This window comes from Pseudomonas sp. 203-8 (assembly GCF_020708595.1).
In the GTDB taxonomy this organism is placed as follows: domain Bacteria; phylum Pseudomonadota; class Gammaproteobacteria; order Pseudomonadales; family Pseudomonadaceae; genus Pseudomonas; species Pseudomonas aeruginosa.
The window spans coordinates 1-111064 of sequence record NZ_JAJFDF010000003.1 but is presented as its reverse complement, the minus strand read 5'-3'; the positions used below and the strand labels follow the sequence as shown (position 1 = coordinate 111064).

The following is a 111064-nucleotide window of genomic DNA, read 5'->3' as shown; positions in this document are numbered from 1 at the left end:
GGCGCAGAAGGTCGCCAGGCTCACCAGTTGATCGGTCAGGCTGGCCATGTCGGGGCTCAGGCTGGCGTTGCTTTCCAGGCCCCAGCGCATCAGCGACACCGCGCCGACGATGGTCAGGATGGTCGCCAGCCCGACCGCCAGGGCCAGGGCGCTGCGCCGCAGGCGGCCTTCCGGCAGCCAGCGGATCATCGCCCAGGTAAGCATGCGCTCCAGCAGGCGGCGGCCGAAGCTCCAGACCAGCACGGTGGCCAGCAGGGTTCCGGCGAAGGCCCAGCGGTGTCCGGGCGCGATGGCGCTGTCGAAGGCGACCAGGGCCTCCGCCTTCAGCTTGTCCAGCCGGCGCAGGTCGTCGTCGGTGGGACGGATCAGGGTCGACCAGAAGCTCGGGCTGAACGGTGTCGCCGCGCGGCTGCTGATCTGCGAGTTGAACAGGCTGCGGCGCAGGTTGACGATCTGTGCCGCCAGGTCGCGGGACGACTGGCCGAGCTGGGTGGCCTGGCGTTCGTCATCGAGCAGGGCGTTCTTCTGCCGGGTCAGGGCCTGGCGCTGGGCGGCGAGGCTTTCCGCCTCGTCGGGCTGCGGCGGGCCGATCACTTTCAACTGATCGTCGAGCCGCTCGATGTCGGCCACCCGTAGCGCGAGCAGGGCGTCGGCCTGACGCTGGACTTGCAGCGCGCTCTGGCGCAACTCGGCGAGGAGGTCGTCGCTGGCGTCGGCGGTGACGCGCTGGCGGATCAGGTCGAGTTGCGCGTTGAGCTGGTCGAGGCTGGCGTCCTCGGCCAGGGCGGGCGGCGCTTCCAGGTCGACGGCCGCCTGCGGAGCCGGCCTGGCGGCCCAGGCCTCGCTGCCCAGGCTCAGGAGCAGGCCCAGGGCCATGGCGAACTGGCAGAGCAACATATGCAGGCTGGCGCGCCTCATCGAATCCCCCTTTCGATCCTGACTGGCTCAAGCAGTATGGACCGGCGCGGGTGCCGAGTAATTCCCCGCGTCGATAATCGCCAGGCGGCGCTAAAGGGACATAGATTCTGGCCATATCGATCCCTTTTTGGCCGCCGCCGCCGTTTTGCCGCGACCGCGCGCTGGGCAGAATCCCTCCACCAAGAACAAGAAACCTGCGAGGTCTCTCCATGCTGAGCGTCTACAGCGACGATCATCGTCTGCACTTCGGCCAGTCGGAACTGGTCGACGGCAAGCTGCAACCCTGTTTCGAAATGCCCAGCCGGGCCGACACCGTGCTGGCCCGGGTGAAGTCGCAGAACCTTGGCGAGGTGATCACGCCGAAGGATTTCGGCCGCGAGCCGCTGCTGCGCATCCACGACGCCGCCTACCTGGACTTCCTCCAGGGCGCCTGGGCCCGCTGGACCGCCGAAGGCCACAGCGGCGACCTGGTGTCCACCACCTTCCCCGGCCGCCGCCTGCGCCGCGACGGGCCGATCCCCACGGCGCTGATGGGCGAGCTGGGCTACTACAGCTTCGACACCGAGGCGCCGATCACCGCCGGCACCTGGCAGGCCATCTACAGCTCCGCCCAGGTCGCGCTGACCGCCCAGGAGCATATGCGCCAGGGCGCCCGCAGCGCCTTCGCCCTCTGCCGTCCGCCGGGCCATCACGCCGGTGGCGACTTCATGGGCGGCTACTGCTTCCTCAACAATGCCGCCATCGCCACCCAGGCGTTCCTCGACCAGGATGCCCGGCGCGTGGCGATCCTCGATGTCGACTATCACCATGGCAACGGCACCCAGGACATTTTCTACCGCCGCGACGATGTGCTGTTCGCCTCGATCCATGGCGATCCGCGGGTCGAATACCCGTACTTCCTCGGCTACGCAGACGAGCGCGGCGAAGGCGCCGGCGAGGGCTGCAACCACAACTATCCGCTGGCCCATGGCAGCGGCTGGGACCTCTGGTCGGCGGCGCTCGACGACGCCTGCGTGCGGATCGCCGGCTACGCCCCGGATGCCCTGGTGATTTCCCTTGGCGTGGACACCTACAAGGAAGACCCGATCTCCCAGTTCAAGCTGGATTCGCCGGACTACCTGCGGATGGGCGAGCGCATCGCCCGGCTGGGCCTGCCGACCCTGTTCATCATGGAAGGCGGCTATGCGGTGGAAGCCATCGGCATCAACGCGGTCAACGTGCTGCAGGGCTACGAAGGCGCGGCCCGCTGAGGAGCGAAGCATGCAATCGACTCGCAAGCTGCTGGCCGGCCTCGCGCTGGCCGTTTCCGCCGGGCTGGTCCAGGCCGCGCCGGAAGTACGGATCTACAACTGGTTCGACTACATCGCCCCGGACACCCTGAAGAACTTCCAGGCGCAGACCGGCATCGCGCCGAAGTACGACGTCTACGACAGCAACGAGGTGCTCGAGGCCAAGCTGCTGTCCGGGCATTCCGGCTACGACCTGGTGGTGCCCAGCGACAGCTTCCTGCCCAACTACCTGAAGGCCGAGGTGTTCCAGCCGCTGGACAAGAGCAAGCTGCCGAACTGGAAGAACCTCAACCCGGCCCTGCTCAAGGTGCTCGCCGGCAAGGACCCCGGCAACCGCTACGTGATGCCCTACATGTGGGGCACCAACGGCATCGCCTACAACCTCGACAAGGTCCGCGCGGTGCTCGGCGACGATGCGCCGCTGGACTCCTGGGACCTGGTGTTCAAGCCGGAGAACCTGGCGAAGCTGCAACAGTGCGGCGTGGCCTTCCTCGACTCGCCCACCGAGGTGATCCCCGAGGTGCTGCACTATCTCGGCCTGTCGCCCAACAGCCACCAGCCGGAAGACTACCGCCGAGCCGAGGAGCACCTGGCGAAGCTGCGCCCGTACATCACCTACTTCAGTTCCTCGAAGTTCGTCAGCGACCTGGCCAACGGCAACGTCTGCGTGGCCATCGCCTGGTCCGGCGGAGCGATGCAGGCGGCCAACCGGGCCAGGGAAGCGAAGAACGGCATACGCATCGAGTACCGCATCCCGAAGGAGGGCGCCGCGGCCTGGTTCGACGTGCTGGCGATTCCGCGCGACGCGAAGAACGTCGAGCAGGCGCACGCCTTCCTCGACTACCTGCTGCGCCCGGAGGTAGTGGCGCCGATCTCCGACTACGTGGCCTACGCCAACCCGAACAAGGCGGCGGACGGCCTGATCTCGGCGGAGTTGCGCGACAACCCGAACGTCTACCCGCCGGAAGAAGTGCAGGCCAGGCTGTATTCGGTGGAAATGCTGCCGCCGAAGCTGGAGCGGCTGCGCACGCGGACCTGGAGCAGGATCAAGACCGGCAAGTGAGCGGCCGCGGCCAGATGGCGGGTTCGCAGGACGGATAGCGTCCCCCAGGCCAGGCCAGGCAAGCAGGCCGGAACCGCCGCCCACGGCCCGCTGGAGGTCGCTTCCAGGCTTCGACCGGGCGCGCCGGCTTGTCCATAATGGCGCTGCCCGACGGTCGCCGCTGGCGGCCGCTTCCTTCCATGCCTGCCTGTGAGTCCGCCATGCGTAAGTCCGCCGATGCCTTCGCCTTCCAGACCATGCTGTTGCTCTGCGTGATCTGGGGCATCCAGCAGGTGACCATCAAGTGGGCGGCGACGGACATCGCGCCGGTGATGCAGGCGGCCATCCGTTCCGGCATCGCCGCCGCCCTGGTCGGCCTGCTGATGTGCTGGCGCGGCGGCTGGGAGGGCTTGCGCCAGGGCACCCTGGGCGCCGGTCTGCTGACCGGCACGCTGTTCGCCCTGGAGTTCCTGTTCATCGCCCTCGGCCTGCAATACACCACGGCTTCGCACATGTCGGTGTTCCTCTATACCGCGCCGATCTTCTCTGCCCTCGGGCTGCACTTCCTGCTTCCCAGCGAACGCCTGCGGCCCTTGCAGTGGCTGGGTGTGGCGGTGTGCTTCGGCGGCATCGCGGTGGCCTTCGGCGGAGGCCTGTCGTGGGCGGAAATGGATGGGCGGATGCTGCTCGGCGACGCTTTCGGCCTGCTCGCCGGGATGTCCTGGGGCGCGACCACGGTGGCAGTGCGCGGCACCCGGCTGTCCGAGGCACCGCCAAGCCTGACGCTGTTCTACCAATTGTTCGTGGCATGCGCCGGGTTATTGCTGATCGCTCTTTTCAGCGGCCAGTTCGGCGAGGTCCGCTGGACCCCGGTGAGCACCGCCAGCGTGCTGTTCCAGGGCGTGGTGGTGTCGTTCGCCAGCTACTTCTGCTGGTTCTGGCTGCTGCGTCGCTACCTGGCGAACAACCTGGCGATCTTCTCCTTCATGACCCCCCTGTTCGGCGTCACCTTCGGCGTATTGCTGCTGGGCGAGCCGCTCAGCCTGAACTTCGTCGCCGGCGCGGCGCTGGTCCTCGCCGGCATCACCCTGGTCAGCGGCGAGCAGTGGCTGCGACGCCTGCTGCGACGCTGAGCGAGTGCGGCCGGCGCAACAGCAGGCCGGCGAAGACCAGGCCGAGCCCGGCGAGCGCCAGCGCCGGTTGCAGGCCGCCGGCGAAATGCGTGCTGAGCGCCGCCAGCAGCGGGCCGAGCAACTGGCCGAGGGCGAAACCGGTGGTCAGTTGGCCGGCGTTGCGCTGCGGCGTATGCGGCGCCAGTTCGCGGGCGTATTGCATCACCAGTTGCATGCCGGCGAGGAACGGCAGGCCGGTCAGCACTACCCCCAGGGCCAGTCCGCCGATCCCCGGCAGCAGGCAGGCGAGCACGCCGAGGGCCTGTAGCCAGAGCGCGCCGACCAGCCAGCGGCGGGTGCCGTCCGGGCGCTGCCGGCGCAGGCTGATCAGCACTACCCCGGTGGCCGAGGCCAGGCCGAAGCAGGGCCAGAACAGGTCGGCCTGCCATTGCCCGCGGAAACGCGCCGCGGCCATCTGCGAGAGAAAGGTGGCCGGGATGATGTAGCCGAGGCCGACCAGTCCGTAGGCCCAGGTCAGGCGGCCGAGGCCGGCGTTCTCGCTTGCCGTGGCAGGCGCGTCGTGGCCGGCGCTGCGTGCGGCCGGGCGCGGCAGCAGCGGCAGGAGCATGAGGATCAGGACCAGCGCGAGGTCGGCGAAGAGCTTCCAGATGAACACCGAGTCCTGGCCCAGGGCGTTGCCCAATGCCGCCAGCAGGCCGGTGACCATCACCCCGATGCCGGGGCCGGCGAACACCAGCGCGCCCAGCCGGGCCCGACCGCTTTCCGCGGCGAGGCGCTGGCTGAGGGCGGTGACCATGATCAGTACCCAGGCGCTGGCCACGCCAAGACCGAAGCGCAGCAGCGCGTGCGGCCAGAAGCCCTCGGCCCAGACCGAGGCCAGGGTCAGGCCGAAGCAGGCCCATAGCCCGACCAGCAGGCGTAAGCGCGCCTGCCGCGCTTCGCGGGCGAACAGCGCGTCCAGCGCGCCGACCAGGTAGCCGAGGTAGTTGGCGGCGGCCAGCAGGCCGGCGCCGGTCAGGTCGAGCTGGCCTTCGCGGATCAGGTGCGGCAGTTGCGGGGTCAGGGAGAAGCGCCCGACCCCCATGGCGACCACCAGTGCCAGCAGGCAGGCGAGCAGGCCGACCAGCGGCGAACGAAGAAAATCACGGGACATGTGCGGATTCCTGCCGGGGGATGAATGGCAGCAGGTTAGGTCTTGCGGCAATTCTGTAAAAATGAATAATCGTGAATTACTTGTTCTGTTTTGGAGAATTAATCGTGGAGTTCGGCCAGTTGAGGATTTTCCAGGCGGTCGCCGAGGAAGGCTCCATCGCCCGCGCCGCCGAACGCCTGCACCGGGTGCCGTCGAACCTGTCGACGCGCCTGCGGCAACTGGAGGAACAGCTTGGCGTCGACCTGTTCCTCCGCGAACGCCAGCGCCTGCAACTGTCGCCGGCCGGCAAGGTCCTGCTGGACTACGCCGCGCGGCTGTTCGCCCTGCAGGAGGAGGCGCGCGCGGCGGTGCAGGGGGGCGAACCGGTGGGCGACTTCGCCCTCGGCTCGATGTACAGCACCGCGGCGATCCACCTGCCGCCGCGCCTGGCGGAATACCACCGGCGCTATCCGGCGGTGAACCTGCAATTGCAGACCGCGCCCAGCGGCGAGCTGGTCGAGTCGCTGCTGGGCGGGCGCCTGGATGCCGTGCTGGTGGACGGCCCGCTGGACTTCGACGGTCTGGAGGGCCTGCCGATGTTCGAGGAGCGCATGGTGCTGGTCACCGAGAATGGCCACCCGCCGGTGCGCGGTCCCGAGGACGTGGCCGGCAGCGCGGTGATCGCCTTCCGCCCGCGCTGCTCCTATCGCCTGCTGCTGGAGTCCTGGTTCGCCAGCGCGCGAGTGAGCATGGGCCGGGTGATGGAGATCGAGTCCTACCACAGCATGCTGGCCTGCGTGGTGGCCGGCGGCGGGGTGGCGCTGATGCCGGTGTCGATGCTGCAAAGCCTGCCGGGGCGGGAGTCGGTGGCGGTGCATGCGCTGGCCGAACCGTTCGCCCGGGCGAATACCTGGCTGGTCTGGCGCAAGGGCATGGTCGGCGCCAACCTGAAGGCCTGGATCGGTCTCCTGCAAGGGCGGGAATCGGCGTTGGCTTGATTCAGGTCAGGGTCCGGGGCCGGTTTCCCGCAGTAAAGTTGTTTCCAAGGACGGAGTGGAACGTGCGGAGAGTGGGACGCCGGTCTACTCTTTCCTAGGGCGACCTGACTTGTCAGGTCGCCCGATTCTCCTTCCCTTGGACAAGGGGCCTGTCATGAAACTCTGGCTGCAAAACCTGGCGTGGCAACTCGGTGTCGCCCTTGGCCTGATCGAGCCCCCGCGCATGCAACCCATCCCGGTGGAAAACGACGAGCAACGCCGGCGCCTCGCCGCGCGGCAACGTCGCTGAGCCGGTTCCCCGACGCTCTGGCCTCCGCCTGCGGCGCTGGCCAGAGTCCCGGTTTTGGTCTATCGATCGTGGTTCCTGAACCAGGCGACGATCATTTCCCTCAAACGCTCCCCGGAAAAGCTCGCGAAATGCCCGCCATGCACGGTGCGCACCGGTAGCTCGCGCAGGCGCGCGAGGCTGGAGGCATAGTCGTCGAGGTTGGAATGATAGGCGTCCTCGACCAGCGGACCGTCGTAGACGATGTCGCCGGAAAACAGCGTCTGTGTTGCCGCTTCCCACAGGCTGATGCCGCCCGGCGAGTGCCCGGGCGTGTGCAGCACCTGCAGCACGCGGTCGCCGAGATCGAGCACGTCGCCTTCGTCGATCAGTCGGGTCGCCGGCGCTGCTCGCACCCGGTATTCGGCGTAGCACAGCGGGCACTCCGGATGCGCCTCGAACATCTCGTCGCCGACATAGGCGCGCGCCAGGGTGTTGTCGCCGTCCGGCGCGGCGAGGATCTCCGCCTCGGCCGGATGCGCCAGGCGCTCGGCGAATTCGTGGTGGCCGGCGATATGGTCGAAGTGGGTGTGGCTGGCCACCGCCAGCAGCGGTCGTTCGGTGAGCCAGGGCAGTTGCTCGCGCAGGCTGACCAGACCGGAGCCGCTGTCCACCAGCACGTCGCGCTCGCGGCCCTGGACATGCCACATGTTGCAGCGATAGAAGGGGCGCACGTAGGGCTCGTGGATCAGGCTGATACCGTTGTAGAAGTGCCGGGTTTCGAACCAGCGGTCGCGGCTGACGATTCTCATCGCGGTCTCTGTCGGTGGAAAGGCTATCCCAGAAGGATAGGCGTTCAGGGTATGACCTTGCCCGGGTTGAACAGTCCGTTGGGGTCGAGCAGTTCCTTGATCTGCGCCATCAGCGCGAGCTTCAGCGGATCGGCGTAGCGTCCCAGGGCTTCCTTCTTCTCCAGGCCGATGCCGTGCTCGGCGGAGATCACGCCAGCGCATTCGCCCAACTCGCCGTAGAGGATTTCCTCCACTGCCTGGTGCAGCGGCAGCAGCGGGACGTCGGCGGCGAGCATGACGTGCAGGTTGCCGTCGAGGAAATGGCCGAAGAGGAAGACCTGCATGCCCTTCACCAGGTCGTCCAGGCGCCGCCGGATGCGCTCGACGTAGCCGGCCAGGGCCGGCACCGGCAGCGATACGTCGAAGGACAGGCTGTCGACGCCGGCGTGGATGGCCGCGTCGGAGTCTTCGCGCAGGCGCCAGATGGCCAGGCGCTGGGTTTCGTTGGCGGCGAGCAGGGCGTCTTCCACCAGCCCGTCCTCGAAGCAGTCTTCCAGCAGGGCGGTGAGCGCCTCGCCGGCATCCAGGTGGCGGTCCTCGGCCAGTTCCACCAGCAGGTAGAGAGGGCAGGGCGCCAGGCTCGGCGCGCTGTCGCCCATGGGTGCGGCGGTGCATTGCAGGTAGTCGTGCCAGAGGATCTCGCAGGCGAACAGGCGTTCGGCGTGCTCGCGGCGCAGGCGCGCGGCGATGGTGATCGCCGCGTCGACGTCGGGCAGGCCTAGCAGGGCGGTGGCGCCGGGACGCTGCAACGGCTCCAGGCGCAGTACCGCACGGGTGACGATGCCGAGGGTGCCTTCGGCGCCGATGAACAACTGCTTGAGGTCGTAGCCGGTGGTGTTCTTCAGCAGCCCGCGCAGGTCGCTGTAGACGCTGCCGTCGGCGAGTACCGCTTCCAGGCCGAGCACGCGCTGGCGCATGGTGCCGAAGCGGAAGGCGCGGATGCCGCCGGCGTTGGTCGCGACCAGCCCGCCGACGCTGGCGCTGCCGCGCGCGGCGAGATCGATGCCGGGGTCGAGTCCGGCCTCGGCGGCCAGCGCCTGGGCCTGTTCGAGGGTGACGCCGGCGTCGAGGTCGAGGGTCTGGCTGGCCGCATCCAGCCGGTGTATGCGGTTCAGCCTGCGCAGCGAGAGCAGCACGTCGCCGGCTTGTGCGGCGCCGCCGCCGACCAGGCCGGTGAGTCCGCCCTGGGGTACCAGGGCGCGTCCCGCCTGGCGGCACAGACGCACCACGGCGGCGACCTGGTCGGTGCTTTCCGGCAGGACCAGGAAGCTTCCGGCGAGGTTCTGCGGATGGTAGCCGGGGTCCTGCCCGGCGAGCGCGGCACTGTCGCGCACGCCACGGGCGCCGAGGATCTCGCAGAGGGAGCGGTAGAGTTCGGAATCGTCCATGGCGGGCTCCGGGTCAGGGATGGAAGGGCGCGGCTTGCAGCACCTCGACGATCAGCGGACGGTCCGCCGGGGCGCCGCGCAGCAGTTCGCGCAGGTGCTCGAGATCGCGCGCGCGTTCGGCGGCGCAGCCGAAGCCGCGGGCGATGGCGAGGAAGTCCGGGGTGTAGATATCGACCCCGAGCGGAGTGATCTCGCGCCGCTCCATGTAGCGCTTGATCTCGCCATAGCCGTGGTTGTTCCACAGCAGCACGACGATGCCGACCTTGGCTTCCACCGCGCTGGCCAGTTCCGGCAGGGTGAACTGCAGGCCGCCATCGCCCATCAGGCTGACCACCGGGCGTCCCGGCTCACCGAGCTTGGCGCCGATGGCGGCGGGCAGGCCATAGCCGAGGGTGCCGTAGCCGGTGGAGGCGTTGAACCAGCGGCGCGGCTCGTCGAGATCGACCAGGTGGTTGCCGCTGTAGACGGTCTGGGTCGAATCGCCGACGAAGCGGGCGTCCGGCCACTCGGCCAGGATCGCGGCGAACAGCTGGCGATAGTGCGACCAGCCGGCGAAGTCTTCGGCCAGGCGCTGGCGCACGGCGGCGGCGCGCCGGGCCCCGGGGCTGTCCGGCGAGGCCTCGCCGCCCGGCAGTTCGGCCAGCAGCACGCGCATGGCCAGCCGGGCGTCGCTGTGGATGGCCAGGCTCGGCGTGTAGTTGCGCATCAGTTGCTGCGGGTCGATGTCGATGCGGATCAACTCGCCATCGAGGGCGAAGCCGCCGTCGAACACCACGTCGTAGTCGGTTTCGCCCAGCTCGGTGCCGATGGCCAGCACCACGTCGGCCTCGGTGGCCAGCTCGCGTACCGGCACGCAGGACTGGTTGCTGCCCAGCAGCAGCGGGTGGTCGGCCGGTAGCAGGCCCTTGGCGTTGATCGTCAGGGCGGTCGGCGCGTCCAGCGCGGCGGCCAGGGCACGCGCTTCGGCGGCGGCCTCGACGCAGCCGCCGCCGAGCAGCAGCAGTGGCTTCTTCGCGTTGCGCAGGCGCGCCGCGGCCTCGCGCAAGGGCGCGAGGGCCGGCGCCGGGCGGCTGGTGACGGTGCGTGGGCGCAGGGCCAGGTGTTCGGCGGGCGCGGTGATGACGTCGAGCGGCAGCTCGATGTGCACCGGCCGCGGCCGCTCGCTGTCGAACACGGCGAAGGCGCGGGCGAGCACCGCCGGCAGCTCCTCGGCGCTCATCAGGGTATGGCTGAAGGCGCAGACGTTGCCTACCAGGTTGCACTGGTTCGGCAGCTCGTGCAGGTAGCCGTTGCCGTGGGCCAGGCGCGCGCGTTCGTTGACGCTGGAGATCACTAGCATCGGAATCGAGTCGGCGTAGGCCTGGGCCATGGCGGTGAGGATGTTGGTCATCCCCGGGCCGGTGATGATGAAGCACACGCCGGGCTTGCCGGTGACCCGTGCGTAGCCGTCCGCCATGAAGCCGGCGCCCTGCTCGTGGCGCGGGGTGACATGGCGGATACGGCTGCCGGGCAGGCCGCGATAGAGCTCTACGGTATGCACGCCGGGGATGCCGAAGACGGTCTCGACGCCCCAGGCTTCGAGTTGCTTGACGAGGAATTCGCCGCAGGTGGTCATGGCCGTTCCTTTTTCATGTTCTCGGGAATGGAAAAGGCGAGGGAAAGTCCCTCGCCTGTCGGGGTTGTGCCTGGTTCAGGCGGCGCTGGCGACACCCGTCGGGCGCCGCGAGAACAGGCTGACCAGGACGAAGCTGAGCAGGCCGACCGCCAGGCTGTAGTAGATCGGCGTATTGGCGTCGAGGCCGTCCTTGATCATGAACACCAGCACGGTAAGGAAGCCCAGGGTCATGCTGGTGATGGCGCCGGCGGTGGTGGCGCGCTTCCAGTAGATCGCGCCGATCAGCGGGATCAGCATGCCGCCTACCAGCAGGTTGTAGGCCACGGTCAGGGCGCTGATCACGTCGCTGACCACCAGGGCGATGCCGAGCACTACCAGGCCCAGCAGCAGGGTCGCGATGCGGTTCTCGTGCACGTCGCCGTTGTCGGACTGGCCGCGGCCGCGGCGCAGGCGCGGCAGCAGGTCCTGGGTGACGGTGGTGGACGCCGCCAGCAGGCCGGCGCTGGCGGTGGACATCAGCGCCGCCAGGGCGGCGGCGATGACCAGGCCGCGGATGCCGTTCGGCAGGCTGTGCTCGACCACACTGGCGAAGGCGTTGTTGACGTTCTCCAGGTCCGGCAGCAGGACCTTGGCGGCCATCCCGATCAGCGCCCCGGCCATGCCGTAGAGCACGCAGTAGATACCGGCGGCGGAGCCGGCGACCTTGGCCACGGTCTCGCTGCGGGCGGTGAACACCCGCTGCCAGATGTCCTGGCCGATGAAGATGCCGAAGAAGTAGATCAGGAAGTAGGTGACGATGGTGTCCCAGCCGATCGCGGTGAAGTCGAAGTAGCTGGCCGGCAGCTTGGCTACCAGGGCGTCCCAGCCGCCGGCGTCGTTGATCGACAGCGGCATCAGCAGGAACACCAGGCCGACGGTCATGATCAGGAACTGCACGATGTCGGTCAGGGTCAGCGACCACATGCCGCCGATGGTGGAGTAGAGCACCACGACGCCGCCGCCGATCAGGATCGAGACCCAGAACGGCAGGCCGAACAGGACCTGCATGACGGTGCCGATGGCGATGGTCGAGGTGGCGCCGATCATCAGTGCGTAGACCAGCATGATCAGGGCGCTGGCGTGGCGCGCGGCGGGGTTGTAGCGACGCTCCAGGACCTGGGTGACGGTGTAGATCTTCAGCTTCAGCAGCGGCTTGGCCAGGAACAGGCTGAGGCCGACGATGCCGAGGCCGATCGCGCCGCACAGCCAGAAGCCGGAGATGCCATGGACGTAGCCCAGGCGCACGGTGCCGATGGTGGAGGCGCCGCCGAGGACGGTGGCGGCCATGGTTCCCAGGTAGAAGCCGGGGCCGAGGTTGCGGCCGGCCACCAGGTAGTCGTCGCGGGTCTTGGCGCGGCGCATGCCGTACCAGCCCAGCGCGATCATGCCCGCGGCGTAGATCAGAACGACGAATATGTCGAGGGCCATATCAGGTCTCCCAAGTTTCTCATTGTCATTGTTGTATCCGGCGAGGCGCCGGAAGCGCGGGACGCTGGCGTCCCGCCGTGTGTGTCCCCCACCTCAGGCGGTGGCTATCGCCGGTGCCCTCCGCGTGCCGTGCGCGCGCACCCAGCGCGGTCCTCGCGGGCCATAGACGCAAGGCGGTTCCGGGAACAGGCGCAGCAGTGCCAGGTAGAGCAGGGAGGCCAGGCCGAGGGCGACCGGCAGGCTGAGGTCGATGCCGCCGGCCAGTTCGCCGAGCGGACCGACGAATTGCCCCGGCAGGTTGACGAAGGCCAGGCCGGCTGCCGCGCTGGGAATCCAGGCACCCATTCCGCGCCAGTTCCAGCCGTGCTCGAACCAGTAGGCGCCGCCGCGCTGGCCGCGGGTGAACACCTGCAGGTCGTCCGGGCGGTAGAAGCCGCGACGGGTCAGCAGGCCGATCAGCATGATCACCATCCACGGGGTGGTGCAGGTGACGATCAGCACGGCGAAGGTAGAGACGCTCTGCACCAGGTTGAAGGCGAAGCGGCCGACGAAGATGAAGCCGATCGAGGCGACCCCGATCAGCACCGTGGCCTGCACCCGCGAGAGCAGGCGCGGGAACACGCTGGACATGTCCAGCCCGGTGCCGTACAGCGAAGTGGTGCCGGTGGACATGCCGCCGATCACCGCGATCAGGCATACCGGCAGGAAGAACCAGCCGGGAGCGATGGCCAGCAGGCCGCCGACGTAGTTGTTGGCAGCGATGTAGTCCGGCGCGCGGACGGCGACGATGGTCGCGGTGGCGAGGCCGAACAGGAAGGGAACCAGGGTCGCCAGCTGCGCGCCGATCACCGCCAGCATGATCCGTGCCTGCGAGGTCTGGCGCGGGATGTAGCGGGCCCAGTCGCCCAGGAAGGCGCCGAAGGAGATCGGGTTACTCATGGCCAGCAGGGTGGCGCCGATGAAGGCGGCCCAGAAGCCCGGCTGGCCGAGTTGCACGCTGCCGGCGTAGGCGGCGTCGAAGGGGCCGGCGAAGGCGAACAGGCCGAGCAGGAACAGCAGGCTGGCGGCCCACACGGCGATCCTGTTGACCAGCAGCATGAAGCGGAAGCCGTAGATGCATACGGTCAGCACCAGCACGGCGAACAGGCCGTAGGCCAGGCCCAGGTTCAGTTCGCTCTCTTCCAGGCCGACCAGGCGCCGGGCGCCGCCGACCAGGGCATCGCCGGAACTCCACACCGAGAGCGAGAAGAAGGCGATGGCGGTCAGCAGCGAGAGGAAGGAGCCGACGATGCGCCCGTGCACGCCGAAGTGCGCGCCGGAGGAGACCGCGTTGTTGGTGCCGTTGAGCGGGCCGAACAGGCCCATCGGGGCGAGGATCAGCGCGCCCAGCGTGACGCCCAGCAGGATCGCCCACAGCCCGGCCTGGAAGGACAGCCCGAAGAGCACCGGAAAGCTGCCGAGCACGGCGGTGGCGAAGGTATTGGCGCCGCCGAAGATCATGCGGAACAGATCGACCGGCGTGGCGTTGCGTTCGTGGTCGGGAATCTGTTCGACCCCGAAGGTTTCGATGCGTGTGATTGCGTGTTGGTTATTGTTGTTATCCATGACGTTCTCCCGGGAGAGCTAGCTAGTCGATGGCAGGTACTCCGGCATCGCCGACAAGTGCTCATGGCAGGCCAGCCAACGGCCTTCTTGTTGTTCTAGGCGGAACAGGATGGTTTCCCGTTCCCGGTTCAGGCTTTCCGTTCCCTGGAGGCGCAGCCGGGTGGCGACATCGTGGCTGAAGATCGCCAGGTCGCCTTGCAGGCTGACGCAGGTATTGCTGGATTCGCACGCCAGCACTTCGAAGCCGTCCTCGCGTCGCCAGCGCTCCCACAACTTGCGGTAGGCCGCGCGCGAGCGCAGCGGCTGAGGCCAGTTGTGGAAGATGAAGCTGGCGTCCTCGCTGAAGGCGGCGAAATAGGCCTCGGCATCGTTGCGGGCGAAGGCCGCCACCAGTCGGCGGGCGGCCTCCAGCACCTGTTCGACGCGGTTGTCGGTCATGGTCGCGCTACGGCTCAGCGACGCACCACGCCCGGGAGGACGCAGAGCATTTCATAGAGCAGGTTGGCGCCCAGCAACGAAGTGTTGCCGGTGGTGTCGTAGGGCGGCGAGACTTCGACCAGGTCGCAGCCGATCAGGTCCAGGCCCTGGCAGCCGCGGATGATTTCCATCGCCTGGATGGTGGTCAGGCCGCCGATTTCCGGGGTGCCGGTGCCGGGCGCCCAGGCCGGGTCGATGCCGTCGATGTCGAAGCTCAGGTAGACGGGGCCGCCGCCGACCTTCTCGCGGACCTCGGCCATCAGCGGCTCCAGCGACTTGTGCCAGCACTCCTCGGCCTGCACCACGCGGAAGCCCTGCTTGCGGCTCCAGTTGAAGTCCTCGGCGGTGTAGCCCTGGGCGCGCAGGCCGATCTGCACAACACGGTCGCAATCCAGCAGGTCTTCTTCCACCGCGCGGCGGAAGGTGGTGCCGTGGGCGATCTTCTCGCCGAACATGTGGTCGTTGACGTCGGCGTGGGCGTCGACGTGGACCAGGCCGACCTTGCCGTGCTTCTTCTTGATCGCGCGGAGGATCGGCAGGGTGATGGTGTGGTCGCCGCCGAGGGTCAGCGGGAGGATGCCGTGACCGAGGATGCGGTCGTATTCCTGCTCGATGATGCGCACGGCTTCCAGCAGGTTGAAGGTGTTGATCGCGACGTCGCCGATGTCCGCCACGTTCAGCGAGTCGAAGGGGGCGGCGCCGGTGGCCATGTTGTAGGGACGGATCATCACCGATTCGGCGCGGATCTCGCGGGGGCCGAAGCGGGTACCGGAGCGCAGGGAGGTGCCGATGTCGAGGGGCACGCCGACGAAGGCGGCATCGAGGGCGTCGAGTTCGGCGGGGGACTGGACATGGGGCAGGCGCATCATGGTGGCGATGCCGCCGAAGCGGGGCATTTCATTGCCGCCCAGGGGCTGGTGGAGATTCTTGTCCACGGGGTGGCCTCACGGTCGTTGTGGTTGTTTTAGGGGTCGGACGGATTCTCTTCACAGCCGGTAGCGAGTCAAATCGCTGGCTACAAATAATCAGTTCAGAGATTTCTAAACTAACGGCGAAGCGGCTAGACTTCGCCGCCGAGCCCGGACGGCGGCCTTTGCCTCGGCCTGCTGTCCGAAATCCTCGCCCGCAAACCGGAGTCGCCGTGTCCAACGCCTTGCCCGACCTGCGCCTGTTGCGCATCTTCGCCGCGGTGGTGCGCCACCAGGGCTTCGCCGCCGCCCAGCAGGAGTTGAACCTGTCGACCTCGGCGATCAGCACCTACATGAGCCAACTGGAGAACCAGCTCGGCATCGTGCTCTGCCACCGTGGCCGCGGTGGCTTCAGCCTGACCAGCAAGGGCGAGCTGTTCCACCAGGAAACCTTGCGCATCCTCGGCGAACTGGAAGGCTTCGAACGCTACGCTCTGGCGTTGAAAGGCGAGCTGCGCGGCACCCTGAACCTCGGCGTGCTCGATTCCACGGTGAGCGACCCGGCGCTGCCGCTGGCCGAGGTGATCGGCGCCTTCAGCCGCGAACACCCGGCGGTTCACCTGCACCTGCTGGTGCAGAGCCCCTACGAACTGCAACTGAGCGTGCTGGAGAACCGCCAGGACCTGGCTATCGGCGCCTTTTCCAGTCGCATGAACGGACTGGTCTACCAGCCGCTGTACCGCGAACAGCACTGGCTGTACTGCAGCGACCGGCATCCGCTGTTCGACGGGCGGAGAATTCCCGCCGATCTGATCACCCAGCAACGCATGGTCGGCCGCGGCTACTGGAGCCAGGCCGAGCTGGCCCGGCACGGATTCAAGCACAGCGCGGGAACGGTGGAGAGCATGGAGGCGCAACTGATCCTGATCCTTTCCGGCGGCTACATCGGTTACCTGCCGGAGCACTACGCCCACCCGTGGGTCGAGCAGGGGCGCCTGCGCGCCCTGCTGCCGGCGACCTTCGGCTACCAGGCGCCATTCTCCCTGATCCTCCGTCGCGGCCGCTCGCGCGAGCCGCTGATCCAGGCCTTCCGCGACCAGTTGCGGACGCAGATGAGCCTGGCCTGAGCCCTAGAGATCGGCGTTGAGGGTGCGCGAGAATTGCTGCACCGCTTCTACCACCTTGTGCGTGCTCTCGCGGATGCCGAGGATCGCCGCGCCGGCCTCGTTGGCCAGCTCCACGCCGCGCCGCGCCTGTTCCTGGCTGTGCTGCATGTCGTCGATGACGCTGCGGGTGCCGGTCTGGATGCGACCGATCATGTCGGCGATCTCCTTGGTCGACTTGCTGGTGCGTTCCGCCAGTTGCCGCACCTCGTCGGCCACCACGGCGAAGCCGCGACCCTGGTCGCCGGCGCGGGCGGCCTCGATGGCGGCATTGAGGGCGAGCAGGTTGGTCTGCTCGGCGATCTCGCGGATGGTGTTGACGATCGAGGTGATCTGTTGCGAGTGCTGTGACAGTTCGCCGATGTTCAGCGAGGAAGCATCCAGGGTATTCGCGATCTTGAGCATTTCCTCCACCGCGCTCTGGATGATCAGCGCGCCGTGTTCGGCGACCGTGCGGGTCTCGGTGGACAGGGTATGGGCCTGGTGGGCGTTGTCCGCCTCGGCCTGGTAGCGGCGCATGCGGTCGCTGACATCGCTGGCGAACTTGACCACCTTGTAGAGCTTGCCGTCGGCGTCGTAGACCGGGTTGTAGCTGGCTTCCAGCCAGACCGGCTGGCCGTTGCGGTGGACCCGGCGGAACTGCCCGGTGACGTACTCGCCGCGGTTCAGGCGGCGCCAGAGGTCGGCGTACTGCGGGCCGTCGCGGTAGCCCGGTTCGCAGAACTGACGGTGGTTGGCGCTGGCCAGCTCGGCTCGGCCATAGCCCATGGTGGCGAGGAAGTTGTCGTTGGCCGCGAGGACATTGCCGTCGAGGTCGAACTCGATCATCGCCATCGAGCGGGACAGGGCATCCAGCTTGCTCTGCATCTCGTGTTCCTGGTGGACGATGGCATCGATGTCGCTGGCGTACTTGACCACCTTGAGCAGTCGACCCTGCCCGTCGCGTACGGGATTGTAGGTGGCTTCCAGCCAGAGTGGCCGGCCCTCGCGGGTAATGCGCTTGCAGCGGCCGGAAAAGTGTTCGCCGCGCCGCAGGCGTTCCCAGAAGCGCCGGTAGTCTTCCGATTGCGCGTAGGCGCCGTCGCAAAGCTGGCGATGCGGTTTGCCGAGGATCTCGTCGCGGCGGTAGCCCAGCAGGGTCAGGAAATTCTCATTGGCATCGGTGATATTGCCGTCCGGATCGAACTCCACGCGCGCCATGGAGCGGTCCAGGGCCGCCATGTGCAGGCGCTCGGCGGCGAGTTGCTGTTGCAAGTCGGCGTTCATCTGTCGGTACTTGCGAGTGAACATGAGAAAAATCCTTGGATTGAGAGAGGGGCTCATCCCTGTCTTCGGCGCCGATGGGCGGGAGTTGAGAGGGTGGGACGATTGTATTTTTTCATCGAACGACAAAAATTCGTCGTTATTCTTAATGGGTGAAACAAATTACCGCCATTCGTCGGAAATATGACGTTTTTGCGAGTGAGAGGAAGCCCCTCCGCCTGTGGCACACTGGGCCCCTTCCAGGAGTCGTCCCATGCCACGTATCCGCTGCGAGCGTTGCGCTCGCCCCGCCAGCCATTGCCTCTGCGCGCTGATTCCCTCCTTGCCGTCGCGTACGCGGGTGCTGGTCCTGCAGCACCCCAGCGAGGTCGGGCACGCGTTGAATACCGCAGGATTGGCCGTCCTCGGCTTGTGCAATGCGGAGCTGCGGGTTGGCGAGCGTTTCGCCGAGGAGACCTGGCGGGTACCGGGCTACCGGGCCTGCCTGCTGTTTCCCGGCGAGCAGGCGCGTGCGCTGGCAGAGATGGCCGCCGAGGCCGCCGGCGAGCCCCTCCTGCTGGTGGTGCCGGACGGCACCTGGCGCAAGGCGCGCAAGCTGCTGCACCTGAACCCGGCCCTGGCGGCCCTGCCGCGGGTGAGCCTGGCCGAAGGCATGGCGTCGCGTTATCGCCTGCGCAAGGCGCCGGGAGAGGGCGCGCTGTCGACCATCGAAGCAATCGCTGCGGCGCTCGATGAACTGGAGGCGCCGCGTACCCACGAAGCCTTGCTGAAACCCTTCGATGCCCTGATCGAGGGGCAGATCGCGGCGATGGGCGAGGACACCTATCGGCGCAACCATCTCAGCCAGGAGCGCCGCCGCCGATAGCGGTCGAGCAGTTCCGGGATTGCCGTTTCGCGCCAGAACTCCGGGCTGACCATGCCGCTGGACATGCCGCCGTGGGCGTGGCGCGCGAGGTAGATCAAGGCATCGTATTCCAGCGGATGGCCGCTGAGGCGCTCGAAGGTCTCGCCGAGCAGGTGTTCCAGGGCCGCTGCGGAAGCCGGCCAGGACGCGTCCGCCAGTTGCCCGGCCATTTCCTGCCAGAGGTAGGGGTCGCCACGGCCGCCCCAGCGCGAGGGTTCCTGTTCGAAGAGTTCGGAGATGCGCGGTCTGGCCATGTCGGTCGGTCGTGTCTGTCGGAAATGAAAAGTATGCCCGATTGGCAGGGCCGCATGGGCGGAGTAGACTGCCGCGGTCTTTCCTTCCGTACGAGGTGTTCGTCCGATGCGCAATTGATGCTGCCGTGTCTGCACGGCCGGTTTTCCGTCCCTGGCCCGAGGGCCCGGGGGAATGCATGGCATCAAGGGGGTATCCATGACGAATACGTCGACCCTGACGCTCGATGGCGTCTCTTTCCAGCTGCCGGACGGCAGCCTTCTGTTTTCCGATCTCGACGAAACCTTCGACACCCGGCACACCGGGCTGGTGGGACGCAACGGCGTCGGCAAGTCGCTGCTCGCGCGCCTGCTCGCCGGACACTTGCAGCCGTCCAGCGGCAGCGTCCGGCGCCAGGGGCGCGTGCGCTACCTGGCGCAGCAGCTCGAACCGGCCGACTACCCGACCGTCGCCGATCTGGCCGGCGTCCGCCCATGGCTGGAGGCGCTGGCGCGGATCGAGGCGGGTAGCCTCGACACCGCCGACTACGAATGCCTGGGCGAGCGCTGGGACATCCGCCAACGCCTGGCCGACGCCCTGGCCGCCGAGGGGCTCGGCCATCTCCGCGCGGACACCCCGAGCGAACGCCTGAGCGGCGGCGAATGCATGCGCGTGGCGCTGCTCGGCGCATTCCTCGACGACGCCGACTTTCTCATCCTCGACGAACCGAGCAACCCTCTCGACGGGCCGGCACGCGCTTTGCTGCGGGCGCGCCTGGCGGCATGGGACGGCGGCCTGCTGCTGGTCAGCCATGACCGCGAACTGCTGGAGGGTATGCAGCGGATCGTCGAGCTGTCGACCCTCGGCCTGCGCAGCTATGGCGGCGGCTATTCCTTCTACGCGCAGAGCCGGGAGGAGGCGCGCGAGGCCGCCGAACGTCGCCTGGACCAGCGTCGTCTGGAGCGCAAGCGGCAGACCCTGGCCATGCGCGAACAGCAGCAGCGCCAGGAGCGGCGCCAGGCCAGCGGCCGGCGCGAAGGCAAGACGGCGAACCAGGCGAAGATCCTGCTCGGTGGGTTCAGGGAACGTAGCGAGGTCAGCGCCGGCAAGCTGCGCAACGCCCACCAGGCGGAGCGCGAGCGTCTCGACCGCGAGGTGCGCGAGGCTGCCCGGGAGGTCGAGGAGGCGTCGCCGCTGCTGCTCGATTCGCCCGATGCCGAACTGGCGGCACAGCGCCGGATCGTCGAGTTGAAGGGCGCGGTCCTGCCGCATCTGCGCGGGCCGTTGCGCGAAATCGACCTGCTCCTGAGCGGTCCGCGACGGCTGGCGCTGGTCGGCCCGAACGGCAGCGGCAAGTCGACCCTGCTGCGGCTTCTGGCCGGGCAACGGGCGCCGCTGGCGGGAACCTGCGCGGTGACGGTGGGCGCCGCCTATCTCGACCAGCGGCTGAGCGTGCTGGACCACGGGCGAGGCGTGCTGGAGCAGTTGCTGGAGGTCAATCGCAGTCGCGGCGAAAGCTGGCTGCGCACGCGCCTGGCGCAACTCGGCTTGCCGGCTGAACGGCTCGCCCAGCCGTGCGCGACGCTGAGCGGCGGCGAACGCCTGAAGGCGGCCCTGGCCCTGGTGCTCTACGCCGACCGGCCGGCGCAGCTGCTACTGCTCGACGAACCGGACAACCACCTCGACCTGGCTGCGCGGCAGGCCCTGGAAAGCATGCTCGGGCAGTACCGTGGGGCCTTGCTGGTGGTGTCCCACGACCCGGTGTTTCTCCGCCACCTGGCGCTGGACGGCGAACTGCGGGCTACTGCCGCGGGTTGGCGCCTGGAGGACCGATGAGCTGGCCATCCGCCGCGACCTGCAGGAGGCTGACTCCGCCGTGGCTGAAACCGATGGCGAGGAGTTTGTCGCTGACTGCCAGGCACAGCGGTATGGCGTCTGCCGTGCGGTAGCGCCAGCGACATTCGCCGCTGGCGAGGTCGCGTACCTCGACCTGACCATCGACCAGCGCCAGTGCGATCCATTGTCCGCCGGGCAACGGCGCGAAGGCGCTGACCTGGGCGGACAGGGTCGCGCCCCAGAGCGTGCCGCGGCTCTCCAGGTCGTAGCAGGTCAGGCGCTGGGTACCGTAGGCGTGATGCGGCGAGTTGTAGACCTTGGCGTTGAGCAGCAGGCGATTGCCCAGCAGGCAGCCGTGCAGGTTGTTGAAGTGCTCCGGGTGGCGCTCCAGGCGTAGCACTTCGCAGGTCTTGAAGGTCTGCGGGTCGAGGCGGAACAGGCCCTTGTCCTGGTGCTGCTCCGGCGGATTGCCGGCCAGGTAGAAGAAGGCTTCGCCACGGTCGATGCGCAGATGATGGTTGAACAGGTCGTAGTGTCCGAGACGGCGCCTGTGGATGATCCGGCCGGCCGGGTCGAGCACGAGGTCTTCCAGGTCTTTGCCCTCGAGGGCGATCTGGCGGGCGAGAAAACCGCCTTGGGCGGATTGCGCCAGCAGATGGCGGCAGTCGCTCAGGAGCAGCGGTTGTCCCGGTGTCAGCGGCACCTTGAACAGTCGCTGGGTGGCATACCCGAGTTGCAGATTGACCAGCAGGCTGTCGTCCGTGGCGTTATGGAAGACCTGCAGGCACTGGCCCCGTTCGGCCAGTTCGAAGCTGCGCAAGCTGTCGTCGGCCAGATTCCAGAGCTCGAGCCGGGGGCTGGCGCGGGCGATGGCCAGGCGTTGTCCGTCGAGAAAGCACAGGTCCCACACCGGTGGACGATGCAGGAACCGCCGATCTTTGCCCAGGGCGAGGTTTTCCAGGATCGGCAGCGCTGCTTCGCGTTGTGTCGAGGCAGGGTAGAGGGCCCAGTCGAAGGGCAGGCGGGTGCCGGGCAGGTCGTCCAGCACCAGTGGGGCGTCGACCGGAAAGGCTAGCGAATGGCGCTGGCGGAACAACGGTCGGTCCTCCAGGTCGTCGCTGGGGGCGACGGTGAAGGCCAGGCGCCGGCCGTCGTCCTCGAAGTCGCAGGCGAGCACTTCGCGGTTGTCGGCGAGCAGCGATTGGATCTTGCCGCTCGCGTAGTCCCAGGCCAGCAGACCGCCTTCGAAGAAGGCGCCGCCGTCGTAGCGTCCGCCGCCGATCACCAGTACGGGCCGGCTCGGGTGCCAGGCGATGGCGTTGAGCGGAAAGCCCAGGTCCGGCAGGACGGCGATGCATTCGAGGTCGCCGCCGCGGTACAGGCGCAGGCTCTGTTCGTAGACGTCGAGCTGTCGGCCCGGGTGTTGCCCATGAAAGGCGCTGGCCACCGCAAGGAGCGCGCCGCCGGGAGCCTGGAACACGGCGTAGGGCTCGCCGATGTCGGCGAAGGCGCAAGCGGGCAGCCTGCGGCCGGAAGGAAGCGGGGAGTTGGGCATGGGCGATACCGGGAAAAAGAGTCGGGCGCAGTGTCGTTCATTCGTCGTTTCGGGAAAAGCATGGGAAGAGCGGCTGTTCCGACCGGTCGTTTTCTTCTAGGATGGCGCTCCCTTCCTCCCTCGTCGCCGCCGCTGTGCACCGTCCATGCGTTGATTCGCGCCACGGGCATCCAGGCGACGAACCTCAGCGTGGCGCCCGGCCTGGCGGTCGCGGCTGCCTTTCGTTCTACCTGGAATCTTTCGGATAAAGGAATCCAGCATGCACATTCGCAAGCGCGTCGACGCCGACAACACGGCATTGGTCGACCTGTGGGAACGTTCCGTCCGCGCGACCCACGACTTTCTCAGTGAAGCGGACATCGTCGAGCTTTACCCACAGGTCCGCGACCTGTACCTGCCGGCCGTCGAGGTCTGGGTGCTGGTCGACGACGACGGCGTGGCCCAGGGCTTCATCGGCCTGAACCAGGCGCATGTCGAGATGCTCTTCGTCGAACCCGGGCTGCGCGGCCGGGGTATCGGCCGACGCCTGCTCGATCATGCGCGGGCGACCTGGCCGCGCCTGAGCGTCGATGTCAACGAGCAGAACCCGCAGGCCTGCGGCTTCTATCGACACTATGGGTTCCGCCAGACCGGCCGCTCCGCGACCGACTCGGCGGGGCGGCCGTTCCCGCTGCTGCACATGAGCCTGTAGGAGGACGCGGCACCTCGCCCTGTGGAGCGAGGTGCCGCGCAACATCCGGAAAAGTTTTCCCCGGCCAGATGCTTTCAACTGCAAGCATCCGTTTGAGACAGGTCAAACGTTGCGGCGCAGGCCTGCCCGATAGTTCTGTTCATCAGAACGAGGCGCAGGAATCCCATGAACGGCATCCCACCCCTGTCTTCCCGCGACGCCCATGCCAGCCCGCCGCAACGGGTGCTGGAACGATTGCACAGCTCCGCCGCCGGCCTGGACGCGGACGAAGCCGCCCGCCGCCTGGCGGCGCACGGCTACAACCGATTGCCCGCGCCGAAACGCCAGGGGCCGCTGCTGCGCTTGCTGCGGCAGTTCCACAACGTCCTGCTGTACATGATGCTGTTCGCCTCGCTGGTCACCGCGCTGCTCGGCTTCTGGGTGGACAGTGCGGTAATCCTCCTGGCGGTGGTGGTCAACGCGCTGATCGGTTTCGTCCAGGAGGGCAAGGCGGCCAACGCGCTGGACGCCATCCGCGACATGCTTTCGCTGCATGCCCTGGTCCTGCGCGACGGCCAGCGCCAGGCGCTGGACGCCGAACGCCTGGTACCGGGCGACGTGGTGCTGCTGGCCTCCGGCGACCGGGTGCCGGCCGACCTGCGGCTGTTCGAAACGAAGAACTTCCATGTCGACGAGTCGGCCCTGACCGGCGAGTCGGTGCCGGTGGAGAAGGGCTGCGTCGCGGTGGCCATCGACGCGCTGCTCGGCGACCGCCGTTGCATGGCCTATTCCGGCACCCTGGTGACCAGCGGCCAGGCGCGCGGAGTGGTGGTCGCCACCGCCGGGGATACCGAACTGGGCCGGATCGGTACGCTGTTGCGCGAAGTCCGCACCTTGGCCACTCCGCTGCTGCGACAGATCGCCAGCTTCAGTCGCTGGCTGGCCCTGGCGATCCTGCTGCTGGCCGGCGCCACTTTCGTCCTCGGCACCCTCTGGCAGGGCCAGCCGATGGTGGACATGTTCATGCTGGTGGTGGCGCTGACCGCCTCGGCGATTCCCGAGGGACTGCCGGCGATCATGACGGTGATCCTCGCCCTCGGCGTACAGCGCATGGCCCGGCGCAACGCCATCGTCAGCCGCCTGCCGGCGGTGGAGACGCTGGGTTCGGTGACGGTGATCTGCTCGGACAAGACCGGCACCCTGACCCGCAACGAGATGACCGTGCAGCGTATCGTCACCGCCGACCAGGTAATCGAGGTCAGCGGCGCCGGTTACGCCCCCCTGGGTGGTTTCAGCCACAACGGCGAAGGCCTCGATCCCGCCGGACGCGACGATCTGCAGGAGATCGGTCGCGCGGCGCTGTTGTGCAACGAGGCGCGCCTGCACCAGGAGGGCGAGGCATGGCAACTGGAGGGCGACCCCACCGAAGGCGCGCTGCTCAGCCTCGGCCTCAAGCTGGGCCTCGATCCGCAGGCGCTGGCGGCGGAACGGCCACGCAGCGATGCGATTCCGTTCGAGTCCGAGCATCGCTTCATGGCCACCCTGCACCACGACCACGCAGGCCAGGCGATGGTCTACCTGAAGGGCGCGCCGGAGCGCATCCTCGACATGTGCGAGGCTGAACGGGTGGGCGACTCGGTGCGGCCGCTGGACCCGGACTACTGGCGGCGCCTGGCCACCGACACCGCCGCTCGCGGCCTGCGCCTGCTGGCCATCGCCCGACGGGCGATGCCGGCGGAGCAGCGCACGCTGGATTTCGCCGACGTGGAACATGGCTTCACCCTGCTGGCCCTGGTGGGCATCATCGACCCTCCGCGCGAGGAAGCCGTGGCCGCGGTCGCCGAATGCCAGGCGGCGGGTATCGCGGTGAAGATGATCACCGGCGACCACGTCGACACCGCACGGGCGATCGGCGCCATGCTCGGGATCGGCATCGACCGGCCGGCGCTGACCGGCGCGGAGATCGAGTTGCTCGACGACCAGCGCCTGCGCGAAGTGCTGCCGGGCGTCGATGTGTTCGCCCGCGCCAGCCCTGAGCACAAGCTGCGCCTGGTGCAGGCCCTGCAGGCCAGCGGCGAGGTGGTGGCGATGACCGGCGACGGGGTCAACGATGCGCCGGCGCTGAAGCGCGCCGACGTCGGCGTAGCGATGGGCAACAAGGGCACCGAGGCGGCCAAGGAGGCGGCCGAGGTGGTCCTCGCCGACGACAATTTCGCCACCATCGCCAATGCCGTGCGCGAGGGAAGGGCGGTCTACGACAACCTGAAGAAATTCATCCTCTTCATGCTGCCGACCAACGGTGGCGAGGCGCTGATCGTGATCGCCGCGATCCTGTTCCAGTTGACCCTGCCGATGACGCCGGCGCAGATCCTCTGGATCAACATGGTCACCTCCAGCACCCTGGGCCTGGCGCTGGCCTTCGATCCGGCCGAGCGCGGCCTGATGCAGCGTCCGCCGCGTCCGCCGGCGGAGCCCCTGTTGTCGCTGTTCTTCGTCTGGCGGGTGCTGCTGGTCTCGCTGCTGATGATGGCGGGCGCCCTGGGCCTGTTCCTCTGGGAGCTGGAGCATGGCACCGGGCTGGAGAGCGCGCGGACCATGGCGGTGAACAGCGTGGTGGTGTGCGAGATGTTCTACCTGCTCAACAGCCGGCATATCTACGATTCGGTGCTCAGCCGCGAGGGCCTGTTCGGCAACCGCCAGGTCTTGCTGGCGATCGCCGCCTGCGTGGTGCTGCAACTGCTCTATACCTACGCGCCGCCGTTGCAGGCGCTGTTCGGCTCGGTCGGCCTGGCCCCGGGCGAGTGGGCGCGGGTGCTGCTGGCCGGGCTCGGCCTGTTCTGCGTCGCCGAACTGGAAAAGTGGCTATGTCGCCGGGTCCGTGCCCGGCAGGCCTGACGCCGAGAGGTCGCCCCCTTGGCCGTGGCGCTGTGCCTTTGCGCGTGCGCCGCGCACAGACGTCTGCGCCTCGGATCGCCCGGCCGAGAGCGGTCGCACGCGTGGCGATGGGCCGACAGTGAACCCGGGGACCAGGTGTGACTGGGTATTCAGTTCGCATAAAATGTGATCTAGATCACATTTAAACGTTTGCTTACCCTCTAGGACGGGTATCGTACTAGGTGCATCAAACGCTGCGGTCTATTGTTAAGTGGGACTGAAATGTGCCTTTCCGGCACAACGCCAACTCTATAGAGTGGGCTGACTGGACATCTTCAGGGGTCGTCGGGCACGGGCGCATGCGCCTCGGCAGGAAGCCGGGATTCTCGGACTGCCGTACAACGTGCCGGATATCGGGTGCCGAATCCATATTTGGCTGATTGGTTAATAGTTTAAGAAGAACGTAGCGCTATGGCCTTGGTTGACGGTTTTCTTGAGCTGGAACGCTCAAGTGGAAAATTGGAGTGGAGCGCCATCCTGCAGAAGATGGCGAGCGACCTTGGATTCTCGAAGATCCTGTTCGGCCTGTTGCCTAAGGACAGCCAGGACTACGAGAACGCCTTCATCGTCGGCAACTACCCGGCCGCCTGGCGCGAGCATTACGACCGGGCTGGCTACGCGCGGGTCGACCCGACGGTCAGTCACTGTACCCAGAGCGTACTGCCGATTTTCTGGGAACCGTCCATCTACCAGACGCGAAAGCAGCACGAGTTCTTCGAGGAAGCCTCGGCCGCCGGCCTGGTGTATGGGCTGACCATGCCGCTGCATGGTGCTCGCGGCGAACTCGGCGCGCTGAGCCTCAGCGTGGAAGCGGAAAACCGGGCCGAGGCCAACCGTTTCATGGAGTCGGTCCTGCCGACCCTGTGGATGCTCAAGGACTACGCACTGCAGAGCGGTGCCGGACTGGCCTTCGAACATCCGGTCAGCAAACCGGTGGTTCTGACCAGCCGGGAGAAGGAAGTGTTGCAGTGGTGCGCCATCGGCAAGACCAGTTGGGAGATATCGGTTATCTGCAACTGCTCGGAAGCCAATGTGAACTTCCATATGGGAAATATTCGGCGGAAGTTCGGTGTGACCTCCCGCCGCGTAGCGGCCATTATGGCCGTTAATTTGGGTCTTATTACTCTCTGATCTTGCCTCTCAGGTCGGCGAGCTGGCGATCGGTAATTTGCCCTTCTATATAGAAATGCAAAAGCAGATATATAGGGAAGGGCAGGTTCTCGCCATTCTCGAAACGACTGCCGCAGGATTGGCTTATCCCGAAGCGACTCCAGAAAGTTTCCTGGCTTTCCCGTCGGGCGGTGCGGGTGGCCTTTGCCCGGAAGGCCATGTTTTGGGGCTGTGTTCTCTCGTGTGAAGCCATTGCTCTGATCTTTTCGGACGTTTCTTCGAGCCTAGCAAGGGTCCGGGTTCACCGAAATCTATCTCATTTGCTAGTTATAAAATTATGAAATTTGCATAAATTCTTCAGCTTCCTATTTGGAGGAAGTGAAGATGATCGTACAAATTGGTCGGCGCGAAGAGTTCGATAAAAAACTGCTGGGCGAGATGCACAAGTTGCGTGCTCAAGTGTTCAAGGAGCGCAAAGGCTGGGACGTTAGTGTCATCGACGAGATGGAAATCGATGGTTATGACGCACTCAGTCCTTATTACATGTTGATCCAGGAAGATACTCCTGAAGCCCAGGTTTTCGGTTGCTGGCGAATTCTCGATACCACTGGCCCCTACATGCTGAAGAACACCTTCCCGGAGCTTCTGCACGGCAAGGAAGCGCCTTGCTCGCCGCACATCTGGGAACTCAGCCGTTTCGCCATCAACTCTGGACAGAAAGGCTCGCTGGGCTTTTCCGACTGTACGCTGGAGGCGATGCGCGCGCTGGCCCGCTACAGCCTGCAGAACGACATCCAGACGCTGGTGACGGTAACCACCGTAGGCGTGGAGAAGATGATGATCCGTGCCGGCCTGGACGTATCGCGCTTCGGTCCGCACCTGAAGATCGGCATCGAGCGCGCGGTGGCCTTGCGCATCGAACTCAATGCCAAGACCCAGATCGCGCTTTACGGGGGAGTGCTGGTGGAACAGCGACTGGCGGTTTCATGACGGGGACCTGTCGGCTCGCGCCGGCGCGTTCTCTGTCGGAGAGGGAGCGCCTGGCGTCGATGCCGAATCCGCTGTAAAGCGAGTCCGACCCGCTCCGGACTCGCTATCAGGCATCCCCGGACCAGGGCGCCGGGCTGCCGAACAGGCGTCCCATGGCGCCACGCAAACCCATTTCCCGCAGTACTTCGAGTTCACCGAGGGTTTCCACCTGTTCCGCGATCAACGGTAGATCGATGCTGTGGGTGGTGCGATAGACCGCTTCGATGAACAACCGCTTGTCGCCTTCCCGGTCGACGGCGTGCAGGTAGCAGCCGTCCAGCTTGAGGTAGGCCAACCCCAGATGGGTAAGGTTGCCGATCAGGCTGAAGCGGCCGCCGAAATGCTGCAGGCCGAGACCGCAGCCCAGTTCGCGCAGGACCTGGCTGAGGCGTTCCAGTTCGGCCGCGGCTGGCAGGTGCCGCTCGTCCAGTTCCAGGGTCAGCTGGCGCGCCTCCTGCGGATGCGCCTTGAGCAGGGCCAGTAGCGGGGCAAACGTCTGCGCATTGCGGACACTGGCGGCCGACAGGCTCAGCGCCAGCGGCCGTGGATGGCGCCGCAGGTGCTCCAGGCTCTGTTCGAGCATCGCCAGGTCCAGGCGCGCGGCCCAGCCGAAACGTTCTATCCAGGGCAGGAAGCGCCCGGCGGCGATGGCCGTGGCCTGCGGGTCGAGCAGACGCGCGAGGACCTTGTGGTGGAGGACGCGCTGGGTGTCCAGGCAGTCCACCACCGGCTGGAAATAGAGCAGCAGGCGGCGCTCCGTCAGGGCCTGGTCGATCCAGTCGTGCCAGTCCTGGCTATCGTTGAGCGCCGCGAGCGCGGTGCCGTCCTGGCTCGCCCAGGGCTGGGCGGGCTGGCTTTCGGCCTGGGCCAGGGCCTGGTCGGCACGGGCCAGGAGATCCGCGGGCGAGTCGCCTTCGGCGAACGCGCTGATACCGAGATAGGCGACCGGCGTGAGATCGCTGGCACCGGTGCGAGCAAGGTTCTCCAGGCCTTCGCAGAGTTCCTCGGCCAGGCGTTCGGCCTGCTCGCGGGAGCAACCGGGAGCCAGCACGGCGAACTCGCCGCCGCGGCTGCGGGCCAGCAGCCAGTCGGTGCGCCCTTGCTGGCCGCAGGAGTCGACCAGCAAGCGGGCGACCGCCTGGATCAATTCATCCGTGCGTTGCCCGCCGAGACGCTGGTTGAGCCCGTTCAGGTCGTTCAGGCGCAGCAGCAGGAGCTGCCCGGCATGCTCGTGCTCGCCGGCACCCAGCTGTTCGTTGAGGCGGGCGTCGAACAGGCGCCGGTTGGGCAGGCCGGTGAGACTGTCCTGGTAGGCCTGGGCGCGTAGCTTGTCGCTACGCGCGGCCTCCTCGGCGAACAGCGTGCGAAGTTTCTCCACCATCTGGTTCATCGCCTGCACCACGCGGCGCAGCTCCGGCGTGCGCGGCAGCCTGGGCAGGCTGAGGAATTCCCGCCGGCTGATGGCATGGGCCTGGCGCACCATCTGGTCGAGCGGGCGCAGTTGGCGGCGCAGCAGCCAGCCGCCAAGCAGCAGGCTCGCCGCGCCGCATGCCAGCAACCAGTAGAGGCTGCCCAGGGCGCTGTCCCACAGGCGCGCCAGGGCGAATTGCGGATGGCTGACCACCTCGACCCGCGCCGCCTGTTCCCAGCCGCGCATGATCAGCGCGTCGCCACCCTGGGGCTGGAGATCCACCAGGCGTTCGAACCAGCCGGGCACCGTACGCTCGGCATGCGCTTGCACGCGCTCGACCAGCGGCTTGCCGCTCTTGATGTCGATCACCCGGATGCTGGCGAAGTAGCCGCTGTCGAAGATCGAGCTGACCATCAGTTGCACCATCGCCGGGTCGTCCACGTGTGGCGTCAGGGACAGGCCGAGGGCGGTGGCGGCGTCCTGGGCGTGGGAGCGCAACTGGCCGCGCAACTGCTCGCGGGAGTTCTCCACGCTGCTGACGAAGCTGCCGCTGAAGGCGACGACGAGGAACAGGCAGATGGCGAGGAACAATTGCTTGAGCAGTGACATTCAATCCTCCTTGGGTGCGTCGAGGTCGAGGCCTTCGGCGCGCATCTTGGTCAGCAGGTCCTGCCAGCGCGACAGCTTCTTGCTGTCGCCGGTCCGGCGTCCGCCGTCGGCGCCGGGCAGCCAGAGGCCCTCGGCATTGAAGGCGTACACCGGCAACAGGTCGTCACGTTGCGAAGCGGGGCGGATCTCGCCGATCAGGTTGTCCAGCACCAGTGGGTCGGCGCCCGGGCTGGCGTACCAGGTCAGCACCATGTGCGCCTGGTTCAGGCGCAGGGCCTTGACGTAGGTGATGCGCAGCTTGTCGCTGGCGACGCCGAGGCGACGCAGGGTCACGTACTTGGCGATGGCGTAGTCCTCGCAGTCGGCGGCGCCCTTGACCAGCGCCTCGACCGGAGTCGCCCAATAGTCTTCCTGTTGCCAGATCTCGATGTCGTCGGTGAAACGCAGCGACCGGTTGAAGAAGTCGTTGACCGCGCGCAGCTTGGCCGCTTCGTCGAGCGTGCCGCCCTGTTCGAGCAGGCGGCCCCAGTCGCCCAGGCGTGATTTCGCCGCGCCCAGCTCGCCGTAGCGCTGCTCGGCACGGCTCAGTATCGACTCCAGGTCCCACTGCGCCAGCGCCGCGCCGACTGCCAGCAGCAATGTCGCCGCCAGCGACAGCAGCCAGGGGGCGTAGGCCCTGGGGCAGGGCCGGCGGGCGCCGGGGGTTGGGGACATCGAGCGGGCTCCGGAAGGACTCAGCGAAGTCTACGAGAGCGCCGGGCGGCCTGCCAGCGCGGGGTGTCCGGCGAAACTGACAGGATTGTCATTCAGGGGTCAGGGTGGGGTCCCGCTGCGCTGCTTATAAAGAAGAACGAAGTCGGCCGCGCGAGGCCGGCTACTGGGAAAGGTGGACAGATGCAGGCGTTGCGCAGTAGTGGGGGACGGGTCCTGGTGGGCGTGCTGGCGGCGGGCCTGGTCGCCTTCGGCGGTTGGGCATGGCTCGGCGGCGACGCCGGGGCGAAGGCGGCGCCCGCGCCGGCCAGGGTCCCGGTGAACGTGGCGCGGGTGGAGCGGCGCGACGTCGAGCAACAGGTCAGCGGCATCGGCACGGTGACTTCGTTGCACAACGTGGTGATCCGCACCCAGATCGACGGCCAGTTGACCCGCCTGCTGGTGAGCGAAGGGCAGATGGTCGAGGCGGGCGAGTTGCTGGCGACCATCGATGACCGCGCCGTCGTCGCCGCGCTGGAGCAGGCGCAGGCCTCCAGGGCGAGCAACCAGGCCCAGCTGAAATCCGCCGAGCAGGACCTGCAACGCTACCGCAGCCTGTATGCCGAGCGTGCGGTGTCACGCCAACTGCTGGACCAGCAGCAGGCGACGGTCGACCAGTTGCTCGCGACCCTGAAGGCCAACGATGCCACCATCAACGCCGAGCGGGTGCGCCTGTCCTACACCCGGATCACCTCTCCGGTATCCGGCAAGGTCGGTATCCGCAACGTCGATGTCGGCAACCTGGTGCGGGTCGGCGACAGTCTCGGCCTGTTCAGCGTGACCCAGATCGCACCGATCTCCGTAGTCTTCTCCCTGCAACAGGAACAGTTGCCCCAGTTGCAGGCGCTGCTCGGCGGCGAGGCGGCGGTGCGCGCCTACAGCCGCGACGGCGGGAGCGCGCTGGGCGAGGGCCGGTTGCTGACCATCGACAACCAGATCGACAGTTCCACCGGTACCATCCGCGTGCGCGCCTCCTTCGATAACCGCCAGGCCCGGCTCTGGCCCGGGCAGTTCGTCGCGGTGAGCCTGCACACCGGGGTCCGGCGCGACCAGTTGGTGCTGTCGAGCAAGGCGGTGCGCCGCGGCCTGGAGGGTAATTTCGTCTACCGGGTCGCCGCCGACCGGGTCGAGGCGGTGCCAGTGCGGGTGCTCCAGGACATCGACGGCCTCAGTGTGGTGGAAGGCCTGGCCAGCGGTGACCAGGTGGTGGTGGACGGCCACTCGCGGCTGATGCCCGGCGCCCTGGTCGATATCCAGGAGCCGCGCCCGAGCCTGGCTCAGGCGGCGGAGCGGCAGCCGTGACGCCGCGCGCCGGGATTTCCGGCTGGTGCGTACGGCACCCGATCGCCACCGCGCTGCTGACCCTGGCCTCGCTGCTGCTGGGGCTGCTGGCGTTCCTCCGGCTCGGTGTGGCGCCGTTGCCGGAGGCGGACTTCCCGACCATCCAGATCAACGCCTTGCTGCCCGGCGGTAGCCCGGAAACCATGGCCTCGTCGGTGGCCACCCCCTTGGAAGTGCAGTTCAGCGCGATTCCCGGGATCACCGAGATGACTTCCAGCAGCGCCCTGGGCACCACCACCCTGACCCTGCAGTTCAGCCTCGACAAGAGCATCGACGTCGCCGCCCAGGAGGTCCAGGCGGCGATCAACGCCGCGGCCGGGCGGCTGCCGGTGGACATGCCGAACCTGCCGACCTGGCGCAAGGTCAACCCGGCGGACAGCCCGATCATGATCCTGCGGGTCAACTCGGAGATGATGCCGCTGATCGAACTCAGCGATTACGCCGAGACCATCCTCGCCCGCCAGCTCAGCCAGGTGAACGGCGTGGGGCAGATCTTCGTGGTCGGCCAGCAGCGCCCGGCGATCCGCATCCAGGCCCAGCCGGAAAAGCTCGCCGCCTACCAGCTGACCCTGGCCGACCTGCGCCAGTCGTTGCAGTCGGCCAGCGTCAACCTGGCCAAGGGCGCGCTCTACGGCGAGGGGCGGGTGTCGACCCTCGCGGCCAACGACCAGTTGTTCAACGCCAGCGACTATGACGACCTGGTGGTCGCCTACCGCCAGGGCGCGCCGGTGTTCCTCAAGGACGTGGCGCGGATCGTCTCGGCGCCCGAGGACGACTACGTGCAGGCCTGGCCGAACGGTGTGCCCGGGGTGGCACTGGTGATCCTCCGCCAGCCTGGGGCGAACATCGTCGATACCGCCGACGCGATCCAGGCCGCATTGCCGCGCCTGCGCGAGATGCTCCCGGCGACCATCGAGGTAGACGTGCTCAACGATCGCACCCGGACCATCCGCTCGTCGCTGCACGAGGTCGAACTGACCCTGCTGCTGACCATTGGCCTGGTGGTGCTGGTGATGGGCCTGTTCCTCCGCCAGCTGTCGGCGACCCTGATCGTCGCCACGGTGCTGGCGGTGTCCCTGAGCGCCAGCTTCGCGGCGATGTACGTGCTCGGCTTCACCCTCAACAACCTGACCCTGGTGGCGCTGATCATCGCCGTCGGCTTCATCGTCGACGACGCCATCGTGGTCGTGGAGAACATCCACCGACACCTGGAAGCGGGCGCCTCGAAGGTCGAGGCGGCGCTCAAGGGCGCGGCGGAGATCGGCTTTACCGTGATTTCCATCAGCTTCTCGCTGATCGCCGCGTTCATTCCCCTGCTGTTCATGGGCGGGATCGTCGGCCGGCTGTTCCGCGAATTCGCGGTCAGCGTGACGGTGGCGATCCTGATCTCGGTGCTCGCTTCGCTGACCCTGGCGCCGATGCTGGCTTCGCGCTTCATGCCGGCATTGCGGCATGCCGACGCGCCGAGAAAGGGCTTCGCCGAATGGCTGACCGGCGGATACGAGCGCGGCCTGCGCTGGGCGCTCGGGCACCAGCGGCTGATGCTGGTCGGCTTCGCCTTTACCGTGCTGGTGGCGGTGGCCGGCTACGTCGGGATTCCCAAGGGTTTCTTCCCCTTGCAGGACACCGCCTTCGTCTTCGGCACGAGCCAGGCTGCCGAGGATATCTCCTACGACGACATGGTCGCCAAGCACCGGCAACTGGCCGAGATCATCGCCAGCGACCCGGCGGTGCAGAGCTACAACCATGCGGTGGGCGTCACCGGCGGTAGCCAGAGCCTGGCCAACGGACGTTTCTGGATCGTCCTCAAGGACCGTGGCGAGCGCGATGTCTCGGTCGGCGAGTTCATCGACCGGCTGCGCCCGCAACTGGCGAAGGTGCCGGGAATCATGCTCTACCTGCGCGCGGCGCAGGACATCAACCTCAGTTCCGGACCCTCGCGGACCCAGTACCAGTACGCCCTGCGCAGCAGCGACAGCACCCAGCTGGCGCTCTGGGCGCAACGCCTCACCGAGCGCCTGAAGCAGGTGCCGGGGCTGATGGATGTGTCCAACGACCTGCAGGTCGGCGCCAGCGTCACCGCGCTGGACATCGACCGGGTGGCCGCGGCGCGTTTCGGCCTCAGCGCCGAGGATGTCAGCCAGACCCTCTACGACGCCTTCGGCCAGCGCCAGGTCGGCGAGTACCAGACCGAGGTCAACCAGTACAAGGTGGTCCTCGAACTCGATGCGCGCCAGCGCGGCCGCGCGGAAAGCCTGGACTGGTTCTACCTGCGCTCGCCGCTGAGCGGCGAGATGGTCCCGCTGTCGGCCATCGCCAAGGTCGCGGCGCCGCGCTCCGGGCCGCTGCAGATCAACCACAACGGCATGTTCCCGGCGGTCAACCTGTCCTTCAACCTGGCTGCCGGGGTGTCCCTCGGCGAGGCGGTGCAGGCGGTGCAGCGCGCCCAGGAGGAGATCGGCATGCCCTCGACCATTATCGGCGTGTTCCAGGGCGCGGCGCAGGCCTTCCAGAGCTCGCTGGCCTCGCAACCGCTGCTGATCCTCGCCGCGCTGATCGCGGTGTACATCATCCTCGGCGTGCTCTACGAGAGTTTCGTACATCCGCTGACGATCCTCTCGACCCTGCCCTCGGCGGGGATCGGCGCGGTGTTCCTGCTCTGGGCCTGGGGCCAGGACTTCTCGATCATGGCGCTGATCGGCATCGTGCTGCTGATCGGCATCGTCAAGAAGAACGGCATCCTCATGGTCGACTTCGCCATCGTCGCCCAGCGCGAGCAGGGCATGAGCGCGGAGCAGGCGATCTACCAGGCCTGCCTGACCCGTTTCCGGCCGATCATGATGACCACCCTGGCCGCGCTGCTGGGCGCGATACCCCTGATGATCGGCTTCGGCACCGGTTCCGAGCTGCGCCAGCCTCTGGGCATCGCGGTGGTTGGCGGGCTGCTGGTGAGCCAGGTGCTGACCCTGTTCAGCACGCCGGTGGTATACCTGGCCCTGGAGCGGCTGTTCCACCGGCGCGGGACGACGACCTCGGACGGCGGAACCGCTGGGGCGACGGCGACATGAGGCGTAACGGACGCGGCTTTCCTGGACGGCGGCGCGTGGCTAGGATGCAGGCAGGCATGCGTCCCGCCCGGGATGCGAAGGCGAACAGAGGATCGGGCGATAGATGCGGGTACTGATTGTCGAGGACGAGGCGAAGACGGCGGACTACCTGAACCGTGGCCTCAGCGAACAGGGGTTCACCGTGGACCTGGCGGACAACGGCATCGACGGTCGCCACCTGGCGCTCCATGGCGAGTACGACGTGATCGTGCTCGACGTGATGCTGCCGGGCGTCGACGGCTACGGCGTTCTGCGGGCGTTGCGCGAGCGGCGGCAGACCCCGGTGATCATGCTCACCGCGCGCGAGCGCGTGGAAGACCGGGTGCGCGGGCTGCGCGAGGGCGCCGACGACTACCTGATCAAGCCGTTCTCCTTCCTCGAACTGGTCGCCCGCCTGCAGGCCCTGACCCGGCGCGGCGGCAACCACGAAAGCCATTCGCAGATGCGCATCGCCGACCTGTCCATCGACCTGCTCAGCCGCAAGGTCTTCCGTGGCAACACCCGTCTGGAGCTGACTGCCAAGGAGTACGCGCTGCTCTGCGTGCTGGCCCAGCGCAGCGGCGAGATCCTGTCGAAGACGGCGATCGCCGAACTGGTCTGGGACATCAACTTCGATACCGACACCAATGTCGTGGAGGTGGCGATCAAGCGCCTGCGCGCCAAGCTCGACGGTCCGTTCGAGAACAAGCTGCTGCATACCATCCGGGGCATGGGCTACGTCCTGGAGAACCGTGCGCTGGCGGAGTCGGGCTGAGGTGGGCATGTCCTTGTCGACCCGCCTGGCGGGAATGTTCGCCGGCGCCGCGGTGGTGATCTTCGCCCTCATCGGCACCATGCTCTATTGCATCCTCGACCGCCAGACCGAGCGCCTGCAGCAGGGCGAGGTGGACGTGCGCTTCAACATGGTCTCGCGGATGCTCGACCATCCCGACCTGGCCGAGCGCTGGCCGCACCTGCAGGGCAAGCTGGACAACCTGAGCCAGGAGTACGAGCTGATCCGTTTCTGGATCGACAGCGACGACCCGCGCTATCACTACGGGCGCTTCAGCGAACCGGTGCAGCGGCTGATCGCCGATGGCGCCGGCCGCTACGAATTGGAGTTGCCGGAGCACCGGTACGCGCTGACTGCGCGGGTCGGCGTGTTGCCGGCGCGCGAGGGGCGGCCGCGGCTGACCTACGTCACCGCCATCGACAGCGCGGCGTTCCATGAGGCGCGGACCTCCACCCTGAAATGGCTGCTCGGCCTGTCCGCCCTCGGTGTGCTGCTGGCCTCGTTGCTTGGCCACTGGATCGCCCGCCTGGGCCTGTGGCCGGTGCATCGGCTGTCCGAGGAGGCCCGGCGGATCAGCCCGCGGCAGTTGTCGCAGCGCTTGCAGCTCTCGCCGCTGCCGGCCGAGCTGCGCGAGCTGGTGGGAGCGTTCAACGGCGCCCTGGACCGCCTGGAGCAGGCCTACGTGCGCCTGGAGTCGTTCAATGCCGACGTCGCCCACGAGCTGCGCACGCCATTGACCAACCTGATCGGCCAGACCCAGGTGGCGTTGTCCCGCGAACGCAGCGGCGAACATTACGAAGAGGTCCTGCAATCCAACCTGGAGGAGCTGGAGCGGCTGCGGGCGATCGTCAACGACATGCTGTTCCTCGCCCGCGCCGACCAGGGACGCCTGGCCTGCGAGCGCGAGGAAACCTCGCTGGCCGGCGAGATCGCCACCACGGTGGATTTCCTCGAGGTGATCTTCGACGAGGCCGGGGTCGGTATCGAGGTGCGCGGCGAGGCCCGCGCGCTGGTCGAGCGCGCCCTGTTCCAGCGGGCGGTGACCAACCTGCTGTACAACGCCGCCCAGCACACCGCCGCCGGCGGCACGCTGCGGGTCGGCGTCGAGCGGCGCGGCGACGAAGTGCGGGTGGCGGTGAGCAACCCCGGCGTGCCGATCGCCGACGAGCACCGCAGGCACCTGTTCGAACGCTTCTATCGGGTCGACGCGGCGCGCAGCAACAGCGAGGCCAACCACGGCCTCGGCCTGTCCATCGTCAAGGCGGTGGCGAGCATGCACGGCGGTTCGGTGTTCGTCGACAGCGCGGACGGCTGGAACACCTTCGGCTTCACCGTGCTGAGCCCCGAGCGGCGCGGGCCCGGCGACCGCTTGCCGCTGGGCGAGGGCGATCCGGCGCTGTCCTGAGCGGGCCATCAGGCGTCGTGCGGCGGGCGGGTCTTCTGGCGGAGGATATAGATGCTGACCAGTACCGCGCTGGTCAGCATGAAGCCCTGGGCCCAGGGGCGTCGGACCAGGTAGCAGGAAAGGGCGATGCTGGCCCACATCAGGCCGATGGCGTAGACCTTGCCCTTGAGCGGGATGCCTTCGCCGTCGAGATAGTCGCGGATCCACGGGCCGAGCCGTGGATGGCCGACCAGCCAGTGGTAGAAGCGCGGCGAGCTGCGCATGAAACAGGCCGCCGCGAGGAGCAGGAAAGGCGTGGTCGGCAGCACCGGCAGGAAGATGCCGATCACGCCCAGGGCTACGCTTAGGAAACCCACGGCCTGGAGGCTATAGCGCACCCAGGCGCGAGCGCTCGGGCGAATTTCCCGCTGCGCCACCGCGGCGCTCCTTAGTGCGTGCGCGGCTTGAGCAGGGCGGGCTTTTCTTCCGGCGCCTGGCAGAGCAGGAACAGGTTGGTCAGCAGGTCGGGAATCTGCGCGACCATGTCGTCCACCAGGTGGCGGTCGCGGGCGATCTCGTCGAACTCGGGCTGCTCGTCGAACAGGCCGGAGCCGACCATGATCGGCAGCAGCAGTTCGCTGACTTCCTCCTCGGCCTGCTCGAACCAGACTTCCTCGCGAAGGAACACGCCTTCCATGAAGCCGATGCACCAGCCGCGCAGGTCGGAGTCGTCCGGCTCGTCGCCGAGGTCGAGGTCGCAGGGCAGCTCGAGGTCTTCGTCGCTGGCCAGCACGCGGGTGATGTGCGCCTTGAGCTGCTCGAGGGAAGTCTCGATCTCCTGGCGCTCCTCATCGCTGCGGTAGTGCGGCGGTTCGGCGAACAGGGCGTCGATCCACTCCCGCTCCGGCACCTGCTCCGGGCAGATGGAGAGGGCGGTCAGGTAGCCGTGGGTCGCCACGTAGTCCAGCGCTTCTTCGTGCAGGTCATCGGCATCGAGGAAGGCTTGCAGACGGGACAGTTTTTCGGCGAAGGACATCAGGGTACTACCTCGGGAGGGATGCGGCTCTGGATTGTAGTCCAGACGGGACCTGCGGGCAAAGCGAGCGTGCCTGCTGCGGCGCCCTGGCGAGCGTTTCGCGGACGCTCTCGGCGAAGTTGGCCCGGACCTTGCTCCATCCCTTGCGCAAGCCACGATGCAATCCCTTCGCAAATGGAGAATTCCCATGGCCGTCGCCCCTGGTGTGTTGTTGCCGCCGACGCCTGATGTAAAGCCCAAGGCCGCTGCGCCGAAGAGCCAGCAGAAAACGCCTGAGCCCAGTAACGACAAGACTTCCAGCTTCTCCGACATGTATGCCAAGGAGACCGCGAAGAAGCCCGCCGAGCGCGCCGACGGTCCCGCGAAGGGTTCGCGGGACAAGCCGCGGGACGCCGGCAAGGAGGCTGCCGAGGCGCAGCCGACGGATGCCGCCGGGCAACCGGCCGTTGCCGAAGACGGCAAGCCTTTGCCGGCCGACGGCCAGGCCAAGGCCGACGGCGAAGATAAAGTCGAAACGCCGGTCGATCCGCTGCAACTGCTCGGCCTCGGCGGCGCCGTGCCGATGCTCGACGAGAATACCCAGGCGACTTTGCTGCCGCCGGCCGTGCCGACGGCCAGCAGTGCTCCGGCCAGCCTGACCGAAGCCAGCAGCGACCCGACCCTGGTCAAGCTCAACGGCGTTCCGGCAGTGAACATGGCCCTGGAGCAGGGTGCCCAGGACGCCGCGCAGGCGGCGAAAGGCGGGCCGGCGAAGAGCGCCGATCCGCGCCAGGCGAACCTCGGCGATGCCCTTGCCAGCCTGACTTCCGATTCCTTGCCCAAGGCCGTCGACGGCAAGGCGCTCGAGGCCCAGTTGCAGCAGACCGCCGAGCCGGCCATCGCCAGCGCCGCCTCCGAGAGCCTGCTGGAGAGCAAGGCGGAGCCGCGCGGCGAGCCTTTCGCGGCCAAGCTCAACGGGCTGACCCAGGCCATGGCGCAGCAGGCCCTGACCAACCGTCCGGTGAACGGTACGGTGCCCGGCCAGCCGGTGGCGATACAGCAGAACGGCTGGAGCGAGGCGGTAGTGGACCGGGTGATGTGGATGTCCAGCCAGAACCTGAAGTCGGCGGAGATCCAGCTCGACCCCGCCGAACTGGGACGCCTGGACGTGCGCATCCACATGACCGCCGACCAGACCCAGGTGACCTTCGCCAGTCCCAACGCCGGCGTTCGCGACGCCCTGGAAAGCCAGATGCACCGGCTGCGCGACATGTTCAGCCAGCAGGGCATGAACCAGCTCGACGTGAACGTCTCCGACCAGTCGCTGGCGCGGGGCTGGCAGGGCCAGCAGCAGGGCGAGGGCGGATCGGCGCGCGGACGCGGCTTTGCCGGCGACGCCTCGGGCGATGAGGAAACCCTTGCCGGAGTCAGCGAGATCCGCAGCCGGCCGGGTTCCTCGGCGGCGCGCGGTCTGGTCGACTACTACGCCTGAGGCGAACGACTGCATTTCCCCTTTGGGCCTCCTGCGGGAGGCCTTTCTTTTTCCGGAGCGGGCGATTTCGCAAAAGACGGGGATGATTTCCTGTGGCCAGGCTGTAATATCCGCGCCGTCTATCATCTCGGACAGCCCTCCGGGGCTGGCCCCAGGGGGCGGGGCGGCGTTGCAGAAATGGCATAACCCTTGCTCTGCCCCTGTGAAACCCTTCATTTGACGCTATAGCGACGGATTTTTGGCATGGCTAAGAAAGAGGCGACACCCGCCGACGCGGGGGCTCCGAGCGGCGGCAAGAGCAAGCTGAAGCTGATCCTGCTGATCGTGGTCGGCCTGCTGCTGGCGATCGGCCTGTCGGTGGGCGGCACCTGGTTCTTCCTCAGCAAGTCGCTGAAGGCCGAGAAGACCGAGGAAGTCGCCAGCGAGGCGGCGAAGCCGGGCAAGCAGCCGGCGCTCTACGAGATCCTGGCGCCGGCCTTCGTCGTCAACTTCAACCAGAACGGCCGGCAGCGCTACATGCAGGTCGGCGTCGCGTTGATGGGGCGCGACAAGGCGCAGATGGACGCATTGCGCGAGCACATGCCGCTGGTTCGCAATAAACTGGTGATGCTGTTCTCGAGTCAGAGTTTCGACTCGCTGGTGACGCCGGTGGGCAAGGAAATGCTCCGCCAGCAGGCGACCGCCGGATTGCAGGAACTGGCCAAGAAGGAAACCGGCCAGCTGGCTATCGAACAAGTGTTGTTCACCAATTTCGTGCTGCAGTAGGTATCCCATGGCCGTGCAAGATCTGCTTTCCCAGGATGAAATCGACGCGCTGTTGCACGGCGTCGACGATGGCCTGGTGGAAACCGAAGTCGAGGCGACGCCGGGATCGGTCAAGTCCTATGACCTGACCAGCCAGGACCGCATCGTCCGGGGCCGCATGCCGACCCTGGAGATGATCAACGAGCGTTTCGCCCGCTACACCCGCATCAGCATGTTCAACCTGCTGCGCCGTTCGGCCGACGTCGCGGTCGGCGGCGTGCAGGTGATGAAGTTCGGCGAGTACGTGCACTCGCTGTACGTTCCCACCAGCCTCAACCTGGTGAAGATGAAGCCGCTGCGCGGCACCGCGCTGTTCATCCTCGACGCCAAGCTGGTGTTCAAGCTGGTGGACAACTTCTTCGGCGGCGACGGCCGCCACGCCAAGATCGAGGGCCGCGAGTTCACCCCGACCGAACTGCGGGTGGTGCGGATGGTGCTGGAGCAGGCCTTCGTCGATCTGAAGGAAGCCTGGCAGGCGGTGCTGGAGATGAACTTCGAGTACGTCAACTCGGAGGTCAACCCGGCCATGGCCAACATCGTCAGTCCCAGCGAGGTGGTGGTGGTCTCCACCTTCCACATCGAACTGGACGGCGGTGGCGGCGACCTGCACATCACCATGCCCTATTCGATGATCGAGCCGATCCGCGAGATGCTCGACGCCGGTTTCCAGTCCGACCACGACGACCAGGACGAGCGCTGGATCAAGGCCCTGCGCGAGGACGTGCTGGACGTCCAGGTACCGCTCGGCGCCACCGTGGTCCGCCGCCAGCTCAAGCTGCGCGACATCCTGCACATGCAGCCGGGCGACGTGATCCCGGTGGAGATGCCGGAACACATGGTGATGCGCGCCAACGGCGTGCCCGCCTTCAAGGTCAAGCTGGGCGCCCACAAGGGCAACCTGGCGCTACAGATTCTCGAAGCGGTCGAGCGCTCGCGCTGACCGCTTCCCCCGGAGGAAAGACGAACCATGGCAGACGAAGAAAAAGTGACCACCGAGGAACAGGCACTGGCCGACGAGTGGGCGGCGGCGCTGGCCGAGGCGGGCGACGCCAGCCAGGACGACATCGATGCGCTGATGGCCCAGGGCGGCGCGACCCCCGTGGCGGAGCCGAGCACCCCGCGGGCGCCGATGGAAGAGTTCGGCGCTTCGCCGAAGGCGCCGACCATTTCCGGCCTGGAGGGGCCCAACCTGGATGTGATCCTGGACATCCCGGTGACCATCTCCATGGAAGTCGGGCATACCGACATCAGCATCCGCAACCTGCTGCAGCTGAACCAAGGGTCGGTGATCGAACTCGATCGCCTGGCCGGCGAGCCGCTGGACGTACTGGTCAACGGCACCCTGATCGCCCACGGCGAGGTGGTGGTGGTGAACGAGAAGTTCGGCATCCGCCTGACCGACGTGATCAGTCCCAGCGAACGCATCAAGAAGCTGCGCTGACATGCGTCGCTACCTGTTCGCCGGCTTCCTGCCGGCACTCGCCTCGCTGAGCGCGCCGCTGTGCGCCGCCGAGGGGACGACGGGTGCCGCCGCACCGACGGTGGGCGCCGCTTCCGGCGCCGCCGCGCAACTGGCCCAACTGGTGCTCGGCCTGGGCCTGGTGATCGGCCTGATCTTCCTGCTCGCCTGGCTGGTGCGCCGGGTGCAACAGGCCGGTCCGCGCGGCAACCGCTTGATCCGCACCCTCGCCAGCCAGCCGCTGGGTCCGCGCGACCGGCTGGTGCTGGTGCAGGTCGGCGAGGAGCAGATCCTGCTCGGCCTGACGCCCGGCCGGATCACGCCGTTGCACGTGCTCAAGGAGCCGGTACACCTGCCGGACGGCGAGCCGGCCACGCCGGAATTCGCCCAGCGCCTGCTGGAGCTGCTGAACAAGGACCCCAAGGGCAAGCCATGACTCCGCGCATCTCCCTGGCCGGCGCGCTCGCCGCGCTCTGCCTCCTGTTGCTGGCGCCGTGGCCGGCGCTGGCCGCCGACCCGACATCGATCTCGGCGATCACCGTGACCACCAACGGCCAGGGCCAGCAGGAGTATTCGGTCAGCCTGCAGATCCTGCTGATCATGACCGCGCTGAGCTTCATCCCGGCGTTCGTCATGCTGATGACCAGCTTCACCCGGATCATCATCGTCTTCTCCATCCTGCGCCAGGCGCTGGGCCTGCAATCGACGCCGTCGAACCAGGTGCTGGTGGGGCTGGCGCTGTTCCTGACCATGTTCGTCATGGCCCCGGTATTCGACAAGATCAACAGCCAGGCCCTGCAGCCCTACCTGAACGAGCAGATTCCCGCCCAGGAAGCCCTGCAAAAGGCCGAGGTGCCGCTGAAGGCGTTCATGCTGGCGCAGACTCGCACCTCCGACCTGGAGCTGTTCGTGCGCCTGTCCAAGCGCACCGACATCGGCAGCCCGGAGGCGACGCCGCTGACCATCCTGGTCCCGGCCTTCGTCACGTCCGAGCTGAAGACCGCGTTCCAGATCGGCTTCATGATCTTCATCCCGTTCCTGATCATCGACCTGGTGGTGTCCAGCGTGCTGATGGCGATGGGCATGATGATGCTGTCGCCGCTGATCATTTCCCTGCCGTTCAAGATCATGCTGTTCGTCCTGGTGGATGGCTGGGCGCTGATCATCGGGACGCTGGCGGGCAGTTTCGGCACCGTCTAGCGGTGCCGCCGGCTTGACGCGCCGCTGGCGCGCTGGAGAGAGACATGACCCCTGAGGTGGCACTCGACCTGTTCCGCGAGGCGTTGTGGCTGACGGCGATGATCGTCGGCGTGCTGGTGGTTCCGAGCCTGCTGGTCGGTCTCGTGGTGGCGATGTTCCAGGCCGCCACCCAGATCAACGAACAGACCCTGAGCTTCCTGCCGCGCCTGATGGTGATCCTGCTCACCCTGATCGTGCTGGGTCCCTGGCTGCTGCGGCAGCTGATGGAGTACACCCAGACGCTGATCGGCAACATCCCGCTGCTGATCGGCTGATGCTGGAGCTGACCAACGCGCAGATCGGTGGCTGGATCGCCAGCTTCGTGCTGCCGCTGTTCCGGGTCGCGGCGCTGCTGATGACCATGCCGGTGATCGGCACCCAGCTGGTGCCGGTGCGGGTGCGCCTGTACCTGGCGCTGGGCGTCTGCGTGGTGCTGGTGCCGAACCTGCCGCCGATGCCGCAGGTGGACGCGCTGAGCATGAAGGCCATGCTGCTGATCGGCGAGCAGATCCTGGTCGGCGCCTTGCTCGGCTTTTCCCTGCAGTTGCTGTTCCACGCCTTCGTGATCGCCGGGCAGATCATCTCGATGCAGATGGGCCTGGGCTTCGCTTCCATGGTCGACCCGGCCAACGGTGTCTCGGTGCCGGTGCTCGGCCAGTTCTTCACCATGCTGGTGACGCTGCTGTTCCTGGCGATGAACGGCCACCTGGTAGTGTTCGAGGTGATCGCCGAGAGCTTCGTCACCCTACCGGTGGGCGAGGGCCTGAGCGGCAACCATTTCTGGATCATCGCCGGCAAGCTCGGCTGGGTGATGGGCGCAGCGCTGCTGCTGGCGCTGCCGGCGATCACCGCGCTGCTGGTGGTGAACCTCGCCTTCGGCGCCATGACCCGCGCGGCGCCGCAACTGAACATCTTCTCCATCGGCTTTCCGTTGACCCTGGTGCTGGGCCTGGTGATCCTCTGGATCGGCACCGCCGACCTGCTCAGCCAGTACCAGGTGCTGGCCGGCGAGGCCCTGCAATTCCTCCGTGAACTGGTGCGGGCGAGGTAGCCATGGCCGAGAGTGAGAGCGGGCAGGACAAGACAGAGGAACCCACGGAGAAACGCCGCCGCGAGGCGCGCGAGAAAGGGCAGTTGCCGCGTTCGCGGGAGCTGAACACCCTGGCCATCCTCATGGCCGGCGCTGGCGGCCTGCTGATGTACGGCGCCGACCTGGCGGGCGCCCTGTTGCGCCTGATGCGTAGCAATTTCGAGCTGTCCCGGGAAACCGCGATGAATACCGAGAGCATGCTGCAATTGCTCGGCGCTTCGGCCTACCTGGCGGCCCAGGGGCTCTGGCCGATCCTGCTGATGCTGCTGGTGGCGGCGATTGTCGGGCCGATCGCCCTCGGCGGCTGGCTGTTCTCGATGGACGCCCTGCAACCCAAGTTCAGCCGGCTCAATCCGCTGTCGGGGCTGAAACGGATGTTTTCCGCCAAGTCGCTGCTCGAACTGAGCAAGGCGCTGATCAAGTTCCTGGTGGTGCTGGCGGTGGCCCTGCTGGTGCTCTCCGCCGACCGCGACGCCCTCCTGGCGCTGGCGCACCAGCCGCTTGAGCAGGCGATCCTGCACAGCGTGCGGGTGGTCGGCTGGAGCGCCTTCTGGATGGCCTGCAGCCTGCTGCTGATCGCCGCGGTGGACGTGCCCTACCAGATCTGGGACAACCGCCAGAAGCTGCTGATGACCAAGCAGGAAGTGCGCGACGAATACAAGGACTCCGAGGGCAAGCCCGAGGTCAAGTCGAAGATCCGCCAGATGCAGCGCGAGATGGCGCAGAGACGGATGATGGCGGCGGTGCCGGAGGCCGACGTGGTGATCACCAACCCGACCCACTTCGCCGTGGCCCTGAAGTACGACCCGGCGGGCGGCGGGGCGCCGTTGCTGCTGGCCAAGGGCAACGATTTCCTGGCCCTGAAGATCCGCGAGGTGGCCCAGGAGCACAAGGTGATGGTCATGGAGTCGCCGGCGCTGGCGCGAGCGGTGTACTACTCCACCGAGCTGGACCAGGAGATTCCCGCCGGGCTCTATCTCGCCGTGGCCCAGGTGCTGGCCTATGTCTACCAGCTCAAGCAGTACCAGGCCGGCAAGGGCAAGCGGCCGAGCCCGTTGAAGGACCTGCCGATCCCGCCGGACCTGCGTCGCGACGAGTGACCGGGCTGGAGCTGCGTGCCGCGCTGTGGCAGCCTTGGCCGATACCCGCTCGGGATGAGAGCTTTGCCGTTCATGGATCGAACCCTGTCTGATCGTATTTTCCCGCCTGTCCTCCTGTTGCTCGCCCTGGCCTGGCTGCTGCCCTGGATGCCTGCGCACGCCGAAGCGCCGGCGGAATGGGTCGCCTTGCCCCTGTCGGAGCGGGTGGTGGATGCCACCCACACGCTGGACGAGGCGACGCGCCAACGCCTGGTGGAGAAGCTCGAGGCGCTGGAGCGGCGACGCGGTGCGCAGATCGCGCTGGTGATGCTGCCGACTACCGGTACCCTCGATATCGAAGCCTTCTCCGACAAGTTGTTCCAGGCCTGGAAGCTCGGCCGCAAGGCGGTCGACGACGGTCTGCTGCTGGTGGTGGCCAAGGATGACCGGCGCATGCGCATCGAGATCGGCTACGGCCTGGAGGGTGCGGTGCCCGACGTGGTCGCCGGACGGATCATTCGCGAGCGGATGGCTCCGGCGTTCCGCGAGGGCGACTATGCCGGCGGGATCGAAGCCGCGGTGGACGAGCTGATCCGCCTGGTCGACGGCGAAACGCTGCCGGCGGCTGCGTCGTCGTCGGGTACGCCGGAGGTCTCGCTGGGGCCATTGCCGGCGGAAGCCTGGGCGCTGCTGGTCGCTTTCATCTACGGAGCGCTGGCCGGAGTGCTGTTGAGTGCCCGGGCGCTGCGCTGGCCCTGGCTGCTCGGCGGAGCGCTGCTCTGCTGGCTGCTGGGCACGCTGGCCGGCGCTTCCGGCGAGTGGATGAGCGTGCTGTTGGTGGCTCCGCTGTGCATGCTGGTCGGCGGCGCGACCTTCGGCGCGCTGTGGACGGTGCGCCCGGCTTTCTACCTGGTGATCGGCGTACTGGTCTATGTAGCCCTGCTCGGGCTGGCGGCGCATTGGTTCAGCGCGGTGTCCTTCATCTACGGCCTGCTGTGGCCGGCCGGGGTGCTGATGCTGGCGGTTCTCTGCTGGTCGAACTACCGCCTGATGCGCTCGCTGTGGCGCGAGCGGCGGAAAAGTTTCCACCGCCGACTATGGGCGTTGCTGGCGGCCTACCTGCTGCTCGGATTGCTGTCCGGTGGCCTGGACGCACCGCTGGTCTGGCTGGCCCTGCTACCGTTCCAGCTCATGCTCGGGCTGCTGGTGTTCGGCCAGGTACGCCTGAGTGGGGGTGGTGGAGGCTCGTCGGGAAGCTCCGGCGGCGGTTCCTCCTCCTCTTCCTCCTCGTCGTCCGGCGGCTTTTCCGGGGGCGGTGGTTCCAGCGGCGGAGGCGGTGCCTCGGGCAGTTGGTAATGGGTTCCCGTTCATTTCATTCGGAGACAAGGATGTCTGCAATCACGCGTTATCTCGCCATGCTTCGCCTGTTCGGCATGCTGCTCTGCGCCGCCGCGATTCCCTCCGTTGCCACCGCGACGGTGCCGGTCACCGTCGCGGTGGCAGCGTCCGATGTCGAGGAGGAGGCCGTGGAGGCATCGGCGGTCGGCGCCGAGGCCGAGGCAGCGCGCGATGCGGGCTACGAGTCCGCGGAGGTTCCGGCGCTGGCGCGGCGGGTGACCGACCTTACCGCGACCCTCGACGCCGCCGAGCGTGCCCGCCTGGAAGCTTCGCTGGCCGCGCTGGAGGCCCGGAAGGGTGCTCAGGTAGCGATCCTGATGGTGCCCAGCACCTATCCGGACAGCATCGAGGCCTATGCGACGCGGGTCTTCGAGGCGTGGAAGCTGGGGCGCAAGGGGATCGATGACGGCGTCCTGGTGCTGGTGGCGAAGGACGACCGGCGCATGCGCATCGAAGTCGGTTATGGCCTGGAAGGAACGATCACCGACATCGATGCCGGGCGGATCATCCGCGAATACATGACCCCTGCGTTCCGCCAGCAAGACTATGCCGGCGGCCTGGAAGCGGCGGCGCAGCGCCTGGTGCGACTGATCGACGGCGAAGCGTTGCCGCCGCCGCCGCGCGACCCGCTGGAGCCCGGCGCGGTACGGCAGACCCTGGGTATCGCATTCCTGCTCGGCGCTCTCGGCGGGGTGGCGCTGCTGGTACGCCCGCGCGCCTGGTACTGGACCCTGGGGGCGGTAGTGGCGCTCGCTGCGGCGTTGGCGCTAGGGCGGCACTGGCCGGCATGGGCGATGGTGGCGCTGGCGGAGATGGTGGCGGTCCTGGGCGTCGGCTTCGGCGCCTTGCTCAAGTATTCGCGCGGTGCCCGCTGGTTCTTCGCCATTCTTGTGCTCTATGCGCTGGGGCTGTTCTGGGCCTACGGCCGTTATGGCCTGCCGGTGCTCCATTACGGATTGGCCGTGCCGCTTTCGCTGGGGCTGACCCTGCTGATGCTGGCCGGTGCCTGGCAGGGGCTGCGCAGAGGACGGCGCTGGGCCTACCTGCCGGGCCTGCTCGGCCTGCTGCTGACCCTGGCCCTGGAGTGTCTGCTGTTGCTGGTGGACGACCCGCTGAACAGCATCGAGGCGCTGATCATCCTGCCCGCCGCTTGCCTGCCGCTGCTCATCGGTTGCAATTTCAGCGCCGGCGGCTCGGGGGGAGGGCGTCGGCGCGGCGGCGATTACGCTAGCTCATCGGGTTCCTCGTCTTCCTCGTCGTCGAGTTCGTCCAGTTCGTCTTCGGACTCGTTCTCCGGCGGCGGAGGCTCGAGTGGCGGCGGTGGCGCCTCCGGCAGTTGGTGATTGGCGAAAACCCTTTTTCAATCAATGAATTGAAAAGTTGGAACGGTTCCTGCAATGACCCGCCCGACGCGCATTCCGGCGTCAAAAGTTTGTTCGGCGCCCACTTACGGGCGCCATACGCAGGGCAGGGGAGTCGAGAGTGGATCGCACGCAACTGATCAGCAATGTGCGCAGCAACCTGGCGGGGCTGGGTCGCGGCAGCCTCGGCGTGCCGATCCTGCTGCTGGCCATGCTGGCGATGATGACCCTGCCGATCCCGCCATTCCTGCTGGACGTGCTGTTCACCTTCAACATCGCCCTGTCCATCGTCGTCCTGCTGGTCTGCGTGTACGCCCTGCGGCCGCTGGACTTCGCCGTGTTCCCGACCATCCTGCTGGTGGCGACCCTGTTGCGCCTGGCGCTGAACGTTGCCTCGACCCGCGTGGTGCTGCTCCACGGCCACGACGGCCATGGCGCCGCAGGCAAGGTGATCCAGGCCTTCGGCGAAGTGGTGATCGGCGGCAACTACGTGGTCGGGGTGGTGGTGTTCGCGATCCTCATGATCATCAACTTCGTGGTGGTGACCAAGGGCGCCGGGCGGATTTCCGAAGTCAGCGCGCGCTTCACCCTGGATGCCATGCCCGGCAAGCAGATGGCCATCGACGCCGACCTCAACGCCGGCCTGATCGAGCAGGAGGAAGCCAAGAAGCGCCGCAGCGAGGTGGCCCAGGAGGCCGACTTCTACGGTTCGATGGACGGTGCCAGCAAGTTCGTCCGCGGTGACGCCATCGCCGGCCTGTTGATTCTCTTCATCAACCTGATCGGCGGCGTCGCCATCGGCATGATCCAGCATTCGATGTCCTTCGGCGACGCCGGCAAGGTCTACGCCCTGCTGACCATCGGTGACGGCCTGGTGGCACAACTGCCGTCGCTGCTGCTGTCGACCGCGGCGGCGATCATGGTGACGCGGGTCTCCAGTTCCGAGGACATGGGCCAGCAGGTCAACCGGCAGATGTTCGCCTCGCCCAAGGCGCTGGCGATTTCCGCGGCGATCCTGATCGCCATGGGCGCCGTGCCGGGCATGCCGCATGTTTCCTTCATCGGCCTCGGCGCCCTGGCCGGCGCTGCTGCCTACTGGATCTGGCACCGGCAGAACAAGGCCAAGCAGGTCGCCGAGCAGGAGGTACAGCGCCAGCAGGAGCTGCTGCCGGCGCAGCGTGCCCAGGAGGTCAAGGAACTGGGCTGGGACGATGTCACCCCGGTGGACATGGTCGGCCTGGAAGTCGGCTACCGGCTGATCCCGCTGGTCGACCGCAACCAGGGCGGGCAACTGCTGGCGCGGATCAAGGGCGTACGCAAGAAGCTGTCCCAGGAGCTGGGCTTCCTGATGCCCTCGGTGCACATCCGCGACAACCTCGACCTGCTGCCCAACGCCTACCGTCTGACCCTGATGGGGGTCAGCGTGGCCGAAGCGGAGATCTATCCCGATCGCGAGCTGGCGATCAACCCCGGCCAGGTATTCGGCAGCCTCAACGGCATCGCCGGCAAGGACCCGGCCTTCGGCCTGGAGGCGGTATGGATCGAGCCCGGCCAGCGCGACCAGGCGCAGTCGCTGGGCTACACCGTGGTGGATGCGAGCACCGTGGTCGCCACTCACCTGAATCAGGTGCTGCACAAGCACGCCCACGAGCTGCTGGGCCATGAAGAAGTGCAACAGCTCCTGCAATTGCTCGCGCGCAGCTCGCCGAAGCTGGCGGAAGAGCTGGTGCCGGGGCTGATTTCCCTGTCCACCCTGCTCAAGGTCCTGCAGGCGCTGCTCCAGGAGCAGGTGCCGGTGCGCGACATCCGTACCATCGCCGAGGCCATCGCCAACGTCGCTCCACGGAGTCAAGATCCCGGCGCGATGGTCGCCGCGGTTCGCGTCGCGTTGTCCCGCGCAATCGTGCAAAGCATTGTCGGGCTTGAGCCGGAGCTGCCTGTGATCACGCTCGAGCCGAGGTTGGAACAGATTTTGCTGAACAGCATGCAGAAGGCCGGACAAGGCTCCGAGGACGGCATGTTGCTGGAGCCGGGGATGGCCGAGAAGCTGCAACGCTCGCTGATCGAGAGCGCGCAACGCCAGGAGATGCTTGGTAAGCCGGCGATCCTGCTGGTTGCCGGACCGATCCGCTCGATGATGTCGCGCTTCGCGCGGATGGCGGTGCCCAGCATGCATGTGCTGGCCTACCAGGAAATCCCGGACAACAAGCAAGTCACCATCGTCGCGACGGTGGGACAGAACTGAACGAGGGCTGCGCCGGCTCCAGGGCCGGCACACCGGGCAACCTGAGGTTGCCGGCAAGACTACTGAACTGAGGGGTTCGGGCAATGCAAGTCAAACGCTTCTTCGCCGCCGATATGCGCCAGGCCATGAAACTGGTCCGCGACGAACTGGGTCCGGACGCCGCGATTCTCGGCAACCGCCGGGTCGCCGGCGGCATCGAGCTGACCGCGGCGCTGGATTACCAGGCCCCGCCGGCGCCGAGCAAGCCCAACCCGGCGCTGGAAGTGGAGCTGCGCAAGACCCAGGCGCGGATCGCCGAGGCGCGCGCCGAGTTGACGGCGCGTCCGGCGGAAAACCAGCGCAAGGACCGTCAATTGTTCGCCGAGGAGAAGCCGGCGCGTCCGTCCCTGGCCGAGTCCATGACGGCGGCGCAGGCCAAGCCCCAGGCGGGCGGCCAGACCCTCGAGGCAATGCGTTTCGAACTGAACGGCCTGCGCGAGCTGATCGAGGTACAACTGGGCTCCATCGCCTGGGGCCAGTTGCAGCACCAGCGTCCGCAGCAGGCCAATCTCTGGCGGCGCCTGCAGCGCATGGGCTTGCCGGCGGAGCTGAGCAAGCCGTTGCTGGAGCGGGTCGCCGCGGTGGGCGATACGCGCCAGGCCTGGCGCATGCTGTTGGCGCACCTGTCGCGTGCCGTGCAGACCCCCGAGCAGGACCCGCTCGATGCGGGCGGCGTACTGGCCCTGGTCGGCCCGGCAGGTGCCGGCAAGACCACCACCCTGGCGAAGATGGCCGCGCGCTACGTCCTCAAGTACGGCGCCCAGAGCCTGGCGCTGGTGAGCATGGACAGCTACCGGATCGGCGCCCAGGAGCAGATCAAGACCCTCGGTCGGATCCTCAACGTACCGGTGACCCTGGTCGATCCCGGCCAGTCGCTGATCCAGGCCCTGGCGCCGCTGGCGCGCAAGCGCATGGTGCTGATCGATACCGCCGGCCTGCCGGCCAGCGACCCGGCATTGCGCATGCAGCTCGAGGCACTGGCGTCGCCGAGCCTGAACGTGAAGAATTACCTGGTGATGGCCACCACCAGCCAGAGCCAGGTGCTCAAGTCGGCCTACCAGACCTATCGGCACTGCGGGCTGGCGGGTTGCATCCTGACTAAGCTGGACGAGGCGGGCAGCCTCGGTGAATCGATGGCGCTGGCTATCGCCCAGCGTCTCCCGGTAGCCTATCTGGCGGATGGGCCGCGGATTCCGGACGACCTGCAGGTGGCGCGCAGTCACCAACTGGTCAGCCGGGCGGTGAGCCTGCAGGCACCGGAAGAGCCCAGCGAGGACGCCATGGCCGAGATGTTCGCCGGGCTCTACCAGCAACCGGCGCGGCGTGCCGGCTGAGGACGTGGGAAGAAGCGCGCGTGGCGCGGGTGACGGAAGCGAAGGTGGCTTCCGCCGGGCCGGGAGCGATGGCGCATCGTTCCCGCCAATACCGGAGAGCGCTGGAAGGGGCGTTCCGGGAAGACGACAACACAAGGTATGAAGCAGATGGGTAGCATGCATCCCGTACAGGTGATCGCAGTAACTGGCGGCAAGGGCGGCGTCGGCAAGACCAATGTGTCGGTGAACCTGGCACTGGCTCTGGCCGATCTCGGCCGTCGCGTCATGCTGCTGGATGCCGACCTCGGCCTGGCCAACGTCGACGTCCTGCTGGGACTCACGCCCAAGCGCACCCTGGCCGACGTGATCGAGGGACGCTGCGAACTGCGCGATGTCCTCCTCCTCGGTCCCGGTGGCGTGCGCATCGTTCCCGCGGCCTCCGGCACGCAGAGCATGGTGCACCTCTCGCCGATGCAGCATGCGGGGCTGATCCAGGCGTTCAGCGATATCAGCGACAACCTCGATGTCCTGGTCGTCGACACTGCCGCCGGGATCGGCGATTCGGTGGTCAGTTTCGTCCGCGCCGCGCAGGAGGTGCTGCTGGTCGTCTGCGACGAGCCGACCTCGATCACCGATGCCTACGCCCTGATCAAACTGCTCAACCGTGACCACGGCATGACCCGCTTCCGGGTCCTGGCCAACATGGCCCACAGCCCGCAGGAAGGACGCAACCTGTTCGCCAAACTGACCAAGGTCACTGACCGTTTCCTCGACGTCGCACTACAGTATGTAGGTGTCATCCCTTACGACGAGTCGGTACGCAAGGCCGTGCAGAAACAGCGAGCCGTATACGAGGCATTCCCCCGCTCGAAGGCGTCCCTGGCCTTCAAGGCGGTCGCGCAGAAGGTTGACAGCTGGCCGCTGCCGGCCAACCCGCGCGGGCACCTGGAGTTCTTCGTCGAACGACTGGTCCAACACCCCGCGACAGGTTCGGCCGTATGACAGCGGCCTCTGGAGTGCGTATGTATAGCAAGGCGCAAGCGCAGAACTCCCAGGAGCAACTGATCCAGCGTTACGCACCACTGGTCAAGCGCATCGCCTATCACCTGCTCGGCCGCCTGCCGGCCAGCGTGCAGGTGGAGGACCTGATGCAGGCCGGCATGATCGGCCTGCTCGAGGCCGCGAAGAAATACGACGCCGGCAAGGGCGCCAGCTTCGAGACCTATGCCGGCATCCGCATCCGTGGGGCCATGCTCGACGAGGTCCGCAAGGGCGACTGGGCGCCGCGTTCGGTGCACCGCAACACGCGCATGGTGACCGACGCGATCCGCGCGATCGAGGCGAGAACCGGACGCGACGCTAAAGATCACGAAGTTGCTGCCGAACTCCAATTGAGCCTCGAAGATTACTACGGCATCCTCAGCGACACGCAGGGCAGCCGCCTGTACAGCTTCGACGACCTGTTGCAGGACGGCGAACATGGATTGCCGGAAGACACCAGCCTCAGTCACAACGAACCGATCCACGGCCTGCTCGACGAACGTTTCCAGGCGGCCCTGGCGGATGCCATCGCCAAGTTGCCGGAGCGCGAGCGCCTGGTGCTGGCGTTGTATTACGACGAGGAACTCAACCTCAAGGAGATCGGCGAGGTACTGGGCGTCAGCGAATCGCGGGTCAGCCAGTTGCACAGCCAGTGCGCCGCGCGTTTGCGCGCGCGCCTGGCCGATTGGCGGTCGGCCTGAACCGGCCTCGACCGCAGCTTGTAACCGTTAACGCAAAAGAATGTGTGGCGCGTCCCCTGGGGCGCGCTCTGGTCTGTACGGAGGTTTACTTGGACAAGAACATGAAAATTCTCATCGTGGATGACTTTTCCACGATGAGACGCATCATCAAGAACCTCTTGCGGGACTTGGGCTTCACCAATACCGCCGAGGCCGACGACGGCACCACGGCGCTGCCGATGCTGCACAGCGGCAATTTCGACTTTCTCGTCACCGACTGGAACATGCCGGGCATGACCGGCATCGATCTGCTGCGCGCGGTTCGCGCCGACGAGCGCCTCAAGCACCTGCCGGTGCTGATGGTCACCGCCGAGGCCAAGCGCGACCAGATCATCGAAGCGGCCCAGGCCGGGGTCAACGGCTATGTGGTCAAACCCTTCACCGCTCAGGTCCTGAAGGAAAAGATCGAGAAGATTTTCGAGCGGGTCAACGGCTGAAGCCGGCCAAGAGGGTGTCATGGTGCTTGGTAACGATTCCACGGGCGACGAATTCGAATCGACCCTGAAAAAACATGCGCGCGAACTGGTGGACTGTCTCGAACGGGGGCACTTCCAGCAGGCGGTGCAATTGATCCAGGAGCTCAGCCAGGCCAGGGACCGTGGCCTCTACCAGGAAGTGGGCAAGCTGACCCGCGAACTGCACAACGCCATCGTCGATTTCCAGATCGACCCGCATTCCCCCCACGCGCAGGAAATGTCGCAGATCGCCGATGCCACCGATCGTCTTTCCTACGTGGTGGAAATGACCGAGAAGGCCGCCAACCGGACCATGGACCTGGTGGAGCAGAGCGCCCCGCTGGTCAACCAGTTGGGCGACGATTCGCGGGAGCTGCACCAGGAGTGGCAACGCTTCATGCGCCGGGAAATCGACGCTGACGGCTTCCGCGAGCTGGCCAAGCGCATCGAACAGTTCCTCGTGCGCAGCGGCGAGAACGCCGGCCAGTTGTCCTCGCAGCTCAATGACATCCTGCTGGCGCAGGATTACCAGGACCTGACCGGCCAGGTGATCAAGCGTGTCACCAAGCTGGTCACCGAGGTCGAGAGCAACCTCGTGAAGCTGGTCTGGATGGCCGGCCAGGTGGACCGTTACGCCGGGATCGAGCACGACCACGTGAGCATGCGCCACCAGGCCGCGCTGGAGCGTTCGGCCAAGGGCGAGGGGCCGCAGGTCGCCGCGGAAAAACGAGAGGATGTGGTGTCCGGGCAGGATGACGTGGACGATCTGCTGTCCAGCCTGGGTTTCTGACCCGCCCGGCTCAAGACTGCGGCATCGCTGCCGTTAAGTAAGCATTGAACGCTGGCATCCGCGGGCTGCTGGCACAGCCTTCGTCATGCCGGTGATCCCGGCGGGCGGGCTGAAGTCGGTCCGGAAAGCCGGGCCGGTATTTCCGGCAGGACAGCGGTCCTGCCGATCCTTTCGAGTAACACGTCTCTGGGAGCAGCCGAATGAGCTTCGACGCCGATGAAGAAATCCTCCAGGACTTCCTGGTTGAGGCCGGCGAGATTCTCGAGCAATTGTCCGAGCAACTGGTCGAGCTGGAGAGCCGGCCGGACGACATGGACCTGCTCAATGCCATTTTCCGTGGGTTCCATACGGTCAAGGGCGGTGCCGGCTTCCTCCAGCTGAACGCGCTGGTGGAATGCTGCCACATTGCGGAAAACGTCTTCGATATCCTGCGCAAGGGCGAGCGGCGCGTCAGCTCCGAACTGATGGATGTGGTGCTGCAGGCGCTGGATACGGTCAACGCGATGTTCGACCAGGTGCGCGAGCAGTCCGAACCGACCCCGGCGACGCCCGAGCTGCTGGCGGCCCTTGCCCGCCTGGCCGAGCCCGAGGGCGCCGCGCCTGCGGAACCTGTGCAAGCGCCGCCGGCGGCCGTTCCGCCAGCCGAGCCTGCGGCGCCGCCGGAAGCGCCCGCGCAGAGTGTCTCCAGCGATATCACCGACGACGAGTTCGAGCAGTTGCTGGATGCTCTGCAGGGCGACGAAGCGCCGGCCTCCGCCGTTGCAGAAGCGCCCGCGGCTCCCGCTGGCGACGAGATCAGCGACGCCGAGTTCGAGGCGTTGCTCGACCAGTTGCACGGCAAGGGCAAGTTCGTCCCGCCGGCGGTCTCGGCCGAGCCTGCGCAAGTCCCCGCCGAGGCGGTCGAGCCGGCCGCGGCTGCCGCTGGTGACGATATCAGCGACGACGAGTTCGAGGCGCTGCTCGACGAACTGCACGGCAAGGGCAAGTTCGGCGATGTCCCGGAAGCCGCCGGCACACCCGCCGCACCGGCTGCCGCGGCTCCAGCGGCTGCGCCGGCGGAGCAGGGCAAGGCGCCGGCCGCCGCGGGCGGCGATGAGATCAGCGACGACGAGTTCGAGTCGCTGCTCGACGAACTGCACGGCAAGGGCAAGTTCAACGGCGCCTCCGAGGCCGTGGCGGCCGCCGCGGCGGTAGCCAAGAACATCGCGGCGAAGAGTCCCGCGGCGAAACCGGTCGCTCCGGCCAAGGCCGCCGCCGCGCGTCCGGCGGCGCCCGACAGGCCGGCGGCGAGCGAGGCGGAGACCACCGTGCGGGTGGATACGGCGCGTCTCGACGAGATCATGAACATGGTCGGCGAGCTGGTGCTGGTGCGTAACCGCCTGGTGCGCCTGGGCCTGAACAGTGGCGACGAGGCCATGGCCAAGGCCGTGGCCAACCTCGACGTGGTCACCGGCGACCTGCAGATGTCGGTGATGAAGACCCGCATGCAGCCGATCAAGAAGGTCTTCGGCCGCTTCCCGCGCCTGGTTCGCGACCTGGCGCGGAACATGAAGAAAGAGATCAACCTGGAGCTGGTGGGCGAAGAGACCGACCTCGACAAGAACCTGGTCGAGGCCCTCGCCGATCCGCTGGTGCACCTGGTGCGCAACGCCGTCGACCACGGCATCGAGAGTCCGGAGGAGCGCGAGGCCGCCGGCAAGCCGCGGGTCGGCCAGGTGGTGCTGTCAGCGGAGCAGGAGGGTGACCACATCCTCCTGATGATCACCGACGACGGCAAGGGCATGGACGCCGAGGTGCTGCGCAACAAGGCGGTGGAGAAGGGCCTGCTGGAGCGCGATGCGGCGGACCGCCTGACCGACCTGGAGTGCTACAACCTGATTTTCGCCCCGGGTTTCTCGACCAAGACCGAGATTTCCGACGTGTCCGGCCGCGGTGTCGGCATGGACGTGGTGAAGACCAAGATTTCCCAGCTCAACGGCACGGTCAACGTGTTTTCGCAGAAGGGGTCCGGCTCGAAGATCGTCATCAAGGTGCCGCTGACTTTGGCGATCATGCCTACCCTTATGGTGATGCTGGGCAGCCAGGCGTTCGCCTTCCCGCTGGTCAACGTCAACGAAATCTTCCATCTTGACCTGTCGCGCACCAATGTCGTGGATGGCCAGGAAGTGGTGATCGTCCGCGACAAGGCCTTGCCGCTGTTCTATCTCAAGCGCTGGCTGGTGCCGAGTGCGGCCCACGAAGAGCAGGGTGAGGGACACGTGGTGATCCTGTCGGTCGGCACCCAGCGCATCGGTTTCGTCGTCGACCAGTTGGTGGGACAAGAAGAAGTGGTGATCAAGCCACTCGGCAAGATGTTGCAGGGCACCCCCGGCATGGCGGGCGCCACCATCACCGGGGACGGGCGCATCGCCCTGATCCTCGATGTGCCGAGCATGCTCAAGCGTTACGCACGGCGCATCTGACGCCGCGTATGGGTTTCCGGCGGCGCAGGAGCGTCGCCCTCTGAGGAGTAGCTATGGCAGTCAAAGTCCTGGTGGTGGACGATTCGGGGTTCTTCCGCCGCCGTGTCTCGGAGATTCTCTCCGCCGATGGACAGATCCAGGTGGTCGGCACCGCCACCAATGGCCGCGAGGCCATCGAGCAGGCGCTGGCCCTGAGACCCGATGTGATCACCATGGATTACGAGATGCCGCTGATGGACGGCATCACCGCGGTACGGAACATCATGCAGCGTTGCCCGACCCCGGTCCTGATGTTCTCCTCGCTGACCCACGAGGGCGCGCGGGTGACCCTGGATGCACTGGACGCTGGAGCGGTCGACTACCTGCCGAAGAATTTCGAGGACATCTCGCGCAACCCGGACAAGGTCCGCCAGTTGCTCTGCGAGAAGGTCCTGACCATCGCCCGTAGCAATCGTCGCTCGATCAGCCTGCCGCCGCTGCCTTCGGCCACCTCGTCCAGCCATGCGCCGGCGTCGTCCTCCAGCGTCGGCGCGAGCGCGCGTGTTGGTGCCGGCGCGTCGCCGGCCCCGGCGTCGACCTCGGCGGCGCCGAAGCGCAAGGCCTACCGGCTGGTCGCGATCGGTACCTCCACCGGTGGACCGGTTGCCTTGCAGCGGGTGCTGACCCAGTTGCCGGCCAACTTCCCGGCGCCGCTGGTACTGATCCAGCACATGCCGGCGGCCTTCACCAAGGCCTTCGCCGAGCGCCTCGACAAGCTGTGCCGGATCAACGTCAAGGAGGCGGAGGACGGCGACATCCTGCGTCCCGGCCTGGCGCTGCTGGCGCCGGGCGGCAAGCAGATGATGGTCGACGGCCGCGGCACGGTGCGCATCCTCCCCGGCGACGAACGCCTGAACTACAAGCCCTGCGTCGACGTGACCTTCGGCTCGGCGGCCAAGGCCTACAACGACAAGGTCCTGGCGGTGGTCCTCACCGGCATGGGCGCCGACGGGCGCGAGGGTGCGCGCCTGCTCAAGCAGGGCGGCAGCCAGGTGTGGGCGCAGGACGAGGCCAGTTGCGTGATCTACGGGATGCCGATGGCCGTGGTCAAGGCCAACCTGGCGGACGCGGTGTACGGGCTCGACGACATCGGCCGGCACCTGGTCGAGGCGTGCCAGTAAGCGTGCGTGCAGGAATGAGGAGACTGCCTTCGATGGCCACCCACGTGACGAGCTGCGCGCGCCTTCGCCGAGCCGAGGGGACGCGCTGATGGATGTGCTCAGCCTGGTCGGGATCATCCTGGCGTTCGTCGCCATCGTCGGCGGCAACTTTCTCGAGGGCGGCCACGCCGGAGCCCTGCTCAACGGTCCGGCGGCGCTGATCGTGATCGGCGGCACCCTGGCCGCGGCGCTGTTGCAGACCCCGGTGAACGTGCTCAAGCGCGGCCTGGGCATGCTCGGCTGGGTGTTCTTCCCGCCGCGCGAGGATCTTTCCGGGGGAATCGACCGGATCGTCTCCTGGAGCATGACCGCGCGCAAGGAAGGCCTGCTCGGCCTGGAGAGCATCGCCGATGCGGAGCCCGATCCCTATGCGCGCAAGGGCCTGCAACTGCTGGTGGACGGCGCCGAGCCGGAAGTCATCCGCAGCATCCTCGAGGTCGACCTGTTCACCCAGGAAAGTCGCGACCTGCAGGCCGCCAAGGTGTTCGAGAGCATGGGCGGCTATGCGCCGACCATCGGCATCATCGGCGCGGTAATGGGCTTGATCCATGTGATGGGCAACCTGGCCAACCCGGCGCAGCTCGGCAGCGGCATCGCCGTGGCCTTCGTCGCCACCATCTATGGCGTCGGCTTCGCCAACCTGCTCCTGCTGCCGATCGGCAACAAGCTGAAAACCCTGGTACTGCGCCAGTCGCGCTACCGCGAGATGCTCCTGGAGGGCCTGCTGTCCATCGCCGAGGGCGAGAACCCGCGTTCCATCGAGTTGAAGCTGCAAGGCTTCATGGACTGACCGGAGCCGAGCATGCAGCGCCGCCGTCGCCACCAGGAGGAACACGAGAACCACGAACGCTGGCTGGTTTCCTATGCCGACTTCATCACCCTGCTGTTCGCCTTCTTCGTGGTGATGTATTCGATTTCCTCGATCAACGAGGGCAAGTACAAGATCCTCTCGGAGACCCTCACCGGCGTGTTCAACCAGCCCGACCGCTCGTTGAAGCCGATTCCCATCGGCGACGAGCGGCCGCGCACCACCGAGCCGGAGCGCACCAGCGTCGAGGAGCAGCCCAGCGACAACGCGGCCAGCGCCGACTCGCTGGAGCGGATCGCCGACAGCGTGCGCGATGCCTTCGGCGACTTGATCGCCTCCGACCAGTTGAGCGTGCGCGGTAACGAGCTGTGGATCGAGATCACTCTCAATTCCAGCCTGCTGTTTCCCAGCGGCGATGCGCTGCCCAACGATGCCGCCTTCGATATCGTCGAGAAGGTCGCCAAGATCCTGGCGCCCTACAAGAACCCGATCCATGTCGAGGGCTTCACCGACGACGTGCCGATCCATAGCCCGCGCTATCCCACCAACTGGGAACTGTCGGCGGCGCGGGCGGCGAGCATCGTCCGCCTGCTCGGCAACGATGGGGTCGAGCCGTCGCGGATGGCTGCGGTGGGCTATGGTGAATTTCAGCCGGTGGCGGACAATGCCAGCGCCGAGGGGCGGGCGAAGAATCGCCGGGTGGTGCTGGTGATCTCGCGCAACCTGGAGGTGCGACGCAGCGTCAGCGGGGTCGGCAGCGGCAAGGCGCAACCGGATTCGGCGCTCCGCCACGCAGGCTCGGCAGCTGGCACGCAAGCTGCAAATACTGGCGGTACGCCGGCGCCCGCGTCGGCAACCGTCAATTCCCCGTCGCCTTCGCCATGAGCGCGCGAACCATGGTTTGCGTACGGGCGTCGGGGCCGAACTGGCCATTAGCGCGGCCCCAACCGGGTAGACCCATGCCAGGAAGAGTAGAGCAATGAAAGTCTGGGCAGTCGCCAATCAGAAAGGAGGGGTCGGCAAGACCACCTCGTCCATCGCCCTGGCCGGCCTGTTGGCGGATGCCGGCAAGCGCGTGGTTGTGGTCGACCTGGACCCCCACGGCTCGATGACCAGCTATTTCGGCTATGACCCGGACACCCTCGAGCACAGCGCCTTCGACCTGTTCCTGCACCAGGGCAACGTCCCCGAGGGGCTGCCGGCCTCGCTGCTGCGCAGCACCAGCAACGAACGCATTTCCCTGCTGCCGTCGAGTACCGCGCTGGCCACCCTGGAGCGCCAGTCGCCGGGCAAGAGCGGTCTCGGCCTGGTGGTCTCGAAGAGCCTGGCGCAGCTCTGGCAGGATTTCGACCATGCGATCATCGACAGCCCGCCGCTGCTCGGCGTGCTGATGGTCAACGCCCTGGCCGCCAGCCAGCACCTGGTGATCCCGGTGCAGACCGAGTTCCTCGCGGTGAAAGGGCTGGAGCGGATGGTCAACACCCTGGCGATGATCAACCGGTCGCGCAAACAGGCGTTGCCCTATACCATCGTACCTACGCTGTTCGACCGGCGGACCCAGGCTTCGCTGAGCACGCTGCGGATTCTCAACGAGAACTACCCGGACAACCTGTGGCAGGCGTTCATTCCCATCGATACCCGCCTGCGCGATGCCAGCCGGGCCGGGGTCACGCCGTCGCAGCACGACGGCAAGAGTCGCGGGGTGATCGCCTACCGCGCCTTGCTCAAGCATCTGCTGGCGCAGCAGCCGGCCACCCGGGTGGCCTGATGGCGCGCCGGTCGCCGCGCCGACAGGCGCATTCAAGCCGCACCGGAGTGCGGCCGATAACCGTTGTAGACCCCTGTCGCGGAATACCCACATGAGCGCCGCCACCGCCACCCGTTCGCAACTGGCCTTGCAGTCCTACCTGGATGCGTTGCTCCAGGAGGCCACTTTCGAGGACCTGGAACCTCTCGTCGAGACGCCGCCAGCGCCTGCGCCCGCGCCGTTGAAGCCTGTCGCGCTGGCGGTCGCCGAAGTGGCGACACCGGCCCCGGCGCTGGAAACGCTGCCGGTCGACCACGGGTTCGACGAGTTCGAGGCCGCGGTGCTCGAGGAGCAGGTCCGCGATGCGCGCCTGGTTCCGCCGGCGCCGGCGGCCCTGCTCGACGAACCGACGACGTTGCGCAAGCTGCCGGTCGAGCCACGGCCCCACGAAGTCATCGAGTTGCGCGTGCCGAGCGCCCCGGCGAGCGTCGGCGAGCCGCCGCTGCTCGACCTGCCGCTGCTCGACGACGGTCGTCCGGCCTGGGCGGCGGAGCCCTTCGAGTGCCTGCTGTTCGACGTCGCCGGGCTGACCCTGGCGGTGCCGCTGGTGTGCCTCGGCTCGATCTATCCGCTGGAGAACCAGGAACTGACCCCGTTGTTCGGCCAGCCCGACTGGTTCCTCGGCATCCTGCCGTCGCAGGCGGGCAACCTGAAGGTGTTGGACACCGCACGCTGGGTGATGCCCGAACGCTACCGCGACGACTATCGCGACGGCCTCAAGTACGTGATCTCGGTCCAGGGCTACGAGTGGGGGCTGGCGGTGCACCAGGTGAGCCGCTCGATCCGCCTCGACCCGGCCGAGGTGAAATGGCGCAGCCAGCGTAGCCAGCGGCCCTGGCTGGCCGGCACGGTCATCGAACACATGTGTGCGCTGCTGGATGTGGCGGCGCTCGCCGAACTGATCGCCAGCGGCGCCGTCAAGCGCCTGCACGGCGACCATTGATAGACAGCTTCCGCCACTTGCGGCGGTTTTCGAGAGGTTAGGGGAATGAGCAAAGCCACCGCGCAAAGCGCCGAAGATCCGATCCTGCAGTGGGTCACCTTCCGCCTGGACAACGAGAGCTACGGCATCAATGTGATGCAGGTCCAGGAGGTGCTGCGCTACACCGAGATCGCCCCGGTGCCGGGCGCGCCGAGCTACGTGCTGGGCATCATCAACCTGCGCGGCAACGTGGTCACGGTGATCGACACCCGCCAGCGCTTCGGCCTGGACCCTGCGCCGGTCAGCGACAACACGCGGATCGTCATTATCGAGGCGGACAAGCAGGTGGTCGGCATCCTGGTCGACAGCGTCGCCGAGGTGGTCTACCTGAAGCAGTCGGAAATCGAGACCGCGCCGAACGTCGGCAACGAAGAGTCGGCCAAGTTCATCCAGGGTGTCTGCAACAAGAACGGCGAGCTGCTGATCCTGGTCGAGCTGGACAAGATGATGACCGAGGAAGAATGGTCGGAGCTGGGCAGCATCTGATGCGTTCTACCGACACGAGGGCCTGCTGAGATGGAGGTCGTCGCGCTGGCACTGGCGCTCGCCGCCTGCCTCGGCCTGGCGGCGGCGTGCCTGTGGCTGCGCCGTGAATTGCGCCGCCTGCAAGCTGCGCTGGCGCAGCAGGCGGAGGAGGGCGCCGCGCGCGAGCGCCGGCTCAAGGAGCTGAGCAAGCGCATCGAGTCCTACCAGCAGGTCAACGTGCGCATGGGCGAGGCCTTGCAGGACCTCGGCAAGCAACTCGCGCCGCTTCCCGACCGGGTCGCGCGCCTGGAGCAGCGCGATCCGACCACGCTGTCGTTCAGCCAGGCCGCACGCCTGGTCGGGCTCGGCGCCAGCGCCGAAGACCTGACCCAGGCCTGCGGTCTGTCGCAGGCCGAGGCCGAGCTGGTGGCGCGCCTGCACGAAGCCAAGGGCAAGTGACGGTCGCCGGCCCGGCGCTGGCGCTGGCGCTTTTCAGGCGAGCAGGCGGCTCGCCACTTCTGCCAGTGTCACCTCTCCCCTGAACTCCCCGCAGCTCTGCGCCGGCAGGCGATCCTCGATGGCATGGGCGAAGCGCACCGCCGGGTCCTGCTCCAGCTTCTCCAGGTGTCGATGCAGGCGCGGAAAGTCGTGTTGCAGGTCGAAGTAGCCCAGTTCCCGTCCCCAGCGAGCGGTACCCGCGAGGTAGGCGTCGGCCACGCTCGGCCCTTCGCCGGCCAGCCACTTGCGGTCGCCGAGCAGCTTGTCGATCCGGCCATAGGCTCGCGCCGCGCGCGTCAGCGCCCTTGCCGTCGTGGTTGCGTCGGCGTCCTCCAGATAGAACAGGGCTCCCCAGGCCGAATGGCATTCGGTATGCAGGAGGGCGAGGGCGAAGTTCAGTTCGTCGAACTCGGCGCTGCCCTGCGGATAACCGAGCTTCCTGCACAGGTCGCGCGCCGCCAGGTGCTGGAGAATGGCCAGGCTTTCGCTGAGCGCGCGGCCGTCCTCCAGGAGCAGGGTGGGCGTCTGGCGAGCCGGGTTCAGGCGCACGTAGGTGCGCTCGCCGGTCTCCAGCGGCATCTCGATCCGACACAGGCGATAGGGGCGGCCGAGCCACTCGAGAGCCACGATCGAGCCGAAGGAACAGCCGTGGGGTACGCCATAAAACAGTACAGGTTCCATTTTCCATCTCCGTTCAGGTAACGCACGTTGCGCATCGCAACCGGGCTGAACGCAGGGTAGAGGGGATATAGGCTATATTCGGTCCTGATTTTTCCGGCGGATCGAAAAATGTCCAAGCCCACGGTGCGCGTGCTCGCCCTGCTCGAACTGCTGCAGAGCCACGGCCAGCTCAGCGGTAGCGAGCTGGCCAGGCGCCTGGAGGTGGATGGACGGACGCTGCGTCGCTATATCGTCGCCCTCGAGGAGCTGGGCATTCCCATCTCGGCGGAGCGCGGACGCCATGGCGGTTACCGCCTGGTGGCCGGTTTCAAGCTCCCGCCGCTGATGTTCAGCGCGGAGGAAACCCTGGCCGTGTCCCTCGGCCTGCTGGCGGTGCGCAGTCTCGGCCTGGGCGAAAGCGAGCTGGCCCTGGAAAGTGCGCAGGCCAAGCTGAGCAGGGTGATGCCCGTTGCGCTGCGGCGGCGCCTCGTGGCGCTCCGCGAGACCGCCAGCCTGGACCTGGCCCGCGCCCGGGCGGGAACCAGTGTGGCGGCGCTGGCGACCCTCGCCGAAGCCGCCCAGGTCCGTGCGCGGGTCGAGTTCCGCTATCGCGACCCGCAGGGCGCCGAAACCCTCCGCCAACTCGATCCCTACGGCCTGGCCTATCGCAACGGCTGCTGGTACGTCAGCGGTTTCTGCCACCTGCGCCAGGCGTTGCGCTCGTTCCGTCTCGATCGCCTGGACGCGCCGCGCATGCTGGCGGAGCGCTTCGAGCGACCGGCGGATTTCGATACCCTCCGCCACCTGCGGGAGAGCTTCGCCCGGATGCCGCGCGCCTACCCTGTGGAAATTCTGATGCGGGCGGCGAGGGAGCAGGTGGTCGCGGTGCTCGGCGAGCCCCTCGGTCTGCTCGCCGAGGTCGATGGCGGTACGCTGTTGCGCGCCAGCACCGACGACCTGGACTGGTTCGCCCGGCGCCTGTGCGGCCTGCCGTTCGACTTCGAGGTCAGGCAGCCGCTGGAGTTGCGCGAGCCGTTGAGGCGCCAGGCCGAGCGTGTCCTGCGTAACCTGGGCCAGGAGGAAGCTTCGGATCACAGGTAGGCATTTAGAGGAAAAGTCCTATTAATTGCGCGGCTGTCGCTTTCTAGAATCGGTCCTGGTCAACCCGCACGTTTCCAGGAGGCCACAAGGATGCCTGCAATACCCCTGCGCGCCATGGTGCTGTGCGCCAACCCCGGCCGTTTGCTCAGGTACGGAGCGCTGTTCAACCGCTGCGGCTACTTCCACCTGAGCCTGTGCCTGGACCGACGGGAGCTGCGGCGCTCCCTGGACCAGGGTTACCCGTACGACTATTGCCTCTACGACGGATTCCGCCTGGACCAGGGCTGCAAGGGCACGCTGGCGATGCTGGGACGCAGCGGCAGCATCCGGCGCTTCCTGCTGGTGGGCGAACTCGATTGCCGCGAGAAGCGTCTGTTGTTCGAGTGGAGCAGAGGCCATGGCCTGAGCATCGGCGCGGTGTCCGACCGGCCTTTGGGCCAGGTCGCCCTGGCTGCGTTGATCAAGCGTGATCGCGGCTGCCCCGACCTCCTGCGCGGCATCGCCTGAGGCGGCTTCCGGGAAGATGAGGTAAGGTCGTTTTCCAACCTTCCATGGCGAGACAGCATGACCGTCCAGGCCGACATCCTCAAGGCGATCGAAGGCATCGAGCATGGCTTCCAGCAAGCCGGCCAGGCACTCTCCGAACGGATATTCCATTGCCGGCAGGTGCATGGCGCCGAGATCGTCGACGCGCGCTCGTTGTCGGAATCGGGACGGCATGCCGCCGACGGTGTTTTCAGCGAAGGGCCGCTGGCGGTCGCGGTGGTCACCGCGGACTGCCTGCCGATTCTCATGAGCAGTCGCGACGGTCGGGTGGTGGCCGCCCTGCACGGCGGCTGGCAGGGGCTCGTCGCCGGTATCGTCGGCGCGGCGGTGGCGCGCTTCAATGCGCGCGGCGTCGCCAGCGCGGACATCCGGGTCGCCATCGGTCCCGGGATCAAAGCCTGCTGCTACGAGGTGAGTGCCGGGTTCATCGAGGCGTTGCAGGTCGGCCACGGCCGCCTCTGGGAGGGCGCGGTGCCGCCCTGGAGCCAGCGTCGTCCGCTCCCCGAGCGGCCACCCCGGTTCGCTCCGCCCGAGCCAAGGCAGGCGGAGCAGGGCGCCTGGCTGGACCTGGTGGCCTTCTGTCGCCAGTTGTTCCAGGCCGCCGGCGTCGGGCCGGCGCAGATCGAAGCCAGCGCCGTCTGCACCTACTGTTCCGGCGATGCGTTCGCCAGTCATCGCCGACGCCAGCGCCTGGGCGAGGAGAAGCGTCAGCAGTACGCCTGGATCGCGCGCAAGCCGTGACCGCGTATCGGTATTGTCCGGAAATCCTGGATAGTCATGACGGTTGTCTGCTGTTTATCCGCCAATACCCGGCTTCTAGACTTTCCCTGTCGATGCGTGGCTGTCGCCACGCTCATTCCAGGAGAGTCCCAGCATGCCTGACATCACCCAAGCCGCCATCGTCACCGGCGCCTCCCGCGGCATCGGTCGCGCCATTGCCCGGCGGTTGGCCGCCGACGGTTTCGCGGTCGCGGTCAACTATGCCGGCAACCAGACCATGGCCGACGAGGTCGTGGCCGAAATCGTCGCCGCCGGCGGCACGGCCATCGCCGTACAGGGCGACGTGGCCAGCCCGGAGGACATGGACAAGCTGTTCGAAGCCACCAGGGGCGCCTTCGGCCGCATCGACGTGGTGGTCAACAGCGCCGGCACGATGCCCTACCTGAAGATCGCCGACGGCGACCTGGAGGGCTTCGACCGGGTGATCCGCACCAACCTGCGCGGCGCCTTCATCGTGCTCGGCCTGGCTGCCCGGCATGTCGAGCGCGGCGGACGGATCATCGCCCTGTCCACCAGCGTGATCGCCCGGGCGCTGCCCAGCTACGGTCCGTACATCGCGTCCAAGTCCGGGGTCGAGGGGCTGGTGCACGTGCTGGCCAACGAGTTGCGCGGCCAGGACATCAGGGTCAACGCGGTGGCGCCCGGCCCGGTGGCCACCGAGCTGTTCTTCAACGGCAAGAGCGCCGAACAGATCGACCAGATCGCCAGGCTGGCGCCGCTGGAGCGTCTCGGCGAGCCGGACGAGATCGCCGCGGCGGTGTCTTTCCTCGCCGGGCCGGACGGGGCCTGGGTCAATTCCCAGGTGCTGCGGGTCAACGGCGGTTTCGCCTGAGCCGTGTGGGCGGGGCACGAAAAAGCCGGCGCGAAGGCCGGCTTTTTCGTGGTCGCCACTGGCGGTCAGCGGTCGTTCTTGGTCGAGGAGCCGATGGCGTTGCTCAAGCCCTTGCTGTTGTGATCGCCGGGGGTGGTGGCGGAGATCGCGCTGGCCTGCGACAGCCCGCGGCTGTCGCGGGAGCTGGCGATGCCGGAGGTGGCTGAACCATGGCCTTTGCTGGAGTGGCCGCCGAGGTTGCCGCCATGGCTGCCGCCCTTGCCGCCGCCATGACCGCCACCGTTGCCGCCGCCATTTCCGCCCTTGGCATAGGCGGAGCCGACAGGAGAAAGCTCGCCAGGCAGTAGGGTGCTGCCCGCGAACAGCAGGCCGAGAGCAGCTACGGCGAACAGGGTATGTTTTTTCATTTGAGGGATGCCTCCGCAGGCATGTGGTGTGCCGTCTAAAGACCGTTGCGCGAACGACAGGTTCTGTGGAAAGCGACGGATGGCGGGCCCTGCCGGTGGTTCCTCCTTCAGCGGTTGCGCCAGTGCTCGGCGAGCAATCCGTAGAGCGCCGAGTCGGAGACTTCTCCGGAAACGATCCAGCGTTGTGCGAGCAGGCCCTCCTGGCGGAAGCCCAGGCGCTCCAGGCTGGCGGCCGAAGGCCGGTTGCGCGGATCGATCTCCGCCTCCAGGCGGTTCAGGTCGATTTCATCGAAAGCGAACGCCAGCAGCCTGCGCAGCGCCTCGCGCATGTAACCCCGGCCCTGGGCTGCACGTGCCAGGCAGTAGCCGAGTTCGGCGCGGCGCGAGCCTTTCTCGAAATGGAAGAGGATACAACTGCCGAGCAATTGGCCGTCTTCTCGACGCTCGATGGCCAGGTTCAGGTATTCGCCGTCGACGAGCGCCTGGCTGTCCCGCAGGATCGCCTCGCGGGCCTGCGCAGGGGTCGTCCACGGCGGTGTGTTCCAGTAACGCATGACTTCCGGGTCGGACATCATGGCGAACAGCGGCGCGGCGTCTTCCTCTCGGAAAGTGCGTAGCCGCAGGCGCGGGGTGTCCAACGGGTGGGGAAAGACGAAGTTCATCGGGCGCTCCTTTGCCGAGGTCGGAGGCTGCGCAGCTTAGCGCGCAGCGGCGAGGTCCTGGAGCTGATGTGCGTGCGGATGTTTCGCCGTGCGGGCTGGCTCAGTCGCCGGGACCGCCGAGTAGCAGCATCTGGTTGCCATCCGCGGCGTCCGGCGCGAATCCCTCGGGACACTTGCCTTTCAGGTGCCAGGCGAAGGCGATGATCTCGGCGATGGTGCGATACAGCGCTTCCGGAATGGCGTCGCCGAGTTCCAGGCGGGCGAGCAGGCGGACCAGCTCGGCGTTCTCGTAGATCGGTACCTCGTAGTCGCGGGCGATGGCCAGGATCGCCTCGGCCAGTTCGGCGTCGCCCTTGGCGGAAAGGGTCGGCGCGGCCTGGCCGTCGTAGCTCAGGGCGATGGCCTGGCGCGGGGCGGGTGACTGCTTTCTGTTCATGCGGTTTCGTCTACCCAGCGTTGTTCGATGGTCGCTCGCGGGCCCTGGGGCGGGCGGCCGCGTTGGCAGGTGATCTCGCCAACGGTCAGGCCGGCGTCGCGCAGGCGTTGGCGCAGGTGGCCGAGTTCATGCTCGACCAGCCGCGCGGTCGCGTCTCGCTCGGCCCAAAGCTGGCTGGACAGGCTGCCGCGTAGCAGGGTCGCCTGGGCGTGCAGCGGTCCCAGCGGCTCCAGGTCGAAGGCCAGTTCGACGCGCCAGAGGCTTTCGCGGGCCTCTTCGCCGGTCTTGCGCTGTTCTTCCTGGAACTTCACCTGCAACGGTACCACCGAGTGCTGATGGCGCATGGGCACCTCCATCTGCCAGGTCGCCAGTTGGGTGCCATCCGGCAGGGTGCTGGTCTGCGCCAGGCTCGACAACTGATGGGTCTGCAGGCGGGAGATCGCCGCGGCGGCAAGGCGCAGCAGTGACTCCAGTTCCATGTCCTCGTCGAACAGTTGGAGAACCTTGCTCGGCAGGGGAAAGTTCAGTGCCTGGGTCTTGTTGGCGCTCTGTCCCAGGTTGCCCAGGGCGTTGCGGACAAAGGCCGGCAGCGCCTGGGCCAGGTTCGCCGTGTTGCCGGCGAACATGCCCGGCGCCTGGGCGCCGGTCGGCGGCAGCGGCGACAGCTGGGCGAACAGGCGCAACAGGTTGGCCTTCAGGTCCTGGCCGAGATGATCGGTGGCGCCCTGCATCAGGCGCGCCTCGAGGAACAGGCCGCTCTGCTGCAGGGCCTGGCCGAGCAGCTTGGAGTCGCCCATCTTCTGCGCCTCCGGCAGGCCGGCGAAGAGGCGCTCCACGGCCTGGCGCAGGCTGTCCGGCAGGTCGTTGCGGCCGTTCAGCCCCTGCAGGGCGGCGAACAGGCCTTCCAGGGAAGCCTGGCGGGCGCTCTGCCCGGCCAGTTGCTGGCCCAGCGCAAGCTGGTCGAGGCGTCCGCTGAGCGGCAGGAAGTCGATCTGCTGGCTGTTTTTCACCAGCGCCGTGAGCAGGCTGCCGACCGGCAGCGCCTGGGGCGAGTCGAGGCTCAGCTTGCTGCCGGCGAGCGGCGTGTTGAGCAGGTTCAGCAGGACCCGGTAGACCACCTGCTGGGCCTTGTCCGCCGGCAGCGCGGTGCTGGACAGGACCTTGCCCTGGAGCAGGGTGCCGGGCGGCAGTTGCTCCAGGTCGAGGCTGCTCAGCGGGCCAGCGCCGGCCATGCTGTCGAGCAGGGTTGCAACCACGCTGGTGTTGCTGGTGGCGCTGACGTTGAGCAGGTTGCCCGGCACCAGCGGCCGATTGCTCTGCACTTCCACCAGGCTCTGCCCGCTGTTCGCCAGGGTCAGCTTGAGCAGGACCTGGAAATTGTTCGCCAGGCCTTCCTTGACCGCCAGCACCTCGGCCTTGCCCGACTCGCCTTCGCCCAGCAGGCCGGCCAGGGTCTGCACCAGCTTCAGGGTCATCTCGGCGTCGGCCTGGGCGTTGCCCTGCGATTGCGCCGGCGGCAGCGGGCGTGGGGCGGAAACCGGGGGTAGTGGCGGGGAAGCGCCTATCTCGGCTGGCATGGGTAACAACCTGTCTTAAACGACCCTGCGGAGGCTGGGGAAGGGCGTGTATAATGCCGCGCCTGTCAAACAGGCTGGCCGCGTCGTCACCAGTATAGCGGCCGTGTTTATCCCGACTTTAGGGTCTGTTCCGTGAAGGCCTCCGGCGCCGCGACGAGGAGAGACGCTTGGCGATGTTGTTCGATGTCCGATCCTGCTGAAGTCCCCACAGCCAGCCCCTTGCTGGAAACCGTCGGGCTCGCCTGCGAGCGCGACTGGCGCATGCTGTTCGAGCGCCTCGACCTGCGCCTGGCCGCCGGTGAGATGTTGCAGGTGGTGGGTCCCAACGGCAGCGGCAAGACCAGCCTGCTGCGCCTGCTGTCCGGACTGATGCAGCCGACCGCCGGGGAAGTCCGCCTGAACGGCCGGCCGCTCGCCGAACAGCGCGGCGAACTGGCCCGCAGCCTGCTGTGGATCGGCCACGCCGCGGGAATCAAGGGCCTGCTCAGCGCCGAGGAGAACCTCACCTGGCTCTGCGCGCTGCACCAGCCGGCCAGCCGCGAGGCGATCTGGCAGGCCCTGGCCGACGTCGGCCTGCGTGGCTTCGAGGACGTTCCCTGCCACACCCTTTCCGCCGGCCAGCAACGCCGCGTGGCGCTGGCCCGCCTGTACCTGGACGCACCGCCCTTGTGGATCCTCGATGAACCCTTCACCGCCCTCGACAAACAGGGGGTGGCGCAACTGGAAACGCACCTGGCCGGGCATTGCCAGCGCGGCGGGATGGTGGTGCTGACCACCCACCACAGCCTGCAGCAGATGCCCGCCGGCTACCGCGAGCTGGACCTCGGTGCGCTCAAGGCGGCCAGCGGCGCGACGGTCGAGCCGGCGCTGGGCGACCCGGCATGAGCAACGTCTTCAGCCTGCTCCTGGCGCGCGAGGCGCGCCTGCTGTTCCGCCGACCGGCGGAGCTGGCCAATCCGCTGGTGTTCTTCGCCATCGTCATCGCCCTGTTCCCCCTGGCGGTCGGGCCGGAGAGCCAATTGCTACAAACCTTGTCGCCCGGCCTGGTCTGGGTGGCGGCGCTATTGGCCGTGCTGCTCTCGCTGGAAGGGCTGTTCCGCAGCGATTTCGAGGACGGTTCTCTGGAGCAGTGGGTCCTTTCGCCGCACCCCCTGGCTCTTCTGGTGCTGGCCAAGGTGCTGGCACACTGGCTGTTTTCCGGGCTGGCCCTGGTCCTGATGTCGCCGTTGTTCGCGCTGATGCTGGGCCTGCCGGCCCGTTGCATACCGGTGCTGCTGCTTTCCCTGTTGCTCGGTACGCCGGTGCTAAGCCTGCTCGGCGCCGTCGGCGCGGCCTTGACCGTGGGCCTCAAGCGCGGCGGCCTGTTGCTGGCGCTGCTGATCCTGCCGCTGTACATCCCGGTGCTGATTCTCGGTAGCGGGGCGCTGCAGGCTTCGCTGCAGGGACTGCCCAGCAGCGGACATTTATTGTGGCTGGCGAGCCTGACGGCGCTAGCATTGACACTCACGCCATTCGCCATCGCTGCCGGCCTGAAGATCAGCGTAGGCGAGTGAGTCCGCCCGCCGAAGGCATCGGCGGGCGTGCGGTACCGGGCGGCTGTGCCGCCCACGCTTGACCCGGGCTGGCAGCGGAAGGTCTGCCCGGTATTTCCAAAGAGCCCTGTAAACAGAGCCTGATGATGAATTGGACATGGTTTCACAAGCTTGGGTCGCCCAAGTGGTTCTACGAGATCAGCGGCCGCTGGCTGCCCTGGTTCGCCGTGGCGGCGGCGCTGCTGATCGTCACCGGCTGCGTCTGGGGGCTGGCCTTCGCGCCGCCGGACTACCAGCAGGGCAATAGCTTCCGCATCATCTATATCCATGTGCCGGCGGCCTTCCTCGCCCAGTCCTGCTACGTCATGCTGGCCGTGGCCGGTGCCGTCGGGCTGATCTGGAAGATGAAGATCGCCGACGTGGCGGTGCAGTGCGCCGCTCCCATCGGCGCCTGGATGACCTTCGTCGCGCTGCTTACCGGGGCCGTATGGGGCAAGCCGACCTGGGGCGCCTGGTGGGTCTGGGACGCACGCCTGACGGCGATGCTGATCCTGCTTTTCCTCTATTTCGGCATCATCGCCCTCGGCCAGGCGATCAGTAACCGCGACAGCGCGGCCAAGGCCTGTGCCGTACTGGCCATCGTCGGCGTGGTGAACATCCCGATCATCAAGTACTCGGTGGAATGGTGGAACACCCTGCACCAGCCGGCCACCTTCACCATCACCGAGAAACCGGCGATGCCGGTGGAGATGTGGTTGCCGTTGCTGATCATGGTCCTCGGCTTCTATTGCTTCTTCGCGGCCATGCTGCTGGTGCGCATGCGCCTGGAAGTGCTCAAGCGCGAGTCCCGCACCACCTGGGCGAAAGCCGAGGTGAAGGCCCTGGTGGAGAAGGCACGATGAGCTTCGAATCGTTCGGCGACTTCCTCGCCATGGGCCATCACGGTCCCTACGTCTGGTCGGCCTACGGCATCAGCCTGCTGGTGCTGGCGATCAATGTCGCCGAGCCGCTGCTGGCCCGGCGCCGCTACCTGCAAGAAGAGGCGCGTCGTCTGCGCCGGGAGGCCCAGCAGTGAATCCGGTCCGCAAGAAACGTCTGATCATCGTCCTCGCCATCGTGGCGGGTGTCGGCGCCGCGGTGGGCCTGGCGCTGTCGGCCCTGCAACAGAACATCAACCTGTTCTACACCCCGACCCAGATCGCCAACGGCGAAGCGCCGACCGACACCCGCATACGCGCCGGCGGCCTGGTGGAAAAGGGTTCTCTGCAACGCAGCGAGGATTCGCTGAACGTGCGTTTCGTGGTCACCGACGGCGCCAAGGAAGTGACCATCGCCTACCATGGCATCCTTCCCGACCTGTTCCGCGAGGGGCAGGGCATCGTCGCCCTCGGCAAGCTGGGCGGCGACGGCGTGCTGGTGGCCGATGAAGTGCTGGCCAAGCACGACGAGAACTACATGCCGCCGGAAGTCACCAAGGCGCTCAAGGACAGCGGCCAACTGAAGCACTACGAGAACGGCAAGGCCGCCGGCGAGACCTCGTACAACCAGGAGGGCAAGTAGATGATCCCCGAACTCGGCCACCTGGCCCTGATCCTCGCCCTCTGCCTGGCCCTGGTGCAGTCGAGCCTGCCGCTGGTCGGCGCCTGGCGCGGCGACCGCCAGTGGATGAGCCTGGCGCGCCCGGCGGCCTGGGGGCAGTTCGCCTTCCTCGCCTTCGCCTTCGGTTGCCTGACCTGGGCCTTCCTGCGCGACGACTTCTCGGTGGCCTACGTGGCCGGCAACTCCAACAGCGCGCTGCCCTGGTACTACAAGTTCAGCGCCGTCTGGGGCGCCCACGAAGGTTCGCTGCTGCTCTGGGCGCTGATCCTCGGTGGCTGGACCTTCGCCGTGTCGATCTTCTCCCGGCAACTGCCGGAGGTCATGCTGGCCCGCGTGCTGGCGGTGATGGGCATGATCAGCACCGGCTTCCTGCTGTTCCTGATCATCACCTCCAACCCGTTCAGCCGCCTGCTGCCGCAGACCCCGATGGACGGCAACGACCTCAACCCGCTGCTGCAGGACGTCGGCCTGATCGTCCACCCGCCGATGCTCTACATGGGTTACGTCGGATTCTCGGTGGCCTTCGCCTTCGCCATCGCCGCACTGCTCGGCGGCCGCCTGGACGCCGCCTGGGCGCGCTGGTCGCGGCCCTGGACCCTGGTAGCCTGGGCCTTCCTCGGTATCGGCATCGTGCTCGGCTCCTGGTGGGCCTACTACGAGCTGGGCTGGGGGGGCTGGTGGTTCTGGGATCCGGTGGAAAACGCCTCCTTCATGCCCTGGCTGGTCGGCACTGCACTGATCCACTCGCTGGCGGTGACCGAGAAGCGCGGCGTGTTCAAGAGCTGGACCGTGCTGCTGGCGATCGCCGCTTTCTCCCTGAGCCTGCTGGGCACCTTCCTGGTCCGCTCCGGCGTGCTCACCTCGGTGCACGCCTTCGCCTCCGACCCGGAGCGCGGGGTGTTCATCCTCGCCTTCCTGCTGCTGGTGGTCGGCGGCTCGCTGACCCTGTTCGCCCTGCGCGCGCCGGTGGTCAAGAGCCAGGTCGGCTTCGCCCTGTGGTCGCGCGAGACCCTGCTGCTGCTGAACAACCTGGTGCTGGTGGTGGCGGCCTCGATGATCCTCCTCGGGACCCTCTACCCGCTGCTGCTCGATGCCCTCAGCGGCGCCAAGCTGTCGGTCGGCCCGCCGTACTTCAACGCCATGTTCCTGCCGCTGATGGCGGCGCTGATGGCGGCCCTGGCGGTCGGCGTGCTGGTGCGCTGGAAGGACACCCCGAGCCGCTGGCTGCTCGGCATGCTGACCCCGGTGCTGGTGGCCAGCGCGGTCCTGGCGGCGGCCGGTTCGATGTACTTCGGCGATTTCAACTGGGCGGTGCTGGCGGTGTTCCTGCTGTCCGCCTGGGTGGTCCTGGCCGGTTTCCGCGACTTCCTCGACAAGACCCGGCACAAGGGCGTGCTGGCCGGCGCCCGCAGCCTGACCCGCAGCTACTGGGGCATGCAACTGGCGCACCTGGGCATCGCCGTGTGCGCCATCGGCATCGTCCTCAGCAGCCAGTACAGCGCCCAGCGTGACCTGCGCATGTCGCCCGGCGACACCGTCGAACTGGGCGGCTACCACTTCCTCTTCGACGGCGCGAAGCACCACGAAGGGCCGAACTACACCTCGGACAAGGGCAGCATCCACGTCAGCCGCGACGGCAAGGAGATCGCCACCCTGCATCCGGAGAAGCGCCTGTACACCGTGCAGAGTTCGATGATGACCGAGGCAGGGATCGATGCCGGCTTTACCCGCGACCTCTACGTGGCGCTCGGCGAGCCGCTGGAGAACGGTGCCTGGGCGGTGCGCGTGCACGTCAAGCCGTTCGTCCGCTGGATCTGGTTCGGTGGCCTGCTGATGGGCCTCGGCGGCGCCCTGGCGGCGCTCGACCGGCGCTACCGGGTGAAGGTGAAAACACGTGTGCGCGAGGCCCTGGGCCTCGCCGGTCAGGGAGCCTGAGTCTTGAAACGAGCGATTCTGCTGCTGCCGCTGGGGATCTTCCTGATCGTCGCGGTGTTCCTCTTCCGCGGCCTCTGGCTGGACCCCAGCGAGCTGCCCTCGGCGCTGATCGGCAAGCCGTTCCCGGCCTTCGACCTGCCCAGCGTGCAGGACCCGGCCCGGCGCCTGACCGAGGCCGACCTCAAGGGCAAGCCGGCGCTGGTCAACGTCTGGGGCACCTGGTGCCCGTCGTGCCGGGTCGAGCACCCGGAACTGACCCGACTGGCCGAGCAGGGCGTGGTGATCTACGGGATCAACTACAAGGACGACAACGCCGCCGCCATCAAGTGGCTGAACGAGCTGCACAATCCCTACCTGCTGAGCATCAGCGACGCCGACGGCACCCTGGGCCTGGACCTGGGCGTGTACGGTGCGCCGGAAACCTACCTGATCGACAAACAGGGCATCATCCGCCACAAGATCGTCGGGGTGGTCGACCAGAAAGTCTGGCGCGAGCAACTGGCGCCGCTGTACCAGCAACTGCTGGACGAGCCGGAGGCCCGATGAAGCGTTTCCTCGTCACCGCGCTGCTCGGTCTCGCCCTCTGCGGCGTGGCCCGGGCCGCCATCGACACCTACGAGTTCGCCAGCGACGCCGAGCGCGAACGCTTCCGCAACCTGACCCAGGAACTGCGCTGCCCGAAGTGCCAGAACCAGGACATCGCCGACTCCAACGCACCGATCGCCGCCGACCTGCGCAAGCAGATCTACGGCCAGTTGCAGCAGGGCAAGAGCGACGGCGAGATCGTCGACTACATGGTTGCCCGCTACGGTGATTTCGTTCGCTACAAGCCGCCGGTCAACGAGCGTACCTGGCTGCTCTGGTTCGGTCCGGGCGCCTTGCTGCTGTTCGGCGTGCTGGTGATCGGCGTGATCGTCCTGCGCCGCCGGCGCACCGCTGCCAAGGTGCAAACCACCCTGTCCGCCGAGGAGCAAGCGCGCCTCGCCAACCTGTTGAAGAACGACAAATGATCGATTTCTGGCTCGCTGCCGGCCTGCTGCTGCTGGCGGCCCTGGCATTCCTGCTGATTCCGCTGCTGCGTGGCCGTCGCGCCCAGGCCGAGGAAGACCGTACCGCCCTGAACGTCGCGCTTTATCAGGAGCGGATCGCCGAGCTGGCCGGCCAGCAGGCCGCCGGCACGCTGACCGCCGAGCAACTGGAGAATGGCCGCGCCGAGGCTGCCCGCGAACTGCTCGCCGACACCGAGGGCAGCGGCGAAGAGCGTAGCTCGCGCCTGGGCCGGGCGGTCCCGCTGGTCGCGGCGCTGCTGGTGCCGTTGGTCGCGCTCGGCCTGTACCTGCATTGGGGCGCCAGCGACAAGGTCGAGCTGGCCCGCGAATTCGCCCAGGCGCCGCACTCCATGGAAGAGATGACTGCGCGCCTGGAGCGCGCGGTACAGGCTCAGCCGGATTCCGCCCAGGGCTGGTACTTCCTCGGTCGCACCTACATGACCCAGGAACGCGGCGCCGATGCGGCGCGGGCCTTCGAACGCGCCGCCGAACTCAGCGGGCGGCAGCCGGAAGTGCTCGGCCAGTGGGCGCAGGCACTGTATTTCTCCGGTGGCAAGAAAATGACCGCGCAGATCAAGGCCCTGGCCGACGAGGCGCTGAAGGGCGACCCGGCCGAAGTGACCACCCTTGGCCTGCTCGGCATCGCCGCCTTCGAAGAGCAGCGCTACGCCGACGCCATCGGCTTCTGGGAGCGCCTGGTGTCGGTGTTGCCGAACGAGGACCCGGCACGCTCGGCGATCCAGGGCGGCATCCAGCGCGCCCGCGAGCGCATGACCGAGGCCGGGCAGACTCCGCCGGCGCCGGCCGCGCCCGCTGCCGCCGGGGTGACCCTGACGGTGAAGGTGGATATCAGCGACGCGGTGAAGGGCCAGGTCAAGGCCGACGACAGCGTGTTCGTCTTCGCCCGCGCCGTCGGCGGCCCGCCGATGCCGTTGGCAGTGAAGCGCCTGACCGTCGCCGACCTGCCGGCCGAGGTCAGCCTGAGCGATGCCGACGCCATGATGCCGCAGCTCAAGCTCAGCGGTTTCCCGCAGGTCGAGCTGGTGGCACGGGTATCCCGCGCCGGCAACGCCATCTCCGGCGAGTGGATCGGACGCGGCAAACCGTTGTCTACTGCCCAGTCGTCGGCGCAAGCGCTGACCATCGACGGCCCGGACCAGCTCCAGGCGGCCCGGCCATAACGACAATCGGTTGGGGAGGTGCGGCGGTGAAGGCGAAGTATCTGGGTCTGGCGATTCTCCTGGGCGGTCTCGGCGGGTGCGTGGTGCATCCGCCGCAGACCAGCGAACCGCCGGCCTCGCTGCCGCCGCAGAGCCAGCCGCAGCCCGGTCCGTCCAGCGCGCCCGGCGCCACCCCGCCGCGCATCACCCCGCAACCGCAGACTCCGGCGCAGCCCAGCCGCTCGCGTCCGCAGTTCGCCCCGCCGCCAGGCGGCAAGGGCGTCTGGGACGGCAGCCTGGGGGTCTACGTGATCCGTGGCGAGCGCGATCTCTACTACCGCCAGCGCACCTACTACCGGTGGGACGGCGGCTGGTTCTGGTCCACCAGCCCGCAGGGTCCATGGACCGAGACCGACGCTCGCGGCATCCCGCCCGGTCTCAGCCGGCGCTACGCCAATCCATGATCCCTAGGGGTTCTCCGGGTCGTGCCCGAGCGACTGGATGAACAGCGAGAACAGCTCCGGTTGCGAGGAAATGTCCAGCTTGGCGTACAGGTGGCGCCGATGGACCTTGATCGTCTCCGGCGAGATCGCCAGGCGCTCGGCCATGGCCTTCGACGAGTAGCCGCGAAGGATCAGGCGGGCGATCTCCAGTTCCCGTTCCGATAGCACGCTGGCGCCGAAGTGGCTGAGGGCGTCGCGTATCTGCGTGGCCATCTCTTCCTGCGGTGCAGCCGGCAACAGGCGCTGGCTGCGTTGCTGCCAGTGCTGCTGCATCAGCGCCAGGACCCAGCTCGAGAGCAAGCCGAGCATCCCGCATTCCTCGTCGGCGAACATCCTCTGCATGCCCAGCGACAGCGACAGCGCGCCCTGGTCGGGCACCTGTAGGATGAACTGCACCTCGTCCTCCAGAACGTTGTCGTGGAAGTAGCTGAGGTAGTACTCGCTCTGCCGGAAATGGTCCGGGGCGATCTCCTCGAGGCGGTACAGGCCGCTGGCCAGGCCTTCCCGGCAAGCCTGGTAGAAGGGGTCGAGCAGGTACAGCCCGTTCAGGTAGGCGAGCATCGAGGCCGGCCCGGCGTGCGGTTCGGCGTCGTATTCCTCCAGGGCCACCGGCACGCCGTTGGCGGGGTAGAAGATCGCCAGGGCGTTGTCGAACGGCAGGTGCTGGCGCAGCAGCAGGATCAATTGCTTCCAGAAACGGTTGCCGCCGATCTGTTCGATGGCGCGGCCCAGGCTGGCGTGCATGCCGATGTCCCGGAACAGGGTGTGCATCCGTATTCGCTCCACGGTGGGTTTTCGCAGGCTCCGGTTTGCGGCTTTTCCACCCGCCGCGTCAAGGGGCGTAACCCCAAAGGGTGATTGGCCCGCCGGTTCCGCGCTCCTAGAGTCGGCGCATAACCAGCGCCCCGGCAAGGGGCCGCCGCGAGTCTCCGTTACTGCCTCAACTTCAATAACAATCAGAGGACAACGACATGAGCTCTTCCCCCGCGCCCGAAAGTGCGCTGAAACCCACGCTGGGCGTGTTCGACGTGGTCGCCATCACCGTTTCCGCAGTCACTCCCGCCAGTTCCGTCTTCGTCATCGCCCCCTTCGCCATCCAGCAGGCCGGCACCGGCGCTTTCTGGGCCTTCGCCCTGGCCGGGGTGCTGGCGCTGATGTTCGCCTGGTGCTATGCCGAGCTGGGCAGGGCGCACAGCACCGCCGGCGGCGAGTATGTCTACGCCAAGCGGGTGTTCGGCGGCTTGGCCGGCTACGCCACCTTCCTCACGGTGCTGGCGATGCTGCTGTTCATCCCGCCGGTGCTCGCCACCGGCGCGGCGACTTACCTGAACGCTGCCCTCGGCACCCACTTCGATGCGCAGACCGTGGCCCTGGCGATCGTTGCCTTCAGCTACCTGCTGGGCATCCTCAACATCCGCGTCAACGCCTGGGTCACGGGTACCTGCCTGCTGCTGGAAGTGGCGGCGCTGCTGGTGATCGTCGGCCTCGGTTTCGGCCATGCACAGCAACCGGCGAGCGTCCTTCTGCAGCCGCAGGTAGTCGGCGACGGCGGGCTGCTGGCGATCGCACCCTGGGCATTGGTGATCGGAGCGGTCGGTACCGCGCTGTTCTCCTACAACGGTTTCGGCGGCGCGGTGCTGCTCGCCGAGGACATGAAGGACGGCGGTCACAGCGTGCATCGCGCGGTGCTCTGGTCGCTGGCGCTGGTAGTACTGATCGAGATCGTCCCGCTCGCCGCGCTGCTGATCGGCGCGCCGTCGCTCCCGGCGATGCTCGCCAGCCCCGACCCGATCGGCTACCTGTTGAACAGCCATGGCAACGAGACGCTGTCGCGCCTGGTCAGCGCCGGGATCTTCCTCTCGGTGTTCAACGCCATCGTCGCCATCGTCATCCAGAGCGCCCGGGTGATCTTCAGCAGCGGTCGCGACGCGCTCTGGATGCCGGCGTTGAACCGTGCCTTCACCCGTATCCATCCGCGCTGGGAATCGCCCTGGCTGGCCACGCTGTTCCTCGCCATTCCCTCGGCGGCGCTGAGCTTCAGCTCCAACCTGGCCGAACTGACCTCGTTCACCGTGTTGCTGATCGTCATGGTCTACCTGATCGTCGCCCTCTGCGCGCTGTTCAGCCGGGTGCTGCGGCGCGACCGCGAGCATCCCTACCGGATGCCGCTGTGGCCGCTGCCGGCGCTGCTGGCGGTGAGCGGCGCGGGATACCTGCTGCTCAACCTGTTCCTGGCGGCCTCGGCCAGGGACGTGATGATCATTGTCGGACTGCTGGCGGTGTCGGTGATTCTCTACTGCACCTACGGCAAGCTCAGTCCGGCGTTCCAGAAGCTTTGAAACAGGAGTCCGCATGCGCGCTCGACAACTTGGCATCACCCTCGGCCTGGGCACTCCCGGCCCGTTCAACGCGATCACCGACGTTCCCGGCGTGCGCGTCGGCCACAGCACCCTGAACCAGCGGATCGACGGCAGGCAGGTTCGCACCGGCGTCACCCTGGTCCAGCCGCGCGCCGGTGCGGCGCGCCTGCAACCCTGCTTCGCCGGCTGCCATGTGCTCAACGGCAACGGCGACGCCACGGGCCTGGAGTGGATCCGCGAAGCCGGCCTGCTGACCACCCCGATCGCCATCACCAATACCCACAGCGTCGGCGCGGTGCGCGACGCGCTGATCGCCGAGGAGCGCGCCGAACTCGGCGACAGCGGGCTGTACTGGTGCATGCCGGTGGTGATGGAGACCTTCGACGGCCTGCTCAACGATATCTGGGGCCAGCATGTCGGCGCCCGCCAGGTCGGCGAGGCGCTGGCCTGCGCCGAGTCCGGACCGGTCCGCGAAGGTTCGGTGGGCGGCGGTACCGGGATGATCTGTCACGAGTTCAAGGGTGGCATCGGTAGCGCATCGCGGCGGCTTCCGGCGGAGCAGGGCGGCTGGACGGTGGGCGCGCTGGTCCAGGCCAACCACGGCCAGCGCCGCGAGCTGCGGGTCGACGGCTATCCTGTCGGCCGCCGGTTGGGCGACATCCCCTCGCCGTTCAGCGAGGAAGGCACCCCGGGTATGGGCTCCATCGTGGTGATCCTGGCCACCGATGCGCCGCTGTTGCCGCACCAGTGCCAGCGCCTGGCGCAGCGCGCCTCGATCGGCGTCGCGCGCACCGGCGGCGGTACCGAGGACTCCAGCGGCGACGTGTTCCTCGCTTTCGCCACCGGCAACCAGGGCCTGCCGCCAGCCGACTATGCGCGCAAGGACCTGCCGCAGAGCACGCCGCTGCGGATGCTCAACAACGACCACATCTCGCCGCTGTTCGCCGCGGCGGCGGAGGCGGTGGAAGAAGCCATCGTCAACGTGCTGCTGGCCGGCGAGGACATGCGCACCGAGGACGGCCGGCTGGTGCCCGCGCTGAAGGGGGAGAGGCTCCTGGCGGCGCTGCGCGAGACCGGCTGGCCGGGACGCTGAAAGCGGCTCAGCGCCAGCCGCGGGTGCGCGCCACCGCTTCGCTGAAACGCACCTGCCAGCGCCGGGCGGTGCCGGCGTCGACCCGCGGCTGGAACTCCGTGCGAGTGTTGCGCGGCTCCGCCAGTTCGTGGCCGAGGCCACGTGCGGCAAGGGCGGCGCAACCGAAGGCGGTGAGTTCGTCGAAGCGCTGGGTGACGATGCGCCGTTGCAGGCTGTCGGCGAGGAACTGGGCGAAGTAGGGGCTGCGCGCCAGGCCGCCGTCGATGGACAGGCGGTCGGTGACCTTCAGGTAGCCGTCCATCGCCTGGATCACCTCGGCGCTGCGCAGCACCACGCCTTCGAGCAGGGCCTGGCAGAGGTCCTCGCGGCGGGTGCCGGCGTCCATTCCCAGCCACATCGCGCCGGCGCTGCGGTCCCAGTGCGGGCATGCGAGTCCCGACAGGGCCGGGACGAAGGCCAGGCCGCGCTCGATGGCCGGCGGCCGGTCGAAGCCGGCCAGTTCCGAGAAGTCGCTGAACAGGCCGAGACGCCCGGCCCACTCGACCGCGGCGCTGGCGTCGTAGACCCCGCCGTCCATGGCGTACACCGGTTTGCCATCGATCTGCCAGGCGATGGTGGCGAGCAGGCCTGTCTCCGGCGAGCGGATGATCCGCTCGCCGCTGAGGGTCAGGGCGAAGGCGCCGGTGCCGAAGGTGATCTTCGCATCACCGGGCTGGCGGCAGCCGTGACCGTAGAGCGAGGCCTGCTGGTCGACCACCGAGGCCGTCAGCGGGGTGTTGCCGATCACCCCGAAATGGCCGACGGTATCGCGGATTTCCGGCAGGCACTCGATCGGCACGCCGAACAGGGCGCACAGGTCGGGGTCCCAGCGGCCCTCGGCGAGGTTCATCAATGCGGTACGCGAGGCGGTGGTGACGTCGGTGGCGAAGGTTCCGCACAAGCGGTCGAGAAACCAGGCATCGCTGGTTCCCAGGCGCAGGCGGCCTGCCTTCAAAGCCCTGCGAGCGGCAGGAAGGTGCTCGACGATCCAGCCCAGCTTGCTGGCCGAGAAATAGGCGTCGAGCGGCAGGCCGCTGCGTTCCAGGACCAGAGCCTCGGCGCCGCTGGCGCGTAGACGCTCGATGTGCGGGGTGGTGCGGTTGTCCTGCCAGACGATCAGCGGCGACAACGGCTCGCCGCTGCGGGCGTCCCAGGCCATGCAGCTTTCGCCCTGGTTGGCGAGGCCGATGGCGTCGACCCGGCCGCTGGCCTCCAGGCAGCGTTGCAGGTTGGCCAGCAGTTCCAGCGGATCGTGCTCGACCCAACCGGACTGCGGATGGTGTTGCTGGTGACGCAGCGCCAACTGAATATCGGCGCTGCCGTCCTGGCTGGTGACCAGCACGCGGGTACTGGTGGTTCCCTGGTCGAGGGCGGCGATTCGCATGGTCGGTTCTCTTCGCGGGTTCAGTGGCCGGAGGTGAGGAAGGCGACTTCCAGGCGCCGGGTGTCCGGCGGTAGGCGCAGGGCGGCCAGCGGCACCAGCAGGCGGCGCTCCGGCAGGCAGGACAGGGCGCGTTCCCACACCGGGCGACCATCGGCCAGTATCCGCAGGCGTCCGCTGGCGGCCTCGCTTACGCGTAGCTGTAGATGCGCCAGGCCGGGTGTCGGATCGTCCAGCAGCCGCTGCGGCACGCACAGCTTGAGCGGACCGCTGCAATCGATGGCGATACCGGGCGCGGCGACCGGCAGTTCGGCCCGCAGGTCGGCGGCCAGCAGGCCGGCGATTCTTCGTCCCTCGCGGAACGACCAGCCGGCGGTCTCGATCGGCCGGAGCAGGTTGCCGGCGGCGAAATAGGCGGGGTCGGAGCAGCGGCCGAACTGATCGATGCGCGGGCCGCCGCTGGCCGGGTCCAGTTCCAGGTGGCTGAGGCGGACCAGGCTCGATTCGGGAACGAAGCGTCCGCTGAGGAGGATGCCGTCGCAGGCGATCCGTTCGACCCGCCCGTCGCCCAGGCGTACCCGCGCCGCCTCGACTCGGCCGCGGCCTTCGATCTCCAGCAGCTCGCTGGAGAAGTGCATCGGTACTCCGCACAGCCTGGGAAACAACGATAGCGGCCAACGCGCAGTGGCCCGTGCGTTGCGTTCGAGCATGGCCACCGGGCGGATGCCGGCACGCCGGCAACTCATCACGGCGGACAGGCTGACCAGCTCGGTGCCGACGATCAGCGGCCGTTCGAACGGCTTCAGGCCTTGCAGATAGAGATAGGCTTGCAGCGCGCCGGTATTGATCACGCCCAGTGGCCGGTCGCCGCCCAGCAGGCGCGCCGAGCGTGGCGTCTCGCGTGCGCCGGTGGCCAGCAGCACGCGTGTCGCGCGCAGACTGCGCGGGCCTTCGGGGGTGGCCAGTTGCAGCAGACCGGCGGCGGCGAGAGCGACCACGCTATGGCGCAGGCGGATATCCACCCCGGCCCGTTCGGCCTGTTCGACGTTACGCAGCGCGTAGGCCGGGCCGGTCAACAGGCGGCCGTGCTCGCGCAGGCCGAACGGCGGATGCGCGCAATGCCGGGGTATACCGCCGGCCTCGCCGTCGCGCTCCAGCACGCAGACCCGGGCGACGCCCTGGCGGCGTAGTTCGATGGCGGCCGCCAATCCGGCGGGACCGCTGCCGACGATGGCGACGTCGACCTGTTCAGTGATGCTCATGGCAACTCCCGGTGGCGAGGGGCTGGGCGAGGCGGCCGGCGCTCAGCTCGGCGACCCGCGCGTTGCAGTAGAAACCCTGGCAGCGTCCCATGCAGGCGCGGGTGCGACGCTTCAGGCCGCCGAAGTCGCCGGCTGGCAGCGGGCCTTCCAGGGCGGCGAGGATTTCCCGGCGGGTGACCATCTCGCAGTGGCAGACGATCTCGTCGTAGCCGGGACGCTGCCAGTCGCGCGGCAGGTGTTCGGCGAGGTTCGGTACCTGTGGCCAGAGCGGCTCGCGAACCGCTTCGTGGAAGCGCTCGCCCTGGTAGAGACGATAGACGTGGCGTGCGATGCCCAGCGCCGCGGTGAGACCGGTGGAACGGATGCCGCCGACACTGATCCAGTTGCGTCCGTCGACCTGGCGGATGCGGTATTCCTTCTTTTCGCTGGCCGGTCGCAATCCTGCGTAGGTGGCGGTGACCGGCATGCCGCGCAGGCCGGGGATCCGCTCGACGGCGGCGTCGATCAGTCGCTGCAGGGTGTCGCTGTCGACCCGTGCCTGTTCGCGGTCGTCCTGTTCCTCGGCGGTGGGGCCGGCGAGCAGGTTGCCGAAGACAGTACGGGTGAATACCACCCCCTTGGTCCGCTCGTTGGGTACCGGTAGCAGGATGTGCCGCAGCAGCGCCGCGGCGGCCTTGTCGAAGACCACGAACTGGCCCTTGCGCGGATGGATGGCGAAGCTCGCCGCGCCGAGCAGGCGCTGTTCCAGTTGGTCACCGAAGAGTCCGGCGCAGTTGATTACCTGGCGCGCGCGCAGATCGCCGCGGCGGGTATGCAACAGCCATTCGCCGCCGTCGAAGGCGCCGTCCAGCACTTCGACGTCGAAACAGGCCTCGGCGCCATGGGCCAGCGCCTGTTGCAGATAGGCGAGCGGCGCGGACCAAGGGTCGACCAGATGTTCCCCGGGGACCCGCACCGCGCCGAGCACGTTGCCGGCCAACTGCGGCTCCAGCGCCAGGACCTCGTCGCGACCGACCTGGCGGACGTCATCGACACCGTTGCCGTGGGCCTGCTCGACGATAGCCGGCAGGCGCGCCAGATCCTCGTCGCTCCATGCCGCCACCAGGGCGCCGGTTTCCAGCAGCGGCAGGTTGAGGCGCGCATGGATGTCGCGGTATTCGCGATAGCCCTCCTGCATGCAGGCCAGTTCGATGCTGCCGGGCGGCGCGTCGAAACCGGTATGGAGGATCGCGCTGTTGCCCTTGCTGGCACCGGAGAGGATGTCGGTGCTTTTTTCCAGCAGGACCACCCGCGCACCTTCCAGGGCGAAGCGGCGGGCCATGGCGCAACCCACCACGCCAGCGCCGATCACTGCAACGTCGAAGATCGCGGTCTTTGTCGCAAGCGGCTCAGTCATCGTTTCTGCCTGTTTCTTTTGGTATCAGTTTGCTTTTTGACCGTAACACTGATTTTTCACACAGAATTCTATGTGAAATTTGTTGTTTTAATGTGGCAACTGAAAGAGAAACAGTCAATCGATTAATCGACGGGCAGCCACCGGCACAGCCCCGGCCTGTCTCCGGGGCTGCGCGCGAGGGGAGTCAGGCCTGCGGGGTGCGCAGGGGGGCTTCGTGGACTTCCACCCGCGCCTGTTGCAGGGCTTCCCAGAGTTCCCCGGTAGGCTTGCGGTCGACCACCAGGCGGTTGATCCGGCTCAGCGGGAAGACCTGGAACAGGGCGCGCCGGCCGAGCTTCGAGGAGTCGGCGATAACCGTCAGTTGGCGGGCCTGGGCGATCATGGCACGGGCGATCTCGGCTTCCTCGATGGAAAAATCCATGGCGCCATCGCCGTTCAGCGCGCCGACGGTGATCACCGCATGCTCGGCGTTGAACCGGGCGATCTGCTCGATGGCCAGGGCGCCGACGTTCTGTTCGGATTCCGGGCGGTACTCGCCGCCGATCATGAATGCACGGTTGCCGGAGGCGCCGACGCTGCCGGCGATCAACAGCGAGTTGGTGATCACCGTCAGATGGCTCTGGCGCGCCAGTTCGCGGGCGAACAGCAGGGTGGTGGTGCCGGTGTCGATGAAGATGCTGTCACCGGGCCCGAACAGGCCGGCGGCGTAGCGGGCGACTGCGCGTTTTTCCTGGGCGTGCTCGTTCATTCGCGTCTGGAAGGCGTTCTCGTGCTCGCCGCTGGGCGGCAGGGCGGCCCCTCCGTGGAATTTGCTGACCAGGCCTTGTTCGGCCAGCGCGGCGAGGTCGCGGCGAATGGTTTCCTGAGAGGTGGAAAGGGTCCGCGCCAGTTCGTCCACCGAGATCCGCTCGCGCTGGCGCAGCAATTCGAGAATGTGGCGGCGGCGTTCCTCGGGGCGCATCGTGTTCTCCCATGGGCCGCATCCTGGTGCGGCGATTGTTACCGTGAATCGCCCGGTAGCGCCTGGCGGCGCTGGGCGGAAGGGGGCGGGGCGAGGCTTTGCGCAGGCCCGGCGGAAAATCCCACAGGTCCGTAAGGCAGGTACGCTCTTGGATTGGCCGCCTACTTGACCGTATGGGTGACCAATTTAGGTAAAACGAACCTTCAAATCAACACGAAAACCAAATTGTGGCACGCGAAATGCGAGTGTTCGCTTCGGCGGAGCGACCGGCGTGGCCGGCCTCCCGACCAGACAACCAGAAGAACGCATCCCGCTACGGGAGCCTGCCGAGGGGAGAACGACGCAGATGGCCGAGTTCGGAAACTATGTGATTTACCTGATCATGCTGGGTGCGGTACTTGGCGCGCTGGCTTCCATCCTGCGCCCGGAAAGCGGTCTGGGCCGCGAGTTCGTCAACGGCATCCACGCCATCGGTCCGGTGTTCCTCGCCCAGGCCGGCATCATGGTAGCCATTCCCTATCTGTCGAAGGCGATTTCCCATGCCCTCGGCCCGTTCTTCCAGACCCTCGGTTCCGACGTATCCATCGCCGCGCTGTCGATCATCGCGGTGGACATGGGCGGCTACCAGTTGGCCGATGCCCTGACCGCCAACCGCGACATGTGGATTACTGCCATGCTGGTGGGCTACACCTCCGGCGCGACCATCGTCTACCTGATCCCGGTCGGCCTGACCATGCTCGAGCGCAAGGACCACAAGTACCTGGCGCTGGGGGCGATGGCCGGGTTGATCAGCATTCCGTTCGCGGTGCTGGCGGCGTTGCTGCTGATTACCCTCAACCACATCCCGGTGCGCGAACTGGTATCGACCGGTTCGCCGGCCCTGCACTACCTGTCGCTGGACTTCCTCGACATGCTTCGGCTGCTGGCGCCGCTGTTCGTCTTCTGCTTCCTGCTGGCCGCCGGCCTGAAGTACCGGGCGACGGCGATGGTCACCGGGTTCCTGGTATTCGGCAAGGTGATGGACGCGTTCATCAAGATGGCCCTGGCGCTTTCCATCGTCCAGCACTTCACCGGAGTCTTCACCAAGGTCTTCGGCGGCTGGGGCTTCGACCCGATGTTCGCCGACGAGAAAGAGTTGTTCCGCGCCATCGAGATCGCTGGCTACATCGGCATCATGCTGGCCGGGACCTTCCCCATCTGCTACCTGTTCCAGCGCTACTGCAAGCGCCCGATGGCGGTCCTCGGCCGTTACCTGGGGCTGTCCCAGCCGGGCGCCACCGCCTTTGTCATGGTACTGGCGAACATCATCGCCACCTACCACCTGTTCAAATACATGAATGCTCGCGACAAGGTGCTTTGCGTGGCCCTGGGCGTCTGCGCCCAGGCCACCATCGGCGATCACCTGGCATTCACCGCCAACTTCCAGCCGACGCTGATCCTGCCGATCCTGCTCGGCAAATTGTTCGGCGGCCTGCTGGCGGTATTCATCGCCATCCGCATCTCGGTGCCTGCCGCCGAGCGCTATGCGCGGCAGGAGCAGGAGCATGACGAGGCGGAAAAAAGCGCCCTGCACGCAGCCTGAAACATCCCCCGACGAGCGCCGCGAGCCATCGCGGCGTCGCTTTCCGCAACGAGGTAACCATGCGCAAGATATTCCTAGCCTGTCCCTACAGCCATGCCGACGCCGAGGTGGTCGAGCAGCGCTTCCGTGCCTGCAACGAGGTCGCGGCGACCATCGTCCGCGCTGGCCACGTGGTATTCAGCCAGGTCTCCATGTCCCATCCGATCAACCTGTGCCTGGCCGATCTCGACCGCGCGGCGATCGGCAGGTTGTGGGCGCCGGTGGACGCCTTCTACATGGATCACCTGGAAGAGCTGATCGTCCTCGACCTGCCGGGCTGGCGAGACAGCGCCGGCATCCGCCGCGAGATGGAGTTCTTCGAGGCCGGCGGACAGCGGGTGAGCCTCTGGTCCGAGGTGGAGCACGAGTTTCGCTGAGGCGGCAGTGGCTGAACTGCAAGCCGAATGAAAAAGCCGGAAGCGCGAGCGCTTCCGGCTTTTTCGTCGAGCGGCGAGGGATCAGTTGGGGCTGTAGATCTGGTCGAATACGCCGCCGTCGATGAAGTGGGTCTTCTGCACGCTGCGCCAGTCGCCGAAGGTCTTCTCCACCGAGAAGAAGTCGACTTTCGGGAAGCGGTCGGCGAACTTGGCGAGGATCTCCGGGTTGCGCGGGCGCAGGTAGTTGTTGGCGGCGATGGTCTGGCCCTCGTCCGACCACAGGTACTTCAGGTAGGCCTCGGCCTGGGCGCGGCTGCCTTTCTTCTCGACCACCTTGTCGACCACCGCCACGGGGGGCTCGGCCTCGGCGGACACGCTCGGGTAGACCACCTCGAAGCCGCCTCGGCCGAATTCGCGGGCGATCATCTCGGCTTCGTTCTCGAAGGTCACCAGTACGTCGCCGATCTGGTTCTGCATGAAGGTAGTGGTGGCGGCGCGGCCGCCGGTGTCGAGCACCGGTACCTGCTTGAACAGCTTGCCGACGAATTCCTTGGCCTTGTTCTCGTCACCGCCGTTCTTCAGCACGTAGCCCCAGGCGGAGAGATAGGTGTAGCGGCCATTGCCGGAGGTCTTGGGGTTCGGCACCACTACCTGGACGCCGTCCTTGAGCAGGTCCGGCCAGTCCTTCAGGGCCTTGGGGTTGCCCTTGCGAACGATGAACACGGTGGCCGAGGTGAACGGCGCGCTGTTGTTCGGCAGGCGGGTCGCCCAGTCCTTCGGCACCAGGCCGCCGTTGTCGGCGAGGGCGTCGATGTCGGTGGCCTGGTTCATGGTGATGACGTCGGCGGGCAGACCGTCGATCACCGAGCGCGCCTGCTTGCTGGAACCGCCATGGGACATCTGGATGGTGATGTTCTCGCCTTTCTCCGCTTTCCAGTATTTCTGGAAGGCCGGGTTGTATTCCTTGTAGAAGTCGCGCATCACGTCGTAGGAGACGTTGAGCAGGGGCTGGGCGGCGTGAGCGGCGCCGCCGAGCGCCAGGCCGGCGGCCAGCAGGGAGGCGCTGAACAGTCGTTTCACAGGGCAGTTCCTTTGAGCATGTTGTAGTGGCTCGACTATAACGTCGGGTTATATGCAGGGTAAATATCAAAAACTGCTTTGCTTATTACCCGCTCGAGCCTATGCCGCGGCCGGCGCTTTGGCCAGCGCTAGTCGAGGCCGCTGACCGCCAGGTCCTTGGGATACTCCACGCTGAACTTCAGGGTGGCGCTGCGTTTCTCGCCGGGTTGCAGGGTCCAGTCCCACTTCAGCTTGCCGTCGTCCTCGCGCTTGACTTCCTGCGCCTTGGGTTCCAGCAAGGTGACCTGGATCTGCTCGTTGCGCGAGACCGGCAACTGGTCCTCGAACTGCACGCGTTCGGCGTTCTTGTGGTTGTTGCGCACGTCGATGCGGAATTCGTAGTTGACCCGCGTGCGGTTGCCGATCAGGCCGCTGCTGTCGGTATAGCGCTTGACCAGCTTGCGTTCGATGCCGATGCCCTCGTCGGCGCCCAGTGCCAGTTCGAAGCTCTCGCCGGGCATCACCCCGCGCAGATGGCCGCTGGCGACGAAGCTGTTGCCGAGAAAGGTATTCAGGGTGCCGGGGAGCAGCGGGTAGTCGCTGTCGTTGCGGGTCTCCGCCTCCAGGTAGGCGGTTTCGCGCAGGGCCGGGGCCGCCAGATAGCGCAGCTTGGCCGGCATTTCCAGGCGGGCGATGGTGACCTTCTGCGCGCTGCCGTCGCTGTTCAGGGTCGCCGGCACGGGGATGTGGAAAGAGGCGCTGGCGGCGCCGCTGCTGACCTCCGCGGTGGCGAGCCGCGCCTCGGCCAGCTTCGGCGCCGGGGCCGGCATGGCCATCTTCGCCGAGGTCCTGGCGATGGGAGCGGCTTGCGGCATGGGCGCCGGAACGTCCTGCATGGCCATCTCGGCACCGTAGTAGGCGTTGGGCGCGTCGATGTCGACGATCCAGGGATTCAGCCGCGGTACGTTGCCGCCCAGGGCCGGACGGGCGGTGGAGAGGGTCAGGTCGACGTCGGTCCAGTCTTCGCCGCTGCTCTGCCGGACCAGGCCCTGGTAGGTCAGTTCGATGGTCTTCGCGCCGTCGCGCAGGCGTGCGTCGTAGGTCGGCTGCCAGGAGGCGTCGCGCAGGGTGTAGTCGAGCTTCACCTCGACCTGTGCCGGTTGCTCCAGGGCGACCCGCAGGACCGCGCGCTTGAAGCGCTTGCCGTCGCCGTTGAGGGTGCCGCGCTGCTCCTGCAACTGCTGCTTGCGCTGTTCCAGTTCGGCGGCGCGGTCGTCCAGCTGGCGCTGCTCGGCGAGCAGGCGTTCGAGGTTGCCTTCGGTCAGTTGCAGCAGGCTTTTCAGCTCGTCGATGCCGGGCATGGGGCGATCCTTGCCGGGCTGGGTGCTGCCGCTCTGGATGTCGGCGAGGAACTTCTTCTGCGCTTCGAGCACGCTGCCGCGGTCATGGATTTCCCGCAGTTGCCGGTCTATCTCGCGCAGTTGCTGGTCGAGTTGCTGCACACGGTTGTCGTCCGGGCGCTCGACCCGTTGCGCGGCGCTGCTGACGTCGAGCAGGGTGGCGGCGGCGCTGGCGCCGAGGGACGCGCGCAGGCTGGCGTCGTCGAGCTGGAAGGGCAGTTGCTCCAGGGCGATCTCATGCTGGCCCTTGGGCAATTGCAGGCGGGCGGTGCGGGTGACCACGGCACGGTCGGCGTAGACGGTGACTGCGCTGATGCGGCTGTCGACCGCTTGTGGCGCGGCCAGCAACGGAGCGCTGGCGAACAGGCCGGCGAACAGGAGCGGAGAGGCGGCGAGTCGATTCACGATATCTCTTCCTTGGGCGGATGGAGGGGCGAGGAACCCGTGCGTGCGGTTCCTTCCTGCTGCCTGAGACGCAAGCACGGCGAAAGACGGGTTAAGCGGCGCGAAGAAATTTTCCCGTGCGGCTCAGGCCGGCTGTTCCAGGCGCTCCAGGGCACCGCGCAGGTTGGCGCGGGCGGCGGCCTCCCAGCGCTGCCGCAGCGGTTCGCAGTGGTACAGCGCCGGTTGCTCCAGCAACTGGCGCAGCAACTTGCCGCGCCCGGCGCGGAACAGCGGTTCCGGCACCCAGGCGTATTCGGCGCGGACGTCCGCCTCGTAGCGTGCGTAGACCGGCGCCGGCGCGGCGAGGATGGCGAGGTCGAGATCCACCACCAGGGCTGCGTCGGCGTCTCCCGGCGGCGCCTGGTGACAGGTGGCCATGATCAGTTCGCGCAGGGCCGGCCGCAGCGCCGCCAGCCCGGCCTGGTCGAGCCAGCGCTCGGTGCTGGCGGCGCTGGCGGCCTCGTTGTCCTGGCGCTGGGTGTCGTAGACCAGGTCGTGGGTCCACAACGCCAGCTCCACCAGGTCCGGCCGCCGCGCCAGTTGGCGCCAGCGGTCGAAGTGCTCCAGGCAGGCGAGGATGTGGCGATCGCTGTGGTAGTGCCGGTCGGCCCCGCCATAGGCCGCCAGCAGCGCGTCGAAGGCATCCGCCGGCGGGTTGCCGCCGAGTCGCTGCCAGAGGGCGTCCCAGCGCTGCCGGTCAAGACTTCCCATGGCTGCCTTCCTCGCGAGGGAACAACGGGTTGCCGCAGCGGCAGCAGAATGCCGCCTGCACTTCGTGGGTCGCCTTGCGGCACACCGGGCAATCCCGCTGCAACAGGTTGGCCGGGTCCTGGCGCATCGCGGTGGCGAGTTCGGCGGTGAAGATCCCGGTGGGCACCGCGATGATCGAGTAGCCGGTGAGCATCACCAGGCTGGCGATGGCCTGGCCGAGCGGGGTCTTCGGGGTGATGTCGCCGAAGCCGACCGTGGTCAGGGTGACGATCGCCCAGTAGATGCCGCGGGGGATGCTGGTGAAACCGTGCTCCGGGCCTTCGACCACGTACATCAGCGCGCCGAACACGGTGACCAGGGTCATCACGGTGAGGAAGAACACGATGATCTTCTGCTTGCTGCCGCGCAGGGCGGTGAGCAGGAAATTGGCCTGGCTCAGGTACTGGCGCAGCTTGAGCACGCGGAAGATCCGCAGCATGCGTATCACCCGGACGATCAGCAGGTACTGGGCGTCGGGGTAGAGCAGGGCGAGGAAGCCGGGGAGGATCGCCAGCAGGTCGACCAGGCCGTAGAAGCTGAAGGCATAGCGCAGCGGCTTGGGCGAGCAGTACAGGCGCAGCAGGTATTCCACCAGGAAGATGCCGGTGAAGCCCCATTCGATGTAGGCCAGCAGGTCGCCGTAGTCCTGGTGGATTTCGTCGATGCTGTCGATCATCACTACCAGCAGGCTGGCCAGGATCACCAGCAGCAGCGCGCTGTCGAAGCGCCGGCCGTCGCGGGTGTCGGTCTGGAAGATGACGATATAGAGGCGTTCGCGCCAGCTGTCGGGTGCGCTCATCGTGGCTCCTGATGATGGATGCGGCACCTTACCAGACTAGCCCGCCGGCGCCAGCGTTCCCCCGCTCAGGAGCGTCGCCGGCCGAGGCGCGCGCCGAGGCTGCCGGCCAGGCGCAGGTACAGGCGCTCGCCGCCGATGCAAAGCAGGCAGGCGAGGATGAACGGTGCGGTCAGCGCCGGCAGGCCGAGCAGGCCGAACAGCGGTTGCAGCGCCACCGCCAGGCCCATGCCGAGCAGTGGCGGCCAGACGCTGCGGTAGCGCAAGGCCAGGGCCAGCCCGGCAAGGGCGGCGTTCAGGCCGTAGAACCCGGCGAGCGCGCTCGCCCAGTCGTAGCCCAGCAGCCAGGCCAGCGGCAGGCTGGCCGCGGCGCCGGCGAGGGCCCAGGCGGCGGAGGGACGCGAGACCAGCAGCAGGCCGAGCCAGACCAGCAGCCCTGCCAGCGGTTCACCGAGGAAGATGATCTCGCCGATCCCCTGCGCTAGCGCCGCCAGCTCCGCCGTGCCGCTCCAGGCGCAGCTGAAGCAGCCGCCATGGGTCGCCGGGGCCAGGCCTAGCCAGGCGCCGAGGGGCACCAGCCACCAGCCGTTGAGGACGAAGCCCAGGGTATAGGGCGGAAGCCAGCGGCGTCGGCGCAGCCCATGCAGGAACAGGCGCTGCAACGCCACGCTGGCCAGGCAGCCGAGCGCTACCAGCGACACCAGCCCCGGCGACCAGGCGAAGCGGAATGCCAGCAGCATGCCGATCAGCACGGCGTTGTAGCCGTACAGCCCGGCCTCGATGTCGCTGTCGGCGCAGTGCAACAGGCGCGCCAGCAACGGGCCGAGGGCGCCGCCAAGGAGGGCGCCGGCGAGCAGCGGCGGCGCGCCGACGGCGATCGCCAGCAGACAGGCCAGGCCCAGGCGTGGGTCGCCCTGGAGGAACACCTGGCTGATGCCGCGCAGGAGGATTCGGGATGCATTGAGGAGAGATTGCAGGGGCATGGCGGTCAGTGCGGCAAGGGCCGCTCGGCAGGCACGGAGATGCCAGGCCTGCGCGAGGGGCGGGGGCGGTCATTGTAGGGTCTGGCGCGGAGGCGACGCACCCCGGACGAGAAGGCCAGGCGAGGGTCATGCATGCAGGGCGTTCCAAGAAGAAAAAAAGACCTCCGGCAGGAGTTGAACCGGAGGCCTTGAATGTCCATGGCCTGCATGGGAGTGCGCGAGGGAGGCCATGGTCCGACAAGAAGGTCTTTCCCGGATGGATGGAGACGCGGCCCCGTATTTCCGGCCCCATCCATCCGAGAGAGACAAGGGTGGCCCGACCCGCATGCCCGGGGGGACGGCGCGAGCCGGACCGAACTCGTTGCTTCAGAGATCTCCCAGCGGCGGCGCCACGGTCTCGATGCGCAGCATGTTGGTCGAGCCGGGGCGACCGAACGGCACGCCGGCGGTGACCACCACGGTGTCGCCGCGGCGCGCCATGCGCTGGGCCAGGGCGATGTCGAGGGCGGTCGAGCAGATCTCGTCGACGTGCGCCAGTTGCTCGTTGACCACCGAATACACGCCCCAGGCTACGGTCAGTCGCCGCGCGGTGCGCAGGTTCGGGGTCAGGCTGAGGATCGGCGCCTTGGGCCGCTCGCGGGCGGCGCGCAGGGTCGAGTTGCCCGACTCGGTGTAGTTCACCAGCACCGCCACCGGGAGGATCCGGCTGACCCGGCGGATCGCGCAGCTGATCGCATCGGAGACGGTAGCGTCGGGCTGCGGACGGTTGACCTCGAGCTGGACGTGGTAGTCCGGCTCGGCCTCCACCTGGCGGACGATCTTCGCCATCATCTCTACCGCCTCGCGAGGGTATTGTCCGGAAGCGGTTTCCGCCGAAAGCATCACCGCGTCGGCGCCGGCGCCCACCGCGGTGGCTACGTCGGTCACCTCGGCGCGGGTCGGGGCGGGGGAGAAGCGCATCGACTCGAGCATCTGGGTGGCCACCACCACCGGCTTGCCGAGCTGGCGGCAGACCTGGACGATGCGTTTCTGGATGCCCGGCACGCTCTCCGCCGGCACCTCTACGCCGAGGTCGCCGCGCGCCACCATGATCGCGTCGGCGCGCTCGGCGATCGCCTCGATGGCGCTCACCGCGCTGGGCTTCTCGATCTTGGCCATGAGGAAGGCCTTGTCGCCGATCAGCCCACGGGCCTCGTCGATGTCCTCCGGGCGTTGCACGAAGGACAGCGCCACCCAGTCGACCCCCAGTTCCAGGCCGAAGGCCAGGTCGCGGCGGTCCTTGTCGGTCAGCGGGCTGAGTTGCAGCACCGCTTCCGGCACGTTGACGCCCTTGCGATCGGACAGCTCGCCACCCACCGCCACGCGGGTCTCGATGGCGTCGCTGTGGCAGTTGACCACTTCCAGGCGGATCTTGCCGTCGTCCAGCAGCAGGCTCATGCCCGGTTCCAGGGCATGGATGATCTCCGGATGCGGCAGGTTGACCCGCCGCTCGTCGCCGGGGGCGTCGCTGAGGTCGAGGGTGAAGGTCTGCCCACGCTGCAATTGCACGGCACCGGCGGCGAAGCGGCCGACCCGCAGCTTCGGACCCTGCAGGTCCATGAGCACGCCGATCGGGTAGTTCAGCTCCGCTTCCACCTCGCGCACCCAGGCGAAGCGCTGCGCGTGATCGGAGTAGTCGCCGTGGCTGAAGTTCAGGCGGAACAGGTTGGCGCCGGCCTCCACCAGGGCACGGATATCGTCGCGGCTGCGGGTGGCCGGGCCGAGGGTGGCGAGGATCTTGGCTTTCTTGTCGGCTGTCATGTCAGGACTCGAGGATGAGAATGGCGCGGAAGTCGTTCACGTTGGTGCGGGTCGGTCCGGTCACCAGCAGGTCGCCGAGGGCCTGGAAATAGCCGTAGCCGTTGTTGTCGTCGAGCTCGTCGCGGATCTTCAGCCCGGCCTTTTCGCCGCGCGCATGGGAGCAGGGCGTCATCAACGCGCCGGCGTTGTCTTCCGAGCCGTCGATGCCGTCGGTGTCGCCGGCCAGGGCCCAGATGTTCGGTTCGCCCTTTAGCTCGGCGGTGAGGCTGAGGAGGAACTCGGCGTTGCGTCCGCCGCGACCGTTGCCGCGCACGGTGACGGTGGTCTCGCCGCCGGAGAGGATCACGCAGGGCGCCGCCAGCGGCTGGCCGTGCTTGCGGATCTGCCGGGCGATGCCGGCGTGGACCTTGGCGACCTCCCGCGCCTCGCCCTCCAGGTCGCCGAGGATCAGCGTCGAGAAGCCGGCCGCGCGGCACTTCACCGCTGCTGCGTCGAGGGCGTTCTGTGGCGTGGCGATCAACTGGAAGTGGCTGCGCGCCAGGCACGGGTCGTCGGGCTTGACGGTTTCCGAGCGCGGGTCGGCGAGCCAGTCGAGGACGTTCTGCGGCACGTCGATGGCGTAGCGCTTGAGGATCGCCAGGGCGTCGGCGGAGGTGGTCGGGTCGCCGACGCTGGGGCCGGAGGCGATCACCGTGGCCTCGTCGCCGGGAACGTCGGAAATCGCGTAGGTATAGACGCTGGCCGGCCAGCAGGCCTTGGCCAGGCGACCGCCCTTGATCGCCGAGAGGTGCTTGCGCACGCAGTTCATCTCGCCGATGGCGGCGCCGGACTTGAGCAGCGCCTTGTTCACCGCCTGCTTGTCCGCCAGGCCGATGCCTTCGGCAGGCAGCGAAAGCAGTGCGGAGCCGCCGCCGGAGAGAAGGAAGATCACCCGGTCGCTCTCGTTCAGGCCGCTGATCAGTTCCAGCACGCGACGGGCGACGCGCTCGCCGGCGTCGTCGGGCACCGGATGGGAGGCTTCCACCACCTCGATGCGACTGCATTGCGCGCCGTAGCGGTAAGGCGCCACTACCAGGCCCTGGATCTCGCCCTGCCAGTGCTTCTCCACCACTTCGGCCATGGCTCCGGCGGCCTTGCCGGCACCGATGACGATGGCGCGCCCGCTGCGATCTTCCGGCAGGTGGTCGGCCAGCACCTGGTAGGGATGGCCGGCTGCCACCGCGGTATTGAACAGCTCGGTGAGAAAGGCGCGTGGATCGGTACTCATGACAGGCTCCGAATTTCTTGTTGTCGTGCCGCCGGTCGGACCGGCGGTCGCAGCGTCGTCGACGCTTCCATTCCGCAGCACCCGCGCCGGCGGGAACTGGGGAATGGAAGCGAGGCGCCCGGACGCAGAGGCCGTGAATCTCCCGGCCGGGCGTTCGCTTCCTTTACCCCGCCTTGTGGGCGGGGAAGGAAGAGGGCGGCGGCGAACACCGGAGTTCGCCGACCGTTCCTCTCCCCGAGCCCTTCGAAAAGGGGTTCGTCGCTCCGCGCGGGGTGACGGCCCGCGCGGACTGCGGATCACTCGTCGCGGATCGAGAAGTTGGCCATGTGCTCCAGGCCCTTGATCAGCGCCGAGTGGTCCCAGTTACTGCCGCCGATGGCCGCGCAGGTGCTGAACACCTGCTGGGCGTTGGCGGTGTTGGGCAGGTTCAGGTTCAGCTCGCGGGCGCCGGCCAGGGCCAGGTTTAGGTCCTTCTGGTGCAGGCTGATGCGGAAGCCCGGGTCGAAGGTGCCCTTGACCATGCGTTCGCCGTGTACCTCGAGGATCCGCGAGGAGGCGAAGCCACCCATCAGCGCCTCGCGCACCTTGGCCGGATCGGCGCCGTTGCGGGCGGCGAACAGCAGGGCCTCGGCGACCGCCTGGATGTTCAGCGCGACGATGATCTGGTTGGCCACCTTGGCGGTCTGGCCGTCGCCGTTGCCGCCGACGCGGGTGATGTTCTTGCCCATCGCCTGGAACAGCGGCAGGGCGCGTTCGAAGGTGTTCGGGCAGCCGCCGACCATGATGCTCAGGGTCGCCGCCTTGGCGCCAACCTCGCCGCCGGAGACCGGGGCGTCCAGGTACTGCGCGCCGGTAGCCTTGATCTTCTCGGCGAAGCCCTTGGTGGCGGTGGGGGAGATCGAACTCATGTCGATCACCACCTTGTTCGGGCCGACGCCCTCGGCGATACCGTCCTTGCGGAACAGCACATCCTCGACCTGCGGGGTGTCCGGCACCATGACGATGATGAACTCGGCTTCCTGGGCCACTTCCTTCGGGTTGGCCAGGGCAATGGCGCCGGCCTCCAGCAGGTCGGCCGGAGCGGCGTCGTGGTGGGTGGAAAGGAACAGGCTGTGGCCGGCCTTCTGCAGGTTCTGCGCCATGGGCTTGCCCATGATTCCGGTGCCGATGAATCCGATCTTGGCCATGAGAGTGTCTCCTGGTTCTGTCTGTCGAGTGGCTCCGCGCAGGGAGGCGGGAGCGTCTTGTTCGTGGGTGCGGATCAGACGACGTTGTGCGTCTTCATCCAGCCGAGGCCGGCTTCGGTGGTGGTGGCCGGCTTGTACTCGCAGCCGATCCAGCCCTGGTAGCCGATGCGGTCCAGGTGCTCGAAGAGGAAGCGGTAGTTGATCTCGCCGGTGCCCGGTTCGTGGCGGCCGGGGTTGTCGGCGAGTTGCACGTGGTTGATCGCCGCCAACTGGTTTTCCAGGGTGCGGGCCAGGTCGCCTTCCATGATCTGCATGTGATAGATGTCGTATTGCAGGAACAGGTTGGCGCTGCCGACCTTGTCGCGGATCTCCAGGGCCTGGCGGGTGTTCTGCAGGTAGAAGCCGGGGATGTCGAGGGTGTTGATCATCTCCATGACCAGGCGGATGCCTGCGGCTTCCAGCTTGTCGGCGGCGTAGCGCAGGTTGTCGACGAAGGTCTTCTCGACGCTGGCGCAGTCGTGCCCCTGCGGCCGGATCCCGGCGAGGCAGTTCACCTGGCGGTTGCCCAGCACCCTGGCGTAGGCGATGGCCTTGTCGACCCCCTCGCGGAACTCCTGGACCCGATCCGGGCGGCAGGCGATGCCGCGCTCGCCCTTGGCCCAGTCGCCGGCCGGCAGGTTGAACAGCACCTGCTCCAGGCTGTTGGCTTCCAGGCGGGCCTTGATCGCCTCGGCCTCGACGTCATAGGGGAAGAGGTACTCGACGCCGGTGAAGCCGGCCTTGGCGGCGGCGTCGAAGCGTTCGAGGAAATCCACCTCGGTGAACAGCATGGACAGGTTGGCGCAGAAACGGGGCATGTCTTGCTCCTATCGTTCGGTCAAACGTTCGGGAGGCCTTTCGCCGGGGGCGGGGTGCCGCACGCACCGTCCGCGCCTCCGGGAAAGGCCGGCGATCAGTCGAGCAGCGAGATGGCGGTCGGCGCGTCGGCGCCTTTCTCGGCCAGTTCCTCGAACTCGTTGATGGCGTTGATCTCGGTACCCATGGAGATGTTGGTGACGCGCTCCAGGATCACCTCGACCACCACCGGCACCTGGTGCTGTTGCATCAGTTCGCGGGCCTTGGCCAGGGCGGCGCCGATCTCGTTCGGGTCGAACACCCGGATCGCCTTGCAGCCCAGGCCCTCGACCACCGCGACGTGGTCGACGCCGTAGCCTTCCAGCTCGGGGGCGTTGATGTTGTCGAAGGCCAGCTGCACGCAATAGTCCATGTCGAAGCCGCGCTGCGCCTGGCGGATCAGGCCCAGGTAGGAGTTGTTCACCAGTACGTGGATATAGGGCAGCTTGAACTGCGCGCCGACCGCCAGTTCCTCGATCATGAACTGGAAGTCGTAGTCGCCGGAGAGCGCCACCACCTGGCGGCTCGGGTCGGCCTTGACCACCCCCAGCGCGGCGGGAATGGTCCAGCCCAGCGGGCCGGCCTGGCCGCAGTTGATCCAGTGGCGCGGTTGGTAGACATGGAGGAACTGTGCGCCGGCGATCTGCGACAGGCCGATGGTGCTGACGTAGCAGGCATCCTTGCCGAAGAACTCGTTCATCTCTTCGTAGACGCGCTGCGGTTTCACCGGCACGTTGTCGAAGTGGGTCTTGCGCTGCAGCGTGCGTTTGCGCTGCTGGCAGCTTTCCAGCCAGGCGGCGCGCGACTTCAGCTTGCCGGCGGCCTTCCATTCGCGGGCCACTTCGAGGAATGCGTCGAGGGCGGCGCCGGCGTCGGAGACGATGCCCAGGTCGGGCATGAACACCCGGCCGATCTGGGTCGGTTCGATGTCGACATGGATGAAGCGGCGACCTTCGGTATAGACCTCGACGCTGCCGGTGTGGCGGTTGGCCCAGCGGTTGCCGATGCCGAGCACCAGGTCGGATTCCAGCAGGGTGGCGTTGCCGTAGCGGTGCGAGGTCTGCAGGCCGACCATGCCGGCCATCTGCGGGTGGTCGTCGGGGATTACGCCCCAGCCCATCAGGGTCGGGATCACCGGGATGCCGGTCAGCTCGGCGAATTCGCGGAAGCGCTCGGCGGCGTCGGCGTTGAAGATGCCGCCGCCGGCCACCAGCAGCGGGCGCTCGGCTTCGTCGAGCATGGCCAGGACCTTCTCGGCCTGGACCCGGGTGGCCTTCGGCTTGCTCACCGGGAGGGGCTCGTAGGCGTCGATGTCGAACTCGATCTCGGCCATCTGTACGTCGAACGGCAGGTCGATCAGTACCGGGCCGGGCCGGTCGCTGCGCATCAGCTGGAAGGCCTTCTGGAATACATAGGGGACCTGGGCCGGTTCCAGCACGGTGGTCGCCCACTTGGCCACCGGCGCGGCGATGCTGGAGATGTCGACCGCCTGGAAGTCTTCCTTGTGCAGGCGGGCGCGCGGTGCCTGGCCGGTGATGCAGAGAATCGGGATGGAGTCGGCGGAGGCGGAGTAGAGGCCGGTGATCATGTCGGTGCCGGCAGGGCCGGAGGTGCCGATGCAGACGCCGATGTTGCCGGCCTTGGTACGGGTGTAGCCCTCGGCCATGTGCGAGGCGCCTTCGACGTGACGGGCCAGGACATGGTCGATGCCGCCGATCTTCTTCAGCGCGGCGTACATGGGGTTGATCGCGGCACCGGGGACGCCGAACGCGGTATCCACGCCTTCGCGGCGCATCACCAGTACGGCGGCTTCGATTGCTCTCATTCTGGCCATCGTTTTGTTCCTCGTTCTTATACTAATTGTGTACAAAAGTTGGAGCGATTCTAGGCAGAGGGGGAGCGCAAGGTCAAGATGGGTTGTATACGCTTGAAAAAGCCGATGAAATCCATTTTTTCATAATAAAAACAATTAGTTGTAATGCTTGTTAGCAGGCTTATAAAACCAGCGTTTGAAAAAATGTATACAAAATTATGTTCATATTGTTCTGGAATGTTGCTTTCGTAGGGCCGGTCGGCTACTAGATTGGGTACAAATTTTCGAACGCGCCCGCATAGCGGGTGGTTTCCCGATTTCTAGCCTTAACAACTCGAGAGGAACGACCATGACCACCATCAGTCTGGAAACCGCGCTGGGCATTACCCGCCAGGCGCTGGCGGTGGGGCGCGAGCTGTCCACCGCGCCCCTGACCATCGCGGTGCTCGATGCTGGCGGCCACCTGGTGGCGCTGCAGCGCGAGGACGGCGCCAGCATGCTGCGACCGCAGATCGCCATCGGCAAGGCCTGGGGCGCCGTGGCCCTGGGCAAGTCGTCGCGGCTGCTGGCGGCGGATGCGCAGCAGCGGCCTTCGTTCATTTCCGCGGTGAACACCCTGGCCCATGGCAATCTGGTTCCGGCGCCGGGCGGGGTGCTGATTCGCAACGACAAGGCAGAGGTGGTCGGCGCGGTCGGTATCAGCGGCGATACCTCGGATATCGACGAGCAATGCGCGATCCAGGGCGTGCTGGCGGTCGGGCTGGTGCCCGACGCCGGTTGAGCTTGCGGCCCGCTCACCAGGACCGGGCCTTCGCTCCCTTCTTCAGGTGGCGTACGCCGCCATCCACCAGGCTCTCCGTGCCATACCTGCAGCGGGGCTCGTTCGAGGCCAGGAATAGCGCGGCACTGGCGATCTCCAGCGGCTCCCCCAGGCGTCCCGGCTAATCTTCTCCCTCAGCGCCTGGGTGGCCTCGACATCGGTAGCGGCTTTGTCCAGCGCTGGCGTCCGGGTCGGCCCCGGGTTCAGGGCGTTGACCCGGATACCGCGCTCGAGCAACTCCGCCGATAGCGTCCAGGCGAGGTGTATGCGGAGCTGCCGCCGCGGGTCGAATACCGCGTCACGCCGCTCGGTGCGAAGCCGGCGCTGGGGCGGGTCAGAGCGGCAGCGGCCGAAGCCGGCCGGCGCTCTTGCCGGATTGCCCGTCGGGCGTGCAGCCTTTCAGGACCAGGCGGGTGATGGTTTCCACCGCAGCGTCGTAGTCGGCGTCGCTGAGCTGTTCCTTGCCGGTGACGATGGAAATCTGCCAATCGAAGTCGGCATAGGTCTGGGTCGCCGCCCAGATGGCGAAGAGCAGGTGATGCGGGTCCACCGGGGCGAGCTGGCCACGGTCGATCCAGGTCTGCAGGCAGGTGACGTTGCGCTGGGCCTGGGCGTTCAGTTCGTCGAGGTATTCCTTCGGCAGGTGCGGCGCGCCGTGCATGATCTCGCTGGCGAAGACCTTGGAGGCATGCGGCAGCTCGCGGGAGATGCGGATCTTCGAGCGGATGTAGGCGGGCAGGGCGAGCAGCGGGTCGTCTTCCACGCGGAACGGTGCCGACGCTTGCAGCAGCGGCTCGACGATGCTTTCCAGCACGCAGCGATAGAGGTTTTCCTTGGACTGGAAGTAGTAGTAGACGTTGGGCTTGGGCAGGCCGGCGCGGGCGGCGATGTCGCTGGTCTTGGTCGCCGCGAAGCCCTTGTCGGCGAATTCCTCGCTGGCGGCGCGGAGGATCAGGCGCTTGTTGCGCTCGCGGATGCTGGTCATCAGTCCTTGTTCTTCATTGCTGCAACGGCGGCAGGAAGCCGAGGATGGTAGCACCCGCCCGGAGCGCCCCTCAAGCAAGGTGCGAGCGAGGCGGAGGCCCGGGAAATCCTGACCCGCCGGTTCATTTGCCCTATACATTTTCCGGTATTTGGAGTATTCGTTAGGGGTATCGAGTCGCCCGCTCGCACTCACCCACCGAGCGCCGGGCGAGCCCCCGGAACAGAACGAGTCACTATGTCCGATTCCCGTCTGGTCGATCCCTTCGGCCGTCGCATCACCTACCTGCGCCTGTCGGTGACGGATCGCTGCGACTTCCGCTGCACCTACTGCATGAGCGAAGACATGCAGTTCCTTCCCCGCGACCAGGTCCTCAGCCTGGAGGAACTTTACGCGGTGGCCGACGCCTTCATCGGCCTCGGCGTGCGGCGCATTCGTATCACCGGCGGCGAGCCGCTGGTGCGCAAGGGCATCACCGGCCTGCTGGCACGCCTGGGGCAGCGTGCGGAACTGGAAGACCTGGCGATCACCACCAACGGTTCGCAACTGCGCGAGCGCGCCGCCGAGCTGAAGGCCGCCGGCGTCCGCCGCCTCAACGTCAGCCTCGACTCGCTGCAGCGCGAACGCTTCGCCGCCTTCACCCGTAGCGATCGCCTGGAGCAGGTGCTGGACGGCATCCAGGCGGCGCGCGAAGCCGGTTTCGAGCGGATCAAGCTGAACTGCGTGGTACAGAAGGGCCGCAACGACGACGAGATCCTCAACCTGGTCGAGTACGCCCTGGCCAACCAGTTGGACATCAGTTTCATCGAGGAAATGCCGCTGGGCAGCATCACCAGCCACCGTCGCGAACTGACCCTCTGCACCAGCGACGAAGTCCGCGCGATCATCGAGCGCCGCTGGCCGCTGACCCCGAGCCTGGCGCGCAGCGGCGGGCCGTCGCGGTATTACCAGATCGGCGACGAGCCCAGCCGGATCGGCTTCATCTCACCTCACAGCAATAATTTCTGCGGCGACTGCAACCGCGTGCGCGTCACCGCCGAGGGCAAGCTGGTGCTCTGCCTCGGCCACGAGGGGGCGCTCGACCTGCGCGAACTGCTGCGCAGCCATCCCGGCGACCGCGAGCGCCTGAGCGCGGCACTGGTGGCGGCGCTGAACCTGAAGCCGGAGCGGCATCACTTCGACGCCCAGGAGCAGGTCCAGGTGCTGCGTTTCATGAGCATGACCGGCGGCTGACGGTATCCTCCTGGGATGATGGCACCAACGGCGCCATCCGCCGCTTCCTCCCCCATGCCACCCGGGTGACCGTGTTCCGGCACGCACCGCTCGCTGCCCCGTCCCGGGAAAAGCGACGCGGCGCAACGCCGAAACGCGGCGAAGAAGTCATGCTACCTGCCGCGCCAGCAAAGGAAAGCCTCCCATGCACCGGGTCCTGTTCATCTGCAGCCGCAACCGCCTGCGTAGTCCCAGCGCCGAACGGCTGTTCGCCAACTGGCCGGGCGTCGAGACCGATTCCGCCGGGCTGGCGGCGGACGCCGAGACGCCCCTGGAGCGGGAGCAACTGGAGTGGGCGACGCTGGTCGTCGTCATGGAGCGCCGCCACCGGCAGGCGCTGCTGCGCCGGCACGCCGCGGCGATGAAAGGCAAGCGCCTGGTCTGCCTGGATATCCCGGACGACTACGCCTACATGCAGGCGGAATTGCTGCATCTGCTGGAGCGCAAGGCGGGGCCTTTCCTTCGGCGGGACTGAGTGGTGCGGACCGCGAGCGGAGAAAAAGAAGCCGGACGAAGTCCGGCCCGAGGGAAGGGCGGACCGGGAGTGTCGCCGGTCCGCCAGGGAGTCAGGAGTGCTTGGGCGCCGGCGCGTGGCTGCCGCACAAGTGGCTGCGGTCGTTGCGGCTGAGGATGTTGAACAGCAGGTTCAGCACCACCGCCCAGATCGCGGTCATGGCGATGCCGCTATGGGTGATCGGCTCCATCCAGACCGGCAGGCGGGCGAAGAAGTCCGGGCGCACCACCGGCACCATGCCCATGCCGATGCTTACCGCCACCAGCAACTGGTTGCGGCGGTCGGTGATGTTGGCCTCGTGGAGGATCTGGATGCCGCTGGCGGCGACCATGCCGAACATGGCGATGCCGGCGCCGCCGAGTACCGCCGGCGGGATCGAGGCGACCAGGAAGGCGGCCTTGGGCAGCATGCTGAGGAGGATCAGGAAACCGGCGGCGGCCACCGTGACGTAGCGGCTGCGCACCCCGGTCATCTGCACCAGGCCGATGTTCTGGGCGAACGAGGAATGGGTGAAGGTGTTCAGGAAACCGGCGAAGAACGAGGCGCCGGCGTCGCAGAGCAGGCCGCGGCGCAGTTCGGTCGGGGTGATCTCGCGGCCGGTGATCTTGCCCAGGGCGAGGAACATGCCGGTGGACTCGACGAAGATGATCACTACCACCAGGCACATCGACAGGATCGGCGCCAGGTCGAAGGTCGGCGCACCGAAGTGCAGCGGGGTGACGATGTCGAACCAGGGGCGCTCGGCCAGACCGCCGAGGTCGACCATGCCCATGCCGCCGGCGATCGCGTAGCCCAGGCCCATGCCCATCAGCACCGAGATGTTGACCCAGAAACCGCGCATGAAGCGGTTGATCAGGAGGATGGTGCAGAGCACCAGGCTGGAGAGGAACAGGAAGTGCAGGGAGCCGAAGTCTTCCGCGCCCTTGCCGCCGCCGGCCCAGTTGATCGCCACCGGGAACAGGCACATGCCGATCGAGGTGATCACCGTGCCGGTCACCAGCGGTGGGAAGAAACGCACGATGCGCGACATGAAGGGGGCGATGAGCATGCCGAAGAAACCGGCGGCGATGGTCGCGCCGAAGATCCCGGTGATGCCCACGCCGGGCATCCCGGCCATCGCCACCATGCTGCCGACGGCGGCGAAGCTGGCGCCCATCATCACCGGCATGCGGATGCCCATCGGGCCGATGCCCAGCGACTGGACCAAGGTGGCGATGCCGGCGACCAGCAGGTCGGCGTTGATCAGGAAGGCGATTTCCTCGCGCGAGAGGCCGGCCGCCTGGCCGACGATCAGAGGCACGGCGACGGCGCCACCGTACATCAGCAGCACATGCTGGAAGCCCACCAGCAGCAGCTGCGTCAGCGGCAGGCGCTGGTCTACGGGCGAGTCGGGGATGCGGCGATCAGTTACCACGGACATGCAACACCTCAGGCGTTTTTATTGTTGTCAGTCGCAGGCGGACACCGGAAAAGGCAGGTTCCGGCGGCCGGGTATTTCTGGCCGAACATCCACCCCAGGCTTCAGGGCGATGCGGTGGGGTGTTTTATATCCCCGTTGTGTGCTCGATTCAATCGATTTTTTGTATACAAAGTAATTTTTTGTAGTTGACCAATCGGTCTACTACAGGCTTTCCAGAGCTGCTTCCACTGTATCCATAGAACTGGCGCCGGCTACCCCCGGGACGCCCGGCGGTGTACGACATTGGTCGGATTAGCCGACGTGCTCTAGCCGCTGGGAGTTTTCAGCGACCCCTACCTCAGTGGGCACAAGCCCGGTGCAGCAAGGCCTTGAACCCTGTCGCCCGGGATCAGCCATGGGTCTTTGCGGAACGCCTGCTTGCATTGGCGACTACAAGCAGCGACGTGCGCGAGAGCAACCGGCTATCTGAGCGCCAGTAGATCCTGGCGGCAATGGAGACGCTCAACGAGCAAAGAGAATGCCGCCAGCGCTTGCTGGAGTGCACAACGGCAGACTGGCCAAGGTGCCAAGGCTCTGGGCAGGTCATGCTGGACAAGAAGCCGGCGGAGTTTTCCTGAGCGTTCTATAGGAGAGGCACGAAGGAGGTCGCCGAAGTCGTTCGGCATATCGAACGTCCCCCTTTTTCAGTTTTCGGCAGCGCCCAACGGGCCACTGGCAATCAGGCTGGCACCACAAGCTGTTTTCATCCCATGTAGCGCGACCGGGACCCCATTCACATCCAGCAGGGCGCTACCTTCGGTAATGGGGAAGGTTCCCTTGCACAAGGGGCAAACCACTTGGTGGCCTACACCGGCCATCGGCTTGCCGTTGAGGTCGGTCTGGGCGAACGCCTCAATCACCGTGCCTCCATGGCTGGTGGTGTCGCCAAGGCGAATGATGTCCATCGCGGGTCGCTCCTATAGGTCGTCCAGCCAGCTGTCTTTGGGCTTCAGGCTGGAGAGGAATTCCTCGTAGACATAGTCATCACCGAGCGTTTGGCCGCCAGGCGTAGCGGGTTTCGGAGCAGGGGAAGGACCGGCATTTCCACCTCGCGGTGATGAAGAAGTCGGGCGCACGCGAATCGAATCGACAATGGTGTCCCACAGTTCCAATGCTTCTTTATCCGATTTGAAGGCAGGGGGCGGTGGTTTACCGTTTTCATTGCTGCGTTCCAGTACCGCCAGTCCCGCAGTAAGATTGGGCTCGGTTAGCGATTCCTCCTTGCCTTGAACCTCCCACATGAATGTGTAGGCGCGCTGTCCCTTGTTGCTTCCCGCAACCAAGTACTCCTCTCCCGGAAGGCTCCCCACAGGGTGCTTCCCCTTTCTCAATCTCTCGACTCCAGCAACCGTAGCGAGCATGTTCTGCACGAAGCCGTCGACTCGCTCAAGAAGGCTGTTTAGCTCAGATCCCGTGGAGGAGCGGAATTCAAAGCGCGCACCAGGGTGATTGGGAAAGGTAACACCTACACCAAACTCTTCATCTTGAAAACTATCCCCTGCAATATAGGCATGATCAATGCAAAAGCCCGGCTCAGTTGGAGCTTCTTTGGGCTCGCGAGAGCGAAGGCTTCGGGATATATCATTGATAACTTCCTCCCCTTCCTTCTCTTTGTCGTGAGTAACTTCTCCTGAGTATAGAAAAACCTCTCCCTTGGGATGAGCCACAAAATATGAGTCAACCCTATAAGAAAGCAAACTAGCATTCGAATCCCAAGACCACAGGCTAATGGCTCCAGCCTTGTCTTCCGCCCTCCGAACAAACATGCTCTCCTTTGTTTTTTTATGAATGCCATTCCGTAACTCTTGCTCGCGATGGGCAATCCTGGCTGCTAGCTCAGCAGGTGAGCCATCTAGCCGTTGGATGTTGTCGCCCCATAGATAGTATCCGGCGTTAATTATCGCGTCAGGCGGCAGGTCAATCAGAAAGCGACCAAAGCAATGAGTGATCCATCCGGTCTTGTCCATGGAAGGGCTCCGAGAAGAAGAAAACGAAGTGCAACTGGTCATGCTGGACAAGACCACCAACCCAAGTACAGCAAGCAACCGACGGGGATGCATCATGTCCCTCCTTTGTCATTAGGATGCCAATCCGCCAACTGGGTGATTTTGATCACCCCATATAGCGCTGCCCATTGGGCACGAGCATCGTTGTAACTGTCCTGGTGCTCATAGCCCCGTTTGGTATTGGCCTGTCCCTTGCCCTTGCTGCCATGCCGAAAGCTGGCCTTGACACCTGCCAGGGCAGGGGCCTGGCCGGAGTCGGTCGGTACCGTTTCGTCACCTCCGCTGCCGGAAGCGTCCAGTGGATTTCCCGCCTCCAGCGGACCCTGCACTATGGTGGGCAAGCCCCGGCGGAACCAACTGTTGTAAGTACCGTTCTCATCGTCGTTGAGTGTGGCGCCAGGGGTTTCCAGAGGGGTCGGGTCACCTTTCCAGATCAAATCACGCCAACTATGGCGGCTATCGTCAGCACCGTAATGAATATAGGTTTCTACGTGGTAGCCCGCCGTAGCCAATTCATTATGAAAGTCAGCAATAGCATCAATTTTTTTCTCAAAAATTACCCTAGGATTTTTCTTTTTATTTTCAGTGTTTGATAAATCTAGATATTGTGCATTTTGTTCAGGCACCAATCCATACCACGTAGAGCTCTTGTATATCTCTTCATAAGGATTCTGGTTCTGCGGATAAGCCCGAGGCTTTCCATCGATATCCTTGAGTACCTGGCCTTGCGCGTCGCACAGAAACAGCCAGGGACGTCCTTCCCGGTATTCGGCGCTAGGGGCCAACTCCAGCGCGCCGGCCGAGTTGGCGACAACGGCTGTCACTTCACCGGCATTTCGTCCCAGCACGACCTGTGCGATACCTTCATAGCCACAACGCATATGATGGTAGATGGTCGAGGAACCCGTCGCAGGTTGCACGCCATGCACCACCCCCAATACGCGCTCATAGCCGTGCAACTGCGTCAAGGCACGCGCCACCAGCCCTCCCATCGAGTGGGTGATCAGAATGACTTTCATACGACTCATTTGCTCGGGATCGAGACCATGCTCCTTCTGGTAGAAAGGCAACACCGTGTTCTCGATGTAGTCGCGTACATCCAGCGCCGACTGCCGGTTGGACTGTAGCCAGTTATAACCGGCGCACCAGACGTCGAACTGGTATCGGCTGGCCTTGAGCAATTCCTCTTCATCGATCGGCCCAACCTTTCCCTGCTCCTCACCCTGATCTGCAGGAGGAGAGAGGGCTTCGTCATTCCACCATGCCTGGAGTTCCCTACGGCTGACGATGTTATCCAGTCGCCTCTCCATTAATCCCATGACGGGGTTGTACGCACTGCGCATGACCTTGCCCCAGCCGCGTAGGCGGGCAGCGTCTTCATCCAGGCCAGACTGGCCGACATCGATCGTGCCTTGGTCATCGACTTCCACTCTCTCGGCTCTCAGAAGTTTTTGACGGACCTTTGGGCCCCTCCAGGCCCAAGTCCACAACGCACCAAACGAGGCAGCGAAGTCTCCCAGAGGCCACAGACCATTCGGCGGCCTCCAGACCTCGCTTTTATCTGCCTTGTTGCGCAGGTTGGTTCCCATGATCCCCGGAATGAAGATCACCGGCAGGGGAGCGGTCTGCCGAACCAGTGCCACCTTTTCGCTCTGGTTGTCGGTACGGGTCAACTGCGCCTTGTAGACAGGCCGTCCCAGACTGTCGCGAGAGCGAGGGATGATCACATCCTGATTCGGCTCGAGCGGTTCGCTGCTCATGTGTTGGACTCCGTGTCGCTGTTGTGACTGCCCTTGCCCAGGATGCGTATCTGCACCGGGTCCATGGCCAGGTGTTGTTGCTTGGGTAAACGGCCCTGGCTGTCGGTCATCAGTTTCACCACACCACCATCGCCTCGTATCACTTCAACGGCGATATTGGGTAACGGCTCCAGCGTGGCTTCGTCGCGCAGGACATACCGGTCATCGAACGGTGTCGAATCCCAGGCGTTGAAGCTGGTCGATGCATGAGCGGGACCGACATGACTGTGCTTCGCCGCCTTGACCACGAAGTTGCCGGGCATGCCCAGCTCGATGTTGCCGCCCTTGAGGGTCAGGTAGGCGCCGCCGCACATCAGGGTGATGTGCTCCTTCGCGGTGACCAGCACGTGCTGCTGGCTGGCGCTGACCTCCACGCTCTGCTCGGCCTCCAGGCGGATGTCGTTCTTCTGCGCCTGCAGCAGCATCGGCCCCTGGTGGGTGATCTGGCGCAGCTCGCCGCCCTGGGCGAACAGGCCGATGTCGCTGCCGGCGTTGATCACCACCTTCTGCCCGGCGGTCACCTGCTGGTTCTGCCGGGCCACGCTGTCGACGTGCTCGCCGGCGGCCAGGGTCAGGCTCGCCGGCGTCGCCGCGGCGATCCCTGCCGGACCGCTCAAGGCGATCGCCGGCTTGCCTCCGTTGCTCTTGCCGGACTCGTCGTTGGCACCGTGGCCGAGGTCGCGCACGGCTTCCTGGAGGGTTTGCTGCGGCGCCGCGTCGTGCCCCACGCCCTGGTGCTCCCCGGCGTAGTCGCCCAGCTCGCGGGCCAGCTCCAGCGCCGCCTCCAGCACCTGCACCACGACGCCTCGGTCGAGATGGCCGGCGCCGGCCCTGAGCTGCTCCTCGGTGCTCAGCAGCAGCCCCTTGGCCGCACGCACCGCGCCATGTTCGTCGGTGCGCAGTTCGAAGCCCTCGCCGCGCGGCTTGCCGCCTTCGGGCCGAGGATGGGTCAGGTAGCCCAGGTGCAGCGCGCTGGCACCGTGGTCGCTCATCAGCGCCGCACTGATCTGCGCCGTGGTGTCGTCGATGCGCAGCTCGTTGGCCCGGCTGCCCTTGTACTCCTTGCTCTTGATGGTGCTGAGGATCTTGTGGTCGGGCAGCGCGTAGGGTGGTCGGTTGGTCGCCCGGTAGGTGCGCCCGGTGACGATCGGCTGGTCGCAGTCGCCGTCCAGGTAATCGACGATCACCTCCTGGCCAATCCGCGGGATCGCCATGTGTCCCCAGTCGGCACCCGCCCAGTTCTGCGCGACCCGTATCCAGCAGGTACTGAACTCATCGTGACGTCCCTCGCGATCCCAGGGGAACTGGACTTTCACCCGTCCCCACTCGTCGCAATGGATCTCTTCCCCTGCCGGGCCGACTACCGTCGCGATCTGCGGACCATCGATACGTGGCCGAGGCAGCGGTGCGGGACGCCATTCGACGTCCTCGGGTACCAGTTCGGCGCGCAGGTCGTAGCTCACCCCCAGAGGGGCGTCGGCGGATTCTTCCTCCTGGCCGGCATACTGGGTGCCGCGATGGACCACCCGCACCGGCCGCCACCAGGCGTTGAAGTCGGCACGCGGATGACCTTCCAGGGCAAAGGCGTGGCCCGGGATCAGCCGCGGGTCGT

General features: G+C 67.0%; 106 protein-coding genes (1 of these 106 cut by a window edge). 62 read left to right on the top strand and 44 right to left on the bottom strand.

The window, feature by feature from the left end; all coding sequences use genetic code 11:
• Positions 1 to 918, bottom strand: partial view of a DUF3772 domain-containing protein gene (locus LJF27_RS07290; RefSeq protein WP_023116664.1) — the 5' portion only. 1506 nt of this gene lie to the left of the window's left edge; 918 of the gene's 2424 nt are visible here — the first part of the coding sequence; it begins with the start codon at positions 916 to 918; its stop codon lies beyond the left edge, outside the window.
• Between the two features lie 209 nt (positions 919 to 1127).
• On the opposite strand from LJF27_RS07290, the gene aphA reads away from it, so the two are divergent.
• The 3 genes from aphA to LJF27_RS07275 all read left to right on the top strand — a co-directional run bounded on the left by aphA (position 1128) and on the right by LJF27_RS07275 (position 4382).
• Positions 1128 to 2168, top strand: a complete 1041-nt coding sequence (gene aphA, locus LJF27_RS07285) for an acetylpolyamine amidohydrolase AphA (protein ID WP_023116663.1) — start codon at positions 1128 to 1130, stop codon at positions 2166 to 2168.
• Between the two features lie 10 nt (positions 2169 to 2178).
• Positions 2179 to 3270 carry an extracellular solute-binding protein gene (locus LJF27_RS07280; protein ID WP_003162348.1) on the top strand — a complete coding sequence of 364 codons (1092 nt, stop codon included), beginning with the start codon at positions 2179 to 2181 and terminating at the stop codon, positions 3268 to 3270.
• 200 nt (positions 3271 to 3470) lie between these two features.
• Positions 3471 to 4382 carry a DMT family transporter gene (locus tag LJF27_RS07275; protein WP_003082945.1) on the top strand — a complete coding sequence of 304 codons (912 nt, stop codon included), beginning with the start codon at positions 3471 to 3473 and terminating at the stop codon, positions 4380 to 4382.
• Here the strand turns inward: LJF27_RS07275 and LJF27_RS07270 are convergent.
• On the bottom strand, positions 4342 to 5535 hold the full coding sequence (locus tag LJF27_RS07270) for an MFS transporter (protein ID WP_023116662.1): 1194 nt from the start codon (positions 5533 to 5535) through the stop codon (positions 4342 to 4344). The genes LJF27_RS07275 and LJF27_RS07270 overlap by 41 nt on opposite strands.
• Positions 5536 to 5639: 104 nt before the next feature.
• Here LJF27_RS07270 and ptrR point away from each other — a divergent pair, with 104 nt between their 5' ends.
• Together ptrR and LJF27_RS30370 are read left to right on the top strand one after the other, a co-directional pair.
• Positions 5640 to 6512: a putrescine utilization regulator PtrR gene (ptrR, locus tag LJF27_RS07265; RefSeq protein ID WP_003082949.1), complete on the top strand. Its 873-nt coding sequence runs from the start codon at positions 5640 to 5642 to the stop codon at positions 6510 to 6512.
• A 154-nt stretch (positions 6513 to 6666) separates the two neighbouring features.
• Positions 6667 to 6801: a PA1414 family protein gene (locus tag LJF27_RS30370; RefSeq protein ID WP_003087006.1), complete on the top strand. Its 135-nt coding sequence runs from the start codon at positions 6667 to 6669 to the stop codon at positions 6799 to 6801.
• A 59-nt stretch (positions 6802 to 6860) separates the two neighbouring features.
• Here the strand turns inward: LJF27_RS30370 and LJF27_RS07260 are convergent, their stop codons facing one another.
• The 7 genes from LJF27_RS07260 to speB form a co-directional block, all read right to left on the bottom strand.
• A complete protein-coding gene (locus tag LJF27_RS07260; RefSeq protein ID WP_003118669.1) occupies positions 6861 to 7589 on the bottom strand; it encodes an MBL fold metallo-hydrolase in 729 nt (242 codons plus the stop codon).
• Between the two features lie 44 nt (positions 7590 to 7633).
• Positions 7634 to 9016 (bottom strand): FAD-binding oxidoreductase, encoded by a 1383-nt coding sequence (locus LJF27_RS07255; protein ID WP_009876151.1) that lies wholly within the window; start codon positions 9014 to 9016, stop codon positions 7634 to 7636.
• Positions 9017 to 9029: 13 nt separating this feature from the next.
• Positions 9030 to 10631, bottom strand: a complete 1602-nt coding sequence (locus LJF27_RS07250) for a 5-guanidino-2-oxopentanoate decarboxylase (protein ID WP_023116661.1) — start codon at positions 10629 to 10631, stop codon at positions 9030 to 9032.
• A 75-nt stretch (positions 10632 to 10706) separates the two neighbouring features.
• Positions 10707 to 12098, bottom strand: a complete 1392-nt coding sequence (locus LJF27_RS07245) for a sodium:solute symporter (RefSeq protein ID WP_003100479.1) — start codon at positions 12096 to 12098, stop codon at positions 10707 to 10709.
• A gap of 93 nt (positions 12099 to 12191) precedes the next feature.
• Complete coding sequence (locus LJF27_RS07240) at positions 12192 to 13703, bottom strand: purine-cytosine permease family protein (protein WP_003082961.1); 1512 nt, start codon at positions 13701 to 13703, stop codon at positions 12192 to 12194.
• An 18-nt stretch (positions 13704 to 13721) separates the two neighbouring features.
• A complete protein-coding gene (locus LJF27_RS07235; protein WP_003082963.1) occupies positions 13722 to 14141 on the bottom strand; it encodes a YybH family protein in 420 nt (139 codons plus the stop codon).
• Positions 14142 to 14155: 14 nt separating this feature from the next.
• The gene (speB, locus tag LJF27_RS07230; protein ID WP_003082966.1) at positions 14156 to 15115 is read right to left on the bottom strand and encodes an agmatinase; all 960 of its coding nucleotides are present in this window, start codon (positions 15113 to 15115) and stop codon (positions 14156 to 14158) included.
• Positions 15116 to 15321: 206 nt separating this feature from the next.
• Here speB and LJF27_RS07225 point away from each other — a divergent pair, with 206 nt between their 5' ends.
• Positions 15322 to 16215: a LysR family transcriptional regulator gene (locus LJF27_RS07225; protein ID WP_003082969.1), complete on the top strand. Its 894-nt coding sequence runs from the start codon at positions 15322 to 15324 to the stop codon at positions 16213 to 16215.
• A 3-nt stretch (positions 16216 to 16218) separates the two neighbouring features.
• Here the strand turns inward: LJF27_RS07225 and bdlA are convergent, their stop codons facing one another.
• Complete coding sequence (gene bdlA, locus LJF27_RS07220; RefSeq protein ID WP_003082971.1) at positions 16219 to 17472, bottom strand: biofilm dispersion protein BdlA; 1254 nt, start codon at positions 17470 to 17472, stop codon at positions 16219 to 16221.
• Between the two features lie 295 nt (positions 17473 to 17767).
• Here bdlA and LJF27_RS07215 point away from each other — a divergent pair, with 295 nt between their 5' ends.
• A complete protein-coding gene (locus LJF27_RS07215) occupies positions 17768 to 18379 on the top strand; it encodes a tRNA-uridine aminocarboxypropyltransferase (protein WP_003082973.1) in 612 nt (203 codons plus the stop codon).
• On the opposite strand, the gene LJF27_RS07210 is transcribed toward LJF27_RS07215, so the two are convergent.
• Positions 18337 to 18672 (bottom strand): hypothetical protein, encoded by a 336-nt coding sequence (locus tag LJF27_RS07210; RefSeq protein ID WP_003100463.1) that lies wholly within the window; start codon positions 18670 to 18672, stop codon positions 18337 to 18339. The genes LJF27_RS07215 and LJF27_RS07210 overlap by 43 nt on opposite strands.
• A gap of 196 nt (positions 18673 to 18868) precedes the next feature.
• On the opposite strand from LJF27_RS07210, the gene LJF27_RS07205 reads away from it, so the two are divergent.
• On the top strand, positions 18869 to 20485 hold the full coding sequence (locus tag LJF27_RS07205; protein ID WP_003082975.1) for an ATP-binding cassette domain-containing protein: 1617 nt from the start codon (positions 18869 to 18871) through the stop codon (positions 20483 to 20485).
• Here LJF27_RS07205 and LJF27_RS07200 read toward each other — a convergent pair.
• Entirely contained in the window at positions 20451 to 22040 is a 1590-nt protein-coding gene (locus LJF27_RS07200; RefSeq protein ID WP_023116659.1) for a hypothetical protein, read from the bottom strand. The genes LJF27_RS07205 and LJF27_RS07200 overlap by 35 nt on opposite strands.
• 259 nt (positions 22041 to 22299) lie before the next feature.
• Between LJF27_RS07200 and LJF27_RS07195 the strand changes: the two genes are divergently transcribed.
• The 3 genes from LJF27_RS07195 to lasR all read left to right on the top strand — a co-directional run bounded on the left by LJF27_RS07195 (position 22300) and on the right by lasR (position 26775).
• On the top strand, positions 22300 to 22731 hold the full coding sequence (locus LJF27_RS07195) for an acetyltransferase (RefSeq protein ID WP_003082981.1): 432 nt from the start codon (positions 22300 to 22302) through the stop codon (positions 22729 to 22731).
• A 165-nt stretch (positions 22732 to 22896) separates the two neighbouring features.
• Positions 22897 to 25605, top strand: coding sequence for a cation-transporting P-type ATPase (locus LJF27_RS07190; RefSeq protein ID WP_003116553.1), 2709 nt, complete (start codon positions 22897 to 22899; stop codon positions 25603 to 25605).
• Positions 25606 to 26055: 450 nt separating this feature from the next.
• Positions 26056 to 26775 (top strand): transcriptional regulator LasR, encoded by a 720-nt coding sequence (lasR, locus tag LJF27_RS07185; RefSeq protein WP_003082999.1) that lies wholly within the window; start codon positions 26056 to 26058, stop codon positions 26773 to 26775.
• Here lasR and rsaL read toward each other — a convergent pair.
• The gene (gene rsaL, locus LJF27_RS07180) at positions 26765 to 27007 is read right to left on the bottom strand and encodes a quorum-sensing transcriptional regulator RsaL (RefSeq protein ID WP_003083010.1); all 243 of its coding nucleotides are present in this window, start codon (positions 27005 to 27007) and stop codon (positions 26765 to 26767) included. The two genes, lasR and rsaL, sit on opposite strands and share 11 nt — an antisense overlap.
• 131 nt (positions 27008 to 27138) lie before the next feature.
• On the opposite strand from rsaL, the gene lasI reads away from it, so the two are divergent.
• Positions 27139 to 27744, top strand: coding sequence for an acyl-homoserine-lactone synthase LasI (gene lasI / locus LJF27_RS07175; protein ID WP_003083017.1), 606 nt, complete (start codon positions 27139 to 27141; stop codon positions 27742 to 27744).
• A 106-nt stretch (positions 27745 to 27850) separates the two neighbouring features.
• Here the strand turns inward: lasI and lapD are convergent, their stop codons facing one another.
• Both lapD and lapG read right to left on the bottom strand, forming a co-directional pair.
• Positions 27851 to 29803, bottom strand: coding sequence for a cyclic di-GMP receptor LapD (gene lapD / locus LJF27_RS07170; RefSeq protein WP_003122949.1), 1953 nt, complete (start codon positions 29801 to 29803; stop codon positions 27851 to 27853).
• On the bottom strand, positions 29804 to 30517 hold the full coding sequence (gene lapG / locus LJF27_RS07165; RefSeq protein ID WP_003083022.1) for a cysteine protease LapG: 714 nt from the start codon (positions 30515 to 30517) through the stop codon (positions 29804 to 29806). It abuts the gene before it with no gap.
• Between the two features lie 180 nt (positions 30518 to 30697).
• Here lapG and mexM point away from each other — a divergent pair, with 180 nt between their 5' ends.
• The 4 genes from mexM (at position 30698) to LJF27_RS07145 (ending at position 37178) form a co-directional block, all read left to right on the top strand.
• Positions 30698 to 31855 (top strand): multidrug efflux RND transporter periplasmic adaptor subunit MexM, encoded by a 1158-nt coding sequence (gene mexM, locus LJF27_RS07160; protein ID WP_023116658.1) that lies wholly within the window; start codon positions 30698 to 30700, stop codon positions 31853 to 31855.
• Positions 31852 to 34962, top strand: coding sequence for a multidrug efflux RND transporter permease subunit MexN (gene mexN, locus LJF27_RS07155; RefSeq protein WP_003083027.1), 3111 nt, complete (start codon positions 31852 to 31854; stop codon positions 34960 to 34962). The genes mexM and mexN overlap by 4 nt, the downstream gene beginning before the upstream one ends.
• A gap of 103 nt (positions 34963 to 35065) precedes the next feature.
• Positions 35066 to 35755: a heavy metal response regulator transcription factor gene (locus tag LJF27_RS07150; RefSeq protein WP_003083028.1), complete on the top strand. Its 690-nt coding sequence runs from the start codon at positions 35066 to 35068 to the stop codon at positions 35753 to 35755.
• Positions 35733 to 37178 (top strand): sensor histidine kinase, encoded by a 1446-nt coding sequence (locus LJF27_RS07145; RefSeq protein WP_003083034.1) that lies wholly within the window; start codon positions 35733 to 35735, stop codon positions 37176 to 37178. The genes LJF27_RS07150 and LJF27_RS07145 overlap by 23 nt, the downstream gene beginning before the upstream one ends.
• Positions 37179 to 37186: 8 nt before the next feature.
• Here LJF27_RS07145 and LJF27_RS07140 read toward each other — a convergent pair whose 3' ends face one another.
• Positions 37187 to 37594 carry a YbaN family protein gene (locus tag LJF27_RS07140; protein WP_003087079.1) on the bottom strand — a complete coding sequence of 136 codons (408 nt, stop codon included), beginning with the start codon at positions 37592 to 37594 and terminating at the stop codon, positions 37187 to 37189.
• 11 nt (positions 37595 to 37605) lie between these two features.
• Positions 37606 to 38193 (bottom strand): YecA family protein, encoded by a 588-nt coding sequence (locus tag LJF27_RS07135; RefSeq protein ID WP_003083037.1) that lies wholly within the window; start codon positions 38191 to 38193, stop codon positions 37606 to 37608.
• Between the two features lie 187 nt (positions 38194 to 38380).
• On the opposite strand from LJF27_RS07135, the gene LJF27_RS07130 reads away from it, so the two are divergent.
• The 25 genes from LJF27_RS07130 (at position 38381) to LJF27_RS07010 (ending at position 62899) form a co-directional block, all read left to right on the top strand.
• Entirely contained in the window at positions 38381 to 39664 is a 1284-nt protein-coding gene (locus LJF27_RS07130) for a flagellar hook-length control protein FliK (protein WP_023116657.1), read from the top strand.
• Between the two features lie 243 nt (positions 39665 to 39907).
• Complete coding sequence (fliL, locus tag LJF27_RS07125; RefSeq protein WP_003083042.1) at positions 39908 to 40429, top strand: flagellar basal body-associated protein FliL; 522 nt, start codon at positions 39908 to 39910, stop codon at positions 40427 to 40429.
• Positions 40430 to 40436: 7 nt separating this feature from the next.
• Positions 40437 to 41408, top strand: coding sequence for a flagellar motor switch protein FliM (fliM, locus tag LJF27_RS07120; protein ID WP_003083045.1), 972 nt, complete (start codon positions 40437 to 40439; stop codon positions 41406 to 41408).
• Positions 41409 to 41435: 27 nt separating this feature from the next.
• A complete protein-coding gene (fliN, locus tag LJF27_RS07115) occupies positions 41436 to 41909 on the top strand; it encodes a flagellar motor switch protein FliN (RefSeq protein WP_003083049.1) in 474 nt (157 codons plus the stop codon).
• Position 41910: 1 nt separating this feature from the next.
• Positions 41911 to 42363: a flagellar biosynthetic protein FliO gene (gene fliO / locus LJF27_RS07110; protein WP_003083051.1), complete on the top strand. Its 453-nt coding sequence runs from the start codon at positions 41911 to 41913 to the stop codon at positions 42361 to 42363.
• The gene (fliP, locus tag LJF27_RS07105; RefSeq protein WP_003083052.1) at positions 42360 to 43127 is read left to right on the top strand and encodes a flagellar type III secretion system pore protein FliP; all 768 of its coding nucleotides are present in this window, start codon (positions 42360 to 42362) and stop codon (positions 43125 to 43127) included. Before fliO ends, fliP begins: the two co-directional genes overlap by 4 nt.
• Before the next feature lie 44 nt (positions 43128 to 43171).
• A complete protein-coding gene (gene fliQ, locus LJF27_RS07100; RefSeq protein ID WP_003083053.1) occupies positions 43172 to 43441 on the top strand; it encodes a flagellar biosynthesis protein FliQ in 270 nt (89 codons plus the stop codon).
• Positions 43441 to 44217 (top strand): flagellar biosynthetic protein FliR, encoded by a 777-nt coding sequence (gene fliR, locus LJF27_RS07095; RefSeq protein ID WP_003133221.1) that lies wholly within the window; start codon positions 43441 to 43443, stop codon positions 44215 to 44217. Before fliQ ends, fliR begins: the two co-directional genes overlap by 1 nt.
• A 2-nt stretch (positions 44218 to 44219) precedes the next feature.
• Positions 44220 to 45356 (top strand): flagellar biosynthesis protein FlhB, encoded by a 1137-nt coding sequence (gene flhB / locus LJF27_RS07090; RefSeq protein ID WP_023106835.1) that lies wholly within the window; start codon positions 44220 to 44222, stop codon positions 45354 to 45356.
• A 72-nt stretch (positions 45357 to 45428) separates the two neighbouring features.
• Positions 45429 to 46691, top strand: coding sequence for a TPM domain-containing protein (locus LJF27_RS07085; RefSeq protein WP_023116656.1), 1263 nt, complete (start codon positions 45429 to 45431; stop codon positions 46689 to 46691).
• 32 nt (positions 46692 to 46723) lie between these two features.
• Positions 46724 to 48076: a TPM domain-containing protein gene (locus tag LJF27_RS07080; RefSeq protein WP_023116655.1), complete on the top strand. Its 1353-nt coding sequence runs from the start codon at positions 46724 to 46726 to the stop codon at positions 48074 to 48076.
• A gap of 139 nt (positions 48077 to 48215) precedes the next feature.
• Positions 48216 to 50339 carry a flagellar biosynthesis protein FlhA gene (gene flhA / locus LJF27_RS07075; RefSeq protein WP_003087100.1) on the top strand — a complete coding sequence of 708 codons (2124 nt, stop codon included), beginning with the start codon at positions 48216 to 48218 and terminating at the stop codon, positions 50337 to 50339.
• A gap of 83 nt (positions 50340 to 50422) precedes the next feature.
• A complete protein-coding gene (gene flhF / locus LJF27_RS07070) occupies positions 50423 to 51712 on the top strand; it encodes a flagellar biosynthesis protein FlhF (protein ID WP_003087102.1) in 1290 nt (429 codons plus the stop codon).
• Positions 51713 to 51850: 138 nt separating this feature from the next.
• Positions 51851 to 52693: a flagellar synthesis regulator FleN gene (gene fleN / locus LJF27_RS07065; protein ID WP_003083064.1), complete on the top strand. Its 843-nt coding sequence runs from the start codon at positions 51851 to 51853 to the stop codon at positions 52691 to 52693.
• The gene (fliA, locus tag LJF27_RS07060; protein ID WP_003083070.1) at positions 52690 to 53433 is read left to right on the top strand and encodes an RNA polymerase sigma factor FliA; all 744 of its coding nucleotides are present in this window, start codon (positions 52690 to 52692) and stop codon (positions 53431 to 53433) included. The genes fleN and fliA overlap by 4 nt, the downstream gene beginning before the upstream one ends.
• A gap of 101 nt (positions 53434 to 53534) precedes the next feature.
• Positions 53535 to 53909: a chemotaxis response regulator CheY gene (locus LJF27_RS07055; protein ID WP_003083073.1), complete on the top strand. Its 375-nt coding sequence runs from the start codon at positions 53535 to 53537 to the stop codon at positions 53907 to 53909.
• A 19-nt stretch (positions 53910 to 53928) separates the two neighbouring features.
• Positions 53929 to 54717 carry a protein phosphatase CheZ gene (locus LJF27_RS07050; protein ID WP_003083075.1) on the top strand — a complete coding sequence of 263 codons (789 nt, stop codon included), beginning with the start codon at positions 53929 to 53931 and terminating at the stop codon, positions 54715 to 54717.
• 200 nt (positions 54718 to 54917) lie between these two features.
• Positions 54918 to 57179 carry a chemotaxis protein CheA gene (locus LJF27_RS07045; RefSeq protein ID WP_023116654.1) on the top strand — a complete coding sequence of 754 codons (2262 nt, stop codon included), beginning with the start codon at positions 54918 to 54920 and terminating at the stop codon, positions 57177 to 57179.
• Positions 57180 to 57232: 53 nt separating this feature from the next.
• Positions 57233 to 58339, top strand: a complete 1107-nt coding sequence (locus tag LJF27_RS07040) for a protein-glutamate methylesterase/protein-glutamine glutaminase (protein ID WP_003083085.1) — start codon at positions 57233 to 57235, stop codon at positions 58337 to 58339.
• A gap of 88 nt (positions 58340 to 58427) precedes the next feature.
• Positions 58428 to 59168, top strand: a complete 741-nt coding sequence (locus tag LJF27_RS07035) for a flagellar motor protein (RefSeq protein WP_003083089.1) — start codon at positions 58428 to 58430, stop codon at positions 59166 to 59168.
• A 12-nt stretch (positions 59169 to 59180) separates the two neighbouring features.
• Complete coding sequence (gene motD, locus LJF27_RS07030; protein WP_023116653.1) at positions 59181 to 60071, top strand: flagellar motor protein MotD; 891 nt, start codon at positions 59181 to 59183, stop codon at positions 60069 to 60071.
• A 94-nt stretch (positions 60072 to 60165) separates the two neighbouring features.
• Positions 60166 to 60954 (top strand): ParA family protein, encoded by a 789-nt coding sequence (locus LJF27_RS07025; RefSeq protein ID WP_003083092.1) that lies wholly within the window; start codon positions 60166 to 60168, stop codon positions 60952 to 60954.
• 91 nt (positions 60955 to 61045) lie between these two features.
• On the top strand, positions 61046 to 61936 hold the full coding sequence (locus LJF27_RS07020; RefSeq protein WP_023116652.1) for a CheW domain-containing protein: 891 nt from the start codon (positions 61046 to 61048) through the stop codon (positions 61934 to 61936).
• 45 nt (positions 61937 to 61981) lie between these two features.
• The gene (locus LJF27_RS07015; protein ID WP_003083098.1) at positions 61982 to 62461 is read left to right on the top strand and encodes a chemotaxis protein CheW; all 480 of its coding nucleotides are present in this window, start codon (positions 61982 to 61984) and stop codon (positions 62459 to 62461) included.
• A gap of 30 nt (positions 62462 to 62491) precedes the next feature.
• Positions 62492 to 62899 (top strand): DUF2802 domain-containing protein, encoded by a 408-nt coding sequence (locus tag LJF27_RS07010; protein WP_003083101.1) that lies wholly within the window; start codon positions 62492 to 62494, stop codon positions 62897 to 62899.
• A 33-nt stretch (positions 62900 to 62932) separates the two neighbouring features.
• Here LJF27_RS07010 and LJF27_RS07005 read toward each other — a convergent pair whose 3' ends face one another.
• Positions 62933 to 63619 (bottom strand): glutathione S-transferase family protein, encoded by a 687-nt coding sequence (locus tag LJF27_RS07005; protein WP_003083103.1) that lies wholly within the window; start codon positions 63617 to 63619, stop codon positions 62933 to 62935.
• A 108-nt stretch (positions 63620 to 63727) separates the two neighbouring features.
• Between LJF27_RS07005 and LJF27_RS07000 the strand changes: the two genes are divergently transcribed.
• From LJF27_RS07000 to LJF27_RS06985, 4 genes are all read left to right on the top strand, one after another.
• The gene (locus LJF27_RS07000; RefSeq protein WP_003083105.1) at positions 63728 to 64699 is read left to right on the top strand and encodes a helix-turn-helix transcriptional regulator; all 972 of its coding nucleotides are present in this window, start codon (positions 63728 to 63730) and stop codon (positions 64697 to 64699) included.
• A 90-nt stretch (positions 64700 to 64789) separates the two neighbouring features.
• Positions 64790 to 65206, top strand: coding sequence for a hypothetical protein (locus LJF27_RS06995; protein ID WP_003083108.1), 417 nt, complete (start codon positions 64790 to 64792; stop codon positions 65204 to 65206).
• Between the two features lie 57 nt (positions 65207 to 65263).
• On the top strand, positions 65264 to 65986 hold the full coding sequence (locus LJF27_RS06990; protein ID WP_003083110.1) for a polyphenol oxidase family protein: 723 nt from the start codon (positions 65264 to 65266) through the stop codon (positions 65984 to 65986).
• Positions 65987 to 66119: 133 nt separating this feature from the next.
• Positions 66120 to 66857, top strand: coding sequence for an SDR family oxidoreductase (locus LJF27_RS06985; protein WP_003083112.1), 738 nt, complete (start codon positions 66120 to 66122; stop codon positions 66855 to 66857).
• A 65-nt stretch (positions 66858 to 66922) separates the two neighbouring features.
• Here LJF27_RS06985 and LJF27_RS06980 read toward each other — a convergent pair whose 3' ends face one another.
• From LJF27_RS06980 to LJF27_RS06965, 4 genes are all read right to left on the bottom strand, one after another.
• Positions 66923 to 67264, bottom strand: coding sequence for a hypothetical protein (locus LJF27_RS06980; RefSeq protein ID WP_003117799.1), 342 nt, complete (start codon positions 67262 to 67264; stop codon positions 66923 to 66925).
• Between the two features lie 107 nt (positions 67265 to 67371).
• Positions 67372 to 67926 carry a GNAT family N-acetyltransferase gene (locus tag LJF27_RS06975; RefSeq protein WP_003145121.1) on the bottom strand — a complete coding sequence of 185 codons (555 nt, stop codon included), beginning with the start codon at positions 67924 to 67926 and terminating at the stop codon, positions 67372 to 67374.
• A 100-nt stretch (positions 67927 to 68026) separates the two neighbouring features.
• A complete protein-coding gene (locus LJF27_RS06970; RefSeq protein WP_003083121.1) occupies positions 68027 to 68362 on the bottom strand; it encodes an EscU/YscU/HrcU family type III secretion system export apparatus switch protein in 336 nt (111 codons plus the stop codon).
• Positions 68359 to 69837 (bottom strand): flagellar hook-length control protein FliK, encoded by a 1479-nt coding sequence (locus LJF27_RS06965; protein ID WP_003083123.1) that lies wholly within the window; start codon positions 69835 to 69837, stop codon positions 68359 to 68361. The genes LJF27_RS06970 and LJF27_RS06965 overlap by 4 nt, the downstream gene beginning before the upstream one ends.
• A 285-nt stretch (positions 69838 to 70122) precedes the next feature.
• On the opposite strand from LJF27_RS06965, the gene ccmA reads away from it, so the two are divergent.
• The 10 genes from ccmA to LJF27_RS06915 all read left to right on the top strand — a co-directional run bounded on the left by ccmA (position 70123) and on the right by LJF27_RS06915 (position 77678).
• Positions 70123 to 70824, top strand: a complete 702-nt coding sequence (gene ccmA / locus LJF27_RS06960) for a cytochrome c biogenesis heme-transporting ATPase CcmA (RefSeq protein WP_003083126.1) — start codon at positions 70123 to 70125, stop codon at positions 70822 to 70824.
• Positions 70821 to 71492: a heme exporter protein CcmB gene (gene ccmB, locus LJF27_RS06955; RefSeq protein WP_003083130.1), complete on the top strand. Its 672-nt coding sequence runs from the start codon at positions 70821 to 70823 to the stop codon at positions 71490 to 71492. The genes ccmA and ccmB overlap by 4 nt, the downstream gene beginning before the upstream one ends.
• Before the next feature lie 122 nt (positions 71493 to 71614).
• Positions 71615 to 72373, top strand: coding sequence for a heme ABC transporter permease (locus LJF27_RS06950; protein WP_003118689.1), 759 nt, complete (start codon positions 71615 to 71617; stop codon positions 72371 to 72373).
• Positions 72370 to 72546, top strand: coding sequence for a heme exporter protein CcmD (gene ccmD, locus LJF27_RS06945; RefSeq protein ID WP_003083136.1), 177 nt, complete (start codon positions 72370 to 72372; stop codon positions 72544 to 72546). The genes LJF27_RS06950 and ccmD overlap by 4 nt, the downstream gene beginning before the upstream one ends.
• Positions 72543 to 73031, top strand: coding sequence for a cytochrome c maturation protein CcmE (gene ccmE / locus LJF27_RS06940; RefSeq protein ID WP_003107323.1), 489 nt, complete (start codon positions 72543 to 72545; stop codon positions 73029 to 73031). Before ccmD ends, ccmE begins: the two co-directional genes overlap by 4 nt.
• Positions 73032 to 75005, top strand: a complete 1974-nt coding sequence (locus LJF27_RS06935) for a heme lyase CcmF/NrfE family subunit (protein WP_003107324.1) — start codon at positions 73032 to 73034, stop codon at positions 75003 to 75005.
• Positions 75006 to 75008: 3 nt separating this feature from the next.
• A complete protein-coding gene (dsbE, locus tag LJF27_RS06930) occupies positions 75009 to 75551 on the top strand; it encodes a thiol:disulfide interchange protein DsbE (RefSeq protein ID WP_003083138.1) in 543 nt (180 codons plus the stop codon).
• Positions 75548 to 76015: a cytochrome c maturation protein CcmH gene (gene ccmH, locus LJF27_RS06925; RefSeq protein ID WP_003087150.1), complete on the top strand. Its 468-nt coding sequence runs from the start codon at positions 75548 to 75550 to the stop codon at positions 76013 to 76015. Before dsbE ends, ccmH begins: the two co-directional genes overlap by 4 nt.
• Entirely contained in the window at positions 76012 to 77235 is a 1224-nt protein-coding gene (gene ccmI, locus LJF27_RS06920; RefSeq protein ID WP_023116651.1) for a c-type cytochrome biogenesis protein CcmI, read from the top strand. Before ccmH ends, ccmI begins: the two co-directional genes overlap by 4 nt.
• Positions 77236 to 77261: 26 nt before the next feature.
• Positions 77262 to 77678 carry a hypothetical protein gene (locus LJF27_RS06915; protein WP_003087156.1) on the top strand — a complete coding sequence of 139 codons (417 nt, stop codon included), beginning with the start codon at positions 77262 to 77264 and terminating at the stop codon, positions 77676 to 77678.
• Positions 77679 to 77681: 3 nt separating this feature from the next.
• Here the strand turns inward: LJF27_RS06915 and LJF27_RS06910 are convergent, their stop codons facing one another.
• Positions 77682 to 78488, bottom strand: coding sequence for a helix-turn-helix transcriptional regulator (locus LJF27_RS06910; RefSeq protein WP_023116650.1), 807 nt, complete (start codon positions 78486 to 78488; stop codon positions 77682 to 77684).
• 200 nt (positions 78489 to 78688) lie between these two features.
• Here LJF27_RS06910 and LJF27_RS06905 point away from each other — a divergent pair, with 200 nt between their 5' ends.
• Complete coding sequence (locus tag LJF27_RS06905; RefSeq protein WP_003110692.1) at positions 78689 to 80056, top strand: APC family permease; 1368 nt, start codon at positions 78689 to 78691, stop codon at positions 80054 to 80056.
• Positions 80057 to 80069: 13 nt separating this feature from the next.
• Complete coding sequence (locus tag LJF27_RS06900) at positions 80070 to 81170, top strand: P1 family peptidase (RefSeq protein WP_023103298.1); 1101 nt, start codon at positions 80070 to 80072, stop codon at positions 81168 to 81170.
• 7 nt (positions 81171 to 81177) lie between these two features.
• Here the strand turns inward: LJF27_RS06900 and LJF27_RS06895 are convergent, their stop codons facing one another.
• The 4 genes from LJF27_RS06895 to LJF27_RS06880 form a co-directional block, all read right to left on the bottom strand.
• Positions 81178 to 82593 (bottom strand): glycerol kinase, encoded by a 1416-nt coding sequence (locus tag LJF27_RS06895; protein ID WP_023116649.1) that lies wholly within the window; start codon positions 82591 to 82593, stop codon positions 81178 to 81180.
• A 20-nt stretch (positions 82594 to 82613) separates the two neighbouring features.
• Positions 82614 to 83852, bottom strand: a complete 1239-nt coding sequence (locus tag LJF27_RS06890; RefSeq protein WP_003140249.1) for an NAD(P)/FAD-dependent oxidoreductase — start codon at positions 83850 to 83852, stop codon at positions 82614 to 82616.
• Positions 83839 to 85248 carry an NAD(P)/FAD-dependent oxidoreductase gene (locus LJF27_RS06885; RefSeq protein ID WP_003159947.1) on the bottom strand — a complete coding sequence of 470 codons (1410 nt, stop codon included), beginning with the start codon at positions 85246 to 85248 and terminating at the stop codon, positions 83839 to 83841. Before LJF27_RS06885 ends, LJF27_RS06890 begins: the two co-directional genes overlap by 14 nt.
• Before the next feature lie 184 nt (positions 85249 to 85432).
• Positions 85433 to 86209, bottom strand: coding sequence for a DeoR/GlpR family DNA-binding transcription regulator (locus tag LJF27_RS06880; protein WP_003083169.1), 777 nt, complete (start codon positions 86207 to 86209; stop codon positions 85433 to 85435).
• A gap of 346 nt (positions 86210 to 86555) precedes the next feature.
• Between LJF27_RS06880 and eutH the strand changes: the two genes are divergently transcribed.
• Both eutH and LJF27_RS06870 read left to right on the top strand, forming a co-directional pair.
• Complete coding sequence (eutH, locus tag LJF27_RS06875; protein ID WP_003083171.1) at positions 86556 to 87791, top strand: ethanolamine utilization protein EutH; 1236 nt, start codon at positions 86556 to 86558, stop codon at positions 87789 to 87791.
• 59 nt (positions 87792 to 87850) lie between these two features.
• Positions 87851 to 88207 carry a DUF1937 family protein gene (locus LJF27_RS06870; protein WP_003087170.1) on the top strand — a complete coding sequence of 119 codons (357 nt, stop codon included), beginning with the start codon at positions 87851 to 87853 and terminating at the stop codon, positions 88205 to 88207.
• A gap of 81 nt (positions 88208 to 88288) precedes the next feature.
• On the opposite strand, the gene LJF27_RS06865 is transcribed toward LJF27_RS06870, so the two are convergent.
• The 10 genes from LJF27_RS06865 to gcl form a co-directional block, all read right to left on the bottom strand.
• A complete protein-coding gene (locus LJF27_RS06865; RefSeq protein ID WP_003087175.1) occupies positions 88289 to 89287 on the bottom strand; it encodes a sulfate ABC transporter substrate-binding protein in 999 nt (332 codons plus the stop codon).
• A gap of 128 nt (positions 89288 to 89415) precedes the next feature.
• On the bottom strand, positions 89416 to 91071 hold the full coding sequence (gene muiA, locus LJF27_RS06860) for a mucoidy inhibitor MuiA (RefSeq protein ID WP_003114297.1): 1656 nt from the start codon (positions 91069 to 91071) through the stop codon (positions 89416 to 89418).
• Positions 91072 to 91194: 123 nt separating this feature from the next.
• Positions 91195 to 91821 (bottom strand): hypothetical protein, encoded by a 627-nt coding sequence (locus tag LJF27_RS06855; RefSeq protein ID WP_003083175.1) that lies wholly within the window; start codon positions 91819 to 91821, stop codon positions 91195 to 91197.
• The gene (locus tag LJF27_RS06850; RefSeq protein ID WP_003083179.1) at positions 91808 to 92659 is read right to left on the bottom strand and encodes an ion transporter; all 852 of its coding nucleotides are present in this window, start codon (positions 92657 to 92659) and stop codon (positions 91808 to 91810) included. The genes LJF27_RS06855 and LJF27_RS06850 overlap by 14 nt, the downstream gene beginning before the upstream one ends.
• 65 nt (positions 92660 to 92724) lie before the next feature.
• The gene (locus tag LJF27_RS06845; protein WP_003122928.1) at positions 92725 to 93639 is read right to left on the bottom strand and encodes an urea transporter; all 915 of its coding nucleotides are present in this window, start codon (positions 93637 to 93639) and stop codon (positions 92725 to 92727) included.
• Between the two features lie 366 nt (positions 93640 to 94005).
• Entirely contained in the window at positions 94006 to 95439 is a 1434-nt protein-coding gene (gene pyk, locus LJF27_RS06840) for a pyruvate kinase (RefSeq protein WP_023116648.1), read from the bottom strand.
• Between the two features lies 1 nt (position 95440).
• Positions 95441 to 96706, bottom strand: a complete 1266-nt coding sequence (locus LJF27_RS06835; RefSeq protein WP_003145012.1) for a glycerate kinase type-2 family protein — start codon at positions 96704 to 96706, stop codon at positions 95441 to 95443.
• A gap of 296 nt (positions 96707 to 97002) precedes the next feature.
• Entirely contained in the window at positions 97003 to 97893 is an 891-nt protein-coding gene (locus LJF27_RS06830) for a 2-hydroxy-3-oxopropionate reductase (protein WP_003087180.1), read from the bottom strand.
• 74 nt (positions 97894 to 97967) lie between these two features.
• The gene (hyi, locus tag LJF27_RS06825) at positions 97968 to 98750 is read right to left on the bottom strand and encodes a hydroxypyruvate isomerase (RefSeq protein WP_003105824.1); all 783 of its coding nucleotides are present in this window, start codon (positions 98748 to 98750) and stop codon (positions 97968 to 97970) included.
• Positions 98751 to 98845: 95 nt separating this feature from the next.
• Positions 98846 to 100621, bottom strand: a complete 1776-nt coding sequence (gcl, locus tag LJF27_RS06820) for a glyoxylate carboligase (RefSeq protein ID WP_003087182.1) — start codon at positions 100619 to 100621, stop codon at positions 98846 to 98848.
• A 328-nt stretch (positions 100622 to 100949) separates the two neighbouring features.
• Between gcl and LJF27_RS06815 the strand changes: the two genes are divergently transcribed.
• Entirely contained in the window at positions 100950 to 101381 is a 432-nt protein-coding gene (locus tag LJF27_RS06815) for a GlcG/HbpS family heme-binding protein (RefSeq protein ID WP_003083199.1), read from the top strand.
• Between the two features lie 42 nt (positions 101382 to 101423).
• Here LJF27_RS06815 and LJF27_RS30520 read toward each other — a convergent pair whose 3' ends face one another.
• Both LJF27_RS30520 and LJF27_RS06810 read right to left on the bottom strand, forming a co-directional pair.
• Positions 101424 to 101687, bottom strand: coding sequence for an SDR family oxidoreductase (locus tag LJF27_RS30520; RefSeq protein ID WP_225063509.1), 264 nt, complete (start codon positions 101685 to 101687; stop codon positions 101424 to 101426).
• A 67-nt stretch (positions 101688 to 101754) separates the two neighbouring features.
• A complete protein-coding gene (locus LJF27_RS06810; RefSeq protein WP_003087183.1) occupies positions 101755 to 102405 on the bottom strand; it encodes a TetR/AcrR family transcriptional regulator in 651 nt (216 codons plus the stop codon).
• Between the two features lie 234 nt (positions 102406 to 102639).
• Between LJF27_RS06810 and moaA the strand changes: the two genes are divergently transcribed.
• Both moaA and LJF27_RS06800 read left to right on the top strand, forming a co-directional pair.
• Positions 102640 to 103635 carry a GTP 3',8-cyclase MoaA gene (moaA, locus tag LJF27_RS06805; protein ID WP_003118703.1) on the top strand — a complete coding sequence of 332 codons (996 nt, stop codon included), beginning with the start codon at positions 102640 to 102642 and terminating at the stop codon, positions 103633 to 103635.
• A 184-nt stretch (positions 103636 to 103819) separates the two neighbouring features.
• Positions 103820 to 104149, top strand: coding sequence for a low molecular weight protein tyrosine phosphatase family protein (locus LJF27_RS06800; RefSeq protein ID WP_003145009.1), 330 nt, complete (start codon positions 103820 to 103822; stop codon positions 104147 to 104149).
• Between the two features lie 91 nt (positions 104150 to 104240).
• On the opposite strand, the gene LJF27_RS06795 is transcribed toward LJF27_RS06800, so the two are convergent.
• The 5 genes from LJF27_RS06795 to LJF27_RS06775 form a co-directional block, all read right to left on the bottom strand.
• The gene (locus LJF27_RS06795; protein WP_003083208.1) at positions 104241 to 105608 is read right to left on the bottom strand and encodes a nucleobase:cation symporter-2 family protein; all 1368 of its coding nucleotides are present in this window, start codon (positions 105606 to 105608) and stop codon (positions 104241 to 104243) included.
• A 683-nt stretch (positions 105609 to 106291) separates the two neighbouring features.
• The gene (locus LJF27_RS06790) at positions 106292 to 106552 is read right to left on the bottom strand and encodes a PAAR domain-containing protein (RefSeq protein ID WP_003122926.1); all 261 of its coding nucleotides are present in this window, start codon (positions 106550 to 106552) and stop codon (positions 106292 to 106294) included.
• Between the two features lie 12 nt (positions 106553 to 106564).
• Complete coding sequence (locus tag LJF27_RS06785; protein ID WP_031638432.1) at positions 106565 to 107710, bottom strand: T6SS immunity protein Tli4 family protein; 1146 nt, start codon at positions 107708 to 107710, stop codon at positions 106565 to 106567.
• Positions 107707 to 109413, bottom strand: a complete 1707-nt coding sequence (locus LJF27_RS06780; RefSeq protein WP_023116646.1) for an esterase/lipase family protein — start codon at positions 109411 to 109413, stop codon at positions 107707 to 107709. Before LJF27_RS06780 ends, LJF27_RS06785 begins: the two co-directional genes overlap by 4 nt.
• A partial coding sequence (locus LJF27_RS06775) for a type VI secretion system Vgr family protein (protein ID WP_229601847.1) occupies positions 109410 to 111064 on the bottom strand: 1655 nt, incomplete at its 5' end. The genes LJF27_RS06775 and LJF27_RS06780, both read right to left, overlap by 4 nt.

What these genes read in the sequence shown, in the direction of transcription:
- aphA (WP_023116663.1), top strand. Translation starts at nt 1,128, where the DNA reads ATGCTGAGCGTCTACAGCGACGATCATCGTCTGCACTTCGGCCAGTCG.
- LJF27_RS07280 (WP_003162348.1), top strand. Translation starts at nt 2,179, where the DNA reads ATGCAATCGACTCGCAAGCTGCTGGCCGGCCTCGCGCTGGCCGTTTCC.
- LJF27_RS07275 (WP_003082945.1), top strand. Translation starts at nt 3,471, where the DNA reads ATGCGTAAGTCCGCCGATGCCTTCGCCTTCCAGACCATGCTGTTGCTC.
- LJF27_RS07270 (WP_023116662.1), bottom strand. Translation starts at nt 5,535, where the DNA reads ATGTCCCGTGATTTTCTTCGTTCGCCGCTGGTCGGCCTGCTCGCCTGC.
- LJF27_RS30370 (WP_003087006.1), top strand. Translation starts at nt 6,667, where the DNA reads ATGAAACTCTGGCTGCAAAACCTGGCGTGGCAACTCGGTGTCGCCCTT.
- LJF27_RS07260 (WP_003118669.1), bottom strand. Translation starts at nt 7,589, where the DNA reads ATGAGAATCGTCAGCCGCGACCGCTGGTTCGAAACCCGGCACTTCTAC.
- LJF27_RS07255 (WP_009876151.1), bottom strand. Translation starts at nt 9,016, where the DNA reads ATGGACGATTCCGAACTCTACCGCTCCCTCTGCGAGATCCTCGGCGCC.
- LJF27_RS07250 (WP_023116661.1), bottom strand. Translation starts at nt 10,631, where the DNA reads ATGACCACCTGCGGCGAATTCCTCGTCAAGCAACTCGAAGCCTGGGGC.
- LJF27_RS07245 (WP_003100479.1), bottom strand. Translation starts at nt 12,098, where the DNA reads ATGGCCCTCGACATATTCGTCGTTCTGATCTACGCCGCGGGCATGATC.
- LJF27_RS07240 (WP_003082961.1), bottom strand. Translation starts at nt 13,703, where the DNA reads ATGGATAACAACAATAACCAACACGCAATCACACGCATCGAAACCTTC.
- LJF27_RS07235 (WP_003082963.1), bottom strand. Translation starts at nt 14,141, where the DNA reads ATGACCGACAACCGCGTCGAACAGGTGCTGGAGGCCGCCCGCCGACTG.
- bdlA (WP_003082971.1), bottom strand. Translation starts at nt 17,472, where the DNA reads ATGGCGGCCCTGGACCGCTCCATGGCGCGCGTGGAGTTCGATCCGGAC.
- LJF27_RS07215 (WP_003082973.1), top strand. Translation starts at nt 17,768, where the DNA reads ATGCCACGTATCCGCTGCGAGCGTTGCGCTCGCCCCGCCAGCCATTGC.
- LJF27_RS07210 (WP_003100463.1), bottom strand. Translation starts at nt 18,672, where the DNA reads ATGGCCAGACCGCGCATCTCCGAACTCTTCGAACAGGAACCCTCGCGC.
- LJF27_RS07205 (WP_003082975.1), top strand. Translation starts at nt 18,869, where the DNA reads ATGACGAATACGTCGACCCTGACGCTCGATGGCGTCTCTTTCCAGCTG.
- LJF27_RS07200 (WP_023116659.1), bottom strand. Translation starts at nt 22,040, where the DNA reads ATGCCCAACTCCCCGCTTCCTTCCGGCCGCAGGCTGCCCGCTTGCGCC.
- LJF27_RS07195 (WP_003082981.1), top strand. Translation starts at nt 22,300, where the DNA reads ATGCACATTCGCAAGCGCGTCGACGCCGACAACACGGCATTGGTCGAC.
- LJF27_RS07190 (WP_003116553.1), top strand. Translation starts at nt 22,897, where the DNA reads ATGAACGGCATCCCACCCCTGTCTTCCCGCGACGCCCATGCCAGCCCG.
- lasR (WP_003082999.1), top strand. Translation starts at nt 26,056, where the DNA reads ATGGCCTTGGTTGACGGTTTTCTTGAGCTGGAACGCTCAAGTGGAAAA.
- rsaL (WP_003083010.1), bottom strand. Translation starts at nt 27,007, where the DNA reads ATGGCTTCACACGAGAGAACACAGCCCCAAAACATGGCCTTCCGGGCA.
- lasI (WP_003083017.1), top strand. Translation starts at nt 27,139, where the DNA reads ATGATCGTACAAATTGGTCGGCGCGAAGAGTTCGATAAAAAACTGCTG.
- lapD (WP_003122949.1), bottom strand. Translation starts at nt 29,803, where the DNA reads ATGTCACTGCTCAAGCAATTGTTCCTCGCCATCTGCCTGTTCCTCGTC.
- lapG (WP_003083022.1), bottom strand. Translation starts at nt 30,517, where the DNA reads ATGTCCCCAACCCCCGGCGCCCGCCGGCCCTGCCCCAGGGCCTACGCC.
- mexM (WP_023116658.1), top strand. Translation starts at nt 30,698, where the DNA reads ATGCAGGCGTTGCGCAGTAGTGGGGGACGGGTCCTGGTGGGCGTGCTG.
- LJF27_RS07150 (WP_003083028.1), top strand. Translation starts at nt 35,066, where the DNA reads ATGCGGGTACTGATTGTCGAGGACGAGGCGAAGACGGCGGACTACCTG.
- LJF27_RS07135 (WP_003083037.1), bottom strand. Translation starts at nt 38,193, where the DNA reads ATGTCCTTCGCCGAAAAACTGTCCCGTCTGCAAGCCTTCCTCGATGCC.
- LJF27_RS07130 (WP_023116657.1), top strand. Translation starts at nt 38,381, where the DNA reads ATGGCCGTCGCCCCTGGTGTGTTGTTGCCGCCGACGCCTGATGTAAAG.
- fliL (WP_003083042.1), top strand. Translation starts at nt 39,908, where the DNA reads ATGGCTAAGAAAGAGGCGACACCCGCCGACGCGGGGGCTCCGAGCGGC.
- fliM (WP_003083045.1), top strand. Translation starts at nt 40,437, where the DNA reads ATGGCCGTGCAAGATCTGCTTTCCCAGGATGAAATCGACGCGCTGTTG.
- fliN (WP_003083049.1), top strand. Translation starts at nt 41,436, where the DNA reads ATGGCAGACGAAGAAAAAGTGACCACCGAGGAACAGGCACTGGCCGAC.
- fliO (WP_003083051.1), top strand. Translation starts at nt 41,911, where the DNA reads ATGCGTCGCTACCTGTTCGCCGGCTTCCTGCCGGCACTCGCCTCGCTG.
- fliP (WP_003083052.1), top strand. Translation starts at nt 42,360, where the DNA reads ATGACTCCGCGCATCTCCCTGGCCGGCGCGCTCGCCGCGCTCTGCCTC.
- fliQ (WP_003083053.1), top strand. Translation starts at nt 43,172, where the DNA reads ATGACCCCTGAGGTGGCACTCGACCTGTTCCGCGAGGCGTTGTGGCTG.
- fliR (WP_003133221.1), top strand. Translation starts at nt 43,441, where the DNA reads ATGCTGGAGCTGACCAACGCGCAGATCGGTGGCTGGATCGCCAGCTTC.
- flhB (WP_023106835.1), top strand. Translation starts at nt 44,220, where the DNA reads ATGGCCGAGAGTGAGAGCGGGCAGGACAAGACAGAGGAACCCACGGAG.
- LJF27_RS07085 (WP_023116656.1), top strand. Translation starts at nt 45,429, where the DNA reads ATGGATCGAACCCTGTCTGATCGTATTTTCCCGCCTGTCCTCCTGTTG.
- LJF27_RS07080 (WP_023116655.1), top strand. Translation starts at nt 46,724, where the DNA reads ATGTCTGCAATCACGCGTTATCTCGCCATGCTTCGCCTGTTCGGCATG.
- flhF (WP_003087102.1), top strand. Translation starts at nt 50,423, where the DNA reads ATGCAAGTCAAACGCTTCTTCGCCGCCGATATGCGCCAGGCCATGAAA.
- fleN (WP_003083064.1), top strand. Translation starts at nt 51,851, where the DNA reads ATGAAGCAGATGGGTAGCATGCATCCCGTACAGGTGATCGCAGTAACT.
- fliA (WP_003083070.1), top strand. Translation starts at nt 52,690, where the DNA reads ATGACAGCGGCCTCTGGAGTGCGTATGTATAGCAAGGCGCAAGCGCAG.
- LJF27_RS07055 (WP_003083073.1), top strand. Translation starts at nt 53,535, where the DNA reads ATGAAAATTCTCATCGTGGATGACTTTTCCACGATGAGACGCATCATC.
- LJF27_RS07050 (WP_003083075.1), top strand. Translation starts at nt 53,929, where the DNA reads ATGGTGCTTGGTAACGATTCCACGGGCGACGAATTCGAATCGACCCTG.
- LJF27_RS07045 (WP_023116654.1), top strand. Translation starts at nt 54,918, where the DNA reads ATGAGCTTCGACGCCGATGAAGAAATCCTCCAGGACTTCCTGGTTGAG.
- LJF27_RS07040 (WP_003083085.1), top strand. Translation starts at nt 57,233, where the DNA reads ATGGCAGTCAAAGTCCTGGTGGTGGACGATTCGGGGTTCTTCCGCCGC.
- LJF27_RS07035 (WP_003083089.1), top strand. Translation starts at nt 58,428, where the DNA reads ATGGATGTGCTCAGCCTGGTCGGGATCATCCTGGCGTTCGTCGCCATC.
- motD (WP_023116653.1), top strand. Translation starts at nt 59,181, where the DNA reads ATGCAGCGCCGCCGTCGCCACCAGGAGGAACACGAGAACCACGAACGC.
- LJF27_RS07025 (WP_003083092.1), top strand. Translation starts at nt 60,166, where the DNA reads ATGAAAGTCTGGGCAGTCGCCAATCAGAAAGGAGGGGTCGGCAAGACC.
- LJF27_RS07020 (WP_023116652.1), top strand. Translation starts at nt 61,046, where the DNA reads ATGAGCGCCGCCACCGCCACCCGTTCGCAACTGGCCTTGCAGTCCTAC.
- LJF27_RS07015 (WP_003083098.1), top strand. Translation starts at nt 61,982, where the DNA reads ATGAGCAAAGCCACCGCGCAAAGCGCCGAAGATCCGATCCTGCAGTGG.
- LJF27_RS07010 (WP_003083101.1), top strand. Translation starts at nt 62,492, where the DNA reads ATGGAGGTCGTCGCGCTGGCACTGGCGCTCGCCGCCTGCCTCGGCCTG.
- LJF27_RS07005 (WP_003083103.1), bottom strand. Translation starts at nt 63,619, where the DNA reads ATGGAACCTGTACTGTTTTATGGCGTACCCCACGGCTGTTCCTTCGGC.
- LJF27_RS07000 (WP_003083105.1), top strand. Translation starts at nt 63,728, where the DNA reads ATGTCCAAGCCCACGGTGCGCGTGCTCGCCCTGCTCGAACTGCTGCAG.
- LJF27_RS06995 (WP_003083108.1), top strand. Translation starts at nt 64,790, where the DNA reads ATGCCTGCAATACCCCTGCGCGCCATGGTGCTGTGCGCCAACCCCGGC.
- LJF27_RS06990 (WP_003083110.1), top strand. Translation starts at nt 65,264, where the DNA reads ATGACCGTCCAGGCCGACATCCTCAAGGCGATCGAAGGCATCGAGCAT.
- LJF27_RS06985 (WP_003083112.1), top strand. Translation starts at nt 66,120, where the DNA reads ATGCCTGACATCACCCAAGCCGCCATCGTCACCGGCGCCTCCCGCGGC.
- LJF27_RS06980 (WP_003117799.1), bottom strand. Translation starts at nt 67,264, where the DNA reads ATGAAAAAACATACCCTGTTCGCCGTAGCTGCTCTCGGCCTGCTGTTC.
- LJF27_RS06975 (WP_003145121.1), bottom strand. Translation starts at nt 67,926, where the DNA reads ATGAACTTCGTCTTTCCCCACCCGTTGGACACCCCGCGCCTGCGGCTA.
- LJF27_RS06970 (WP_003083121.1), bottom strand. Translation starts at nt 68,362, where the DNA reads ATGAACAGAAAGCAGTCACCCGCCCCGCGCCAGGCCATCGCCCTGAGC.
- LJF27_RS06965 (WP_003083123.1), bottom strand. Translation starts at nt 69,837, where the DNA reads ATGACCCTGAAGCTGGTGCAGACCCTGGCCGGCCTGCTGGGCGAAGGC.
- ccmA (WP_003083126.1), top strand. Translation starts at nt 70,123, where the DNA reads ATGTCCGATCCTGCTGAAGTCCCCACAGCCAGCCCCTTGCTGGAAACC.
- ccmB (WP_003083130.1), top strand. Translation starts at nt 70,821, where the DNA reads ATGAGCAACGTCTTCAGCCTGCTCCTGGCGCGCGAGGCGCGCCTGCTG.
- LJF27_RS06950 (WP_003118689.1), top strand. Translation starts at nt 71,615, where the DNA reads ATGATGAATTGGACATGGTTTCACAAGCTTGGGTCGCCCAAGTGGTTC.
- ccmD (WP_003083136.1), top strand. Translation starts at nt 72,370, where the DNA reads ATGAGCTTCGAATCGTTCGGCGACTTCCTCGCCATGGGCCATCACGGT.
- LJF27_RS06935 (WP_003107324.1), top strand. Translation starts at nt 73,032, where the DNA reads ATGATCCCCGAACTCGGCCACCTGGCCCTGATCCTCGCCCTCTGCCTG.
- ccmH (WP_003087150.1), top strand. Translation starts at nt 75,548, where the DNA reads ATGAAGCGTTTCCTCGTCACCGCGCTGCTCGGTCTCGCCCTCTGCGGC.
- ccmI (WP_023116651.1), top strand. Translation starts at nt 76,012, where the DNA reads ATGATCGATTTCTGGCTCGCTGCCGGCCTGCTGCTGCTGGCGGCCCTG.
- LJF27_RS06910 (WP_023116650.1), bottom strand. Translation starts at nt 78,488, where the DNA reads ATGCACACCCTGTTCCGGGACATCGGCATGCACGCCAGCCTGGGCCGC.
- LJF27_RS06905 (WP_003110692.1), top strand. Translation starts at nt 78,689, where the DNA reads ATGAGCTCTTCCCCCGCGCCCGAAAGTGCGCTGAAACCCACGCTGGGC.
- LJF27_RS06900 (WP_023103298.1), top strand. Translation starts at nt 80,070, where the DNA reads ATGCGCGCTCGACAACTTGGCATCACCCTCGGCCTGGGCACTCCCGGC.
- LJF27_RS06895 (WP_023116649.1), bottom strand. Translation starts at nt 82,593, where the DNA reads ATGCGAATCGCCGCCCTCGACCAGGGAACCACCAGTACCCGCGTGCTG.
- LJF27_RS06890 (WP_003140249.1), bottom strand. Translation starts at nt 83,852, where the DNA reads ATGAGCATCACTGAACAGGTCGACGTCGCCATCGTCGGCAGCGGTCCC.
- LJF27_RS06885 (WP_003159947.1), bottom strand. Translation starts at nt 85,248, where the DNA reads ATGACTGAGCCGCTTGCGACAAAGACCGCGATCTTCGACGTTGCAGTG.
- LJF27_RS06880 (WP_003083169.1), bottom strand. Translation starts at nt 86,209, where the DNA reads ATGCGCCCCGAGGAACGCCGCCGCCACATTCTCGAATTGCTGCGCCAG.
- eutH (WP_003083171.1), top strand. Translation starts at nt 86,556, where the DNA reads ATGGCCGAGTTCGGAAACTATGTGATTTACCTGATCATGCTGGGTGCG.
- LJF27_RS06870 (WP_003087170.1), top strand. Translation starts at nt 87,851, where the DNA reads ATGCGCAAGATATTCCTAGCCTGTCCCTACAGCCATGCCGACGCCGAG.
- LJF27_RS06855 (WP_003083175.1), bottom strand. Translation starts at nt 91,821, where the DNA reads ATGGGAAGTCTTGACCGGCAGCGCTGGGACGCCCTCTGGCAGCGACTC.
- LJF27_RS06850 (WP_003083179.1), bottom strand. Translation starts at nt 92,659, where the DNA reads ATGAGCGCACCCGACAGCTGGCGCGAACGCCTCTATATCGTCATCTTC.
- LJF27_RS06845 (WP_003122928.1), bottom strand. Translation starts at nt 93,639, where the DNA reads ATGCCCCTGCAATCTCTCCTCAATGCATCCCGAATCCTCCTGCGCGGC.
- pyk (WP_023116648.1), bottom strand. Translation starts at nt 95,439, where the DNA reads ATGACAGCCGACAAGAAAGCCAAGATCCTCGCCACCCTCGGCCCGGCC.
- LJF27_RS06835 (WP_003145012.1), bottom strand. Translation starts at nt 96,706, where the DNA reads ATGAGTACCGATCCACGCGCCTTTCTCACCGAGCTGTTCAATACCGCG.
- LJF27_RS06830 (WP_003087180.1), bottom strand. Translation starts at nt 97,893, where the DNA reads ATGGCCAAGATCGGATTCATCGGCACCGGAATCATGGGCAAGCCCATG.
- hyi (WP_003105824.1), bottom strand. Translation starts at nt 98,750, where the DNA reads ATGCCCCGTTTCTGCGCCAACCTGTCCATGCTGTTCACCGAGGTGGAT.
- gcl (WP_003087182.1), bottom strand. Translation starts at nt 100,621, where the DNA reads ATGGCCAGAATGAGAGCAATCGAAGCCGCCGTACTGGTGATGCGCCGC.
- LJF27_RS06815 (WP_003083199.1), top strand. Translation starts at nt 100,950, where the DNA reads ATGACCACCATCAGTCTGGAAACCGCGCTGGGCATTACCCGCCAGGCG.
- LJF27_RS06810 (WP_003087183.1), bottom strand. Translation starts at nt 102,405, where the DNA reads ATGACCAGCATCCGCGAGCGCAACAAGCGCCTGATCCTCCGCGCCGCC.
- moaA (WP_003118703.1), top strand. Translation starts at nt 102,640, where the DNA reads ATGTCCGATTCCCGTCTGGTCGATCCCTTCGGCCGTCGCATCACCTAC.
- LJF27_RS06800 (WP_003145009.1), top strand. Translation starts at nt 103,820, where the DNA reads ATGCACCGGGTCCTGTTCATCTGCAGCCGCAACCGCCTGCGTAGTCCC.
- LJF27_RS06795 (WP_003083208.1), bottom strand. Translation starts at nt 105,608, where the DNA reads ATGTCCGTGGTAACTGATCGCCGCATCCCCGACTCGCCCGTAGACCAG.
- LJF27_RS06790 (WP_003122926.1), bottom strand. Translation starts at nt 106,552, where the DNA reads ATGGACATCATTCGCCTTGGCGACACCACCAGCCATGGAGGCACGGTG.
- LJF27_RS06785 (WP_031638432.1), bottom strand. Translation starts at nt 107,710, where the DNA reads ATGATGCATCCCCGTCGGTTGCTTGCTGTACTTGGGTTGGTGGTCTTG.
- LJF27_RS06780 (WP_023116646.1), bottom strand. Translation starts at nt 109,413, where the DNA reads ATGAGCAGCGAACCGCTCGAGCCGAATCAGGATGTGATCATCCCTCGC.